The sequence below is a fragment of the Paraburkholderia sediminicola genome, assembly GCF_046026895.1.
Taxonomy (GTDB): domain Bacteria; phylum Pseudomonadota; class Gammaproteobacteria; order Burkholderiales; family Burkholderiaceae; genus Paraburkholderia; species Paraburkholderia sediminicola_C.
Window position 1 is genome coordinate 1 of sequence record NZ_JAQQEU010000014.1, and the last position, 113,728, is coordinate 113,728.

General features: G+C 63.6%; 101 protein-coding genes and 6 pseudogenes. 51 read left to right on the plus strand and 56 right to left on the minus strand.

What is annotated here, in order from left to right; genetic code table 11:
* Positions 1-326: 326 nt before the first annotated feature.
* Positions 327-2,024 (plus strand): fibronectin type III domain-containing protein, encoded by a 1,698-nt coding sequence (locus tag PQR02_RS12475; RefSeq protein ID WP_408230489.1) that lies wholly within the window; start codon positions 327-329, stop codon positions 2,022-2,024.
* A 284-nt stretch (positions 2,025-2,308) separates the two neighbouring features.
* Positions 2,309-2,746 (plus strand): hypothetical protein, encoded by a 438-nt coding sequence (locus PQR02_RS12480; RefSeq protein WP_408230492.1) that lies wholly within the window; start codon positions 2,309-2,311, stop codon positions 2,744-2,746.
* 135 nt (positions 2,747-2,881) lie between these two features.
* Here PQR02_RS12480 and PQR02_RS12485 read toward each other — a convergent pair whose 3' ends face one another.
* The 6 genes from PQR02_RS12485 to PQR02_RS12510 form a co-directional block, all read right to left on the minus strand.
* Positions 2,882-4,204, minus strand: a complete 1,323-nt coding sequence (locus PQR02_RS12485; RefSeq protein ID WP_408230495.1) for an MFS transporter — start codon at positions 4,202-4,204, stop codon at positions 2,882-2,884.
* Between the two features lie 27 nt (positions 4,205-4,231).
* Entirely contained in the window at positions 4,232-4,993 is a 762-nt protein-coding gene (locus tag PQR02_RS12490) for an enoyl-CoA hydratase (RefSeq protein WP_408230498.1), read from the minus strand.
* Entirely contained in the window at positions 4,990-6,156 is a 1,167-nt protein-coding gene (locus PQR02_RS12495) for a CaiB/BaiF CoA transferase family protein (RefSeq protein ID WP_408230501.1), read from the minus strand. Before PQR02_RS12495 ends, PQR02_RS12490 begins: the two co-directional genes overlap by 4 nt.
* 103 nt (positions 6,157-6,259) lie before the next feature.
* A complete protein-coding gene (locus PQR02_RS12500) occupies positions 6,260-6,397 on the minus strand; it encodes a hypothetical protein (protein ID WP_408230504.1) in 138 nt (45 codons plus the stop codon).
* Between the two features lie 124 nt (positions 6,398-6,521).
* On the minus strand, positions 6,522-7,412 hold the full coding sequence (locus tag PQR02_RS12505) for a LysR family transcriptional regulator (RefSeq protein ID WP_408230507.1): 891 nt from the start codon (positions 7,410-7,412) through the stop codon (positions 6,522-6,524).
* A gap of 85 nt (positions 7,413-7,497) precedes the next feature.
* Positions 7,498-7,701, minus strand: coding sequence for a hypothetical protein (locus PQR02_RS12510; RefSeq protein WP_408230510.1), 204 nt, complete (start codon positions 7,699-7,701; stop codon positions 7,498-7,500).
* 497 nt (positions 7,702-8,198) lie between these two features.
* Between PQR02_RS12510 and PQR02_RS12515 the strand changes: the two genes are divergently transcribed.
* Both PQR02_RS12515 and PQR02_RS12520 read left to right on the plus strand, forming a co-directional pair.
* Positions 8,199-8,909: a lysophospholipid acyltransferase family protein gene (locus PQR02_RS12515; RefSeq protein WP_408230871.1), complete on the plus strand. Its 711-nt coding sequence runs from the start codon at positions 8,199-8,201 to the stop codon at positions 8,907-8,909.
* 567 nt (positions 8,910-9,476) lie between these two features.
* The gene (locus tag PQR02_RS12520; RefSeq protein ID WP_408230513.1) at positions 9,477-9,770 is read left to right on the plus strand and encodes a DUF1330 domain-containing protein; all 294 of its coding nucleotides are present in this window, start codon (positions 9,477-9,479) and stop codon (positions 9,768-9,770) included.
* Between the two features lie 130 nt (positions 9,771-9,900).
* On the opposite strand, the gene PQR02_RS12525 is transcribed toward PQR02_RS12520, so the two are convergent.
* From PQR02_RS12525 to PQR02_RS12535, 3 genes are all read right to left on the minus strand, one after another.
* Positions 9,901-10,752, minus strand: a complete 852-nt coding sequence (locus PQR02_RS12525; protein ID WP_408230516.1) for a carbohydrate ABC transporter permease — start codon at positions 10,750-10,752, stop codon at positions 9,901-9,903.
* The gene (locus PQR02_RS12530) at positions 10,749-11,639 is read right to left on the minus strand and encodes a carbohydrate ABC transporter permease (RefSeq protein WP_408230519.1); all 891 of its coding nucleotides are present in this window, start codon (positions 11,637-11,639) and stop codon (positions 10,749-10,751) included. Before PQR02_RS12530 ends, PQR02_RS12525 begins: the two co-directional genes overlap by 4 nt.
* A gap of 166 nt (positions 11,640-11,805) precedes the next feature.
* Positions 11,806-13,038 (minus strand): ABC transporter substrate-binding protein, encoded by a 1,233-nt coding sequence (locus tag PQR02_RS12535; RefSeq protein ID WP_408230522.1) that lies wholly within the window; start codon positions 13,036-13,038, stop codon positions 11,806-11,808.
* 344 nt (positions 13,039-13,382) lie between these two features.
* On the opposite strand from PQR02_RS12535, the gene PQR02_RS12540 reads away from it, so the two are divergent.
* From PQR02_RS12540 to PQR02_RS12550, 3 genes are all read left to right on the plus strand, one after another.
* Entirely contained in the window at positions 13,383-14,156 is a 774-nt protein-coding gene (locus PQR02_RS12540; protein WP_408230525.1) for an SDR family oxidoreductase, read from the plus strand.
* A gap of 75 nt (positions 14,157-14,231) precedes the next feature.
* The gene (locus PQR02_RS12545) at positions 14,232-15,314 is read left to right on the plus strand and encodes an ABC transporter ATP-binding protein (RefSeq protein WP_408230528.1); all 1,083 of its coding nucleotides are present in this window, start codon (positions 14,232-14,234) and stop codon (positions 15,312-15,314) included.
* A gap of 93 nt (positions 15,315-15,407) precedes the next feature.
* A complete protein-coding gene (locus PQR02_RS12550; RefSeq protein WP_408230531.1) occupies positions 15,408-16,271 on the plus strand; it encodes a MurR/RpiR family transcriptional regulator in 864 nt (287 codons plus the stop codon).
* A 33-nt stretch (positions 16,272-16,304) separates the two neighbouring features.
* Here the strand turns inward: PQR02_RS12550 and PQR02_RS12555 are convergent, their stop codons facing one another.
* Both PQR02_RS12555 and PQR02_RS12560 read right to left on the minus strand, forming a co-directional pair.
* Positions 16,305-17,213, minus strand: coding sequence for an IclR family transcriptional regulator (locus PQR02_RS12555; protein WP_408230534.1), 909 nt, complete (start codon positions 17,211-17,213; stop codon positions 16,305-16,307).
* The gene (locus PQR02_RS12560; RefSeq protein ID WP_408230537.1) at positions 17,210-18,067 is read right to left on the minus strand and encodes an IclR family transcriptional regulator; all 858 of its coding nucleotides are present in this window, start codon (positions 18,065-18,067) and stop codon (positions 17,210-17,212) included. Before PQR02_RS12560 ends, PQR02_RS12555 begins: the two co-directional genes overlap by 4 nt.
* A 278-nt stretch (positions 18,068-18,345) precedes the next feature.
* Here PQR02_RS12560 and PQR02_RS12565 point away from each other — a divergent pair, with 278 nt between their 5' ends.
* From PQR02_RS12565 to PQR02_RS12585, 5 genes are all read left to right on the plus strand, one after another.
* Positions 18,346-19,305 (plus strand): MBL fold metallo-hydrolase, encoded by a 960-nt coding sequence (locus PQR02_RS12565; RefSeq protein ID WP_408230540.1) that lies wholly within the window; start codon positions 18,346-18,348, stop codon positions 19,303-19,305.
* A gap of 51 nt (positions 19,306-19,356) precedes the next feature.
* Positions 19,357-21,066 carry an FAD-dependent oxidoreductase gene (locus tag PQR02_RS12570; RefSeq protein WP_408230543.1) on the plus strand — a complete coding sequence of 570 codons (1,710 nt, stop codon included), beginning with the start codon at positions 19,357-19,359 and terminating at the stop codon, positions 21,064-21,066.
* Between the two features lie 73 nt (positions 21,067-21,139).
* Entirely contained in the window at positions 21,140-21,376 is a 237-nt protein-coding gene (locus tag PQR02_RS12575) for a DUF2783 domain-containing protein (RefSeq protein WP_408230546.1), read from the plus strand.
* Between the two features lie 189 nt (positions 21,377-21,565).
* On the plus strand, positions 21,566-22,900 hold the full coding sequence (locus PQR02_RS12580; protein WP_408230548.1) for an MFS transporter: 1,335 nt from the start codon (positions 21,566-21,568) through the stop codon (positions 22,898-22,900).
* A gap of 587 nt (positions 22,901-23,487) precedes the next feature.
* The gene (locus tag PQR02_RS12585) at positions 23,488-24,723 is read left to right on the plus strand and encodes a YbfB/YjiJ family MFS transporter (protein ID WP_408230551.1); all 1,236 of its coding nucleotides are present in this window, start codon (positions 23,488-23,490) and stop codon (positions 24,721-24,723) included.
* A gap of 65 nt (positions 24,724-24,788) precedes the next feature.
* Here the strand turns inward: PQR02_RS12585 and PQR02_RS12590 are convergent, their stop codons facing one another.
* A complete protein-coding gene (locus tag PQR02_RS12590) occupies positions 24,789-25,481 on the minus strand; it encodes a glutathione S-transferase C-terminal domain-containing protein (protein WP_408230554.1) in 693 nt (230 codons plus the stop codon).
* A 574-nt stretch (positions 25,482-26,055) separates the two neighbouring features.
* On the opposite strand from PQR02_RS12590, the gene PQR02_RS12595 reads away from it, so the two are divergent.
* Together PQR02_RS12595 and PQR02_RS12600 are read left to right on the plus strand one after the other, a co-directional pair.
* The gene (locus PQR02_RS12595; protein ID WP_408230557.1) at positions 26,056-26,370 is read left to right on the plus strand and encodes a DUF4148 domain-containing protein; all 315 of its coding nucleotides are present in this window, start codon (positions 26,056-26,058) and stop codon (positions 26,368-26,370) included.
* A 150-nt stretch (positions 26,371-26,520) separates the two neighbouring features.
* The gene (locus tag PQR02_RS12600; RefSeq protein WP_408230560.1) at positions 26,521-27,561 is read left to right on the plus strand and encodes an alpha/beta fold hydrolase; all 1,041 of its coding nucleotides are present in this window, start codon (positions 26,521-26,523) and stop codon (positions 27,559-27,561) included.
* A gap of 348 nt (positions 27,562-27,909) precedes the next feature.
* Here PQR02_RS12600 and PQR02_RS12605 read toward each other — a convergent pair whose 3' ends face one another.
* From PQR02_RS12605 to PQR02_RS12625, 5 genes are all read right to left on the minus strand, one after another.
* Positions 27,910-28,326, minus strand: coding sequence for an organic hydroperoxide resistance protein (locus PQR02_RS12605; protein WP_408230563.1), 417 nt, complete (start codon positions 28,324-28,326; stop codon positions 27,910-27,912).
* 24 nt (positions 28,327-28,350) lie between these two features.
* Complete coding sequence (locus PQR02_RS12610; protein ID WP_408230566.1) at positions 28,351-28,650, minus strand: hypothetical protein; 300 nt, start codon at positions 28,648-28,650, stop codon at positions 28,351-28,353.
* 115 nt (positions 28,651-28,765) lie between these two features.
* A complete protein-coding gene (locus tag PQR02_RS12615; protein WP_408230569.1) occupies positions 28,766-29,002 on the minus strand; it encodes a DUF4148 domain-containing protein in 237 nt (78 codons plus the stop codon).
* Positions 29,003-29,367: 365 nt separating this feature from the next.
* On the minus strand, positions 29,368-29,901 hold the full coding sequence (locus PQR02_RS12620) for a thioredoxin family protein (protein ID WP_408230572.1): 534 nt from the start codon (positions 29,899-29,901) through the stop codon (positions 29,368-29,370).
* Position 29,902: 1 nt separating this feature from the next.
* Positions 29,903-30,619 carry a cytochrome c biogenesis CcdA family protein gene (locus PQR02_RS12625; protein ID WP_408230575.1) on the minus strand — a complete coding sequence of 239 codons (717 nt, stop codon included), beginning with the start codon at positions 30,617-30,619 and terminating at the stop codon, positions 29,903-29,905.
* A gap of 242 nt (positions 30,620-30,861) precedes the next feature.
* Between PQR02_RS12625 and PQR02_RS12630 the strand changes: the two genes are divergently transcribed.
* Positions 30,862-31,602: a response regulator gene (locus PQR02_RS12630; protein WP_408230578.1), complete on the plus strand. Its 741-nt coding sequence runs from the start codon at positions 30,862-30,864 to the stop codon at positions 31,600-31,602.
* Entirely contained in the window at positions 31,599-32,918 is a 1,320-nt protein-coding gene (locus tag PQR02_RS12635) for an ATP-binding protein (protein WP_408230581.1), read from the plus strand. Before PQR02_RS12630 ends, PQR02_RS12635 begins: the two co-directional genes overlap by 4 nt.
* 73 nt (positions 32,919-32,991) lie before the next feature.
* Here PQR02_RS12635 and PQR02_RS12640 read toward each other — a convergent pair.
* Positions 32,992-33,264 (minus strand): annotated as a pseudogene (locus PQR02_RS12640) (LysR family transcriptional regulator); the annotation flags it as partial.
* Between the two features lie 278 nt (positions 33,265-33,542).
* On the opposite strand from PQR02_RS12640, the gene PQR02_RS12645 reads away from it, so the two are divergent.
* Together PQR02_RS12645 and PQR02_RS12650 are read left to right on the plus strand one after the other, a co-directional pair.
* On the plus strand, positions 33,543-33,881 hold the full coding sequence (locus PQR02_RS12645; RefSeq protein WP_408230584.1) for a DUF4148 domain-containing protein: 339 nt from the start codon (positions 33,543-33,545) through the stop codon (positions 33,879-33,881).
* 101 nt (positions 33,882-33,982) lie between these two features.
* A pseudogene (locus tag PQR02_RS12650) lies at positions 33,983-34,496 on the plus strand (alpha/beta fold hydrolase).
* Between the two features lie 38 nt (positions 34,497-34,534).
* On the opposite strand, the gene PQR02_RS12655 reads toward PQR02_RS12650, so the two are convergent.
* A complete protein-coding gene (locus PQR02_RS12655; protein WP_121323672.1) occupies positions 34,535-35,008 on the minus strand; it encodes an Lrp/AsnC family transcriptional regulator in 474 nt (157 codons plus the stop codon).
* Between the two features lie 300 nt (positions 35,009-35,308).
* On the opposite strand from PQR02_RS12655, the gene PQR02_RS12660 reads away from it, so the two are divergent.
* Positions 35,309-35,542 carry a hypothetical protein gene (locus tag PQR02_RS12660; RefSeq protein ID WP_408230587.1) on the plus strand — a complete coding sequence of 78 codons (234 nt, stop codon included), beginning with the start codon at positions 35,309-35,311 and terminating at the stop codon, positions 35,540-35,542.
* Between the two features lie 77 nt (positions 35,543-35,619).
* Here PQR02_RS12660 and PQR02_RS12665 read toward each other — a convergent pair whose 3' ends face one another.
* The 11 genes and pseudogenes from PQR02_RS12665 to PQR02_RS12715 form a co-directional block, all read right to left on the minus strand.
* Complete coding sequence (locus tag PQR02_RS12665; RefSeq protein WP_408230590.1) at positions 35,620-35,991, minus strand: hypothetical protein; 372 nt, start codon at positions 35,989-35,991, stop codon at positions 35,620-35,622.
* A gap of 719 nt (positions 35,992-36,710) precedes the next feature.
* Positions 36,711-37,248 (minus strand): annotated as a pseudogene (locus tag PQR02_RS12670) (SDR family oxidoreductase); the annotation flags it as partial.
* A gap of 128 nt (positions 37,249-37,376) precedes the next feature.
* Entirely contained in the window at positions 37,377-37,532 is a 156-nt protein-coding gene (locus PQR02_RS12675) for a DUF3309 family protein (RefSeq protein WP_149671226.1), read from the minus strand.
* 165 nt (positions 37,533-37,697) lie between these two features.
* Positions 37,698-38,912, minus strand: coding sequence for a YbfB/YjiJ family MFS transporter (locus PQR02_RS12680; RefSeq protein ID WP_408230594.1), 1,215 nt, complete (start codon positions 38,910-38,912; stop codon positions 37,698-37,700).
* Between the two features lie 88 nt (positions 38,913-39,000).
* Positions 39,001-39,642 (minus strand): TetR/AcrR family transcriptional regulator, encoded by a 642-nt coding sequence (locus PQR02_RS12685; protein WP_408230597.1) that lies wholly within the window; start codon positions 39,640-39,642, stop codon positions 39,001-39,003.
* 125 nt (positions 39,643-39,767) lie between these two features.
* The gene (locus PQR02_RS12690; RefSeq protein ID WP_408230600.1) at positions 39,768-41,450 is read right to left on the minus strand and encodes an MFS transporter; all 1,683 of its coding nucleotides are present in this window, start codon (positions 41,448-41,450) and stop codon (positions 39,768-39,770) included.
* Positions 41,451-41,495: 45 nt separating this feature from the next.
* Positions 41,496-41,780 carry a DUF3303 domain-containing protein gene (locus tag PQR02_RS12695; protein ID WP_408230603.1) on the minus strand — a complete coding sequence of 95 codons (285 nt, stop codon included), beginning with the start codon at positions 41,778-41,780 and terminating at the stop codon, positions 41,496-41,498.
* A 318-nt stretch (positions 41,781-42,098) separates the two neighbouring features.
* Positions 42,099-42,305 (minus strand): hypothetical protein, encoded by a 207-nt coding sequence (locus tag PQR02_RS12700; RefSeq protein WP_408230606.1) that lies wholly within the window; start codon positions 42,303-42,305, stop codon positions 42,099-42,101.
* A 310-nt stretch (positions 42,306-42,615) separates the two neighbouring features.
* Positions 42,616-42,834, minus strand: coding sequence for a hypothetical protein (locus PQR02_RS12705; protein WP_408230609.1), 219 nt, complete (start codon positions 42,832-42,834; stop codon positions 42,616-42,618).
* Positions 42,835-43,017: 183 nt separating this feature from the next.
* Positions 43,018-43,311: a hypothetical protein gene (locus tag PQR02_RS12710; protein WP_408230612.1), complete on the minus strand. Its 294-nt coding sequence runs from the start codon at positions 43,309-43,311 to the stop codon at positions 43,018-43,020.
* Between the two features lie 88 nt (positions 43,312-43,399).
* Positions 43,400-43,672: a hypothetical protein gene (locus PQR02_RS12715; protein WP_408230615.1), complete on the minus strand. Its 273-nt coding sequence runs from the start codon at positions 43,670-43,672 to the stop codon at positions 43,400-43,402.
* A gap of 424 nt (positions 43,673-44,096) precedes the next feature.
* On the opposite strand from PQR02_RS12715, the gene PQR02_RS12720 reads away from it, so the two are divergent.
* Positions 44,097-46,301: a serine/threonine-protein kinase gene (locus PQR02_RS12720; RefSeq protein WP_408230618.1), complete on the plus strand. Its 2,205-nt coding sequence runs from the start codon at positions 44,097-44,099 to the stop codon at positions 46,299-46,301.
* Between the two features lie 93 nt (positions 46,302-46,394).
* Here PQR02_RS12720 and PQR02_RS12725 read toward each other — a convergent pair whose 3' ends face one another.
* Positions 46,395-48,398 (minus strand): SUMF1/EgtB/PvdO family nonheme iron enzyme, encoded by a 2,004-nt coding sequence (locus PQR02_RS12725; protein WP_408230621.1) that lies wholly within the window; start codon positions 48,396-48,398, stop codon positions 46,395-46,397.
* A gap of 398 nt (positions 48,399-48,796) precedes the next feature.
* On the opposite strand from PQR02_RS12725, the gene PQR02_RS12730 reads away from it, so the two are divergent.
* From PQR02_RS12730 to PQR02_RS12770, 9 genes are all read left to right on the plus strand, one after another.
* Positions 48,797-49,267 (plus strand): DUF4399 domain-containing protein, encoded by a 471-nt coding sequence (locus PQR02_RS12730; RefSeq protein WP_408230874.1) that lies wholly within the window; start codon positions 48,797-48,799, stop codon positions 49,265-49,267.
* 46 nt (positions 49,268-49,313) lie between these two features.
* Positions 49,314-49,748: a DUF4399 domain-containing protein gene (locus PQR02_RS12735; protein ID WP_408230624.1), complete on the plus strand. Its 435-nt coding sequence runs from the start codon at positions 49,314-49,316 to the stop codon at positions 49,746-49,748.
* 280 nt (positions 49,749-50,028) lie between these two features.
* On the plus strand, positions 50,029-50,307 hold the full coding sequence (locus tag PQR02_RS12740) for a hypothetical protein (protein ID WP_408230627.1): 279 nt from the start codon (positions 50,029-50,031) through the stop codon (positions 50,305-50,307).
* Between the two features lie 148 nt (positions 50,308-50,455).
* Positions 50,456-52,057 (plus strand): efflux transporter outer membrane subunit, encoded by a 1,602-nt coding sequence (locus PQR02_RS12745; RefSeq protein ID WP_408230630.1) that lies wholly within the window; start codon positions 50,456-50,458, stop codon positions 52,055-52,057.
* Positions 52,058-52,308: 251 nt separating this feature from the next.
* Positions 52,309-54,939 (plus strand): FHA domain-containing protein, encoded by a 2,631-nt coding sequence (locus tag PQR02_RS12750; protein ID WP_408230633.1) that lies wholly within the window; start codon positions 52,309-52,311, stop codon positions 54,937-54,939.
* Positions 54,917-56,290 carry a beta-barrel domain-containing protein gene (locus tag PQR02_RS12755; protein ID WP_408230636.1) on the plus strand — a complete coding sequence of 458 codons (1,374 nt, stop codon included), beginning with the start codon at positions 54,917-54,919 and terminating at the stop codon, positions 56,288-56,290. Before PQR02_RS12750 ends, PQR02_RS12755 begins: the two co-directional genes overlap by 23 nt.
* 37 nt (positions 56,291-56,327) lie before the next feature.
* Positions 56,328-57,080, plus strand: a complete 753-nt coding sequence (locus PQR02_RS12760) for a peptidylprolyl isomerase (protein ID WP_408230639.1) — start codon at positions 56,328-56,330, stop codon at positions 57,078-57,080.
* A gap of 84 nt (positions 57,081-57,164) precedes the next feature.
* Entirely contained in the window at positions 57,165-60,221 is a 3,057-nt protein-coding gene (locus PQR02_RS12765) for a peptidase domain-containing ABC transporter (protein WP_408230642.1), read from the plus strand.
* Between the two features lie 2 nt (positions 60,222-60,223).
* A complete protein-coding gene (locus tag PQR02_RS12770; protein ID WP_408230877.1) occupies positions 60,224-61,579 on the plus strand; it encodes a sigma-54 interaction domain-containing protein in 1,356 nt (451 codons plus the stop codon).
* A 50-nt stretch (positions 61,580-61,629) separates the two neighbouring features.
* Here PQR02_RS12770 and PQR02_RS12775 read toward each other — a convergent pair whose 3' ends face one another.
* Entirely contained in the window at positions 61,630-62,400 is a 771-nt protein-coding gene (locus PQR02_RS12775; RefSeq protein ID WP_408230645.1) for a PP2C family protein-serine/threonine phosphatase, read from the minus strand.
* A 5-nt stretch (positions 62,401-62,405) separates the two neighbouring features.
* A complete protein-coding gene (locus PQR02_RS12780; protein ID WP_408230648.1) occupies positions 62,406-62,693 on the minus strand; it encodes a hypothetical protein in 288 nt (95 codons plus the stop codon).
* A gap of 472 nt (positions 62,694-63,165) precedes the next feature.
* On the opposite strand from PQR02_RS12780, the gene PQR02_RS12785 reads away from it, so the two are divergent.
* Both PQR02_RS12785 and PQR02_RS12790 read left to right on the plus strand, forming a co-directional pair.
* Entirely contained in the window at positions 63,166-63,669 is a 504-nt protein-coding gene (locus tag PQR02_RS12785) for a lecithin retinol acyltransferase family protein (protein ID WP_408230651.1), read from the plus strand.
* 68 nt (positions 63,670-63,737) lie between these two features.
* Positions 63,738-63,989: a hypothetical protein gene (locus PQR02_RS12790; RefSeq protein ID WP_408230654.1), complete on the plus strand. Its 252-nt coding sequence runs from the start codon at positions 63,738-63,740 to the stop codon at positions 63,987-63,989.
* Here PQR02_RS12790 and PQR02_RS12795 read toward each other — a convergent pair.
* On the minus strand, positions 63,986-64,864 hold the full coding sequence (locus PQR02_RS12795) for a LysR family transcriptional regulator (protein WP_408230657.1): 879 nt from the start codon (positions 64,862-64,864) through the stop codon (positions 63,986-63,988). The genes PQR02_RS12790 and PQR02_RS12795 overlap by 4 nt on opposite strands.
* A gap of 97 nt (positions 64,865-64,961) precedes the next feature.
* Between PQR02_RS12795 and bla the strand changes: the two genes are divergently transcribed.
* Both bla and PQR02_RS12805 read left to right on the plus strand, forming a co-directional pair.
* Entirely contained in the window at positions 64,962-65,909 is a 948-nt protein-coding gene (gene bla / locus PQR02_RS12800; protein ID WP_408230660.1) for a class A beta-lactamase, read from the plus strand.
* Positions 65,910-66,189: 280 nt separating this feature from the next.
* Positions 66,190-66,681 (plus strand): DUF4126 domain-containing protein, encoded by a 492-nt coding sequence (locus tag PQR02_RS12805; RefSeq protein ID WP_408230663.1) that lies wholly within the window; start codon positions 66,190-66,192, stop codon positions 66,679-66,681.
* Between the two features lie 276 nt (positions 66,682-66,957).
* Here PQR02_RS12805 and PQR02_RS12810 read toward each other — a convergent pair whose 3' ends face one another.
* The 6 genes from PQR02_RS12810 to PQR02_RS12835 all read right to left on the minus strand — a co-directional run bounded on the left by PQR02_RS12810 (position 66,958) and on the right by PQR02_RS12835 (position 74,241).
* Positions 66,958-67,314: a response regulator gene (locus PQR02_RS12810; RefSeq protein WP_408230666.1), complete on the minus strand. Its 357-nt coding sequence runs from the start codon at positions 67,312-67,314 to the stop codon at positions 66,958-66,960.
* A gap of 6 nt (positions 67,315-67,320) precedes the next feature.
* Positions 67,321-68,823, minus strand: coding sequence for an ATPase domain-containing protein (locus tag PQR02_RS12815; protein WP_408230669.1), 1,503 nt, complete (start codon positions 68,821-68,823; stop codon positions 67,321-67,323).
* 401 nt (positions 68,824-69,224) lie between these two features.
* Positions 69,225-70,958 carry a tannase/feruloyl esterase family alpha/beta hydrolase gene (locus tag PQR02_RS12820; RefSeq protein WP_408230672.1) on the minus strand — a complete coding sequence of 578 codons (1,734 nt, stop codon included), beginning with the start codon at positions 70,956-70,958 and terminating at the stop codon, positions 69,225-69,227.
* Positions 70,959-70,968: 10 nt separating this feature from the next.
* A complete protein-coding gene (locus PQR02_RS12825; RefSeq protein ID WP_408230675.1) occupies positions 70,969-72,108 on the minus strand; it encodes a porin in 1,140 nt (379 codons plus the stop codon).
* Positions 72,109-72,180: 72 nt separating this feature from the next.
* Positions 72,181-73,365, minus strand: a complete 1,185-nt coding sequence (gene mhpT, locus PQR02_RS12830; protein WP_408230880.1) for a 3-(3-hydroxy-phenyl)propionate transporter MhpT — start codon at positions 73,363-73,365, stop codon at positions 72,181-72,183.
* Positions 73,366-73,770: 405 nt separating this feature from the next.
* Complete coding sequence (locus PQR02_RS12835; RefSeq protein WP_408230678.1) at positions 73,771-74,241, minus strand: MarR family winged helix-turn-helix transcriptional regulator; 471 nt, start codon at positions 74,239-74,241, stop codon at positions 73,771-73,773.
* A 248-nt stretch (positions 74,242-74,489) separates the two neighbouring features.
* On the opposite strand from PQR02_RS12835, the gene PQR02_RS12840 reads away from it, so the two are divergent.
* The 3 genes from PQR02_RS12840 to PQR02_RS12850 all read left to right on the plus strand — a co-directional run bounded on the left by PQR02_RS12840 (position 74,490) and on the right by PQR02_RS12850 (position 77,014).
* Positions 74,490-75,374, plus strand: coding sequence for an amidohydrolase family protein (locus PQR02_RS12840; protein WP_408230681.1), 885 nt, complete (start codon positions 74,490-74,492; stop codon positions 75,372-75,374).
* 164 nt (positions 75,375-75,538) lie between these two features.
* A complete protein-coding gene (locus tag PQR02_RS12845) occupies positions 75,539-76,585 on the plus strand; it encodes a phytoene/squalene synthase family protein (protein ID WP_408230684.1) in 1,047 nt (348 codons plus the stop codon).
* Positions 76,586-76,765: 180 nt separating this feature from the next.
* Entirely contained in the window at positions 76,766-77,014 is a 249-nt protein-coding gene (locus PQR02_RS12850; RefSeq protein ID WP_149671191.1) for a hypothetical protein, read from the plus strand.
* A 301-nt stretch (positions 77,015-77,315) separates the two neighbouring features.
* Here PQR02_RS12850 and PQR02_RS12855 read toward each other — a convergent pair whose 3' ends face one another.
* From PQR02_RS12855 to PQR02_RS12890, 8 genes are all read right to left on the minus strand, one after another.
* On the minus strand, positions 77,316-77,633 hold the full coding sequence (locus tag PQR02_RS12855) for a DUF4148 domain-containing protein (protein ID WP_408230688.1): 318 nt from the start codon (positions 77,631-77,633) through the stop codon (positions 77,316-77,318).
* A gap of 212 nt (positions 77,634-77,845) precedes the next feature.
* Positions 77,846-79,369, minus strand: coding sequence for an alkaline phosphatase family protein (locus tag PQR02_RS12860; RefSeq protein WP_408230691.1), 1,524 nt, complete (start codon positions 79,367-79,369; stop codon positions 77,846-77,848).
* A gap of 212 nt (positions 79,370-79,581) precedes the next feature.
* Positions 79,582-80,274, minus strand: a complete 693-nt coding sequence (locus PQR02_RS12865) for a hypothetical protein (protein ID WP_408230694.1) — start codon at positions 80,272-80,274, stop codon at positions 79,582-79,584.
* Positions 80,274-80,756 (minus strand): glycoside hydrolase family 108 protein, encoded by a 483-nt coding sequence (locus PQR02_RS12870; protein ID WP_408230697.1) that lies wholly within the window; start codon positions 80,754-80,756, stop codon positions 80,274-80,276. Before PQR02_RS12870 ends, PQR02_RS12865 begins: the two co-directional genes overlap by 1 nt.
* The gene (locus PQR02_RS12875) at positions 80,723-82,270 is read right to left on the minus strand and encodes a tetratricopeptide repeat protein (RefSeq protein ID WP_408230700.1); all 1,548 of its coding nucleotides are present in this window, start codon (positions 82,268-82,270) and stop codon (positions 80,723-80,725) included. The genes PQR02_RS12870 and PQR02_RS12875 overlap by 34 nt, the downstream gene beginning before the upstream one ends.
* Before the next feature lie 399 nt (positions 82,271-82,669).
* Positions 82,670-83,533, minus strand: a complete 864-nt coding sequence (locus tag PQR02_RS12880) for an ABC transporter permease (protein ID WP_408230703.1) — start codon at positions 83,531-83,533, stop codon at positions 82,670-82,672.
* Between the two features lie 16 nt (positions 83,534-83,549).
* A complete protein-coding gene (locus tag PQR02_RS12885) occupies positions 83,550-84,344 on the minus strand; it encodes an ABC transporter ATP-binding protein (protein ID WP_408230706.1) in 795 nt (264 codons plus the stop codon).
* Between the two features lie 39 nt (positions 84,345-84,383).
* On the minus strand, positions 84,384-85,403 hold the full coding sequence (locus tag PQR02_RS12890) for an ABC transporter substrate-binding protein (RefSeq protein WP_408230709.1): 1,020 nt from the start codon (positions 85,401-85,403) through the stop codon (positions 84,384-84,386).
* A gap of 246 nt (positions 85,404-85,649) precedes the next feature.
* On the opposite strand from PQR02_RS12890, the gene PQR02_RS12895 reads away from it, so the two are divergent.
* Positions 85,650-86,327 (plus strand): response regulator, encoded by a 678-nt coding sequence (locus tag PQR02_RS12895; RefSeq protein ID WP_408230712.1) that lies wholly within the window; start codon positions 85,650-85,652, stop codon positions 86,325-86,327.
* Entirely contained in the window at positions 86,317-87,711 is a 1,395-nt protein-coding gene (locus tag PQR02_RS12900) for a sensor histidine kinase (RefSeq protein WP_408230715.1), read from the plus strand. Before PQR02_RS12895 ends, PQR02_RS12900 begins: the two co-directional genes overlap by 11 nt.
* A gap of 30 nt (positions 87,712-87,741) precedes the next feature.
* On the opposite strand, the gene PQR02_RS12905 is transcribed toward PQR02_RS12900, so the two are convergent.
* Positions 87,742-88,584: a DNA-binding transcriptional regulator gene (locus PQR02_RS12905; protein WP_408230718.1), complete on the minus strand. Its 843-nt coding sequence runs from the start codon at positions 88,582-88,584 to the stop codon at positions 87,742-87,744.
* 248 nt (positions 88,585-88,832) lie between these two features.
* On the opposite strand from PQR02_RS12905, the gene PQR02_RS12910 reads away from it, so the two are divergent.
* From PQR02_RS12910 to PQR02_RS12945, 8 genes are all read left to right on the plus strand, one after another.
* A complete protein-coding gene (locus PQR02_RS12910; RefSeq protein ID WP_408230721.1) occupies positions 88,833-90,692 on the plus strand; it encodes a bifunctional 3-(3-hydroxy-phenyl)propionate/3-hydroxycinnamic acid hydroxylase in 1,860 nt (619 codons plus the stop codon).
* A 1-nt stretch (position 90,693) separates the two neighbouring features.
* Positions 90,694-91,644 (plus strand): 3-carboxyethylcatechol 2,3-dioxygenase, encoded by a 951-nt coding sequence (locus PQR02_RS12915; RefSeq protein WP_408230724.1) that lies wholly within the window; start codon positions 90,694-90,696, stop codon positions 91,642-91,644.
* Positions 91,645-91,662: 18 nt separating this feature from the next.
* On the plus strand, positions 91,663-92,472 hold the full coding sequence (locus PQR02_RS12920) for a fumarylacetoacetate hydrolase family protein (protein WP_408230727.1): 810 nt from the start codon (positions 91,663-91,665) through the stop codon (positions 92,470-92,472).
* A gap of 24 nt (positions 92,473-92,496) precedes the next feature.
* Positions 92,497-93,438, plus strand: coding sequence for an acetaldehyde dehydrogenase (acetylating) (locus PQR02_RS12925; RefSeq protein WP_408230730.1), 942 nt, complete (start codon positions 92,497-92,499; stop codon positions 93,436-93,438).
* 12 nt (positions 93,439-93,450) lie between these two features.
* Entirely contained in the window at positions 93,451-94,482 is a 1,032-nt protein-coding gene (gene dmpG / locus PQR02_RS12930; RefSeq protein ID WP_408230733.1) for a 4-hydroxy-2-oxovalerate aldolase, read from the plus strand.
* A gap of 104 nt (positions 94,483-94,586) precedes the next feature.
* Positions 94,587-95,822, plus strand: coding sequence for a 3-(3-hydroxy-phenyl)propionate transporter MhpT (mhpT, locus tag PQR02_RS12935; protein WP_408230736.1), 1,236 nt, complete (start codon positions 94,587-94,589; stop codon positions 95,820-95,822).
* A gap of 81 nt (positions 95,823-95,903) precedes the next feature.
* Complete coding sequence (locus tag PQR02_RS12940) at positions 95,904-96,773, plus strand: alpha/beta fold hydrolase (RefSeq protein ID WP_408230739.1); 870 nt, start codon at positions 95,904-95,906, stop codon at positions 96,771-96,773.
* A gap of 263 nt (positions 96,774-97,036) precedes the next feature.
* Entirely contained in the window at positions 97,037-97,507 is a 471-nt protein-coding gene (locus PQR02_RS12945; RefSeq protein WP_408230742.1) for a LysR family transcriptional regulator, read from the plus strand.
* Here the strand turns inward: PQR02_RS12945 and PQR02_RS12950 are convergent.
* Positions 97,504-99,678: pseudogene (locus PQR02_RS12950) on the minus strand (TonB-dependent siderophore receptor). The gene PQR02_RS12945 and the pseudogene PQR02_RS12950 sit on opposite strands and share 4 nt — an antisense overlap.
* Before the next feature lie 411 nt (positions 99,679-100,089).
* Between PQR02_RS12950 and PQR02_RS12955 the strand changes: the two are divergent.
* Positions 100,090-102,318 (plus strand): NADP-dependent isocitrate dehydrogenase, encoded by a 2,229-nt coding sequence (locus tag PQR02_RS12955; RefSeq protein ID WP_408230746.1) that lies wholly within the window; start codon positions 100,090-100,092, stop codon positions 102,316-102,318.
* A gap of 128 nt (positions 102,319-102,446) precedes the next feature.
* Here the strand turns inward: PQR02_RS12955 and PQR02_RS12960 are convergent, their stop codons facing one another.
* Entirely contained in the window at positions 102,447-102,677 is a 231-nt protein-coding gene (locus PQR02_RS12960) for a hypothetical protein (protein WP_168667352.1), read from the minus strand.
* 390 nt (positions 102,678-103,067) lie between these two features.
* Positions 103,068-103,205: pseudogene (locus PQR02_RS12965) on the minus strand (alpha/beta fold hydrolase); the annotation flags it as partial.
* Positions 103,206-103,604: 399 nt separating this feature from the next.
* Here PQR02_RS12965 and PQR02_RS12970 point away from each other — a divergent pair.
* Positions 103,605-104,708, plus strand: a pseudogene (locus PQR02_RS12970) (alkene reductase).
* A 39-nt stretch (positions 104,709-104,747) separates the two neighbouring features.
* On the opposite strand, the gene PQR02_RS12975 reads toward PQR02_RS12970, so the two are convergent.
* Positions 104,748-105,458, minus strand: a complete 711-nt coding sequence (locus PQR02_RS12975) for a FadR/GntR family transcriptional regulator (RefSeq protein WP_408230749.1) — start codon at positions 105,456-105,458, stop codon at positions 104,748-104,750.
* A 484-nt stretch (positions 105,459-105,942) separates the two neighbouring features.
* Here PQR02_RS12975 and PQR02_RS12980 point away from each other — a divergent pair, with 484 nt between their 5' ends.
* Both PQR02_RS12980 and gudD read left to right on the plus strand, forming a co-directional pair.
* Positions 105,943-107,274, plus strand: a complete 1,332-nt coding sequence (locus PQR02_RS12980; RefSeq protein ID WP_408230752.1) for an MFS transporter — start codon at positions 105,943-105,945, stop codon at positions 107,272-107,274.
* A 127-nt stretch (positions 107,275-107,401) separates the two neighbouring features.
* Positions 107,402-108,751, plus strand: coding sequence for a glucarate dehydratase (gene gudD, locus PQR02_RS12985; protein WP_408230755.1), 1,350 nt, complete (start codon positions 107,402-107,404; stop codon positions 108,749-108,751).
* A 175-nt stretch (positions 108,752-108,926) separates the two neighbouring features.
* On the opposite strand, the gene PQR02_RS12990 is transcribed toward gudD, so the two are convergent.
* From PQR02_RS12990 to PQR02_RS13000, 3 genes are all read right to left on the minus strand, one after another.
* Entirely contained in the window at positions 108,927-110,435 is a 1,509-nt protein-coding gene (locus tag PQR02_RS12990) for an MFS transporter (RefSeq protein WP_408230883.1), read from the minus strand.
* Positions 110,436-110,722: 287 nt separating this feature from the next.
* The gene (locus PQR02_RS12995; RefSeq protein WP_149671143.1) at positions 110,723-111,178 is read right to left on the minus strand and encodes a type II 3-dehydroquinate dehydratase; all 456 of its coding nucleotides are present in this window, start codon (positions 111,176-111,178) and stop codon (positions 110,723-110,725) included.
* A 54-nt stretch (positions 111,179-111,232) separates the two neighbouring features.
* Positions 111,233-112,627, minus strand: coding sequence for an MFS transporter (locus PQR02_RS13000; protein ID WP_408230759.1), 1,395 nt, complete (start codon positions 112,625-112,627; stop codon positions 111,233-111,235).
* A gap of 280 nt (positions 112,628-112,907) precedes the next feature.
* On the opposite strand from PQR02_RS13000, the gene PQR02_RS13005 reads away from it, so the two are divergent.
* Positions 112,908-113,690, plus strand: coding sequence for an IclR family transcriptional regulator (locus PQR02_RS13005; RefSeq protein ID WP_408230762.1), 783 nt, complete (start codon positions 112,908-112,910; stop codon positions 113,688-113,690).
* Positions 113,691-113,728: the final 38 nt, after the last annotated feature.

Below are 113,728 nucleotides of genomic sequence, written 5' to 3' on the forward strand. Positions count from 1 at the left end.
AAGTCTATGGCAAAGAAATCGCGGATGCCATCGAGACCGAACTGTTGAAACTGGTCGACGCAAACGGCATCGTCCGCGTGTTCAGATTCGATACCAATCCGGCGAATAATCCGCAGTCGCCCTCGCATTAGCCGTTGGGCGCGCAGATGTCTGTTGCCGCGCCTTTGCTCTGCTACGCGGTTTCATCCGGTTGTCGCAGCGTCGCGGCTAGCATCAGTGGTCGCATCCGTCATGCACACATCCGGCAGCGCACGCTTGAGCGCGGGCAGCGCGATGCGCCCGCATAAGCGCTGGCGTTCTTTCATCCCCATACAACAGCACCGCACATGTCGAACAGAAAAATCGTCAAGGCTTCGCCGCCCGATGATCAGTGCGCTTCCATCGTCTCGCGTCGTGGGTTCCTGAAGTTTGCCGGCGCGTCCAGCCTCGCCACGGCGGCCGGCACGTTGGCATCGGCGGCGCGCGGCGCCAGCGGCAATGCACCCGATGGCACGCCCGAGCAGATCCATCTGACCTGGGGCAACGACCCGACGAGCGAGGTCACGGTGTCGTGGGCTTCGGTCGCGCCGGCGGTGAATCCGCAGGTGCGCATCAGCGGCGCGGATTCGAAGCGGCATACTGCGCATGCGGTCCAAAGCACGTATACGGATGGCATCAACGGTGAGGTCGTGTTCACCTATCACGCGCGTCTGCGTGATCTGAAGCCCGGTACGAACTATCAGTACGAAGTGACGGCGGAGAATGACAGCAACGCCGCGCAGCCTTTCACCGCGAGTTTTCGCACCGCGCCGCGCGGCCGCGCGCCGTTTCGCTGGACGAGCTATGGTGATCTCGCGACGCCCAATACCGGCTGGGTGTTGTCTTCGCCGCAAAGCCGCTTCGCGGTGCAGGCGGTCGAGCGTTTTCAGCCGCTGTTCCATCTGCTCAACGGCGACCTCTGCTACGCCAATCTAAACCCGATGCAACAGCCGGACGTCTGGCGCGACTTCGGCAACAACGCGCAGACGTCGGCGTCGAACCGCCCGTGGATGCCGTGTCCCGGCAACCACGAACTCGAATTCCACAACGGCGAGCAGGGTCTTGCGTCGTATCTCTCGCGCTATACGCTGCCGGATAATCACTCGCATTTCCAGGGGCGTTGGTACAGTTTCCGCGTGAGTTCCGTGCTGTTCGTCTCGCTCGATGCGGACGACGTCGTCTATCAGGACGCGGCTGCATTCGTTGCCGGCCCGGCTCCGCTGGTGCCGGTCGCCAGCACCGGCAATCCGCCGATTCAACCGGGCACCTCGCTATACGTGCGCGGATATAGCGGCGGCGAACAGACGCGCTGGCTGGAGAAGGTCCTGCATCACGCGGCGCAGGACGACGAGGTGGACTGGATCATCGTGCAGATGCATCAGGACGCGTTGAGTTCGTCGCAGACCGGCAACGGTTCGGACAAGGGCATCCGCGAAGCGTGGCTGCCGCTATTCGACCGATACGGCGTCGACCTGGTACTGTGCGGCCACGATCACGACTATGAGCGCAGCTATCCCGTGCGCGGCTGCAATCATCACAAGGGTACCGACATCGCGACGGGCCGACCGGTCGATACGTTGCAGCCGAAGCCGACCATGTCGGCGGTATCGTCGGGTGCGTCGACATTCGACACGAGCCACGGCACGATTCACCTGATTCTCGGCGGTGGCGGCACGAGCGCGCCGCTGGATGTGTACGGCGTGGACATCGGCACGGGGCTGCCGCAGGCGCGCATTTTCACGCGGCCCAATCGTCCGGTTCCGGCCGCGACAGCGGGCACCTTCACGCGGGCCAGTGCGGATGCGGTCGAAGACGCGATCTGGTCGGCGCAGCGCGACACCGGCACGGGCTACGGCATCGCGGTGTTCGATCACGATCCGGGCCATCCGGGCGGCGACACGACCATTACGATGAACTACTATCACGCGCCAGGTGCAGATCAAACACCGACGCCGAACTATGAATTGTTCGAGACGATCGAGTTGAAGAAGAAGCGGCGCGGATAAGAGTGGAATGAGCGGCGGGTTCGCGGGCCATCGTGATGCGGCGGTTCGCGAATCCGCCTTACGCATTTGAAATGCGGATTATTTAGTGGCCCAAATGACGTAAAACGGCAAACCATGCACCTCATGGGCCAACCGCCAGACCTCGCTGCGATCCGACGCAATCCCTCAAAACCCGCGCGATCATTTTGTTACACGTCTTACGGAGATGACCTCAGGCAGTTACAAGAGCCTTTCGAATGACCGGTTATACTCGGCGCCGTCTCAAGAAAACAAAAGACCCTCTTATGTCGAAGAAGATCATCCAGATGGTGGCCGTTGCTGCATTGACTGCGGCGGCATCGTTGTCGGCAGTTGCTGGCGATATGAACAACGCGCTTGGCGGCGCACTCGGCGGTGTGGCCGGCGCGGCGCTTGGCGGCGCGGTGGGCGGCAGCACGGGCGCCGTGATCGGCGGCGCGGTCGGCGGCGGCGCCGGTGGCGCGGTGACGTCGAATCGCCGCGAGCGCACGGGCGCGATCATCGGCGGGGCGCTGGGCGGCGGTGCGGGCACAGCGGCCGGCAATGCGATGGGCGGCCGTGGTGGCGGCCTGGTCGGCGCGGCGTTGGGCGGCGGCGCGGGTTCTGCACTCGGCGGCAACGTCTCGCGTTCCAACTCCTACGCGAACGATTATTCGCGTGGCTACCGTTCGGGCAAGCACCACAAGCATCGCCACTACGACTAAAAAAGCGCAATTCGCGCATGATCTCGGCAATGCTCGCGTTCGAGTTTCAAGGAAGCGTGAGCAATGCATCGAGCGCATCCGTCGCGAGCCGGTTGGTCGACCGCGGTGCACGCTGAATGGCGCCGCGACGCGTTCTCAGCGCTTGTCCGCTAACGGAAACGCAGCAGCGTCGCGCCCCGCTCGCACCGAAGGCGCAGCAGCGGGCTTCAGCTTGTCGGCGAACGGCGTATCCGGCTTCATCATGAAGGTCAGCAGCACGCCACACGCCATCACGCCAATGGACAACAGGAAGGTCACGTTCCAGTTGCCGAGGCGGTCGATCAGATAACCCGCCAACACCGGACTGACGATCGCCGCGGTGAAACCCGTCCCACTCATGATGCCGCTCGCCGTACCCGAGCGGTCATAGGCGATGTCCATAGGCACGGCCCACATTGGCCCGATATTCATTTCATTGAAGAACATCGCGGCGGCGAGAAAAACCAGCGAGTACATCGGGTCGTGAATCAGCACGACTGGGATCAGCGAGAGACCGGTCATCGTCATGCAGAACGCGACGAGGTAGCTGCGCGCGAGTTTCAGATTGCCGGTGCGGCGCAGCAGCCGATCGCTGATCAGCCCGCCGACCAGATCGCCGAACACGCCGGCAATGAATACGCCTGACGTGAAGATGACCGCCTTCTTGATGTTCAGATGGAAGCTGTGCATGAAGTAGAGCGGCATCCAGTCGAGCATCAGCCAGAGAATCCAGTTGTAGCAGAAGTACACGGCGGACACGGGCAACAACCGGCGGTAAAGCCGCGCCCACGTGCCCGGCGCTTCCATCGGACGAACCCGGGGCGGGGGCAGGCTGTCGATTTCCGCGGCGGTGATGCGCGGATGATCCGCGGGTTTTTCGGTGTACGTCACGCACCACAGCACCAGCCAGCCGAAACTCAGCGCGCCGAGCAGGTAGAACGCAAAGCGCCAGTCGAACGCGGTCATCAGCGCCAGCACCAGCATCGGCGCCACCGCGTTGCCAAGCCGCGCCGACGAGTGCGTGATGCCTTGCGCCATGCCGCGCCGGTCCTTTCTCACCCATGACGCCATCGCGCTGGTGGACGCGGGAAAGGTCGCGCCTTCGCCGAGGCCGAGCAGGAGGCGCGCGGCGATGAGCGTCGTGAAGCCGCCCGCGAAACCGGTCAAGGTGGTCGCCACCGCCCAGATGAACGCGCAGGCGATCAGCGTGCGCTTCGCACCGAAACGGTCGCTCACCCAGCCGCCGATGAACTGGAACACCACATACGGATACGCGAACGCCGAGAAAATGAAGCCGAGCTGCGTGTTGCTCAGTCCAAGCTCGGACTTGAATTGCCCGGCTGCGGTGCTGATATTGACGCGATCGACGTAGGTGATGAAGTACATCAGGCACAGCATCAGCAGCACGGTGGCCGTCGCCTTCGGTTGTAATCGTTTCATGTCTCACTCCACGTTGTTTATTTATTGTTATTTCGACGAACCCGAGGTGAACGCGAGCACGGCGTCCCTGAAACGGGCGCTGCCGTACACCTCTTCGATCAGATCGTCGTCGTCCAGACGTTGCTCGACGACGATGCGGCGCAGGCTCTCCTTCACCGCTTTCTGCGTGACCGGCGACAGTGCGATGAGCCGTTGCGCGAGCGCATGCGCCGCATCCTGCAACGCATCCTGCGCGAAAACGCCGTACATGTACCCGCATTCCAGCACTTCGGCGGCGCTCAGGTACTCGGCGAGCAGCAGCATCTTCTTGACGCGCGGCACTCCGAGCGCCGCCTGGAGCCGCGCGAGGTTGCGCGACGACAGCGTGTTGGACAGCGTCTTCGCGATCGGCGCGCCGAAGCGCGACGTGTCGCTGCACAGCCTGAAGTCGCAAGCCGTCGCAAGCGCGAGGCCGCCGCCCACCGCCCAGCCGTCGATCACGGCGAGGGTGGGCTTCGCAATCCGCTCCACCGTGTCGATCACGCGTTCGACGAAAGCCTCGTAGGCGATGCCATCGCGGCCGTCGCGGAAGCCCTTGAAGTACGCGATGTCGGTGCCGGCAATGAACGACTTGCCGCCCGCGCCGCGAAACAGGATGCAGCGCACGCCGCTGTTCTGTTCACACTGTGCGATCAGCGTCAGCAGCGATTCGTACATGTCGAGCGTCATCGCGTTGTGCCGCTCGGGGCGGTCGATCACGATTTCCGCCGCGCCCGAGGAATGAAGGGTCAGTGTGACGGGCTCGCTCATGATGCGCTCCCGTTGATCTCGGCAAAGAGCTCGTCGTTGTGCTCGCCGAGCAGCGGCGGATGACGGCGCACCGTTTGCGGCGTGCCGAGCATCTTGACCGGGAAGCCGATGTTCTTCACCTTGCCTTCATTCGGATGGTCGATCTCCATGCACATGCGGCGGTGCGTGGCATGCTCGCTTTCGAACGCTTCGGGATAGGAGAGGATCGGGCCCGCGGGAATGCCGGTCGCGAGCATTGCTTCGACCCAGTCGGCGCTGTCGCGCTTCGCGAATTCCTGCTCCAGTACTTCGATCATCGCCTCGCGATTCTTCAGACGCAGCGATACGGTTGCGTAATCGGCGTGTTGCACGAGGTCCGGGCGTTGCAGCAGTTCGCACAGCTTTGTCCACAGCTTCTGGTTGGTCGCGCCCATCACGAAGTAGCCGTCGCGCGCCTTCACCGCCTGATACGGCGCGCTCATCTTGTTGCTGGTGCCGAGCGGCGTCGGCGGCACGCCCGTGCCCCAGTACTCCGACATGTCCCAGATCGAGAAGGCCATCACCGAGTCGAACAGCGATGCGTCGATATGCTGACCTTCGCCGGTTTTCTGCGCGCCGATGTACGCCGACAGCAAGCCGTACACCGCGAACAACGCGCAGCCGATATCGGCCACGGGCACGCCTGCCTTGACGGGCTTGCCACCCTTGTAGCCGGTCACGCTCATCACGCCGGACATGGCCTGCGCCATCAGGTCGAAGCCCGGCCGCGAGGCCCAAGGCCCGCTTTGTCCGAAGCCGGAAATGCTGACGTAGACGATCTTCGGATTGATCTGCCTGATCGATTCATAGTCGATGCGCAAGCGCTGCACCACGCCGGGCCGATAGTTTTCGACGATCACATCAGCTGTTTTGGCGAGCTCGTAAAAGAACTCGCGTCCTTCGTCGCTCTTCAGGTCGAGCGTCAGCGAGCGCTTGTTGCGGTTCATGTTCAGAAAGCCCATGCTGTCAGGGCCCTTCATCTTGAAGCCCATCGCGCCGCGGGTCTGATCGCCTTCCGGCGGCTCGACCTTGATGACGTCCGCTCCCATGTCGGCGAGCAGCATGCAGGCGAACGGGCCCGCCATCACCTGGCTCACGTCGAGCACGCGGATGCCTTGCAGCGGCAGATGTTTCGATTCGGTCATATCGAGGTTCTCTGGTTGAAGTGGTGGGGCGACCATGCGCTCATGTGGTCACGTGACGAACGGTTCGGCGATGTCGGGACGGGCGTGGCTGCGGGACTCGTGGTCAGCACGCGAGCGCTGACCCGTTCTCGCAATCGCGGATGAGGAAGTCGGGATAGTTGAAGGCGCAGCGCGTGGGAATCGGCGCGCGGGGCGTGCACGACGGCGCAGCGGCGCTTGCGCCGAGGCTAGGGTGCATCATCTCGTCTCCTGCATGATCGTTGTGCCCCACACTGTCGCCGACTGAAAAAGCTGGCGCAAGAATGGTCCGGTCATGTCTGGTTTCGCGCATCGCGAAACCGGAGAGCGCGTGTCGAACGTGTCGACTAGGCTGTATTGCCGAGCACGCCGTTCACCACGTTGCGCAGGGTCTGCTCCTGCGCATGTCCTTCGACGTATGAGAGCACGTAGCTGCGCTGATGCCAGTCTCCCAGCAGCTCGGCGGACGCGAGCGATTGTTCGGGATGAAAACTGCGCAGCACATCGGGCGGCATCAGGCCGACGCCGAGCCCATGGCGCACCATCGCGAGCATGGTGTCGAACCCGCTGGCGGTGAAGTTGTTGGCAAATAGCCGTCCACGGCTGCGATACGCGCGCAGCACGGCCGACAACACCGCCGACCCTTTGCCGAGACTCACGATGGGCAGGTCCAGAATATCGTCGATCCCGATCGGCTCTTCGTGAAACTGGAAATGCGGGCGGCTGTAGACCAGCACGAGGCGGTCGTTCCTGTACGGCACCTGGGCGAGGTTCAGAAAGCCGCTCTTCTTCTCGTAGATACCCACGTCGATCACTTTGTCGCGCAGCAGTTGCTGCACGATCTTGCTGTTCTCTTCGACGATCTTCAGTGTGATGCCGGGATACTTGCGCTGGATGTCGGAGATCTCGCGCGCGAGGAACTGGATGACGACCGCCTTCGGCGCGCCGATGATGATGCGGCCGTCGAGGCCATGATTGAGCGCTTGCGCGTCACCTTCGAGCCGGTCGATCAGGTTGTCGATCTGCCGCACGTATTGCAGCAGCTTGCCGCCCGATTCGGTGATCTCGACGCCGTGCGGCACGCGCCTGAACAGCCGGGCGCCGAGTTGCTCTTCCAGGTCCGATACGCGCCGCGACGCGGCGGCCACGGCCAGATTGAGCTTGTCGGCGGCGCGCGAGATGCTGCCTTCCTCGACGATCGCGAGGACCAGCCGGACGGTTGTCGTATCGAATTTCAATGGAACTCTAGGACCTTATCGAATGGATCGCGATTGCTACTGTTCCTTTTTGCGGCGTGCACCAGCAATTCGATCCGATCGCGGCTCAAGCATGCGGAATCAGCTTCTGCACACGCCAGTTCATCAATTCGACGGACGACATGTTCTCCGCCGGGCATGCCATCTGATGAATCCAGCCGAATTGCTTCAGCTGCTTGCCCGATTTGCCGAGCACACCGAGCGCCTCGCCTGAGAGCGTCATCTTGTAGATGCGACCAGGAAACGCGTCCGCACCCGCACTATAGAGCACTGGTTGGGCCCCGGCGAGTTCTGCTTCTCGCTACACACGGACACTCGCACCCTGTCATTGAACCAGCGCTCCAAGCACCCGGATGAGTCGATGCTCACGGAACCAGACCGTTCACGGGGATGTCCGGTGTACGCCCCGCGATCAGATTTCTTCGGCAGGAGCTTTGGTACCCGTGCAGCAACTCACATTTTCGGCAATGGATGTCGATGCGATAGGCTCGCTTAGAGATGTCGTGCACCGCTTCTCGTTCATTCATTCGCCAGATTAACTGGCGTGGAAGCGGGGCAGCAGGCACGACCTGTGGCATGAGCGCTACCACGCGAGGTCAAGCCTTTAGAACACTTATGGCACTAGCCGAACTGACGACCTGCTTTGTATGTCAAGATTCACGCGCTGCATTGCCGCTTTCGGTCCACGGAACGAACGCATCGTCCACGGCGTAGTATCACATCTCAACGGTGGAAAGTTCCGTCGCAACCAATCCGACTCAGGACCCGATGCGCCCGATTTTGACCAAATGGCTGTTTATCGTCTACCTCCTCGGTAGCGGGACACTGTATTCGATGGCCATACTGCTTCTGTTTCCTTTCGTCGGCAGGGCCGGACGATACTGGCTGGCAAAACAATGGTGTCGAGCATTGGTGGTTGTGATGCGCTGGCTGCCGGGAGTATCAGTTTCGATAGCGGGGCTTGAAAACATCCCTGAAGGACCAGCGATACTGCTGTGCCGTCACGAATCGACTTGGGAGACACTAGCGTTTCTCGCACTTTTTCCACGGCGTATCAGTTTCGTTTTCAAGGAAGAGCTCCTTCGCATTCCCTTTTTTGGATGGGTGCTGCGTGGGCTCGATATGGTGAGTCTGAACCGCGGCTCCGCTCGACAGGCTCATCAGGCTGTGACGCAGGAAAGCGCCGAGAGATTGGCGAAGGGGGACGTCGTTGTCATTTTCCCGGAGGGGACCCGGGTGTCACATGATGCCCCGTTGAGGATGACGTCGGGAGGCGTTCGACTGGCTTGTGCGACTGGCGTGCCCGCTCTTCCTGTGGTTCTCAACGCGGGCCGGGTCTGGCCGGCGAAAGGCTGGCCCAGTGCTCGGGGACAAATTCGTGTGGTTGTCGGCCCGGCATTCTCCCCTCGAGACTTGTCTCAGCAGGAACTGAGCCGAGCCGTCCATGAATGGATGAAAGATGAACTGCAGCGGCTTTGATGCGCTTATACGCTTTGCGTTGCGCTATGGGGCTGTGGCTGGAGTCGCCGTGAGGCAAGCTATTGGCTTGAGCGGACGATTGAAGCTGCTGTTCACAAGAGGAAACAGCGGTGCAGGTTGGGCAATCAGAACGGGGACATACGAGGATGGCTTCGTTCGGTACACGTACGTCCAGAGTCCTACCCGGCTGGGTGGAACAGGCTCGCGATTCCGACGTAAGTCGTCAAGTCTGGTTGGGCGTTTCCAAGCTCTTAAGGGCGTTGTGATGCCGGTCCGTCAGCCAACGCTCTTGACTCGTTTCACGCAGAACAAGCCGAAAGGCTCGCACGTCCGTGTCTTTAGGTAACGAACGGGTTCGGCAATCGAGTCGTAAGGAATCGCCGGTCCCGCTTGCGTGTCCGCGACGCCGCCGGTATTGCGAGCCCCGCGGCGGTGCCGGCGGTCAGGCTCATGAAAGAAGCGCGACACACGCGCTTACAAACACGAATGCCCGCAAGCAAACGCGATCCTCTTTGCTAATATGTAAGGCCGCGACCGCTTTTGAACCATTGAACAAAGGAGATTCGAATGAGCAAGGGTTATTGGGTAACTTCCTATCGCAAGACGAACGACGCTGCGAAGCTGGCCGCGTATGCGCAACTCGCCGCGCCTGCCGTGGCCGCTGCGGGCGGCAAGTTCATCGTGCGCGGTGTGGCGGACGAGGTGCGCGAGCAGGGCCTGAAGGAGCGCACCGTGGTCATCGAGTTTGCGACCTACGAAGCGGCGGTTGCCGCATATTCGAGCGACGCCTACAAGAAAGCGCTCGAAGCTCTGGGCGACGGCGTCGAGCGCGATCTGCGCATTGTGCGCGGCACCGAATAATGCGCCGGATGCGGTCGGCAAAGTGCCTGGCCGCATCCCATGTGACGACCGTCCGGCGCCGTCAATGCCGACTTGCAGTGACGGCCCGCCGCACAGGCGAATCGAAGTAACTATCGAAACAGCGCGAGCGTCACTTCACTGCCCCCAACGCCAGCCCCTTCACCAGATACCTCTGCAACCAGGCGAACACGATCGAAACCGGCAACGTCGCGCACAGCGTAGCGGCCATCACCAGATGCCACTCGACGACATACTTGCCCGCGACCATGTCCGTCACCTGCACGGTGAGCGTCTTGTTCTCCGGCGAGCGGATCAGCGTATAGACCACCGCAAACTCGTTCCACGCGTTGATGAACGTGAAGATCGCGGTCACGACGATTGCCGGCACGGCCAGCGGCAGGAACACCTTGAACACGGCCTTGGTGCGCCCGCATCCTTCCAGCCACGCCGACTCTTCCAGATCCCTCGGCACCGTCTGAAAGTACGACGACAGCATCCACACCGCGAACGCGATATTGAAGGCCGCATACGAAACGATCACGCCGATCTTCTTGTCGACCAGGTTGCCGTCGCCGAACGGGATCATCGCGGCTAGCCGGAACAAACCGACCACGAGCAGGATAGGCGACAGCATCTGCGTGACGAGCAGAAACTGCCGATACAAGCCGCGCCCGCGAAACGGAAAGCGGGCGAGCGCATACGCGGCCGGCAAGCTCACCGCGAGCGCGAGCATCGTCGACAGCAGGCTGATCACCGTGCTGTTGCGCAACGCGACGCCGAAGTTCGCCGCTTCCCACATGTCGACGAAATTGCGCCATTGCCAGTGCACGGGCAGCCAGCGCGCCGGATAGACGAAAATCTCCGAAGCCGGCTTCAACGCGGTGAACAGCATGACCGCGAACGGAAACAGCACGACCACCACCAGCGGCGACAGCGCGAGCCAGCACCACAGCGAGCGCTTCATCTTGGCGTCGAGCCTCATGACGGATCTCCTTCTTTCGCGGGCTGCAGGCGCAGATAGGCGATCGAGAAAACGAACAGCATGACGAGCATGATCAGCGAGACCGCCGCAGCTTCGCCGGGACGCCCGAGCCGGAAGCCCAGTTCGTAGAGATACGTGACGAGAATGTGCGTGCTGTTGTCTGGGCCGCCCTGCGTCATCACCCAGATGATCGGGAACGAGTTGAACACGTAGATCACGTTCAACAGAATCGTCATGTTGATGAACGGGCGCAAGAGCGGCATGGTCAGCTTGCGAAACTGCTGCCATGCACTCGCGCCGTCGATACGCGCCGCCTCGTAGATGTCGCCCGGCACGGACGAGAGGCCGCCCAGCAGTATCGTCACGGTAAACGGAATCGACACCAGAATGCCGACGCCGATTTCCACCGGAAACGCCAGTTCCGGCGTCGCGAGCCAATGGATCGGACCGCCGATCAGGCCGAGCCTTTGCAACGTGACGTTGACCATCCCGTAGTCGTCGTTGAAGGCCCAGCGCCAGACCACGGCGGTCATCGTCAGGGAAACGGACCACGGCAGCATCACGATCGTGCGCGCCACGCCACGTCCATGGAAATCCTGATTGAGCACCAGCGCGACCGGCACCGAGATCAGCACGGTGCCGCCGACCACGCACACGGTCCAGATGAGCGTGCGCCGCGTGGACGCGAGAAACACGGGGTCGTTGAATACGTTGTAGAAGTTCTGCAGACCGGTGAAGTCGCGAATCGCGCCGAAACGCGACACCTCGTGCAGCGATTGCCACACGATGTTGAAAATCGGGTAGCTGATGATGAACAGCGCGAGTACCAGGCTCGGCGCAATCAGCAACCAGGGCGCTTGCAAGCGCGAAGAAGCGGAACGGCTCATGCGTGCTCGATCGTAAGACGCGTCCGCACTAAAGCGCGGGCGCGTCGGGATGGGCCGGATAGTGCAGCAGGTGCATCACGGCCGAAACGCGCGCCGCCTTTGGCAACGGTGGCGCTCGTTCCGGGTTCAGCACATCACTTCGGTGTCACGGCTGAGTCGCTGCGGATCAGTGACCGAGCGACTTGTTCGCTTGCGCGGCCGCCGCGTTCAACGCGTCGGCCGGCTGCGCCTTGCCGAGGTAGACCGATTGCATCGCGTCGGTCACGGCCTTCGCGGTGTCTTCCCAGCCGGTCACGGTCGGCGCGAAGTGAGCCGTCGGCAGCAGCGCGACGAACGCCTTGGTGTCCGGGTCATTGAACGCCGGGTCGGTTGCCTCAGCCTTGGTGGTCGGCAGGAAGCCTTCGGTCGTCGTGAACTCGACGCGCGGTTCCTTCGTGAACAGATAGTCGAGGAACTTCCACGCCGACTTCTTCACCTTCGAGTTCTTGAACATCACGATCGAATCCGTGACCGCATACGTGGCGTGCGTCGTGCCCATCGGAATCGGGTCGATGCCGTACTTCAGGTTCGGTGCTTCCTTCTTGATCTGCTTGGCGAGGAACGGCGCCGAAATCACCATCGCGACGCGGCCCTGCTTGAACAGGTTCTGCACGTCTTCGCGGCTGTAGCCCGTCACGCCCGGTTGCGTCAGACCCTGGTCGATCATCGTCTTGTACAGCGTGGCCGCCTTGATGCCCGCCGGCGAATTGAACGCCGCCTTGCCGTCCTTGCCGATCACGTCGCCGCCATGGGTCCACAGCGCGTAGTAATAGTAGACGTCGGTTTCGATTTCCTTGCCTTGCAGACCGAAGCCGGCAATGCCCTGTGCCTTCAGTTTCTTCGACGCGTCGATCACGTCGTTCCAGGTCTTCGGGCCGTCGGGATAGCCGACCTTCGCGAGCAGGTCCTTGTTGTAGTAGAGGGCGCGTGCGGAAGCGGCGATCGGCAGGCCGTAGGTCTTGCCGTTGATCTGGCCTGGAGCCAGGAACGGACCGATGAAGCGGCCCTTGAAATTGGCGTCCATGTAGCCGTCGAGCGGTTCGGCCACGTCGTCCTTCACGAAGTCGAGCAGCCAGCGCGTGCCGACGATCGCGAGGTCGGCGTTGGCGTTGCCGGAGATGTCCGTTTGCAGTTTCTGTTGCAGCGTGTCCCAGTTCACGTCTTCGATCTTGATGGTCGTGCCGGGATTGGCCTTCTCGAAGTTGCGGGCCATTTTTTCGAAGTACGGCGCGGTCGCGTCGCTGTAATGAGCGACAGTGACGCGCACCGTGTCGGCGTGAGCCGCGACGGCGATACCTGCAAAAGCGAGCGCCACGGCAACTTTGCCGAGCGCGAGGGAAGCACGGGCATGCAACGACATTTCTCTCTCCTGTGTCGAACGGAGTGAGCGCTTTAGCGCTTACTCCGGTCCCATCCTACGATGGTGGGGTGGTCTGCTGCCGTCGCCGGCCGCTTTGGGTTAAATTGTTTGAAAAAATCCTACATGACGCAAAATAGCTTGTCACGTAGGGTCTGCGATATTTTTTCTCAGCCGGTTTTGTGCATAAGATGCTGTAAAGCGGGGGTATTCTGCATATCGCGATGCCACGGATACTCAATCTTCGGGATGACGGGGCACCGTGGCGTTGTCAGATTTGTAGGAAATTTACAGGGCGGTACAGGCGGGATCGAGCGTCGGCGGCGAGACTCGGGAGCGAGGCGGATATGAATCGTGTGGTGTTGGTGACGGGCGCGTGCGGCGGGATCGGCAGCGTGTTGTGCAGGCGCTTCGTGGAGCAGGGCGACACGGTGCTGGCGCTCGACCTCGACGCGCCCGCGCTGCAGGCACTCACCGCGCAATTGGGCGACGCGCATGTCACGCCGGTCGCCGTCGATCTCGGCGATGCTGCCGCGGTGCAGCAAGCGGTGGCCGAGGCGGTCAGCAAGCGCGGTCCGGTGGACGTGATGGTCGCGAACGCGGGTGCGGCGTTGGGCACGACGCTCGCCACGACCGACGCCGCGAGCTGGCAGCGCGACGTCCATCTGAATCTGAACGGTACGTACCACACGGTGGAAGCGGTGCGGGCGTCCATGATCGAACGCCAGCGCGGCGCGCTGGTGTTGATCGGCTCGGTGAACGGTCTGGCCGCGCTCGGCCATCCGGCGTATAGCGCGGCCAAGGCCGGCCTGATCAGCTACACGAAGGCGCTCGCGATCGAGCTGGGGCGGTACGGCATTCGCGCGAACATCGTTTGTCCGGGCACCGTGAAGACGCAGGCGTGGCAGGCGCGCGTCGACAAGAACCCGCAGGTCTTCGAGGATCTGAAAAAGTGGTATCCGTTGCGCGACTTCGCGACGCCCGACGACATCGCCGACGCGGTGCTGTTTCTCGCGTCGCCGATGGCGCGTGTGATCACCGGCGTCGCGCTGCCGGTAGACGGCGGCTTGATGGCAGGCAATCGATTGATGGCGGAAGAACTCACGCTCGAATCGCTCTGAGCCGCTTCACGCCACGTTCGGGCGCACGGCACGAAGAAGGTGGCCGGGTCAACGCAGCAAGACAATGAGGACAGCATGGCAGCAGTGCAACTGAGCGGCATCTTCAAACGCTATGGCGACACCCAGGTGGTGCACGGCATCGATCTCGACATCGACGACGGCGAGTTCGTCGTGCTGGTCGGGCCGTCGGGCTGCGGCAAGAGCACGCTGATGCGGATGGTGGCGGGACTCGAAGAGATCAGCGGCGGCGACCTGATGATCGGCGGCACGCGGGCGAACAGTCTCGCGCCGCAGCAGCGCAATATCTCGATGGTGTTCCAGAGCTACGCGCTTTATCCGCATCTGTCGGTCTATGAAAACATCGCGTTTGGGCCGCGAATTCGTAAGGAATCCTCGGCGAGTTTCAAGCCGCGCATCGAAGCCGCCGCTAAGATGCTGAACCTCGGCGGCTATCTGGACCGCTTGCCGCGCGCGCTCTCGGGCGGTCAGCGGCAACGCGTGGCGATGGGCCGCGCGGTGGTGCGCGAGCCGTCGCTGTTCCTGTTCGACGAGCCGCTGTCGAATCTCGACGCCAAGCTGCGCGTGCAGATGCGCACGGAAATCAAGGCGCTGCATCAGCGGCTGAAGAACACGGTGATCTACGTCACGCACGATCAGATCGAAGCGATGACGATGGCCGACCGCATCGTGGTGATGAACGCGGGGCGTATCGAGCAGATTGGCCGGCCGCTGGAGCTTTACGATCATCCGGCGAATCTGTTCGTCGCGAGCTTCCTCGGCTCGCCGTCGATGAACTTCGCCGAAGGGGTGATCGTGAATCGCTCGCAAGGGGCGGGCCTTGCGCTGAAGCTCGCGGACGGCGCCGAGATCGTGCTGGAGAGCGTGCCGGCGAGCGCCAAAGTCGGCGCGAAGGTCACGCTTGGCGTGCGGCCGGAGCACATCGAGACCATGGCACAGATGCCGGACGCCTCAATGGAAGTCGAAGTGGTCGAGCCGACCGGTGCGGAGACGCACCTGTACGGGAAAATAGGCGGCAACGCGTGGTGCGTGACGACTCGCCAGCGCTCGAAAGTCGAGCCCGGTCAGCGTGTCACGCTGCGTTTGCCGGCCGAGCATATTCATCTGTTCGATACGGAGAGTGGACGCAGGCTGGCCTGAACCGCGTGTTGCCGCTTGAAGCCGATTCAAGCCGGTCGATGCTGATCGAAGCTGCGAGCGACGCGGATTCATTTAACCCTCAAGGAACACCGGGTGTCCGCACCGAACTTGATTCCCCACATCCGCAGCGCGCTTGCCAGTTTGCGGCCCGCCGAGCGCAAGGTCGCCGACATGGTGTTGAGCGATGTCGACTTCGCGATGCGCGCGAGCATCACCGAACTGGCGCAGCGCGCGGATGTGTCCGAGCCTTCCGTCACGCGCTTTTGCCGCGCGATCGGCGCGCACGGCCTGCGCGACTTCAAGATGCAACTGGCGCAGAGTGTGGCGGGCGGCGTGCCGTATGCATCCACCGCGGTGGCGCGCGACGACGACGTGCAGACCTTGATGGACAAGGTCGCCGAGGCGGCGATCGACGGCATCACGCATGCGCGCGGCGCGCTGGACCCGGCGGTGGTCGAAAGCGCGATCGCGGCGTTGTCGAGCGCGGGGCGGGTGTTTTTCTTCGGCGTGGGTTCCGGCTCGGGGCTCGTCGCGCAAGACGCGGCGTTGCGGTTCCTGCGGATCGACATCGCGTCGAGCGCTTTTACGGATGGTCATTTACAGCGGCTTTACGCGGGCCTGATGGAGCCGGGCGACGTGGCCTTTGCGATTTCGCATTCGGGACGCAGCGTCGAAGTGAACGAAAGCATTCAGATCGCCAAGGAGCGCGGCGCGACCACGATCGCGTTGACCAATGTCGGGTCGCGGCTGGCGTGGCTCGTCGATATTCCGTTGCTGTTGCGCGTGCCGAGTCCGATCGATCCGAATACGCCGGGCGTGTCGCGGCTCGTGCATTTGTGCATCATGGACGCGCTTGCCATCGGCGTTGCACTCAAAGCGGGTCCGAAGACGCTCGAAAAGATGCGGCATGCGAAGGCCAGGTTGGCGTCGCATGAGCCGGAGGGAGCGGGGGACTGATTCGCCCGCGTTCTGACGGGTTGCCGGGTGCGCTTACGCGATGTCGCCGCCCGTCGCCGCGATCCAGCCAAATCTGCGCGACAACCTCAGCGTCGCCGCGCGCAAAGTCTGCGCCGGTTTGCCCGTGGGTTCGCTATCGAAACTGCCGCTCGGTCCCATCAATGCAAGCACGAGGCAGATGCTGCCGGTATGGTCGAACACCGGCGCGGCCAACGTATTGATGCCAGGCACGGGCCGGCTCAAAGCCGTGTCGATGCCTTCCATGCGGACTCGCGCGAGTCGCTGCGCGTAAGCGTTGCTGGCCGGCGTGAACTCGGGCGCTGCGTCCGCACCGCTTGCCAGGGCTGCCGGTTTGTCTTGCGCAACAGACCGCACCAATGCCGCCTCCCCAGTCAACGCATGCCCCGCCAGCCGCAGATGATCCTGCGTCAGCAGACCCGCTCGCACATCGTCGGCGACATGCGCCGCGAACACGCGGCCAATCGCCGTATTCACCAGCGACATCACCGAGCCGACCCGTAAGCTCACATGCAGGGGCCGCGCCGATTCCTCCAGACGCACGACGGTCGGCCCGAGCGGCCCGAGCACCGCCATCGCGACGCTCATTCCCGTCGACGCCGCCAGCTCGACCACTTCGGGTTCAGCCTCACGCGTCGGCGACAGACGCTGCAAGCCGATCAAACCCAGTTCGAGCGCGAGCGGCCCGGCTTCGAAACAGCCGGACGCATCGCGATCGAGCAAGCCGATTTTCAGCAGACTCACCAGATGCGGAAACGCCTTGGCCGGCGGCATGCCGGCCAGCGCCGCGAGGTCGCGCAAGCTCAACGGCCGCGCTGCCGCGACCAGCGCGCTGAGCAATTCGCCCGTGCTGTCGAGCGACTGGATGCCGCGCTGCGGTTTCGCATCGGCGGAGGAATGGGAGGGGTCGGCAGAGTCGGTCACGATGGGGAAGAAGCTGTCATGAAAGGCGCGGCGACGAGTTGCACGCCGATGTCGCGGGTCGCGCCGAGCAGCGCGCGAGCAACCGGGCCATCGGCGGCGACATCGATCGCGCCGGTCGGGCCGATCACTGTCAACGCGAGCGACAGGCGGCCGTCGTTATCCAGCACCGGCGCGCTCAGACTGCTGATGCCCGGGCTCGGCGCATCCACGCTGGATTCGAGGCCACGCGCGCGGATCTGGCGCAGCGCTGTCTCGAAGGCGGCGCTCTGGTCAGGCGGCGTCATCGCGCTATGCGCGGCGCCCGACTGGTTCGCCCACATCGCGGCCAGCACGTCGGCGGGCAAAAACGCGCAAAACACACGCCCCGTCGATGTCGCCGGCAGCGACATCACCGTGCCCACATGCAAGTTGACGTGCAGCGGAAATCCGCCGTGCTCATAGCGGACGATGGTCGGCCCCTGGGGCCCCGCAATGCAGATCGCGACGCTGAAGCCGATCGCCGCGGCCAGCGTGGCGACGCGCGGCACGGCGGCGCGAAACGCCGGCTGGTTTTCGAGGCGCAGCAAACCGAGCCGCAACGACAGCGGCCCCGGCTCATAACGGCCGGAGAGTTCGTCGCGCTTGATGAGACCCAGGCGGCTCAAGCTCACCAGATAGGCGTGCGCCTGGCCCGGCGCGAGCTGCGCGGCACTGGCGAGATCGGACAGCGCGAGCGGCGCGCGCGCCTGGGCGAGCGCCAGCAACACGCGGCCGCCCACTTCGACGCTCTGAATGCCGCGCTGCGTTTTGCCGCCGTCCGCCGTGTCGTCGCCGCGCGCGCCTTTGCTCGTGGCTGGTTTCGCTGCTTTGCTCACACCCGCGCTCGTCCGTAAAAAGGGTCCATGTTAGCCGAATGGCCTGCGAATGGCCGCCCCATCCTGCTTCCATCTTATGCGCCTAGAAATTTGCGTATAGCGATACATTTCGCTATTGACAAATAAACTCGCGCCGACCTAAGATGCATTCACCCCGACACACCGGCGCAGTCACAGGGTCAAAAACGGGGCGAGACAATCCTCCAATACCGTCAGCCCGCGCGGCATTCGCGCAGCCGGCCGTCTCGCCTCACGTCCAACTTTTGAGGGAGACAAGCATGGCAAAGGCATTCGCATCCCAGGCCGATCTGGAAGTCAAGAAAGTCACGTGGACCAAGCTGTCCGACAACGCCTACGCGTACACCGCCGAAGGCGATCCGAACTCGGGCGTGATCATCGGCGACGACGGCGTGCTGATCGTCGACACCACCGCCACGCCGGCCATGGCGCAGGACCTCATCGCGAAGATTCGCAGCGTCACCGACAAGCCGATCAAATACGTCGTGCTCTCGCACTATCACGCGGTGCGCGTGCTCGGCGCGTCGGCCTATTTCGAAGAGGGCGCGCAGCAGGTGATCGCTAGTCGCGGCACGTACGAGATGATCGTCGAGCGCGGTGAGGCGGATATGAAGTCGGAAATCGAGCGCTTTCCGCGTCTCTTCGCCGGCGTCGAAACGGTGCCGGGCCTGACGTGGCCGACGCTCGTGTTCGAGAAGGAAATCACGCTGTTCCTCGGCAAGCTCGAAGTGCGTATCGCGCATCTGGGCGCGGGTCACACGAAGGGCGACACGGTGGTATGGCTGCCGTCGCAGAAGGTGCTGTTCTCCGGCGACCTGGTCGAGTATGACGCGGCCTGCTATTGCGGCGACGCGCAGCTCGAACAATGGCCGGCCACGCTCGAAGCACTGCGCGCGCTGAACGCCGACAAGCTGGTGCCCGGCCGGGGCCCCGCATTGACCACGCCGGAAGAGATCAACAAGGGTCTCGACTATACGAAGGACTTCGTCACCACGCTGCTGGAACAGGGCCGTGAGGCCGTCGCGCAGAAGCTCGATCTGAAGGCCGCGATGGCGCTCACGCGCAAGGCGATGGACCCGAAGTTCGGCCACGTGTTCATCTACGAGCATTGCCTGCCGTTCGATGTCTCGCGCGCGTTCGACGAAGCGAGCGGCATCACGCATCCGCGCATCTGGACCGCGCAACGCGACAAGGACATGTGGGACGCGCTGCAAGCCTGACGAGAATAGAAACACAGCGATGCACAGCAGAGAGATGGACGGAGACACAAGATGAGCATCAACTACCAGACGCTGTCGTTCGAATACCAGCCGTGCCGCGAACAAAGCGCACAACCGGGCGCGGAGCAAGCGGTCCATCCGGTGATCGTGGTCGGCGCGGGCCCGGTGGGTCTTGCCACCGCGATCGATGTCGCGCAGCACGGCGTGCCGGTCGTGCTGGTCGACGACGATTGTTCATTGTCCACCGGATCGCGGGCGATCTGCTTTTCGAAGCGCTCGCTCGATATCTTCGACCGCCTGGGCTGCGGTCAGAAGATGGTGGACAAAGGCATCAGCTGGAATGTCGGCAAGGTGTTCCTGAAAGACGAACTTGTGTACACGTTCAATCTGCAACCGGAAGTGGGGCATCACCGGCCCGCGTTCATCAATCTGCAGCAGTACTACGTCGAAGGCTTTCTGCTCGAACGCGCGCAGGAGATGCCGAATCTGGAGATCCGCTGGAAAAGCAAAGTGGTCGGCGTGCAGCAGAACGGCGCGCCGGGCACCTGCGAAGCCGGCGTGACGTTGACGGTCGAAACGCCCAATGGGCAGTATCCGTTGCGCGGCCGTTATGTGGTCGCCGCCGACGGCTCGCGCAGTCCGCTGCGCAAGCTGATGGGACTCGACAGCAAGGGCGTGACCTTCAAGGACCGCTTCCTGATCGCCGACGTAAAAATGGAAGCGGACTTTCCGACCGAGCGCTGGTTCTGGTTCGATCCGCCGTTTCATCCGAATCAATCTGTATTGCTGCATCGTCAACCGGACAACGTGTGGCGAATCGATTTCCAGTTGGGATGGGACGCCGACCCCGTGCTGGAGAAAACGCCTGAGCGCGTGATTCCGCGGGTGCGCGCATTGCTCGGCGCGGACGCGAAGTTCGAACTGGAATGGGTCAGCGTCTATACGTTTTCGTGTTTGCGGATGGAGCGCTTCCGGCACGGCAACGTGCTGTTCGCGGGCGACTCCGCGCATGGCGTGTCGCCGTTCGGCGCGCGCGGCGCGAATAGCGGTGTGCAGGATGCAGAAAACCTCGCATGGAAGTTGGCGATGGTGCTCGAAGGCAACGCGTCCGATGCATTGCTCGACACCTATGCAAGCGAACGCGAATTCGCCGCCGACGAGAACATCCGCAATTCCACCCGCTCCACCGATTTCATTACGCCGAAGAGTCCCGTGAGCCGCGTCTTCCGCGATGCCGTGCTGAAGTTGTCGCGGCATCATCCGTTCGCGCGTCAGTTGACCAATAGCGGGCGGCTCTCCGTGCCGGCGGTATTGCGTGATTCCCCGCTGAATACAGCGGACCAGGACCGCTTCGACGGCGCGATGGTGCCGGGCGCGTCGTGCGTCGATGCGCCGGTGCAAGTGGACGGGCAAGCGGGATGGCTGTTGCCGCAGCTCGGCCAGCAATTCACCGGCGTGCTGTTCTGCGGCGAGCAAGGTATCGATCCGGTGACGCGGGCCGCATTGGACGCGTTGCGCGCGGGGCCGGTTCCATTGCAGCTCGTCGTGGTGACGCGCGGCGACGCGCAGGCCGAGTCGTTGCCGGGCCTGCGTGTGGTCCACGACGCCGAGGGTTTGGCGAGCGCACGCTACAACGCTACACATGGCACGTTCTACCTGATTCGGCCGGATCAGCATGTGTGCGCGCGTTGGCGGCAAGTCGACACGGCCGCTGTCGGGCATGCGTTCAAGCGCGCGCTGTGCGTCGAAGGCACGTCCTGAACGCGCAAGCCCGCGCCACACACGCAGGGCATGAGCGCATGAGCGCACGAGTAAAAAATAGCAGGAGACAGACATGGCACTGAACACGCAACCGAACCTCGACCGTCCCGACGATTTCTACGAGGCGCTGATCGATATGCACCGCGATCTGGACGCCGCGCAGAGCCAATCGGCGAATGCGCAACTGATCCTGCTGCTCGCCAATCATATTGGCGATTACGCGACGCTGATCGAAGCCATGCAGGCCGCGCGCGAAAGCGTAGCCGATGCTTCGGCACAACGCACGGACGAACATCCGCTGGCGGCCTGAGGCCACGTAAAAAGGCGAGCGGCAAGCAACGAATAGAACACGCGCGGCCACGGCGCGCCGTGCGCTACTCAAACCGGCAACGCGGCGCCTTGGCGCGTGCGCGTGCCGTTTCAGCAGAACCCATCCAAGCGGCGCAGCAAGACGCCGGACCTACCGGGTCCGTTGGACCCTCACGTTTGGAGAAAACCGATGAGCCAATCTGTCGCCCCCGCGCTGGAGCCGGATGCGTCCGGCATCGCCCATGACGACCTGCTGTATCGCAAGGTGTCGCTGCGGATCATTCCGTTTCTGTTTCTGTGCTACGTGGTGTCGTTTCTCGATCGCATCAATATCGGCTTCGCGCAATTGCAGATGAAGCACGACCTCGGTTTCAGCGACGCGATGTATGGGCTCGGCGCGGCGGTCTTCTACATCGGCTACGTGCTGTGCGAAGTACCGAGCAACCTTCTGCTCGCTCGTTTCGGCGCGCGCCGCACTTTCACGCGAATCATGCTGCTATGGGGCATCGCTTCGGTCGGCATGATGATGGTGTCCACTCCGACGCATTTCTACGTGATGCGCTTCATGCTCGGCGTGTTCGAAGCGGGCTTCTTTCCCGGCATCGTGTTGTATCTGACCTACTGGTATCCGGCGCGGCGGCGCGCGGCCGTGCTGTCGATCTTCTTCGCGGGTGTCGCGGTGGCGGGCGTGCTCGGCGGCCTGGTGTCCGGCTGGATCATGCGCGACATGGCCGGCGTGTTGGGACTGTTCGGCTGGCAGTGGATGTTCGTGATCGAAGGCGCGCCCGCGATCGTGCTCGGTCTGCTCGCCGCGTTCTATCTGGTGGACGGCCCGCAACACGCGCGCTGGCTCAGCGCGGCGGAGAAGGCACGGCTGATCGCACAACGCGACGAGGACCGCCGTCACGGCTCGCACGCGAACGCGCATTCGTCGCGCTCGTTGAGGCAGGCCTTGGGCAATCCGCGCGTCTATCTGTTCGCGTTCATCTACTTTGCGCTGACCTGCGCGTCGTTGACGCTGAGCTTCTGGATGCCGCTGATGATTCGCGACTTCGGCGTGCACGACGTGCTGGCGATCAGCCTGTACACGGTGATCCCGAATGCGGTTGGCGCAGTGGGGCTGATTCTGATTGCGCGTCATTCGGATCGTCGCGGCGAGCGTCGCCGTCATTTTGCCGCTTGCACGATCGGCGGCGGCGCGGCGCTCTCGCTGTTGACGCTGCATCTGAGCAGCTTTCCTGCGATGCTCGCGATTCTCTCGCTTGCCGCGGTGCTGATCTTCGCAGCGCTGCCGATCTTCTGGACGGTGCCGTCCAGCTATCTTTCCGGCACGGCTGCTGCTGCCGGCATCGCGTTGATCAGCAGCATCGGCATTACGAGCGGCATCGTTAGTCCGTGGGTGATCGGTCAGATCAAGACGCACACCGGCAGCATGGACAATGCGCTGTATCTGTTGGCCGCGTCGCTGGTCGTGAGCGGCGTGGCATTGCTGCTCGTCGTGCCGAAAGAGCGGACACCTGGCTGAGAATCGCGGCGCGTTGCGGATGTTATCCAGGGTAGTGTCGCGATCACTCGCTTGCGCCGGGCGTCCGGCGTGATCCGCGACGATGTTGGCGCAGTCAGCGCGCGGCGATGAGCGATTCGGCTCATGCGGCCATTCGCTCAACATGCGCAACGCGGCCCCGCTATGCGTCTTTTGCAGCAACGCGATGGTTTGCAGGATCAACGCGTCGTCCTTGCCCAGATTGCTGGCGCAACGGCAGCGCATATCCAGCGGGCGAGAGGACACGTGCATCAGCGAGCGCATTAGCAGATTGAAGTGTTCGATGCCGTCCTGCCGCAAACCCACGTTGCTCAGAATGTCGCGCCAGTGCACGGCTGCCGCGCGCCGTTTCGCAAGCTGGGCGCCGTTGCAGGCCGCGTCCAAAACGGCGGCGCTGGAGGCCGCTCTTGAGACCCAAACGGCGGCCCTGCACGCCAACATGCGATTGCTGATATAAAGGCAACTAACGGTCCGTCCCGCCAAGCGCTCCCAGATATGATGGCGACGTAGCCGCATTCAGCCTCCCATTCCACTTGTCTCGCAGAAGACCAGGTCTTTCCCGTTAGCCCATGCCGCCCACCTCACTCGACACCGCACCGAACTCCACGCCCACCGAAGCGGCGCAGCGCCTGCCGACCCTGACGCTCGCCGCCGCGCTGTCACTAGGCAGCGCGATCGCTCTGGGACTGGCGCGCTTCGCCTACGCGCTGCTGCTGCCGTCGATGAAACTCGACCTCGGCTGGAGCTTCGCTCAAGCCGGCGCGATGAACACGGCCAATGCGCTCGGCTATCTGCTCGGCGCGCTGGCGTTTCCGCGTCTCGCGCGCCGCTGGTCGGCCGGCGCATTGTTCGGCGGCGGTTGCGCGGCCACCGCGCTGCTGATGGCCGGCAGCGGCCTGCTCGCCGACACCGACTCGCTGCTCGCGTTGCGCGTCATCACCGGCGCGAGCAGCGCGGCGATCTTCATCGGCGGCGGCGTACTGGCGGCGCGGCTCGCGTCGGCGCGGCCGCATGAGGCGGGGCTCGTCCTCGGCTTGTACTACGGCGGCACGGGATGGGGCATCGTGGCGTCGTCGGTGCTGGTGCCGCTGACCATCCTCAACGTCCCACACGGCTGGCAGTTCGCGTGGTTCGCGCTGGCGGCCGCGTGCGCAGTGTTCGCGGCGGTGGCGATCGGCGCGGCGCGCAAAATCGAAAGCGCGCATGTGAGCGCCGCAACGGCGGCGCGCGGGCCTGGCCCGGCCACGGGGCTGCATTGGCCGCGCTTCAGCATGGCGCTGGCGGGCTACGGTTTGTTCGGCGTCGGCTATATCGGCTACATGACGTTCATCGTCGCGCTGCTGCGCAACGCGGGGATGAGCGCGCCGGTCGTGACGGGCTTTTATCTGCTGCTCGGCGTGGCGACGGTGGTGTCGGCGCGCCTGTGGTCCGGGCTGCTTGACCGGATGCGCGGCGGGCAGGCGCTCGCGGTGCTCAATGCGTTGCTCGCCGTCGCGACGCTGCTGCCCGCGTTGTTCGCGCAGCCGTGGTTGGCGTTCGTGTCCGGGCTGCTGTTCGGCGCGACGTTTCTGTCGGCGGTCGCGTCGACCACGGCATTCGTGCGCCACAATCTGCCCGCGAGTCATTGGGCCAAAGGCATCAGTGCATTCACGATCGTGTTCGCGTTTGGGCAGATCGTCGGGCCAATGGTGATCGGCTGGGTGTCGGACGGCGCTGGTCTTGCGCGAGGCCTGGTTTATTCCGCGTTGCTGCTGGCGGCCGGCGCCGTGCTGGCCGCTTGCCAGAAGCCGTTGCGTGAAGCGTGAGCCGGTTGTCCGGCTACTCGCTATTCGGCAAGCACGTGGCGTCCCGATTGATGCACAGCATTGCTCTAACCGCTGATCCGCTGATGGATCGCCTCGCAATGACGAATCAGCGCGCGGCGCGATAGCACGTAGCGCTTTAACGGCGTGTCGATGTCGTAGAAATAGATATTGGCGATGAAACCATAGATTGCCGCGTCGATGGTGGCGGGAGCGGGGCCAAAGACAAACCCGCTGTCGCCGAGCAGATCGGCGACGACGCGTAGATCGTCGATGCCCCGCGCGTACACCTGTTCCGGCTCGTAGCGGCCGATGCCCTGATAGTGATAACGCAAGCGGTTGTACTCACGCGCTGCGTCGAGATCGTGCGCGCTTACCTCGGCGTGCGTGGCGAGAATGGCGTCGCGAAACGACGGCCAGAAGCGATCGTCGCGCCAACGTGAAAAGCTCATCGACCAGTACAGATCGTCGAGCGTTCGCCGCACCATGAAGTCGAGATTCACTTGTCCGGCCGAAAGCGCGCGGTCGATCTGTAGATCGTACCGGGCTTTCAAATGCGCGATGATGCGGTCGCTGTCGCCGATCGTATCGTCGCCATCGACCAGATACGGCAGTTGGCCGCGCGGAGCGAGGCTCGTATCGAGGATATGCCGGTGCTCGAAGTTCATTTCGCACAACTTCATGAACGCGAACACCTTCAGGCCGAACGGATTGTTATCGGCTACGCCGAACAGGTCCGGATACGAATAGAGAGTGAGCATCGGATTCTCCCCGCGAGAAGTGGTAATTCACAGCGAAGTCGCTTAATGCGAAGACGGCGCGGCAGATGGCGAGCACGGCAATCGTCACGATACTCTCAAGCTTGCGCCATATAACGACATGATTTTGATGGCGCGCTGTCGGTATCAGGCCGGAACGGATGTTCTGTGCAAGAACAACACCCAATGCGCATTCAGCACATGTCAACACGTGACTATAATGACCTCGCCGCGCCATCCAGTGTCGTCCACGATTTGCGGCTGCGCCGCAATCCTCACCACCCTCCGTCGCATCCGTACAGTCTTCATGATTGAAATTTCAAATCGAAGCATTGAGCCGCGCGCTGAGGCGTCGCGACGTGCCCAGTCCAAAGAAGGCGTGCCGTGGGTGCTCCGCCTTTTTTGTATAGCAATGTATCTACGCCGTTAGCCGCTACATAACTTTGCATTGCTCATAATTGCAGACACAAGCCCGATACGTCAGCGGGGTCTAATACCTCCAGGCCAGACGAACTGGCTTTGCAGAACAGAACGCAAACAGGTGTTTGCGTCAATCAATTCTCTTGAGGTGCAAATCATGAAGCTCGTTCAATCGCTTATCGTCGCCGCTGTCGTCGCTATTCCCGCTTTGTCGTTCGCGCAGTCGAACCAGCCGCTTACGCGTGCCGATGTCCGCGCGCAACTGGTCGAGCTGCAGCGCGCCGGCTACAACCCCGCCAGCGATCAGACTCAATATCCGAAGAACATCGAAGCAGCGCAGGCGCGCCTGAATGCGCAACAGGGCCTGTCGGTGTCGTCATACGGTGGTTCGACGGCCGGCACTTCGGCATCGGGTTCGCGTGTCGCGCAGCCTGATGTTATCGGCCTCGGCCCGGTTTACGCAAAGCCGTAAGCAGCGATGCGGTTGACCGGCCGCGCCTTTCGGCGCGCCAGTCGATCGGTTCAATCCGTGCCCGCGGCAGTCGCCGCGGTACGTCACGCCGGGCTTCACGACGAAAAGCCCGCTTCCTCTAGTGCGAACTACATCATTAGGAGAATAGCCATGTCGGACCAGATCAACCTGCGGCGCCGCCGTCTGCTGGGGACCACCGTTGCCGGTATCAGTCTGCTGGAGTTGGGCCTGAGCGGACTGGCTCACGCGCAGTCCAATGCAACGGCGGGCGGTACGAAGGCGGCAGGCGCCGCGTCGTTCGGGCCCGTTCGGCAGATCAACGCCGGTACGCTGAGCATCGGCTATGTGGAAGCAGGTCCGCGCAACGGACCGGTCGTCATTCTGCTGCACGGCTGGCCCTACGACATCCACAGCTTCGCGGAAGTCACGCCGCTGCTGGTGGCCGGGGGCTACCGGGTGATCGTGCCGTATCTGCGCGGCTATGGTTCGACGCGCTTCCTGTCGGCCGATACGCCGCGCAACGGTCAGCAGGCGGTGGTCGCGGTGGACATCATCGCGCTGATGGACGCGCTGAAAATCGACAAGGCAGTGCTGGGCGGCTTCGACTGGGGCGCGCGCACGGTGAACATCATCGCGGCGCTGTGGCCGCAACGCTGCAAGGCGATGGTATCGGTGAGCGGCTACCTGATCGGCAGTCAGGAGGCGAACCGCGCGCCGCTGCCGCCGAAGGCGGAGCTGACGTGGTGGTATCAGTTCTATTTCGCCACGGAGCGCGGCTATGCGGGCTATGAAGCGAACCGGCACGATTTCAACAAGCTGATCTGGCACACGGCGTCGCCGAAATGGGATTTCGACGATGCGACGTTCGAGCGCACGGCGCAGTCGTTCAACAATCCGGATCATGTGGCGGTGGTGATTCACAACTACCGGTGGCGCCTGGGGCTGGCCCAGGGCGAGGCGCAATACGACGAACTGGAAAAGCGTCTGGCGATGGCGCCGACGATCGGGGTGCCGACCATCACGATGGAAGGCGATGCGAACGGCGCGGCGCATCCCGATCCGGCTGCGTACGCGAAGAAATTCACGGGCAGCTATCAGCACCGCAACCTCAGCGGCGGCATTGGACACAACCTGCCGCAGGAAGCGCCGAAGGCCTTTGCCGACGCGATCACCGATGTCGCGCGCCTCTAGTGCTTGGAGTCGACTATGCCTTTGCGCGGGTTGCACCGTCATCGTGCGATTGCCTGGCTGCTTGCCGGGCGGGTCGGCGTTGGCGATGCGTGGCAGGCGTCGTTGGGAAATTAGCGCGAACAGAGTCGCGATGAGCGGAGGTATGGCTCATCGCGATTTTTTTGCGCGACGCGCTAGGTCGGCGCGACAAGGCCACAATGTTTTGCGCCGACCTTGATTGGCAACCAGCCATCGACTTTCAGGCGCATCAGCACCACGCCATACAGAGACAGCGCATGTGGATGAATAAAAAATAAAGCGGCGCACTCACTGGAGTGCGCCGCCAACTCTCACGAAGAAGAGGAAAGCTTAGACAACTGTAACGACAACGTCGATATTGCCGCGCGTCGCTTTCGAGTACGGACACGTTTGGTGCGCGATATCTGCCAGCGCCCGTGCGACTTCGCGATCGACACCCGGCAGGCTGACATTCAAACGCGCCCGCAGGAAATAAGCGTCGCCGTTCATACCCAGATCGATCTCCGCATCGACGGCAGTGTCATGCGGCAGCGCGACGTTCATCTTCTTCGCAGCGAGCCCCATTGCGCCGATGAAGCAAGCCGACCAGCCCGCAGCTAGCATCTGCTCCGGATTCGTGCCGGCTGCGGCAATGCCGGGCGCCGAGAGCTTCACGTCCAGCCGGCCATCGGAGCTGCGCGACGCACCGTCGCGGCCGCCGGTGGTGTGGGTCTTGCCGGTGTACAGCACTTTATCGAGTTGGGTCATGATGAATATCCTTGCTTGAATGATTTAGTGATGCGAGTAAGCGGAGCGCGGCGCGTTGAACGCAACGCGCGCGCCCGACTGGGAAACCGTATCGCGCACGCCGCCATAGGACTGCGCGGCTGTGTCGGCATCGATGCTCGCCATCGCCATCGCCTGCGGCTGTTCGGCGCGAATCGTCTGGACGCTTTGGCCGCGTTGCGACGAGGGTGCGCCTGCGAGCGGATCGTAGTGCGGCGCAGGGCCATAGCCGCTGCTCGCGAAAGCGGGAGAGACGGCAACGGCACTGACAACGAGCGACGCCGCGATAAGAAGATGCTTGATCATGATGAGACCTCGAAACAGTATGTTGAAAAGTGACGGTGCTCTACAGGCGGCTCCGGATGTGTCGCGTCAGGTGACGTGATCGATCCGGAGCGCAGCGCCCGGCAGCGAGCAATGCTCAGCTTCCCTGGTAGAGCTGCTTAAGGGCGGCGAGCTGTCCGTCTTTCTGGGCACGCACCAGTTCCTGACGAACTTCCTGACGGGTTTTCCCCGTCGCGTTGCTGTGGTCGGGCGTCCATTGGCGCGTCTGCTGAACGTTCAATTTGTCTGCGTTTGCATCGACCGAAGTGGTGGCGTAAGCGGATGCTGTCGTGGCGAATGCGGCGAGGGCCAAAGCGATCATCGAAACTTTCATGTCGTTCTCCAGAAACTGGGTATGAGGCAAATAGGAAAAAGGCGCCGGTTTGGCTGAGAGGCGAGCCGCATTTGATTCAGGTTCGCGGCAAGGTGTTTCTCAGCGTCCGTCGTTGATGCATTAAAACCGGCTGAGGTATCTGGCTTGTGTCGCGAGGGCGGACTATTGCAATGCTGTGTATCCGCGCGATCGGCAGATACGTTGCGATACAAATCTGTGGTTCCGGCTACTGTCCGCCGCGCAGTTCTATTCATGACGCGACGCGTCCGCAGCGTGCTGGCCGAACGCAGCCGTACAAAAAAACGGGCTGAAGCAATGTCACCCATCGCTTCGACCCGTCCGGACATCACGGCAAAAAACTGGCATCAATCCTTTTGCGCGAGCAGCGCCTGAATCGCGGCTTCCGTTTGCGCGTAGTCGCCTTCACCGAAGTGCGTATAGGCAACCTTGCCTTTCTTGTCGAGCAGATAAAAGGCCGGCCAGTACTGGTTGTTGTAAGCGCTCCACGTTGCGTACTCGTTATCCTGCGCCACCGGATAGCTGATGCCGAAGCGCTTGATCGCGGTCTTGACGTTGTCGGTATTGCGCTCGAACGGATATTCGGGCGTGTGCACACCGATCACCGTCAGGCCTTGATCCTTGTACTTCTGGTTCCAGGCCTTCACGTACGGCAGCGTATCGATGCAATTAATACAGGTGTACGTCCAGAAGTCGACCAGCACCACCTTGCCTCGCAATTGCTGAAGCGTGATCGGATCGCTGTTCAGCCATTTGGAAATGCCGGTGAATTCCGGTGCGGGTGGGCCGTCCTTCAACGGCGCGGCGAGAGGGGCGGTGCCGGTAGCCGCCGTGGCGGCAAAGGTGGCGGCGATAGCGAGTGTCTTGAGTTGGGATAGCATGTCAGAGTCCTTTGAGGGCCGGAAAGAGCGCGGCGATCCGCGCGTAAATCAGAACGTCGTATTGCAGATAGATCGCGAGTGCGGTCAGCATCACGAGCACGCCGAACACCTGTTGCAGGCGCTGCGCATGGCGCGAGACCACGCGCACCCGTTGCGTCACGTAATGTCCGCCGTAGATGATCGCGAGCATTGGAATGGCCGCGCCGATCGCATACAACGTAAGCAACAGTGCCGACCATCCGAGGTCCTGCGCCTTGACCACCAGCACCAGGATCGAAGCGAGCACGGGCCCGGCGCACGGTGTCCACACCGCGCCCAGCGACATGCCCAGCACGAAGCCGCCCGCGTTGCCGCTACCGGGCTGCACGCCCGGCGCGATCGCGGCGCCGATGCGCTCCAGCGGTCCCTGCCATTGCGCAACGAGCCAGTCGTAGGGACGCGGCCACAGGCGCAACAGTCCGGACAGCGCAAGCAACGCGATGCCGGTATTGCGCAGCGCTTGCTGCGCGACGTGCACCGTGCTGGACACGGCGCCCAGCAGCATCGCAAACGAAGCGAAGGTGATAATGAATCCGGCGACGATGAACAGCGGCCGCGTGCGGCTCGGCTGCTCGACCGAGGTGCCGAGCAGGATCGGCATGACTGGCAGAATGCACGGAGAGGCAATGGTGAGCAGCCCGGCCAGCAGGGCGAGCGGCGTTTCGAAGGTGCTGTGCATGATGGACTTTCCGTTGGCTGGTATGGCCGTATCGGAACGTCCGCGCTTATCTGGCTTATGTCGGCAATGGCGTGCGCTTGCAATGTTTTGTGTCGGCGGGAGGGCGAGATACACTGCGACACAATTCGCCGTGCGAGCCAGGCTATAAAGCAGGCATGCCATAACCATGGTGCATCCGGTGCGTGATTCGCCGCTTCATACGAGCCGGATGCGGATGAAACACCACGAGAGATGACGCATAGATGGACACTACCGACCACGTACTGATCGTCGACGACGACCGCGGCATTCGCGAATTGCTCGCCGGCTACCTCGAGAAGAACGGCATCCGGGTATCGCTCGCCGCCAACGGCCGCCAGATGCGCGCCGCGCTGGACCAGGGCGCGCCCGATCTGATCGTGCTGGATCTGATGCTGCCGGACGAAGACGGACTGGTGCTGTGCCGCGAATTGCGCGCCGGCAAATTCCGCACTGTGCCCATCCTGATGCTGACGGCCCGCGACGAGGAAGCGGACCGGATTCTCGGTCTGGAAATGGGCGCCGACGATTACCTGACCAAACCGTTTGCCGCGCGCGAACTGCTCGCGCGGATTCGCTCGGTGCTGCGCCGCGTACGCATGCTGCCGCCCGGCATGCAGGTGACGGAGTCGGTGCAAATGCTGGAATTCGGCGATTGGCGGCTCGACACCACCGCGCGCCATCTGCTCGATGCCGAAGGCACGATGGTCGCGTTGAGCGGCGCCGAGTACCGTCTGCTGCGCGTGTTTCTCGATCACCCGCAGCGGGTGTTGACGCGCGATCAGCTGCTCAACCTGACCCAGGGCCGCCAGGCCGATCAGTTCGATCGCTCGATCGACCTGATGGTGAGCCGCTTGCGCCAACGCTTGCGCGACGTCGCGCGCGAACCGCGCTACATCAAGACGCTGCGCAGCGAGGGCTATGTGTTTTCCGCCGCCGTGACCGCCATCGGTGAGCCGGAATGAACACGCGCTCGTGGCTGCATTGGCCGCGCACATTGTTCGCGCGGCTCGCGGTGATTCTGTTCGTCGGCCTCGCGCTGGCGCAGACGCTGTCGTTCTGGTTCACGCTGACCGAACGCGACCAGACCATGACCAACATAATGATGGGCTACATCGAACGCGAGGTGGCGAGTTCGGTGGCGCTGCTCGATCATTTACCGCCTGACCAGCGCGCGCAGTGGCTGCCGCGTCTCGCGCGGCGCAGCTATGAGTTCGTGCTCGGGCCGGGCGTTCCCGGCGCGCCGGTCGATGCGAGTCTGTCGGCGCGCGTTGCGCGATCCATTGGCGACGGCATCGGCACAAACTATCCGTTGACGGTGAACGCGGTCCCCGGCGAGCGAGAACGCCTGCAGGTTCATCTGAAATTGAGCGACGGCACACCGCTGACGATCGATCTGCGGCCCATGCCGGGCGCGCCGCTGTCGCGCTGGCTGCCGCTCGTGCTGCTGCTGCAATTGATCGTGCTCGCCGGCTGCTGCTGGCTGGCGGTACGGCTCGCGACGCGTCCGCTGCATCAGCTCGCCGTGGCGGCCGATACGTTGGGCCCGGACCTGAAGGCGAGCCGCCTGCCGGAAGGCGGACCGTCGGAAGTCGCGCGGGCGGCGCGTGCTTTCAATGCGATGCAGGACCGCATCTCCACCTACATGACCGAGCGCATGCAGATCCTGGCGGCGATTTCGCACGACTTGCAAACGCCGATCACGCGCATGCGCTTGCGCGTCGACGTGATGGAGGACGACCCGCAAGCCGCGAAGCTCAGACAAGACCTGCACGAGATGCAGGCGCTGGTCAAAGAGGGCGTCACCTACGCGCGGACGATGCACGGCACCACCGAGACGCCGTGCCGGATCGACCCCGACGCGCTATTCGACAGCCTCGTGTGCGACTACGTGGACGCGGGCCAGCAAGTGTCGCTGCAAGGCCGCTTCGGCACGTCGCTGACGACGCGTCCCCAGGCGTTGCGCCGCATCGTGGGCAATCTCGTCGACAACGCGTTGAAGTTCGGCGGCTCAGCGGAGATCAACATCGCCGAGGTGCACGACGGCCAGACCACGGTCAGCGTGTTCGATCGCGGCCCCGGCATACCGGACGAGTCGCTGGAAGCGGTGTTCGAGCCGTTCGCGCGGCTGGAAACATCGCGCAATCGCCAGACGGGCGGAACGGGGCTCGGTCTCGCGATCGCACGGCAACTCGCGCTTGCAATGGACGCGACGCTGTCGCTGCATAACCGTGTGAGCGGCGGGCTTGAAGCGAGGTTGACGCTGAGGAATCTGAGCTAGAGAGCAGGTTGGCTCGCCGGCGATGGTGCCGAGCGGCGCCACCATATGGCGGCTAATCCCGCCCTCTCCAGCCTCAGCCCCGACTTCGTCGACGCGTCTTGCGCTTGCGCGGTTCATTCGCCTGCGGCGTCGCGAACATCGGCATGCGCTCCTGAATCCATCTGAGCAATTCCAGCGGGCCCGGCGCGAGCGGCCGGTCCGCTTTGACCAGCACTCGCGCCTGCGCGTTTTCAAAGAGCGGATGCGCGATCGGCACCGTGGTCAGCTCGCCGCTCGCGAGTTCACCGTACGCGGCGAACTTGCCGATCAGCGTCATGAAGTTATCCGCGGTCACGAACCGCTTCAAACGTGTGCGCGCCATTGACTACCGACTAGTCGCTCTGAACTCCGGAACGGCTTTTTTGTATCGCAATGTATCCGCCCCGTACTCAGACAAACAAGCTTGCATTAACGCCACCCACGAAAACATTCCCGATACGTCAGCGGGTTCAAATATCTACACGCAAGGTTGATTCGCAACAGTGCGTTTGCATCAGGCGGCAACATGACGGCAGTTCTGTTTTAAGCGCGTCGCGTTCTGCTCAATCCTTGAACTTTGCATACCCTGATATCTGGAGAAAACTCATGAAACTCGTTCAATCGCTTATCGTCGCCGCGCTGGTTTCCATCCCCGTCGTTTCGTTCGCGCAGGCACAACAGCCGCTGACCCGCTCCGAAGTGCGCGCCGAACTGGTCCAGTTGCAGAAGGCCGGCTACAACGCGGCGGCGGGCGACGAAGCCCACTACCCGAGCAACCTCCAGGCCGCGCAGGCGCGCATCAACGCCGACAACGGTTCGGCCGCCGCGGCGTATGGCGGTGTGGCGAAGGGCGGTTCGGCCTCGGGGTCGCGTGCGCCGATGCGCCACGCAAAGGCGAGCGCGCCGGACGTGATCGGCCTCGGCGATATCTACGCACATTCGTAATCGCTATCACGCGCTGCCATGCGCTGTCTTATACCGGCCGTCCGCGTGCTTTCTCCGGACGGCCGATTCAATAGCGTTTCCGTCCTGTCCGGACATAGACAATGACCACGTTTCTCAAGAAGTGCCTCGGGTCCGCATTGCTGCTTGGTGACTATTAACGTTGCAGGCTTCCATGCCGCGCCGCCTCAGGATCTGAAGGGCAAGAACGTCGTGCTGGTGCACGGCGCATTCGCCGACGGCTCCAGTTGGGACAAGGTGATTCCGCTGCTCGAAGCGCGCGGGCTGCACGTGGGGGCGGTGCGGAATCCGCTGAGGTCGCTGGCCGACGATGTATCGGCGACCAAACGCGTGATCGATCAGCAGACGGGCCCGGTCATTCTCGTGGGTCATTCATGGGGCGGTGTCGTGGTCAGCGAGGCGGGCAACGACGACAAGGTCAAGAGCCTCGTCGTGATTTCCGCTCAGGACCGCATGATCGATCCGACTCTGCAGCAGAAGATGGCCGCGAACATCGACGCGAAAGTGACGCGCGTCAATGCGAGCCATGTCGCGATGGTGAGGCAGCCGAAGGCCGTCGCCGATGCGATCCTCGCCGCGTCGCGTGCCGCGCAATAAAGCTCGGCACGAGTGGCGGACTTCGGCGCATGGGCAGGTCAGATCGCGATCGACGGAATGCTCTTCATGCAACGCAGCGCGAACATCGAGCGGCTGTGACGAATGCCGGCGATCTTGTACAGCTTTTCGCGCAGGAACCGTTCGTAGCCGGCCGTGCCGTCGACCGCCACTTTGACCAGATAGTCGTAGTCACCCGAGACCAGATACGCTTCTAGCACTTCGGATAGCGTCGCCAGTTCGGCGCCGAAGCGGGCGAGCGCGTCGTCGTCGTGACGGTCGAGCGTGACTTCGAGCAGCACCACGTCCGCGAAGCCGAGCTTCTGCTGATCGAGCAACGCGACGTAGCCGCGGATATACCCTTCGGTTTCCAGTTGACGCGTGCGATTCCAGCACGCGGTGGTCGACATGCCGACCAGTTCGGCAAGCTCGGCGTTACTCAGCCGGGCGTTCTTCTGTAGCTCGCGCATGATCTTGCGATCCTGGTTGTCGAGCGGGCGGTTTCGGGCGGTCATGGAGGGGCGCGGAAGTTTGTTCTGGGAAATTCAATTTTAAAGGAATAGCGTTCCGGTGTGGATCGGTTGGTCCCCGCCTTTAAGAAGCTTATCCAGACTGAGTCCGGGTATATTTTCAGCATGCATTCATGCCCGGGACAACCGTCCGGGCCGCGGGCTCCCAGGTTACGCGGCCTTGCGCGGCCACAAGCTGCCATCCGGTGTCTCGCCGCCTTCACAGGAAGGCGGCACGCGGGCGAATTCCGGCGCCATCAGTGCCGGAAGGCGCGCTCGGCGGGCATGGACGCATGTTCCTGACCGATGCTTGCCCTCATCAGCACGGTTTCGAATGACTGGCACTGGTCCGCGAATCAGCAATACCTGTTGCTGGCCGCCACGTTTGCATGCGTGTTCGCGTTGGGCGTCGCGTCCATCGCAATTTTCTCGCACTGCTTGCGCAGGGTTCTGCAAACGCCGAAACGCTTGCGCGTCGTGAATCGCTTGATGGGAAGCTTGCTGGTCGGTATGGGTGCGCTGATGGCGGCGGTACGCTGATTTGTGCAATCGGATACCGCCGGGCGCGCCGCGTTCCGTTACGCCGCCAATCGCTGAACGCGGCGGCTTCGGCTCGATCAGCCTCGTTTAATGGGTGCTTTGATCGGGCTCTGTACTGCGACACTGCGGTACACGTCGCGACAAAATTGCATGCCGTTGCCATGCGTGCCGTTAACGGCCGACGTGATGTGCACGGTTCCTTCGACAGGTTGCGGCGGAGTTGGATTGATGAGTGCAGCGTCGACCGCAAACGGATCGGTCGGCGCCGCGCGCATGATGCCGATGCCCTTGATCGTCACAGTGAGGCTGGGATCGGGCACACGCGGAGCGTGGCTCGCGGCGACGTTGAAATTGACGTTGAGCGTCCATAACCCCTCGTGAATATTCTGATCAATGATGATGGCCTTCACCACATCCTGATGCGAGAGTGTGTACTCGTTGTTTGCCATCGGTCCCTCCTTCCTCGTGCGCGCTCGCGCACGTGTGCAGAAATGGCATTTTGCGGACTGCTCAAATTAGTTTTACGCGCTATTTTCCGCAGTGCAAAGGGAAAAGGCCCGAGTGCTGAACGTACAGCGCGGAGCCTGCGTGGACGAGGTGCAGACATGCGAAAGGCGACGCCGCAAACACGGACGTCGCCTTTCATGCAGCCGTCGATCGAGTTGCGTCGCAACAGGTGACCGTCGGATCGACGGCATGCGCCTACGTATGGCGCACGGGTTAGTGAAAGATCAGGTACAAGATGACCAATACGATCAACGGAACGCCAAGCAGCCAGCCAAGTAGATAAGGCATGATGTGATCTCCTTTCGTGTTGAGGTTTGAATACGATGGTGATTTAGCATCCGCCGTGCCCGACCCGATTCGAGTGCCTCTGCGAACTGCGCGTAAGGCACGCAGCGCGCCGCACCAAGCATCACGTCATACAAGCGTGAATCGCCGTTGCGGCGCGATTCGCGGCCTTGCGCATTGCGGCGCCCGAGCGTGCGGGCGACTGCGTTCCATGCTTCCTCGCAGCGAGCCCGCTCATGTATCGAGCAATCGGCACGGTGCGTAAATCGCGCAGTGCGTCCACGTAGTAGTTTCGCCAGAGGACCCTCGACGCGGCGATACATCCGGCCTCGCCGTGCGAGCGACGCCGTGCAGCCGATCTGGCCATCAACCGCTGGCCGTTATCGACAAAGCACGGATACAACGTCATCCCGCCGTCGACAAACAAGGTCGTGCCGACCACGTAGTCGCTTTCATCCGAAGCGAGCCACACGGCGGCCTTCCCGATATCGTCCACGTTGCCTAAACGTCCATATGAATCAACTGCAGTAGTTTGGCGAGTGCGTCGTCTGCGTCCCACGCGTCCTTGTTGATCTGCGTGCGGATCGCGCCGGGCGCTATCGAATTGACGCGAATGCGCTGTCCTTTTGCAAGCCGGCATTCGCCACCACGATATCGACAGTGTCGAAACGCGCACGGCATGCATCGAACATCGCGTCGACCTGCGCGGGATCGGCCACGTCGGCGCGATGGGCGAACGCTGCGCCACCGGCTTTCTCGATCTCGCTGGAGAGCTGCTCCGCTCCTTCGGGATGCGAACGATAATTCAGCACCACGGCCCCATCTGCGTCCGACAGCGCTTTTGCAACACCATAGTCAATGCCGGAACTGGCGCCCGTGATCAACGCGACCTGATTGGCAAGTAACTTTTCCATCGCATGCTCCGGCGGGACAGGGTGTGAGTGGACTCTGAACGTGACGCCGCCGGCCCCCATGCGACGCATTTGCATGGGGGCCGGCGGCTGGACAGAATTGAGCCTCGTTAGGGATCGGCTCGCGTTGGCTAGATCACCCCGGCAATCAGCAGCACGATCACCACGATCAGCACAACGCCGAGCCCGCCGGTCGGACCGTAGCCCCACGAGCGGCTATGCGGCCACGACGGAAATGCGCCGATGAGCAGAAGAATCAGCACGATCAGAAGAATAGTTCCCAACATATCAATGACCTCCGCCTGGTTGACAAGGACCCGTCTTCAGCTGAACCGCTTGATGCCGCTTTTGGCGGCGGCGCGCTGAAAACGGTACCGCTGACCCTGTCGAGCAAACTGCGTGCCCAACGCGAAGCATCGAACGCACAAGCGCTGCGACCCGTCTTCAGCCGATCACGCCGATACTAGCGAGAGGAAGAGGTCCGCGATGAAAGCCACTGCAAGCGCCCCCGCGCCGCAGATGAAAATCAGCGCGTAGTCGTTATGCATATGCGAGAACAGAAACGAGTACCCATAGCCGCCGAGCGCCTGGAACAACGCGAAGGCCGTCGTCGCGCGGCTCCATGAGGCGCGCTGTTCGATGTGATCGTGCGGCACGAGTTCGTGAATACGGCCGAGCACGAGCGGCACGATGCCCGGCGTAAAGATGCCGAGAATCACGGTCGCTGTCGCCAGCGCGAGCGTGCTGCCCGAGAGCGCGAGCATCGCCACGGCCGCTGCTTGCAGAAAGAGGGCGATGCGGTACGCGTTGCCGAAGCCGATGCGATCGGCCACATTGCCGCAAATCACCGGACCGGCAATCGCGGCGAGACCGTACAGCACCCAGTAGTCGGCACCGATCGCCGGGCCGCGGCCGAGGCCGCGCGCCACGTAGTCGACCAGCAACACCATCACGGGCACGAGGCCGAGCGCGTTGGCCGCGTATTGCGCATACAGCACGCGCAGCGTCAGGCCGTGAGGACGCGCGGCATGATGGCTGCCGGCCGGGACCAGCGGGGCTGGCGGATTAGTCGACGGCCAACCGAACCAGCTTGCCGCGGTCAATACCAGCGCCACCACGCCGAGGCCGAACCACGTGGTTTGCAAACCGAAGTGCAGCAGCTTCGGAATCAGCGTGCCGGATGCCGCGATGCCCAAACCGAGTCCGAGAAAGATCATGCCGCTGACAAAGCCGCGGCGCGGCGCGGGAATGTGCGGAAGAATCGAAGTCGCCACCAGCACCATGATCGCGCCGCCGGAAATGCCCGACAGCAGGCGCCATGCGAAGAACCAGCTGATCGACAGCGGATACGCACAGGCGAAGAAGGCGGCGGTCACGACCGCCATCAGCAGACGCAACGCGCTGCGGTTCGACAAGGCCGACGCAATGGGCCGGCCGATCAGCGCGCCGATCAGATAGCCCGCGAAATTGGCCGCGCCGAGTGTCACCGCTTGCGACGACGTGAACCAGTGCGCCTGGATCAGCGACGGAATCAGCGGCGTGTACGCGAAGCGCGCGAGGCCGATCGCGACGAGACTGCCGCACAAGCCGGCGAACGTTGCGAAGATCGCGCGGGCGTCGAGTGAAACGGGCTGGGCAGTGCTTAACGAAGACGGTGTTGCGGACATGACGATTCCTTTACCGGTGCGCGCGCCAATGGCCGCGCTGCCGGATGCCGGTGGAACACGAAGGGATGCGCCGGTTCAGGCGCGTGGCTCAGACGTGGCCGTCTTGCGACGCCAGAGCGGACGGCGTCGCGGGCGGCGGTAGCGCAGGCAAGCCGAGCATCTTCAACGCCGGTGATACCGCGCCGCAAAGCATTTCGTACTGCGGCGCGACCCGCGCGAGAACGCGAATGCCGATCAGCGTGGCAAGCAGATGAGACGCGGCGTCATGCGCTGGAACGGCGGCGGCGATTTCGCCGCTCTGCTGTGCGGCGACGAGGCCCCGATGGAAAAACGCGCGGATTTCCGCCATCTCGGCGGCGACGGTTTCGCGGAATGCTTCGTCATCCGATGGAATTTCCAGCGCCGAGTTGACCAGCATGCAGCCGCGCCTGTCGGGATCGGCAATGGCGCGCTCGATGACCTCGTGGAAAAACAGCGTGATGCGTTGCGCCGGCGACGCCGCTTTTTCGAGCCGGTGGATGCGCTCGCGCAGAAGGTGCTCCAGATAATGTTCGAGCGCGCGCAGATACAGCCCGCGCTTGTCGCCGAACGCGTTGTAGAGGCTCGGCTGCGTGAGGCCGGTCGACTTGACCAGGTCGCGCGTGGACGTCGCCTCGTAGCCCTTGCTCCAGAAAGCCGCGCTGGCTGCCTCCAGCACCTCGTGCTCATCGAATCCGCGGGGTCGCGCCATGCTCGGTGTCCTTCGTGCGTTTCGTGCGTGGTCGACGAAATTCTATATCGACCGATATAGAATCGGATTATATATCGATCGATATAGAAAGCAAGAAGAACCTTCGCGCCAGTCGCGGCGCGCCCTCAGAGCGCGTTGCGGTGCGGCGGGAGCGGCTTGGCGGGCGGTTGTGCGGGCGGTTGTGCGGGCGGCTGTGCGTTTGCATCGGCCTCGGCCTCGGCCTCGGCTTCCAGATAGCCGACCCGCACGGGCGGCACGAACCAGGCGAGGCACAGCCCGAGCAGCGCGGCGCCGCCCGCGACCAGAATACCGATGTGAATCGACTGCACGAGCGCCTCGCGCGCGGAGTGCATCATCGCGTCGCCGGCATGACCGGCGCTCACCAGACGACTGATCAGCGCGGCCTGTTCCGCGCGGTCCACCAGGAGTTCGGGACTCGCGAACGATTTGAACCACTGCGTCGCCTGATACGAATCGAGCGAGCGATGCACGCCGCGCGAGTACAGATGGCCGAGCAGCGCGCCGGTCATCACGGTGCCGAGCATGCCGCCGAAGGTGCGCAGCGACTGCAGCAGCGCCGTGGCCGCGCCCACGTTACCGTGCGCGGCGATCTGCTGAGAACACACGGTCAGACTGGTGGCGACCATACCGAGTCCGAGCCCGCTGATGCCCATGCAGGACATCCACACCAGATGCGGTTCCGTGCCCCGCAGCACCACCACGCTGAGACAGGCGAGCGCGGACAGCGCAAAGCCCGCATACATGATCGCGTTCGCGCGGCGGATTCGTGTGACGATGCGATTGTTGATGACGCTGCCGACGGTCGTGCCGAGCAGCAGCGGCGTGATCAGCATGCCCGAGTCGTGCGCGGACATCGCATAGCCACCCTGAAACAGCAGCGGCACATAGAACACCAGTGAAAACAGGGAGAAACCGCCCAGCACCGACATCGCGAACAGCGCGCACAGCTTGCGGTCCAGCAGCATGTCCACCGGCACGATCGGATCGCCGACACGCCGCTCCCATAGCCAGAGGATCGACCCGCAAGCTGACACGAGGACGGCCAGCGCGATGGTCGTACCGTCGACGCCGCGCCGCGGAAACTCTTCGATCAACACCTGCACCGCGCCGAATGTGACTGCGAGCACGATGGCGCCGAGCCAGTCGAGCCGCACGGGGCCCTTGCGCCGCAGCTCGTGCAACGGCGGCAAAAAGCGCAGCACGAACAGCAGCGACACGACGCCGATGGGCACGTTGACGAAGAACACCAGCCGCCAGCCGCCGTATTGCGTCAGCAGGCCGCCGAGCGTCGGCCCCACCATATTGGCGACGCCGAACGAGGACGTGACGAACACCAGCCAGCGCAGCCGCAGCTTCGGACTCGGGAACAGATCGGCGACGGTAGCGAACACCGTGCCGATCAGAATGCCGCCGCCGATGCCTTGCAGACCGCGCGCAATCACCAGCGCGAGCATGCTGCCTGCGAGCCCGCACAACACCGATGCACCGGTGAACAGCAGGATGGCCGCGATCAGAAACGGCTTGCGGCCGAACAGATCGCCCAGGCGCCCGAAGATCGGAATCGTGATGACGGAGGCCAGCATGTACGCCGTCGCGACCCACGCGTACAGATCGAAGCCCCGCAGATCAGCGACGATGCGCGGCAACGCGGTGCCGACGATGGTTTGATCCAGCGCCACCAGCATGGCGACGAAGGCGATGCCGAGCATCGCCAGCAGCGATTCGCGGAATGGCAAGCGTTGTCCGCCAGGTACGGGCGGAACGGGCGTGGCTAACCCGGCGGGCATGACAGGTTAAGTGGTCAGGCTGATCGGCAAGCTTGTCGGCCAGGGTCACTGGCCGGCCGCCTGATGTTTGCCGAGCGCGGCGCCCAGTTCTTCGTCGGTGAGCGCCGGCAAGACGCTCACCTCCAGCAGATCGCTCCATGCGAGCGCCATCGCCGCGAGTTTGGCCGTGTCGTCCGCCTCGACGATCGACACGCCCCGCAATCCGCCGATGGCGTGCCAACGCCCCAGCAAGTTGACGCCGTCCGGCACCTGGCCGCCGGTTTTCATGAAGCGTTCGATTACCGCATTTTCGGCGCTCGGCAGACCCTTCCATTGCACGATGAATTTCATTGCGTGTCTCCAATATGGATTGGCGATGCCGGCTCGTGGCGCGCCGCAATCGTCGCTAGCGTTGCGCGGCGTGGCGCGTTGACTGCCGGTTGCCGCGAGCACTGCTGCGCCATCGGGCTGTCCGGGTAGCGAGGGAAGAGGGTGGGCTAGGGGCGGACCGCACGCAATAAACCACGTGGCGTCCTAAGCATCATAGGTGATGCGCGATGAGGGCGGCGTCGCCGCAAGCGGACATTCGCCAGGTCGATCGAATCGGCACCCGGGTCACGTGCCTGTGAGCGGGATGCCGGATTTCCAATTGCGGACCTCTCGCGCGTCCTACAAATAGGTGCCTTTGATGCGGCCTTCGAAGATTGCGGTGTTGATCTCCCAATCGTCGACGTGGCCCGTGGCGCCGCCGTCCACGGTGACGACCACGGAACGGCCGCCGCGCAGCGTCTTCATCTGTTCGGCGGTGAGCGTCGCTTCGTCATGGGGGCTATGCGTGCTGCGAGGCAGGTCTTTGATAATGACAGTGGATTTCATGGCGATACTCCTTGAAGTGATCGGGCGAGCACGATGCAATGCTCAGCGATGTTTTTGCAAGGGATATGCCAAGACGGGTGTGGCCCGCGCGCGGACCTTGGGGATGTCGGCAAAGCGAGTGCAGGCAAGGATGTGCGCCGCGCGCCGTTTGAATATCGCGCGCGCCCGATGCGAAGCCGGGGCGCTCTGTCTGGTCTGGTCCGACGCATCGCGCACGAATGGTTGGGTCACGGCCCAGCTTCAGACGACGCAAATGCAAACGGCACGCGTGGACCACGCGTGCCGTTGCAGTGACGATCTGGATTCGGCGTTAGCCGCCCTTCTGGTTGCGCGGCATGGCCGCGTTGGCAATCGCCTGATGCGCGGCGGGAAAGCCGGGCGGATATTCGACGACGCGCGTCGCGGCCGGCACCAGCGGCGCGGCCCTGCTCGAGCGCGCACCGACGCGCGCGCCGCCGACGATCGCGGCCATCGCCTCACGGTCGAGTTGGACGCTGTCGGCCAGATCCTTGATGATGAGCTTTGCCATGGGGGCTCCAGAAAAGAAATCGGGCGGCCGGCCATTGTCATGGTCCGGTCGCCGCTCCTGTGTGTCGTTTTGCATTCGGTGGTCTCGTCGCACTATCAGTATAGGAAATCTGTTTGCGGCTTGCGTAGCCGTGATGACGTGGCGGCAGTCGGGCAACCCCCGTTCCCGCGCTACTGCCGGTGGTCACACGGCCGCGTTGTTGGAGCCCTTGAGGATCGGGCTCACGTCCAGGTGCAGCGGCGGCAGGACGTTGGCGCCGATGAAGCCGTTGTCGTTGAGCGCGGAAACGCTCACATACTGCATCTGGTTCAACTCCTGACTGACGTTGACATTGACGTTGACGTTGGCGATGCCGCTGAGGCCGGACACCGATTGAAGGCTGGGCATGTTGCTGCCCGTGCCGCCGCTCACCGCGGACATGGCGCGGTGGTCGAGTTCGCGGGTGCCGGATAGATCGCGAATCATGAGGGATGACATGGTGATTCTCCAAAGTTGCGCGAAAGACGGGCGTGATTCGCGGGAGGCGAAGCGGCCACGCAGTGTGGACGCTTCGCCTCGTCGCGCGTTACGCGTTGATGTTGTTGCTCGACACAGTCCACGGATCGAGCGTCGAGGTGATGCCGGCCGCGAGCGCAACGTTGTTGCCGTTGGCGTTCTGCTGGCTCAGCTCGTTGCTGATCAGTTGCGTGGCATTGACCTTCGTGCTGTTGTTCGGCGCAAAGACCGGGGCGAAGCTGTAGTACGAGGTCGACGGGCCGGAGCCGCCGCGCACGGCGCTCATGGCCTTGCTGTCGAGTTCTTCGGTGATGGACAGGTCTTTGATCATCAGCGTCTTCATGGTAAGTCTCCTGGAAAGAATTATCGCGATCCTGCGATTGGGGTCGAGCATTTTGTCTGCTCGGGTGTCACTAACGCATGGGCTGTGCCAGTTTTATTCAAGGTTCCTAATAAAGTTGATGAAGCCCCGCTGCACAAGGCTTGTACGACTCACGCATCGGTCGCAGACCCTGCGGCGGCATGCTTCGTCGACCGGCGAGCGGTGGCGCATGTCCGACAGCTCGCCGTTTGCTGTTGGATGCCGTGCGACACCGGCGTGGCGTGCCCGCGTGGCGCAGCGCGGGCCAATCCTGGTTTGCGAAAGCGCGGGCTGGGAGCTAGTATCGAAGCGGCACATGTAACTGGTTACGACAGGTTTTCTATCAGCCCGCGTGGTTTCGGTCGCATGCGATCCGGCCCAACGGCAGCGGCGGCGCTTCGCACAAATGGCTAGCCTTGCGCGTGTGATTCACGACTATCAGACCGGCGAGCTGTCCCGTGACGAGTTCGTGGCTCAACTCGACAGCACGTTGACGACTGGAGGACTCGCTCCTACGCAGCTGCTGGAGATGCTTGGCGCGGCGCATCGTCAGGCGCCGTTGCCCGAAGATCTGTACGTGGAAGTGCGGCGGCGTATCGAGCAGTTGCGCGTGTCGAACGTCGCGGCGGGCGGCGAGGAAACCGGCATTCAGACTTCGGTGGAGATTCCATCGGTGCGCTCTGCGAGCACGGGCGATTCAAGCGCCTCCAGCAGCGCGAGCAGCTCGGCCAGCGCCGCCAACACGCCCGGCGCGGCGGGCCACGATCAGATCAAAGGCACCGGCGACACGCTGAACAACCGTTTCGTCCTCGAAGAATGTCTCGGCGTGGGTGGCATGGGCACGGTGTACAAGGCGCTCGATCTGCGCAAGCTCGAAGCGTCGGATCGCAAGCCCTATCTCGCGATCAAGGTGCTCAACGTCCAGTTTCGCGGCAATCCGAATTCGCTCGTCGCGTTGCAGCGCGAAGCCCGCAAGGCGCAGGTGCTCGCGCATCGCAACATCATCACGGTGTACGACTTCGACCGCGACGGACCGATCGTCTATCTGACGATGGAGTATCTGAGCGGCAAGCCGCTCAGCCAGTTGCTGCGCACGCCGGGCTATCAGGGCATGCCGGTGCGCGCGGCGCTGCCGATCGTGCGAGGCATGTGCGCCGCGCTCGCTTATGCGCACGAGCGCGGCTTCGTCCATTGCGACTTCAAGCCCGCCAACGTGTTTCTGACCACCAACGCCGAAGTGAAGGTGATCGACTTCGGCATTGCGCGGGTGTTCCAGCGGCCCGAAGAGGAGAGCGACGCGACGGTGTTCGATCCGGGCAGTCTCGGCGCGCTGACGCCCGCGTATGCGAGCCCGGAGATGATCGAGCATCGCGAGCCGGACCCGCGCGACGATATCTATGCACTCGGCTGCATTACCTACGAGTTGCTGACCGGCCACCATCCGTTCGACCGGCTGTCAGCGACCCAGGCGCGCAATGCCGACTTCAAGCCGCAGCGGCCGCCCAACCTCGATTCGCGCCAATGGCGCGCGTTGCGCGCCGCGCTGTCGTTCGATCGCAACACGCGGATGCCGAGCGTGGTGCGCTTCATCGCGGAGTTCGACAACGAAGCGCGCGCGGAGAAGTCGGGTACGTTGGCGAAGGTCGGGCTCGCGAGTTTTGCCGTGGTGTGCGCGGCGGCGGTCGGTGTATTCGCGCTGCGCTCGGGACCGGGGCGTCAGGGTAACGTGCCGACGGATTCCGCGGCTTCGCAGGGGGTGGCGGATCGGGCGGAAGTCGCGCCGGATGCGAATTCGGCGGCGGCTGTTGCGCCGCCAGTTTCGCCGACCGTGGCAGCATCCGCTGCGCGAGATTCGGCGCCTGTGACATCGCCGTCGGCGCCGCTCGCCACAGCGCCCAAACCGTCACCCCCAGCGCCGCCCGCGCCCAAACCCGCACTGACTCTCGCCGCCGTCGCGCCCGCGTTGGCGCAAGTGCCTTGTTCGGCGCTATCCGCCAGCGTGCAGGACCACTCGCTGACGGTGCGCGGCTTCGTCTCGCAGCGCTACGGCGCGGGGCATCTGAAGGACACCTTGGCGGCGTTGCCCGGTGTCGATACGCTGACGCTCGAGGCACAGCCGCTAGCCGACGACAAATGCGACGTGGTCAAGACGCTCGCGCCGTACTGGATTCGCAACTGGCAAGCGGGCCGCGTCGCGGCTTTGCATGTGAGGCCGGCGGGCGGTCAGTTGCGCGAGGGCGACCCGTTGGTGGTCGACGTGACCACGCCGGGCTTCGACTCGTATGTGAATCTCGACTACTACCAGCTCGACGGCAACGTCGTGCACATGGTGCCGAGCCCGCGCGCGAAGGACAATCAGGCGCCGCCGCACTATGCGGCTACGATCGGCAGCGCGGGCGACTGGATCATTTCGAAGCCGTTCGGGGCGGAGATGGTGGTGCTGCTGATTACGCCAGCGCCGCTGTTCGACAAGCCGCGTCCGGAAAGCGAACCGCGCGCCGATTATCTGCGGGCGCTCGACACGCGGCTCACGCAAATCGGCGGCAAGTACGGCCAGGATCATATCGTCGCCGATTTCGCGCCGATCACGACGAAGCCTCACACGCCTTGAGCGCTTTGAGCGCTTCGAGCGAAGCGGACGAGACCTTGGATTGATCGCAGCCGCAGGCATCGATTGCGAAGCCGCCGCTGCGAACCGCAAGCGTCACTTGAGATCTTTGACGACCCGGAAACCATCCTGCGATTGACGCACCCCCGCGCTGTACTTGAAGCGCGTGGCGATGAGCATGTAGCCGGCGCCTTCGCGCCATGAGCCGCCGCGGATCACGCGCATTTCGCAGCCGGGGCTGTCCCATGCGTGGCCATCGACGGGCGCGCCCTGGTAGTTGTTGTGCCAGCAGTCGGCGGTCCATTCCCAGACGCTGCCGTTCATGTCGTACAGGCCGAGCGGATTCGGCGCGAACGACCCGACCGGCTCCGGCCCTTCCCTGTGCCACGGATCGCCGCAGTCCTTGCAGTTGGCGCTGCCTTTGCGCATCTGATCGCCCCACCAGTAGGCGGTCGTGGTGCCGGCCCGGTCGGCGTATTCCCATTCCGCCTCGGTGGGCAGGCGATAGGATTTTCCCGTGACTTTGCTAAGCCATTTCACGTACTGCTGAGCGTCGTCCCAACTGAGGTCGCGCGCCGGCGCGGCCTTGTTGGTATTGCTCTCCGGCGTGAGCTTCTGACACGCATTGGCTGCCACACACGCGTTCCATTGCTCGACCGTCACCTCGTATTTGCCGATCGCGAACGGCGCGCCGATGCTCACGTGATGGACCGGCTTTTCGGATGGATCGTCGGTGTTGTTGCCCATCGCGAACGAACCTGCGGGCACGGGGACCATGATCGGGCAGGTGGCGCAGTCGCGGCTCTCGCCGGCGCTGGGTGGATGCGTGGGAGCGGGCTTTTGCGCGACTGCGGCAGCGGGCGGCGGGGCGGGTGTCGGGGCGGGCGCCGTGTGCGCGTGCTCGGGCGTCGAAGCGCTGCTAGGTGCAATGGCCGGCGCCGCGGGCCGTGCCGTTTGCTGCGCCGGTGCAGCCGCAGGCGCGGCAGGCGGCGCGGCCGCTGGCGCGGCGCTCGCCGCCGCCCGCAGACGGTCGATGCGCGCATGAGCGAGCGTTGCAAAGCGGCCGTTCGGATAGGCCTTCAGATAGGCTTCGTAATCGGCCGGGTAGTTGCTGTCCTTGATCGAATTCCAGAACGTGATTTCGTATTGCTCGCTACTGTCTTTCGGCAAAATGCCTCTGCTGTGCAGCGTGACGACGGGGTCATCGTGATCGGCTCGCGCGAGCAGCGCGCTGGCGTCGCGCTGAGCGGCATCGCTGAGATGAAGCGATAGAGGAAGCGCCGCGGCAATCCACGGTCTCTGCTCGCCGCCGGTCGCAACCTGAACTTGCGCGGCGACACGTTGAAACAGGCCACCCAGCGTTTGCGGCGACCCGCTATTCAGCGCACGCAGCAATGCGTTCGTATAGACGCCGTGCCGTGCGCCATCCGCCGCGAAGCCGCCGGGCGCGGTTGCATAGGCGATCAGCGTGTCGGCGGGAGGCGCTTGCGGGTCGCCGGTTGCGTCGCGGGCGAACGGGTTGTTCAGGCAGGTATCGAGAATCACGAGATTGAGCCGGCCGGCGCGCGGCGGCTGCATCGCCTGCAATACACTTTGCAGCTCGATGCCCTGGCTCGCTAGCGAAGCCGGCACGCGCGCCTCGACTCCGGCGGACATGAGCAGAGTCCGCCGGCCAATTTGCATGCCGTGTCCGCCGAAATAGAAGAGACCCACACCGCCTGCCCGCAAGCGCTCACGGAATTCGCCGATCGCTTGTCGCATTGCTTGCGGTGTGGCATTCGTGAGCGTGACGACGTCGAAGCCGAGCGCGCGCAGCGTGTCGCGCAGGGCTTCGGCGTCGCGCGGCGCATTGCGCGGGAGCGGGTCCGCGAAATCGCCATACGCGCCGTTGCCGATTACCAGCGCGACACGTGGAGACTGCGCATTGCCGCGCGATGGCGTGAACGGCGTGACCGTATCCGTCACAGCCGCAGCGCCCCCGGTCGCTGCATCTGTCGCAGCCCACTGCGCATGGTCGCGTTGCGGCGCGGCGGCGCAAGCATTGCCCCATTGCGCCTGCATTGCTCCAGCCATGCACACCAGCAGGAATATTCGCCACATCTTCACATCCTGTTTGTACCGGACAGAACTTAGGCATTCGCTGACCGCGCTGCTCGCAGCATTCGCTGGAGTACTTGGGGCGAAGCATCCACGCCACCGACCGTCCATCTGCGACCTGTTAATAACGATAGCACGCGCTTCGCGCGTCACAACCGTCGCGTGCCTCGACGCGTCATACGGTTAACGAGTGTGGCGTATCTTTTTGGCAAGTTACGTCCTAAGCTAATTCACAAAGTAACGCCGCACACTCGTTTTAACTACGCGGCCGTTCAGTCACTCGCGCCCGCGGCATCCAGCCGGAATGCGTGCCCCGCCTTTTGCGCAGCCGAGGCGGCCACGACCCCTCTTCGGGAGAGTGCGCTATGCGAAGAAGAATCCTCACCCCCGTTACTTTCGACATGCGCCGTCCAGTGCAGGCGCGCCGGGATGCGTTGCGTGCCGCCGTGTGCGCGACGTTCCTCGCGGCGCTCGGCAGCGTGGCGCCATGGCGCGCCGCGCAGGCGGAGCAGACCGCGTCGCCGCCCGGCGCGGAGGAATACATCATCTGGCCGTCGGATGGCGCGGTGATTCATGGCGGCAAGCTGTGGGTGCGCATGGGCTTGCGCAACATGGGCGTGTGCCCGAAGGGCGTCGCGTTTCCGAACACCGGCCATCACCATCTACTGATCGACACCGACCTGCCGCCGCTCGACCAGGAGATTCCATCGGATCGCAATCATCTGCACTTCGGCGCGGGTGAGACGGACGCGCGCATCGAGTTGCCGCCGGGCAAGCACACGTTGCAACTGATTCTCGGCGATCACAACCACGTGCCGCACATGCCGCCCGTGTATTCGAAGAAGATCACCATCACCGTGCAAAAAGACTAGCGCGATCCGTTTCTTCAAAACGGCTTCGCCAACACGGAGAGACCTCATGTACAAGATCATTGCGGTCGCGGCGCTTGTGGCATCGGTGGCAGGGGCCGCGCCGGAATTCGCGGCGGCCGGCACGACGCCGGCCCCACCCGGCGCACACGAATATATCGGCTATCCCAACGACGGCCAGGTGGTGCCCGCCAACAAGCCCTTCAAGGTGTGGTTCGGCTTGCGCTTCATGGGTGTGGCGCCGAAAGGCGTCAAGTATCCGAACACCGGCCACCATCATCTACTGATCGACACCGACCTGCCGCCAATGGATCAGGAAATACCGTCGGACCGCAACCATCTGCATTTCGGCGCGGGTGAAACGGAAACCATGATTCAGCTTCCACCGGGCAAGCACACGTTGCAGCTGCTGATGGGCGACGACATGCATGTGCCGCACAATCCGCCGGTGTATTCGAAGAAGATCACGGTGATCGCGCGCTGAGCCGAAGCGCAGTGCTTCGTTCGCCTACCGTCGCGCAGCGGCCAACAGCTTCTCAGGAGTTGTTGGCCATGATCCACCATCCCATCCTGGCCGTCCTTGCGCTACTGCCGTGAATGATAGGGCGGCACACCGGAAAACCCCTTTATTTACAGCCCTCCTGCAGATTTCTCCGGACCGGAAAGCCATGCTGGCACAGCCCATGCATTAATGCCATCCGAGCAGACAAGTTGCTCGAACCCGAACCCAGCACTGCGCTTTTTCCCTTCCCAGGAGATTTACCATGAACACGCTGATGATCAAAGACCTGTCCCTCACCGAAGAACTCAACAGCAAAGCGATGAGCGCCGTGCGCGGTGGCACCGGCTATCCGTCGTCGTCGTACTTCAACTTCATGCCGGTGTATGCGCCGAACAACAGCAAGACCGTCAACGCCACCCAAATGATCAGCACCGCGACGTATATCGAGAACGCGAACGGCAACAACGCGGCGCTCGTCTCGGGCATCACGACCAACATCAATCCGACTGTTGAATCGAGCAACAACATCAACGTGTACTGAGCGGCGCGGACCACGCGCGGGCCCGCCAGCCTGCGCGCGGTTCCTTCCGCATCGGCGCTCACTAAAAAATACAGATCGTTCAATCGTCTTTTCCACGCACCCCCTCGCGTCACCGCCCGCTCCCCCGCCGACCTGCCAGCCCGCTTCGATGAAGAAGCCGCGCAGGAGAGGCTTTGTCCGAAAGCGGCGTTCTTTTCGTGCAGCGCGGCGGGCGTCATCGGAGACTATCGTGTCAGCGTTGCTTGATTCATTGGTCTGTCAGCGCTTCTGCTTCGTTACGACATCGGCGCACCATGCCTGCGCAGTTCGGTCACCGCGTGCGAGCGGGCGGCCTCGTTTCGGCGCTGCGCTGCGCGGCGTCTGCACGGCAACGGCATGCGCGCTGTCGCTGAGTGCGTGCGTGGATGTCAGCATGCCCGACTACAAGCGCCCGGACACGCCCGCCAAAGCGTCGTGGTCGGATCAGAAGGGCGGACCTGTGTCGGCCGCCGCGACCATCGTGCCCGATTGGTGGAAGGGCTTTCACGATCCGTATCTGGATACGCTGATCGCCAAAGCGATTGGGGGCAACTTCGACATCAAGGTGCTGGCCGCGCGTATCGGCGTCGCCGGCACGCAGATCACCGAAGCCAAAGCGGGTGCGCTGCCGACCATGGATCTCGGCGCCGGCGCCGATTTCGAAAAGACCACGGGCCGGCCCCTGACCAGGCAGTACAACATCGCGGCGCAGGTGAACTGGGACATTGATATCTGGGGCAAAGTCGAAAAAGGCGTGCAGGCGCAAAAGGCCGAATTCCACGCCAGCGAGGCGGATTGGCGCGCAGGTTATCTGGAACTGGTGGCGAACGTCGCGAGCACCTACTTCCAGATTCTGCAGTTCGATGACCAGATCGATCAGCAGCAGAAAACGCTCGTGACGAACAGGCAGATTCTGACGATCTACGAAGGCCAGCGCCGCAACGGCCTCGTGCCGCAAACCCAGGTATTGCGCCAGCAGGCGGAGATCAACCGGCTGACCAATGAGCTGCTCGAACTGCGCCGTTCGCGCGCGATTGCCAATAACGCGCTGTGCACGCTGATCGGCGTGCCGGCGGGCGAGTTTCAATTGCCGCAAGGCCATTTGCAGGAACGCGTGCAACTGCCGGCGGTGCCGGAAGGCTTGCCCGCGCAGCTGCTTGCGCGGCGCCCCGACGTGGTGGCGGCGGAGTTCAGGGTGCTGGAGGCCTACGACCTCGTCGGCCAGGCCAAGCTCGCTCAATTGCCGACCATTGGTCTCACGGCGCATGGCGGTACGGCGAGTTTCGCGCTGAACGACCTGCTGAAATCGTTCACGTTCGGTTTGATGCCGAGCATCAACATCCCCATACTCGATCCCGGCGTGCGGGCTCACGTGAAGGTGACCCAGGCGCAATCGACGGTGGCCGAGCAGCAGTATCGCGTGGCCGTGATGGGCGCGTTCGAGGAAGTGGAGAACGCACTGGTCAATCTGAGTTCGCACAAGGCGCAGCGCGTGGAACTGGAACAGCAGGTGTCGCGCCTGCAAATCGTCGCCGATCAGATTCAGTCGCAATTGCGCCTTGGCGTGGTGTCGCAACTGGAAGTTTTCGAAACTGAACGGACTTTGCTGGAAGCGCAGCAGAACCTGCTCGCCAACCATCAACTGATTCTGTCTGACACGGTGCTGCTTTATAAAGCGCTCGGCGGCGGCTGGCCGAGCGTGGATGTGCAGGCGCAAGTCAAGGCAAATTAACGGTCAAGTAAAGGAGCACTGAGCTAATCCGCCAGGCCGCGCGCAATGCAGAAAGTCCGGCCCCGGAGCACGCGTTGTTTGCCTTCCCCATCAACGATCTGAAAATTGAACACTCGCCATGCGTGACTTACAATTGTTGAGCCGCTTTATTTCAGGCGGCTCATTACAAAAAAACTATTCCGCTGTTGTCCTTCGTCTCGTTTCCGCTGCGCTCTCGTCGCAGCGGGTAAACGCTTAGTGATCCAGATAAAATGGCCGCCGGCGAAGCTCCGATTGCTGAGATGCGCGCGACAGTGGACGCTGCCTTCGACGTGGTGCTGTCACCAGTTGCGTCTTCGCAACGTCCGGCGCTCGACGCGATCCGGATCGTCGACAACCTGTTCGCGGTCGGCCGCAGCGAGGCCCCCTTCACCGACTACCCGGCAGAGCGCATCGCACGGCTCTCGCGCCGTCATGCGCGGATTTTCATCGAGCACGGCGCGCTGTATGTCGCCGACCTCGGCAGCAAGAACGGCACCATGTTGAACGGCGCCGCGGTGCGCCAGACGCCGGCGCACGTGCGGGCGGGCGACGAACTGTGCTTCGGCGGCGAGCTGTGCTACCGGGTGAGCATCGAGCCGCGCGCACGCATTGTGGCAGGCGCGAGTGCCGCGCCCGCTCCGGGCCTGATGCTGGTGCCGCAGCGCAACGACCTCGGCTTGCAGCCGATCGAGGTGCAGGCGTTCCCGTTTCTCGTCAGCAAGGCGGACGACGTTTTTGCGCGCTACAAGGACCGCTATCCGCATCAGGTCAATTACATCTCCCGGCGCCACGCCCACATCTTTCTGAAGGGCGGCGAACTGTACGTCGAGGATCTCGGCAGCACCAACGGCACCTTCGTTGGCGGAAAACGCCTGGACGAATGCGCGCTGCCGCTGGTGGACGGCGACCTCGTTGCATTTGGGGGGGACCACTTCGTCTACAGGGTGTTGCTGCAGAAGCCCCATGAAGTCGAGCCCACCGTGACCCAACTATCACTGAACCCGGCCGTCGAGGAGGCGGTCGATACCGACAAGACCACGTTCGTAGGCGCCGCGCATTCGTTCCTCGATATCTTTTGTGTCGACCCGGCGCTACAACGCGAAGACGAAGTCAACGAAGCGGGAGCGTCCGTCTCCGCACAGGCTAAACGTGACGCACTGGGCGGCTCCGCGCGGGCGCCGGCCGCCGGCCATGGCGCGAAGGGTGCAAGCGCCGCGAATGCGCCGAACCGGGCGAACGGCGCGCAGGGGGTGAACCAACCCGGCGCCGCGGCCGCCGTGAAGGGCAAGCCGCGGCGGCGCTGGCGTCTGCTTGCGGGCGAACTCGGCAAGGCGTTCGCGGACGGCGAGCGCACCAGCGTCAAACGTATCGCGGGCTGGGGCGGCGCGGGCGTCGTCGTGGTGGCGGCGGTGGCCGTCGCGCTTTACCTGCACGGTTCGTCGGAGCGCGAGTTGAAGAACCTGCTCGCGAGCGGCGATTACACCAGCGCGGTCACGGCGGCAAAGAGCTATCTGGCGAGTCATCCGGCGGACACGAAGGTGAGCGCGCTCGCCAGCGAAGCGCTGCTGAAGGCGAAACTGCCGGGCTGGCTGAACGCGTTGCAGAAGGCGCAGTTCGAGCAGGCCGACGCGCTGCTCAAGGAAATGCAATCGTTGACTGCGAATAACGCGGACGCTGCGTCGCTGGTCGGCGAATTGCAGTGGGTGGGCGACCTGGAGCGCTTCGTGGCGGCGCGCGGCGGCGTGGATGCGCCGATCCGCATGTATACGGACGAGTCCACGATCAACTCGCTGCTGCAACGCTGGGACGACGATGCGAAGACCCATCAGCGCGCGCTCGACCGGATCGCTTCATACGTTCCGGTGTTCGCCGAGCCGTACGCGCAGGCGCTCAGTCACCTGCGCAAGCTGGAAAGCGACGACTCGGTGTATGTCGCGGCGATCGACCGGCTGAACGGCGTGATCCGCACCGAGCTCGCGCGCGACAAACCCGACGCGCTGCCACCCGTGCTCGACGATTACGCGCAGCGCTATCCGCGTCTCGCGGGCCTCGACCGGGTGCGTGAGGATTTGCGTCAGTACACCGCTTTGCTGAATGCCGCGCTGAGCCGTCAATTGACGCCGTTGCTCGCGATGCTGAAGTCGGTGCGTTTTAGCACGCCGCCTTTTCAGGCGCAGTTCCAGCAACTCGCGGCGAGCCGTTTGCCGTCCACGGACGTGATCGAGCGTCATGACGCGGTGAACGCTGCGTGGCAGCGCGGCGACGCGCAGCAGGCATTGGCCGGTTTGCAGGCGATGCCTGCGGGCCCATGGTCCGACGTGCTGGCGGCGGAAGCGGCGCACAAGAAAGCGTTGCTCGACCAGTACGGCGATTTGCAGAAGACGCGCGGCGGCAAGGATTACGATCAGCGCCTGCTGTCGTTCTACGCGAGTCTCGATCCGCAGACCGATGCGTGGTTCGTGCAGTCGATCCAGAAGGATGTCGCCGCGCTGCACGACAAAGCGCTGGCGCGCGCGCAAGATCTCATGCTGCGCGCCCAGAGCCTGTGGAAGGAATATCGTTCGAGCGGTTCGATCGGCGGCACGCAACGGCTCGAAGCGGGCATCTCGCCCGGTTTTCGCAGCGAGGCGCGTTTGCTGACGGATGCGCAAACGGCCGCGCAACAGGGCATGCGCATCTACACGCAACTGCAGGCCGATCATCCCGCCGACTTCGACCGCCTGCTCGCGGACATCCAGGCCGAAGCCGATTTGCAGCGCCGGTCGCTGACGGAATTGCGCATGGTGCTGGACCCGGGACTGTTGAAGGCGAAGCTGGCATTGATCGGAGGCGAGCAGAGTGAAGCGCGACAATCACCCTAAGCCTTTGTCGGAGGCGCTGGGGGACCACAGCGTCGAAGGCATCGCGATTCTCGCCGCCGAGCCGGTGCGGATCGCGCGCGCGCTGATCTGGGCAATGGTCGCGCTGGTGGTGACCGGCCTGCTGTGGTCGTTCATCGGCCGCGCGGATGTGATCGTCAGCGCGCAAGGGACGCTGTCGCCGGAATCGGAAGTGCGCCGCATTTATGCGCCAATCGACGGCGAACTGGCCGACCTCTACATTGCCGAGGGGCAGCCGGTGTCGAAAGGCGACGTGCTGGCGCGGCTGAATGCGCGCGGCGCGATCGAGGCGGCCAGCAATGCGCTGCAAGCGCAACTCAAACTCGAGGACGCCGAGCGTGACTGGAAGCAGTTCCCGGACAAGAAGGCGCTGATGGAGCGCAAGGCCGCTGCATTGAAGTCGCAGATGGAAGTCGAGGCGCGTCTGCACGAAAACCGCGTGTCGGAAGGCACGACCAAGCTCGCCGAAGGGCAGAAGGCCGAACTCGACGAAGCGCGCAGCGCGCTCGACAACGCGCGCCGCACCCGCGAGGCCGCGCGTCAGGAACTGGACCGCTACTCGAAGCTGTTCGCGCAGCCGGGCGGCGGCGGGATCGCCGAATTGCAGGTCGAGCAGAAGCGGACCGCCTCGATGGAAGCGGACAACGCCTACCGTGTCGCACAATCGAAGCTGGCGGAGCTGGACTTCCGCCTGAGTCACGAATACGCACAGGCGAATGCGCAACTCGAAACCAGCGGCCAGCAGACTATGGATCTCCAACTGCAATACGATTCCGCGGTGCGCGATATCACCGACGCGGAAGACAAGGTCCGCCTGCAATTGCAGAGCGCGCGACTCGTGTCCGAAGCCGCCGCGCGAATTCGCTTCGAGAACATCGACAAAGACAATTTCCTGCTGATTCTCGCGCCGGTCTCGGGCGTCATCACGGATGTCACGTCCACCCAGCGCGGCGACAAGATTCAGGCGAACGCGCCGCTCGGCGGCATCGCGCCGAAAGACGCGCGGCCCGTGCTGAAGATCGAAATCGCCGAACACGACCGCGCTTTTCTGCACGAGGGCCTGCCGGTCAAGCTGAAGTTCAACGCGTTTCCGTATCAGCGCTATGGACTGATCAGCGGCACGCTCGCCTATATTTCGCCGGCCACCAAGCCGTCGGCGCAGGACAAGCAGCCGGTCTACGAGGGCCGCGTCACGCTCGACAAGAACTACTACCAGATAGCGGACACCCGTTACCCATTGCGCTACGGCATGACTGCGAGCGCCGAGATCGTCGTGCGCGAGCGGCGTCTGATCGATCTGGGTCTCGATCCGTTCAGACAGGTGGCCGGTTGAACACGCTGACTACACTTCAATTAAAGGAGCGAATGAAATGACCGCGATAGTGCGTATCGATGATGAAGTCGTGGACGTGTCCGAGTTCATTCGTCTTCTGAAACTGACCGGCCAGTTCGAAAGCCTGATCGAGCAGATCGTGCGCGACAAGCTCACGGAGCACGCGGCGAAGAAGCAGGGCATTACCGTGAGCGCCGACGAGATCCAGCAGCGCGCCGATCAGTTCCGCCGCGTGCGCGGCCTGCATCGCGCGACCGATATGAACCAGTACCTCGACGTGCTGCACGTGAGTCTCGACGAGTTCGAGGCGTTCATTACCGACGGTTTGTATCAGGAGAAGATGCTCGACCAGGTCGGCAACGAGGCCGCGATCCGCGATTATTTCGCGCTGAATTCGCCGAAGTTCGACTCGATCGAGGTGAGCCATATCGTGCTCGACAGCGAGGGTAAGGCCAAGGAAATGATTTCGTATCTGCGCGACGATCCCGACAGTTTCGCGGACATGGCGCGCGAGCACTCGATCGCGGATACGCGCGAAGCGGGTGGCGTGATCGGCAAGGTGCTGCGCGGTTCGTTGAAGCCGGACATCGAAGCGAAGATCTTCAATGCGGCGGTGGGTGATCTGCTCGGGCCGTTTCCATCGGCGGACCGCTCGTGCTTCGAGATTTTCGCGGTGACGGCCAAATATCCGGCGACGCTCGACGCGGACGTGGCCTCCGAAGTCAGACGGCTCTTGCGCGAGAGCTGGCTGATCGCGCGCGCGCAGGAGCATGTGATCGAAGCGCGATAACCGGCATGCGCTGTTCGCCCGAGAGCGAAACCGCGCCGCCAGACCCAACGCAACGAATTCAGCCGAACCGAGGTCCGCAAGCACATGGACGCCCCCCAGACCGCGCCTTCCGCCGCCGAGTTTCTCGCCTCGGTCGAAATTCTCTCGCCGTTCTCGCGCGATGAGATCGAGCGTCTTGCCGACTACGCGCAAGCCCGCTTCTATTCGTTCGGCGAAACGGTCTGCTCCGCGGGCGAGGTGGCCGATGGTCTTTACGTGGTGCGCGCGGGCTCGGTGCGCATCTTCACCGAGGAGCACGGCAAGGAAACCAGCATGGGCGTGCGCAAGTCGGGCGAGATCTTCGCCGACATCGCGATGTTGCGCACGTATGTTCACGAAGCGTCGGTGCGGGCCTCGGCGAAAACCGAGTTGCTGTTCATCCCGCGCGCCGCGATCGAGCCGGTGATGGCCGCCAACCAGGCCGCGTTGGCGTTCGTCGCGAGCTATGTGGCGATCAGTTCGGCGGGCGGCTTCGTCGCGCAGCTGTTCGATTTGCGCGGCAAGCTGAACAAGGCGGAGCTGGAAGAGTATGTGCGCAGCGTCGGCGTGAAGCGGGTCGCCGCGGGCAAGGAGATCCTCAAGCAGGACGGACGCGACGACCGGCGGCTCTACGTGGTGCGGCAAGGCGAAGTGCGCATCGTCCGGCATGAGGACGGCCACGACTACACGCTTGCGACGCTCGGTGAAGGCGAAATCTTCGGCGAGAAGGCGTGCTTGATGCGTCAGGAGCAGATGGCGTCAGTGGTGGCGACGACCGATACGCGGCTGCTGGTGATTCCGGAGCGCACGGTTCATTTCATTCTCGAACGCAATCCGAAACTGCGCGAAGTCCTCGACGAGCGCATCCGTTACGGCGACCGCGAATTGCAGCGGCAAAAGCGGCTCGAACAGCGCCGCAAGCTGCCGCTGATGCTCGACTTGCAGAGCAAGCCCGAGTTCGGCGAGAAGATCATCAAGCGCTTCGCGCTGGTCGAACAGGCCGAGGAAATGGATTGCGGCGCCGCCTGTCTTGCGATGATATGCCGCCACTACAGCATCCCGATGACGCTCGGCAAATTGCGCGAACTCGCCAACGTCACGACCCAGGGCGCGACGCTCGACAGCCTCGCGCGAGCGGGCGAATCGCTCGGCTTCACGGCGCGCGGCGTGCAATGCACGTTCGATTCGCTGCGCGGCTTCGACCTGCCGTTCATCGTGCATTGGGAGGGCTACCACTACGTCGTGGTGTACGGGCTCTCGAAGGACTATGTGTGGGTCGCGGACCCGGCGCTCGGCTTCAGAAAACTGGCGGTCGAGGACTTCGAGCGCGGCTGGAGCGGCACGTGTCTGCTGTTCACCGGCGGCCCGCATCTGTTGCAGATGTCGGCGGCGCGCTCGCCTTGGATCCGCTTTGTCGGCTATCTGAAGCCGTACAAGAAGATACTCGGCCATCTGTTTCTCGCGACCTTCGTGATTCAGGTGTTGGGGGTGATTCCGCCGCTGATCATCCAGAACATTCTCGACGGCGTGATCGTGCATCAGAACGTCAGCCTGCTGCATCTGCTGATAGGCGGCCTGATCATAGCCAACGTGTTTTCGCAATTGATGTCGACGATCCGCGCGTATCTCGCCAACTTCATGGTGCGCAACATGGACTTCGCGATGATGTCGCAGTTCTTCAAGCACACCATGTCGCTACCGTTCTCGTTCTTCGCAAAGCGCAAGACCGGCGACATCTTCGCGCGCTTCCAGGAGAACCAGACGATCCGTGCGTTCCTCACCGAGTCCACCGTCACCACCACGTTGAACCTGCTGATGGTGTTCATCTACTTCACGATCATGTTCATCTACAACGTGAAGATGACCCTGGTGTTGATCGCGTTCGTCATTCCGATCATGGCGCTGACCGTCGTGGCCACGCCGAAGATCAAGGCCTACGCGCGCGAAGTCTTCACCTCGTCGACCGAATCGAAGTCGTTTCTGATGGAGGCGCTCGCGGGCGTCGAGACCGTCAAGGGGATGGGCATCGAGCGGCCGGTGCGCCTGCGCTGGGAGAAGAAGTACGCGAAGGCGCTCGAAGTGCAGTATCGCGCGCATGCGTTCAACATTCTCGTCGGCTTCGGCAGTCAACTGCTGAATGCCGCGACGACGATTGCGATTCTATGGGTCGGCGCGAATCTGGTGCTGGCGCGCGAAATGACGATCGGCCAGTTGATCGCGTTCAATGCGTTCATGGGCAGCGTGCTGGGCCCGCTGATGGGGCTCGTCGGCTTGTGGAGCATGCTGAACGACGCGGGTGTCGCGATGGAGCGCCTGGGCGACGTGCTCGACATCGAGCCCGAACAGAGGCCGCAGGATTTGCCGTCGCGCGTGATGCTGCCGGAGCTGCAAGGCGAAATCAGCCTCAGCGGCGTCTATTTCCGTTACGGCGAGAACGACTCGGCCTATGTGCTCGAAAACATCAGCTTCGACATCAAGCCCGGCGAACTGGTGGCGATCGTGGGACGCAGCGGCTCGGGCAAGACCACGCTCGCGAAGCTGCTGGTCGGCTTTTACACGCCGACCGAAGGGAAAATGAGCATCGACGGCTACGACCTCGGCGTGGTCGATAAAGCGTATTACCGCGCGCAGATCGGCTATGTGATGCAGAGCAATCTGCTGTTCTCCGGCACGATCGCGGAGAACATCGCCAGCGGTGACGACTCGCCCGACCGGCGCCGGATCGAAGAAGTCGCGAAGATGGCCGACGCGCACCCGTTTATCAGCAAGATGCCGCTCGGCTATGAGCAGATTGTCGGCGAACGCGGAATCGGTTTGTCGGGGGGCCAAATCCAGCGGTTGTGCATTGCGCGCGCGCTTTATCACGACCCGCGCCTGCTCGTCTTCGACGAAGCAACCTCCGCGCTCGATTCGCAATCGGAAAGCAATATTCTCGGCAACATGCATGACATTCTGAAAGGCCGCACGGCGGTGATCATCGCGCATCGGCTCAGCACGATCATGCGGGCGGACAAGATTCTCGTGCTGTACGAAGGGGCGATTGTCGAACAGGGCCGTCACGATGAACTGATTCAGCGTGGCGGGATGTATTACCAACTGGTCCAGAAACAGTTGAGTGCATGACGATGAAGATACTCGACCAGATTGAAGAGGCCAGCCCCGCGATTTCCTATGCGGGTTTGATCGAGCGCATCGAGATCTTGCGCTCGACATTGCGCTGGTCGTCGCGGCTGGAGCGCGCGGATATCGACAAGCTGCTCAGGCAAGCCACCTCGTTGCGAGACGAGGTGATGCAGCTTTCGCACAAGGAGCGCTTCGTGCAGGCGGCGGTGGCCGCCGAGGCGCAGCCGCCATCCGACCAGTCGCGCGGCGCGCGCAGAAAAGCGTTGCTCGAGCGCAGCTTCATTTTCGAGGGGACGTTCGGCGACAATCCGCGGTTGCTGGAGTCGCTCGAAATCGCCGAGAAGGCGGCCCCGACCGACTTGCCGGTGTTGATCGACGGTGAAAGCGGCACCGGCAAGGAGCTCATGGCGAAGGTGATTCACGCGAACGGCTCGCGCCCGGACAAGCCGTTCATCTCCGTGAACTGCGGCGCGATTCCGGACAATCTGCTGGAGTCGGAATTGTTCGGGCATCGCAAGGGCGCATTCACCGGGGCGTCGAATGATCGCAAGGGGAAATTCGAAAGCGCGCATACCGGGACGATCTTTCTCGACGAGATCGGCGAATTGCCGCTCGCGGGCCAGGTGAAACTGCTGCGGGTGCTGGAGGCGCACGAGATTCAACGCGTGGGCTCCGACGAAACGATCGCCGTCGACACGCGGATTGTCGCGGCGACCAATCGCAATCTGCGGCAGCTCAGCGAAGAGGGCAAGTTTCGCGAGGACCTGTTCTACCGCTTGAGCGTGATTCACGTGACGCTGCCGCCGTTGCGCGAGCGCCGCGATGAGATCCCGCTGCTGATCGCATGGTTCGGCGACGAAGCGGCCGGCACGTTAAAGCGCAGACCCGTCAGACTGACCCCGCGTTTGCGCGACTTTCTGCTGAACTACGCGTATCCGGGCAATATCCGCGAGTTGCGCAATGTGATGTATCGCATATCGTGTCTGGCGGGCGACATGGCGGACGTCGATCATCTGCCGCTGGATATGCGGCCGGCGGCGCCGGGTTCGGCGACTGTGTCGAGTGATGTGGGCGCGAGTGGCGGGGAGCCGATCAGCGTCGCGAATCTAATGTCGCTGAGCGACGCGAAGCGCGCCGCCAGCGACGACGCCGAGAAGGCCTTTCTGGAGCGCGGCCTTCGCGAAGTGAGCGGCACGGTCGCCGAACTCGCGCGGCGTATCGACATGAACCGCTCGCATCTGCAGATGCTGCTGAAGAAGCACGGTCTGCATTCGAAGGATTTCCGCAACCGCAATGCGCCGGCCGCGAGCAGTAGCGGCGGCAACGAGAACAAGAGTGACGAGGAAGAGGAGGTGTGAGGCTCGTCGAGCCCGGGCCGTAGCGAAGCAGCTTCAGCCGGCACGCGGGTTCAAGGCGACGGATTCAACAAGGTCTTGTCGGATGCATTCGGATCTTCCGCCTGCACGACCACCGCCGTGATGTTGTCGCGGCCGCCCCGCGCGAGCGCCTGCTCGACCAGTTCCTCGCACGCGTTCGCGCGCTCCGTCGAGGTCAGCACCGACACGATTTCGTCATCGGTCAGTTCGTTGCTCAGGCCGTCGCTGCATAGCAGGAAGACGTCGCCGTCGGCGACTTCGATCGCGTCGTCGTCGAGTTCGAGCTTGTCCGTTGCGCCCACCGCGCGCGTAATCATGTGCTGCGCCGGATGATGCCGCGCCTCTTCATCGGTAAGCACCCCGAGCGATTTGAGCTGCTCCAGCTGGCTGTGATCGCGGGTGAGTTGCCGCAGCTGTCCTTCGCGGTACAGATAGATGCGGCTGTCGCCCGCCCACAGATAGCCGCAGAAGCGGTCGCAAGCCAGCAGCACGACGACCGTGCTGCCGATCCGTTGCACCTGGCGGCGCGCGGCTTCGTCGCGCAGTTGACCGTTCGCGGCTTGCAGGCGCGCGCGCGCGTCGGCGATCAGCGTTTTCAGGCTAGCCGGCGACGCGAGCCGGCTCAGCGCGTCGATCACGAGACGGCTCGCGAGGTCGCCGACCGCGTGGCCGCCCATGCCGTCGGCGACGGCCCAGCGTCCCGGATCGGGCTGGTCGAGACAGGCGTCTTCGTTGATTTCGCGCACGCGTCCCGCGTCGGAACGCGCGGACGACGTCCAGCGAAATTGGCTGGCACAGGTCACAACGGTTACACCGTATCGTTTCTACTGCGGGCGTCGGGGGTGACACTAATGTTCGAGTTCGCGCCGGTGTTGCGGACATCGACCGACTGGAACTGGTTGATCATCTGGTTAGCATAGAAGTTGTTGGACACCTCGTACAGGTTGACGACGGGTCCCATGCTCGGCGTTTCGGGCACATACGGCTGAATCCAGCCGTACACCCAGGGCGCGCCGCCGCCGCCGCGAATTGCCGCCATCGCTTTGCGGTCGAGCGCGAGGTTCAGCGTGAGGTCGGTTACTGTGATGCGAGCCATGACATTCTCCGGTTGGCCGCGCAGGCACCGCGCGGTTTAAAAGGATCCGCACGGTATGGTGCAAGTGCTATGCCAACGTGCGGGCGCCCACGGCGGGGTTTGTCGTAACGCATTGATTGCTGGGCGATTCCGCGTGCTTGCCCCTGGTCGCGCCGGATCGCGCGCGCTCGTATAGGTCGGCTTGCAGCCAACAACCGCGCCCTCGGAACGGTGTGCGACCCGACACATTCGAGCGGCTTTTCGACCCTCCTGTCTGTACCGACAACCGGCGCTCGCCGTGATCCGCAACGCACCGCAATGTGTGTCATGCGCCAACATATTGGTGCGAATTCTGTCGGCTCACGGCTGACACCTGCGTCGTCCAAACTCCCCTCGTCAGACCCGAAAGCCTTGTAGATAAAGGCTTTTCCCCACATGGCCCGGATGATGCAAAAGCTCTCGCAACAGTGTTGGAATCGAAGCGAGGCGAGCCATGAACACCAACCCTCTTAAGACGAACAGCGAAGTCGGCGATTCACACGAAGCTGCAACGTCCACCATCGAGCTGCCGATCGGCGCGCATCTCGTCACGCAACGGCGCGGCTACGAACACCACGGCATCTACGTCGGCAATGGCCGCGTGGTCCACTACGCGGGCTTCGCGAGTTCCGCGCATCGCGGCCCGGTTGAGGAAGTCGAGTTGAGCCGCTTCGCCGCCGGCCATCCGCTGTCGATCCGCTCGACGCCGAGCGCGCGTTACGTCGGCGAAGAAGCCGTGCGCCGCGCCCGCTCCCGTCTCGGCGAAAACCACTACCGCCTCCTGACCAACAACTGCGAGCACTTCTGCGCATGGTGCCTGCTCGGCGAAAGCCGTAGCGAACAAGTGCACTGCTGCTTGCGTCATCCGCGCGCCGGCGTGCTTGCACTGGTGTGTCTGGTGAAGGCTTTTGTCGAAAGCGGTGCGAAGGGCGCTCACGGTGCCGCGCAATGGGCGTGAACCTCGGCGTGAGGCGAACGAGACCGGATTTCAGTGATTCAAGCAATCAAGGATTCAAGGAGAACATCATGGCTGCCACCGAAAAAAATTTGCACTGGGCCGTCGACAAATGGCTCGCGCCCACCCCGTCGATGCCCGCGCGCGTCGTCGCGTTTTGCCATCGCGCTTCGCATCAGCGTTATGTCTGCGTTGAAGCGCTGCGGCCAGGCGGCCTGCTGTCGATCTTCTTCTTCCGCCATGACGACGGTTCGTGGAACGTGTTCCCGCCGCAAGCCGAGCGGCCCGCGATGAACGGCCATCGCCGCAGCGCGCTTTGCTAGCCGGGCGCGTGCTGCGCCGCTTCCTTGATGATCCATTGACTGAACAGCAGCATGGCCGGCGTCATCGGCTTGCCCTTCAGGCAGGCCAGCCAGTAACTGCCGGCGTGAACTTCCACATTGAACGGGCGCACCAGGCGCGCCTCGTTGATCTCGCGATCGAACATCAGCGCGGGCGCAAGCGCGATACCCGCCCCCTGCATCGCAGCTTCCACCATCAAACGCGACGAATCGAACACCGGCCCGCGAACCGGACGCGGTGAAATGCCTGCGGCGCGGAACCAGTTCATCCAGTCGTCGGCGCGATAGGAGCGCAGCAGGGTTTCGCCGGCGAGGTCGTCGGGCACCGATAGACGCGCGGCGATCTCCGGCGTGCACAGCAATGCGAGCGGCGCGTCGAGCAGCCGGGTGGCGATCAAACCCGGCCACGTGCCGTCGCCGAAGCGGATCGCGAAGTCGAGACCTTCGGTGGCGAGATCGACCTGGTTGTTGTTGGTCAGGAGCCGCAGTTCGACGAACGGATGCGCGTCGCGAAACGACTTGAGACGCGGCATCAGCCAGCCCACCGCGAAGGTGCCGACCACGCCGACTGTCAGCACCTCGTGAAAGTGTCCCCCTTCGAATTGCTTGAGCACGGCTTCGATACGATCGAACGCGTCGCTCAGAACCGGGCGCAGCGCGAGACCTTCGTCGGTCATCGCGAGGCCGCGCGGCAGACGCTTGAAGAGCGCGGTGCCCAAGCGATCCTCCAACGTGCGCACCTGCTGGCTGACAGCGGCTTGGGTCACGTTCAGTTCGAGGGCGGCGCGCGTGAAGCTCAAATGTCTCGCGGACGATTCGAACGCGCGCAATGCGTTCAGCGGAAGATACGGTCTCATGGCGAAGGCATAAGATTTTCTTGTGAGTCGTCTAACTTATCATCGTTTGTCAGCGACAGGCGAAAAACCGATAGTTGCGGCTTCACAAGGAGCAGCAATGATCACGAGACGGAAATTCGCGACCGGGATGCTGGGCATTTCGATAGCTGGGGTTGCGCTTGGCAGTACCGGCGCATCAGGAAAAGCGGTGCAGGCGCGCACGCCGGCTCGCGGGCGCGAGCTGGCCCGCGCGGACGCGATCCGTGAGCGGCTCGTGCGGATCGAGGCGGAGAGCGGCGGCCGGCTGGGCGTGTCGATCGTCGATACGACGTCCAGCTTGCACGCCGGCTTGCGCTCGGACGAGCGCTTTCCGATGTGCAGCACCTTCAAGCTGCTGGCGGCGGGCGCCGTTCTGACGCGCGTGGATCGCGGCGTGGAGGACTTGCAGCGGCGCGTCGTGTTTTCCGAACGCGATCTCGTGCCGAATTCGCCGGGGACCCGCCGGCATACTCGCGAACTCACCGGCGACGCGGGCATGAGCATCGCCGAATTGTGCAAGGCGGCGCTCACGCTCAGCGACAACACGGCGGCCAATCTGCTGCTCGCGAGCCTCGGCGGTCCGGCGGCGGTGACCGCGTTCGCGCGCAGCCTCGGCGACGGCATCACGCGGCTGGACCGCATCGAGCCGATGCTCAACGACGCGACGCCCGGCGACCCGCGCGACACCACCACGCCCAACGCGATGCTCGGCAATCTGCGTGAGCTGGCGCTGGGCGAGCATCTGTCGCGGGCATCGCGAGCCCAGTTGCTGGCCTGGCTCGCGGCCAACGAGACCGGCGGCGCGCGGCTGCGCGCGAAGCTGCCGCAGGACTGGGGCGTCGGTGATAAAACCGGCACCGGCGAACACGGCACCGCCAACGACATCGCGATTCTGTGGCCGCCGGGGCGCGGGCCGGTGCTCGTGACGGTCTATCTCACCGGAACGGACGGCGACGCGGCACGCAGCAATGCGGCGATTGCGAGCGTTGGGGCGCTGGTGGTGGGGGCAACGTCAGATCTGGCATAGGCGTGGGCGTGCGCATCGGCGTGACGCGCGCGCATGACTGGAACCATGGGGCCGCAGCGATGCGTTCAGCGGCTTCCGTGCACATTTCACCAGTCGAATTGTGCGACACTAGGGCCACACCGAAAGGGGGCAACTGCGCAGGCGCTGGCGAACCGCCTCGATGGATACGGTGAGAAGTTGACTGTCCAGGTGAAATGCTCGACATGTTCTGCCGACGTTCGTCCCGGTAATCCGTCGGCTTGTCCAACCGTGCATCATTGCCCTCGATCCGGAGTCCGCTATGTCCGTGTACGTCCTCGCATTGCTAATCGGCGTCATCGCCGGCCTTCGCGCGATGACCGCTCCCGCCGCCGTCAGCTGGGCGGCGCATCTCGGATGGTTGCCGCTGCAAAGCACGCCGCTGGCGTTTCTCGGCTTTACTGCCACGCCGTACATCTTCACCGTGCCGGCGGTCATCGAACTGATCACCGACCAGCTTCCCGAAACACCCAGCCGCAAGGTGCCGATGCAATTCGGCGCGCGCATCGTGCTGGGTGCGTTGAGCGGTGCGGCGATCAGCGGTGCGCACGGCGGTTTGGCGGGGGGCTGGATTGTCGGCACGCTCGGCGCGGTGGTCGGCGCGGCGGGCGCGGTGCTCGGCACACTGGGTGGGGCGAAGGCGCGCAGCGCGATGGCGCGAACCTTCGGACGGGATGCGCCGGCGGCGCTGATCGAAGATGTGGTGGCGGTCGTGGGGGCTGCGTTGATCGTGGTGTCGCTGCACGGATTTTGATGCCCAGAAGTGCGATCGATGACTCACTGTAAAAGGCGGCGGCGCGGCGGTGAACGCTGCAAAAGCTCGATCAATGGCGCGAGCGTCTCAACGTGGGCGGGTCGTCGTTTCGTGGGGCTTGGCTGCGGAAGTGGAATTGGTCGCGCGGAGATCGGCGGAAGAAGCGCGCGGGCTCGCCGTGCGTTGAGGTTGAGGCATCGCCGGGACGCCGCAGGGGGCGCGCTTAGGCGCCGAGTGCCAGACGGGTGTCCGCAAGACCCTCCGTCCGCCGTTTCGTCAAGCCGATGACGACATGCGTTCGAGCATCGCGAGCAGCGTGTCGAATGAAAGCGGCTTGCGCGCGTAAGCGATGACGGGATTCGGCTGCACCGGAATGTCGGCGGCCGCACTGCAAAGAATGATCGGAATCGAACGCAGCGCGGGGTCGGCGTTCAGTGCGGCGCACAACTGCAATCCCGACATGACAGGCATCATGCAGTCCGACACGATGATGTCGGGCCGGCGCGTGCGGATCTGTTCGAGCGCGGCGGCCCCGTTCGACGCCGTCATCACCGCATAGCCGTGCCGCTCCAGCAGCAGCCGCCACACTGTGAGGATGTCGAACTCGTCGTCCACGACCAGAATGGTTTTCATGGGCGGCTACGTGTTTCGCCGCGGCCGCAGCGTCGCCGATAACCCCGCCGCCTGCGTGCCAGTGGCATCCGGCGCAGCGTCGATCACGTCGAGGCCTTGAGACGAAATCACCAGTTCGCGCAGCGACGTGTCGTGCGTACTCTCGCGCTGCTTGACCACGGAGATCATCCGCCGCAGACCGGTGTCCGTCTCGGCGTAGCGCAGCAGCACGAGGTTCTCGGTCAGCGCCGAAACCCGCACGCTCCTCGCGTAACCCGGGTCGGCGTAGAGCGGCAGCTCTTCGGTCACCAATGTGGTGACGCCGGCTTCGCGCAGCTGATGCAGCATCGCGTTCAGGAACAGGCCGAAGCGCCCGGTGCGCAACGCCGAATCGCGGAATCCCTCCACACCGTCGATCACGATGCGCGATGCGCCGGTCTTCCTGACCGTGGCGAGCGCGCTGGCCGCGAGTTCGTCGACCGCGAGTTCGATCGCCGGTTGCCATTGAATGACGAGGCGGCCATCCTGATGCGCGTCGGCGAGCCCGATCGACACCGCCTCGGCTTTGCCGATCAGCCGTTGCGGCCCTTCGTAAAAGCCCAGGTACAGGCAGCGTTCGCCGCGCGCCACGCCCGCTGCGAGAAACTGCAGGCAAAGCATGGTCTTGCCGACCCCGGACGGTCCCATCAGCGTGGTCGTGGAGCCTCGCGCGAAGCCGCCGCCGAGCAGGCTGTCCAGATGAGGCAAGCCGAAACCGAGGCGCGTCTTCAGATCCACCGGACCCTGCGGCGCGGCGCATTGCGCTTCGAGCCGCGGGAACATCAGCAGCCCGCTTTCGGCGATGCGGAAGAAATGCTTGCCCATCAGATGATTGCGCGCGCGCATCTTGTGGACTTCGATCTCGCGGGCGCGGCGCATGCCGTCGTGATAGCGGTTCAGTTCGATCAGACCGTCGACCAGCGTGTGCTCGGGATGCGGTTCGTTGCCCGAGAGCGGCGCGAGCAGCAAGGTGGTGCAATCCATGGCGGCGACCAGCGCGTTCAGCTCGTGAATGAACTTCGACAGCGACAACTCGGTTTCGCTGAACTCGCGCGCGCTGCGAAAGCCGTCGATGATCATCAGGCTCGGCCGGTAGTCGTAAATGCTCGACGCAATCAGCTTGAGGAAGCCATCGAGACCGTCCTGCATCAGTTCGTGATAGCCGGACACGAACAGCATTTGCTGCGCGACCGCGGTCTCGTCGAAGAAGCTCAGGCCTTTGAGGTGCCCTAGCAGCTTGTCGTGCGATTCGGCGATCAAGGTCATGTACAGCACCTTCTCGCCCTGGCTTACGCGATGAAAACCGATCTGGCTCGACAGGATCGTCTTGCCGGCGCCGGCCATGCCTTCGAGCAGATAAACGCCGCCTCGGACCAGCCCGCCGCCCAGGATCTCGTCGAAACCGGGGACGCCGGTTTCGACGTTGGGCCGGGTCGTGCTGGAGCGAGTCTCGACAGACCCGGAGGATGGTTGAGATGCGGGGGTAGTCATTGTCAATCTGTCATCCAAAGTGCGGAAAAGCGACGGCGCGTGCGTGAACCGTCTGGTGCTCAAACTTACTTAGCCAGCAATCGGCGTTCCCGCTGACGAGTGGTGACACGCATCGGGATTGAGTGTCCCGGATTCTATCCGGCCACGCGGCGCTTGGCGAACGAATGGTTGTGGGGCGGCGCTGCGGAGATATGAGGGGCAAGGCGCGGCCAGGTTGTCCGAGCGAGGCTGGCCGCGAAGTGGACCAGATTCTTTTCAACCCGATGTAACAAAGGAGCACGCTGCCCCTCGCGCATGCAGGCAAGGATATGGGATGCGCGCGGCGGATGCACGGCTGACGCGTCCAGCGGCGGCGAGACTTGCGAAGCCCCGCCGCGTTCATGCGATGAGTCGCGCCTGGCTCAGCTACACACGGAGCTGCTGGCCGCGTTCACGTCGCCACCGTGATAACGGGCCACCTTCGGATACGCGCACAGCGGCCGCGTGCGTCCGGCGCCCCAACTGGCGGGCACGTCCGCGTTCGGCGTCACGTCGCTCGCGTCGCGCGCGCTCGCGACCACGCTGTCGGGCGCCTTGCCTTGCTCGACCCACGCGATCATCGGCGTGAGCATGTCGAACTGGTCGGTGCTCGGGCCGCCACTGCAATGGTTCATGCCGGCAATCGTGTAAAGGCGCGCGAAGTTCGACGCGTCGCCGCCGTTGGCCGCACTCAGGCGCTGATACCAGTCGGTCGTGTCGTTCGATGAGAACACCGGGTCGCTCGTGCCGTGATAGACCATCAGCTTCGCGCCGCGTTGTTTCAACGCGCTCAGGTTGGTTTCGTCGGGCGGCGTCATGAACGACCATGACGACTCGCTGTACGCGCCACTGGTCGCGAAGATCTTCGGCGCGTCGGTGTCCATGTTGAAGTTCAGCGCGTAGGCGGACAACTGGCTCAACACAGCAGCGCCTTGCGGCGGCGTGGTGAACGTGAAGGCCGCCGCGGCAGGGTCGAGCATGATCGAGTTCGCCTGCTTCCACGCCGACCAGCCCTGGCCGAGACCCGCGTCGTACGGGAAGCTCGCGTACAGCGCGGTGCCCGCGCTGTTGTGCGCGCCGGAGAACACGTTGCCGATCGCGTCTTTCTGCGCGCTCGTCAAACAGCTGCCGTCACGCACGTTGCCCGTGCAGGTGGGGACGTTGTTGGCCAGGCTGAAATTTGCCTGGCATGCCTTGATATCCTGGATGAGACCGTCGCTCGCGCCGTCGAGTGCATCGCATTTGGCGAGTATCTTCGACGCGACCATCTGACGTTCGGCGGCGGTGAAACCGGTCGTGATGTCGGGCAGGCCGTTGGCCGTGGTCGCGGTGGCCACCTTCGCGAACTGTTGCGCGCCCCACATCTCGCCGATTGCCGCCTTCGGCAGATGGAAGCCGGGGTCGCCTGCAATGATGCCGTCGTATTGTGCCGACGAGCGCGCCGCCGCGACCATCGCGTGGCGGCCGCCATTCGAGCAGCCGTCGAAATAGCTGCGGTCAGGCGCCTTGCCGTAGGCGAACTTGATCACCTGCTTGGCCATCGGCGTGAGCGTGGCGACCGCGTTGTAGCCGTAGTCGATGCGCGCCTGCGGGTCGAGCCCGAACAGCGGGTTCTGCGACGAGCTGTGCCCCGCGTCCGAGCTGATGACCGCGAAGCCCATGTTGAGTGCGTCGTTGGTCGGACCGCCGCCGCCGATCTCGCCGGTGGCGGTCACGACATTGCCGTCGAGGCCGCCATTGGCCTGATAGAAGAAGCGGCCATTCCATGCCCGCGGCAAACGCATCTCGAAGCCGATCGCGTAGGTCTTGCCGTCGACGCCGCTCACGCGCTGGTTCATGCTGCCCTGGATCAGGCAGTGTTCGGCGATCGGCTTGCCGGCCACTTTCAGCGTGCCGGCGGCCACGTCCGTCACCGTGGTGAAGACGGTGTTGGCGAACGTGAGCTTCGCGGCGAGTGCCGCGCAGTTGCACGCGAGCGTGCCGGGCGTGGCCGCGCCCAGTTGCGGCAACGCGTTGGCGCTGGTCTGGCTGGTGCTGTCCACGTCATTGCCGCCGCATGCGGCGAGGGTCAGCGCGGCAGCCGCCGCGAGCGCGATAGAGGTGCACTTCAGGTTCATGCGATGTCTCCTAGAACGAATGACGGATGCCGACCATCACGCCGGTCTGGCCGGTGCCCGCCGAGGGTGTCGTGCCGCCGCCGCCGCCGCTGACCGAGTAGCGCGCCTTCGCGCTGTTGCCGAGATAAGAGCCTTGCGCATAGACGGCGGTGCGCTTGGACAGCAGATAGGTGGTGCGCAGCGTGCCCATCGTGGCGCGCGTGTCGTGATCGCTATTGGTGATGTGATAGACCTCGCCGTCGACGATGAAAGCCGGCGTCACGAAATACGACGCGGCGACGAAGAACAGATTCGAGCGCACGTCGGCGAGCGTGGGGGACGACGGGTCCACACGGCGGTTCAACCAGCCCACGCCGAGCTTCGCCTTGCCGAGGTTCGCGTAGGCGCTCACGTGCGTGCGAATGTCCTTGTCGGCAGCGTTGATGAGCGGCGTTGGCGCGACGCCGTCGAAGAAGTTCGCCGCAGCGGTGCTGCCGCCGCGCTGCTCCTCGTAGGAAGCCGCGACGCCGAACAACGGCGCGTCGTACTTCAGCATCACCGACCATTCGCGGCATTCCGTGGCATGACCCGGCACGGAGCCGGTGCAGGTGCCCTGGCCCGGCGAATTACCGGTACCCGCCGCGTCGCGGCCGAACGAGTAGTTCGCGCCGAGCGTCACGCCCGCATAGTTGCCCAGGTAGGTCACGGAGTTGTCGGCGCGCGCGTTCGGCACATACGCGTCGAGCGAGCCCAGCCCATAAATGTCCGGGCCGATCAGGTCCGCGCCCATCAGCGCGAGGTAGGTCATCGTGTACTGACGGCCGAACGTGAGCGCGCCATACGGGCTCTTGATGCCGGCGAATGCCTGGCGGCCGAACAGCCGGCCGCCCTGGCCGAGATCGCCGGCGCGCAGGTTGAAGCCGCTTTCCAGCGTAAAGACCGCGCTATAGCCGCCGCCGAGATCTTCATTGCCGCGCAGTCCCCAGCGCGACGGCAGTTCGCCGGTGACGGCCGGCATGCGGAATACGCTCTTGCCGGCCGCGTTCGCGTGCGAAACGTATTCGATCCCGGTATCGACGATGCCGTACAGCGTCACGCTCGATTGCGCTGCTGCTGCGCCGCTGACGGCGCACAAGGCGCCGCAGAGTAGAAGGCGTGCGGATGCTTGCATAAAGGGTTTCTCCAAACCGTTGATTGAATCTGTGTGTTGTTGTCGTTGCCGGTTGTCTTGCAGGGGATGCGCTTAGTCGTCGGCGCGCGGGCGGCGCAGCAACAGCAATGCGGCCGCGGCGGCGATCACCGTTACGGGGATGCTTGCGCCGATCACGGTCGACGAACTGCGGCCCATCGCCAGCAATTGACCGGCGGCCAGCGGACCCACCACCGAGCCGATGCGCCCCACCGCCACCGCCGCGCCGACGCCGGTGCCGCGCATCGCGGTCGGATAGAACGCGGCGGACAGCGCATACAGCACCGATTGGCCGCCGACCACGAACATCCCCGCGCAGAACGCGGCGGCCGCGAGCGCGCCGAAGCCGGGCGCCATCGAGAGCGCCGCGAGCGACGCGATGATGCCGACGTACATACCGGCCACCACGACGCCCGAGCGCATGCGGTCCATCAACATGCCGATGCACAACGCGCCGATCCCGCCGCCCACGTTGAAGAAGATCTGCACGTAGCCAACCTGCGCGCGCGACAGACCGCTTGCGGCCATCAGCGAAGGCAGCCAGTTGAGCAGGAAGTAGAGGACGATCAGCGTGCAGAAATAGCTGACCCAGATCTGCAATGTGGAGAGCCCGCGCGTGCCGCCGAACAGGATTTCGCCGACTGGTGCGGGCTTGGCTTTCCCGTCGTGCGAAGTCTTCGTGAACGCCTTCGAATCCGCGAGAAACACCAGCAGCAGCGGCACCAGCAGCAACGGTCCCGCGCCGCCGACGTAGAAGATATGACGCCACTCGGCGTCACCCGCGCTCATCACGCCGATCACCGACGCGATCACGCCGCCGAACGGAATGCCGCAATACATCACGCTGACGGCGGTGCTGCGCGAGCGCGGCTCGACCGCTTCCGACGACAACGCGATCAGATTCGGCAGCGCGCCGCCGAGACTGATGCCGGTCAGGATTCGCACGATCACCAGCGTATGAAAGTCGCTCGCCAGGGCGGTCATGATCGAGAGCAGGCCGAACAGGCACGCGGAAACCACCAGCACGCGCTTGCGGCCGATCCGGTCGGCGAGCCGTCCGCCGAACATCGCACCCGGCAGCAGGCCGAAGGTGCCGGCGCTGAACGCAAGGCCCATCTGTCCGACCGACAGGCCGAACTCGCGTGCCATGCGCGGCGCGGCCACCCCGACAGACTGCAGGTCGAGACCTTCGAGCAGGGCGATCGCAAAACACAATCCGAGGGTGACGGCGGCGCCCATGCTGCCGGATGGCGCCGGAGCGGCGGCGCTTTGAGGTGGGGTCAGTGTTCCGGTTCTTTTCACGTTAGTGATCCTTATTAAAATGCGTGGCTTTCCGGTTTCGATGAGGAACGGCAGGTGCCGGCGCGGCGCGAACGCACGCGCTGGCCCGGACCGTCATGGCTGGCGGACGGCCTCGGCAGAGCGGGATTCAGATCGGCATCAGGATCGTGACGCGACGTTCGGCAACACCGCAGCGCGCGGCACATCGGGTCGATGTTCGCCTGGTTGCGCGTGTGTCTCGAAGCAACGCGGCGTCTCTCCACACGCTGCATCGTGGAGTGGATTTAATATCAGGTAGGCTGATAAAACAAGCGCAAATGTTTCGGTGAAAACACCTAGTAATCGGACGGCGGCGCGGAGACGCTAGCCGCGCAGATTCCGCACGAAGGTTTCGAGGTGAGCCTGGAGCGCGCTGGCCGCATCGAGTTCGATGCCTTCCATCATCTGCTTCTCGATGGTCTTGACGGCCAGCTCGCACTCGCGCAGCACCGCACGTCCTTCGTCCGTCAATTGCAGCAGCACGATGCGGCCATGGGTCGGGTCGGGTTCGCGGCTGACCCAGTTGCGGCTCGCCATCGCGTTCATCACTTCGTTGGCCGACTGCGGCGTGATGAACGAGCGCTCGGCGACTTGCGCATTGGACGCCTGGCCCTTCGCTTCGAGCACGGACAGCGCGGTGAATTGCGCGAGCGTGAGCCCGAGCGGTGCGAGCGCTTCGCTCATGCGGCGCCGCAGGATGCGATCGAGGCTGCCGATCACATAGGTCAGGCGCAAGCTGGAACGGCGCGTGCGTGTGGCGGTCGGCTCAGCGGCTGGTTTTTGATTTTTGCTCATGATGGACAGGAGGTTCGGTCTATCCCGCATCTTAGCGCGCCGCGCCTTCAATACCGCCGATAGGGGTTTGCACCACGCCCGCGAATTTTTGCTTTACATATCAGGTGACCTGATATCAAATCACTCCATCAGGCCGCTGCCGTGGTCGACACGCATGGAGAAAGCAGATGAGGTGCGAAGGCCGTTGGAAAACCGTCAAGGTCGATCCGGGTTCGAGCCTCGGCTTGAGCACCAACAGGAACCCATAGATGAACCTCGACCAACTCGTCGCAATCGACACCCACGTGCACGCGGAAGTCTCGTGCTGCCAGCCGCCGGACCTGTTCGGCAAGGAGTTCGACGACGCCGCCGACAAGTACTTCGGCACCGTGCTGAAGCTCGGCCGGCGGCCGACGATTCCCGAAACCATCGAACATTATCGCGAGCGCAAGATCGGCTTCGTAATGTTCACCGTCGACTGCGAAGCGAACCTCGGGCGGCGGCGCATTCCGAACGAAGAGGTCGCCGAATTCGCGCAGAAGAACAGCGACATCATGATTGCCTTCGCGAGCATCGACCCGCACAAGGGCAAGATGGGCGTGCGCGAGGCGCGCAAGCTGATCGAGGAATACGGCGTGCGCGGCTTCAAGTTTCATCCGACGATGCAGGCGTTCTTCGCCAACGACCCTCTCGCTTATCCGCTTTACGAACTGATTGCCGAACATCGGCTCACGGCCGTCTTTCACAGCGGCCATTCCGGCATGGGCTCGGGTATGCGGGGCGGCGGCGGTTTGCGGTTGAAGTACTCGGAGCCGATCCATCTCGACGATGTCGCCGCGGATTTCTCCGACATGAACATCGTGATCGCGCATCCGTCGTGGCCTTGGCAGGAACAGGCGTTATCGATTGCGCTGCATAAGCCCAATGTCTATATCGACCTGTCCGGCTGGTCGCCGAAGTATTTTTCGCCCGAGTTGATCCGCCACGCCAATGCGCTGCTGAAGCGGAAAATGCTGTTCGGCTCCGAATTTCCGTTGATCCAGCCGCACCGCTGGCTGGAGGATTTCAAGCAGGTCGGTTTCAGGGAAGAGGTGCAGCCGCTGATTCTCAAGCAGAACGCAATCGGCCTGCTGGGGCTGGGCGCGGGCCGCTGAACGCTCCTGGGCGTCTCGGAGGTGCGTTGAGCCCACCAGACTGAAACACGGTCGATGCGCGGCCGGGCAAGATCGCTGATGCATGGCAAAGACACTTCGCCGTATACAATTCGGCAGCGCCTGATATTTGCCTGCTTCTTCCCTATACCGACCCGCTTCCATCCATGTCGAATCCGACCCGGGCCTTCCTTCTCGGCCCGCTCCTGAAAGGCGTCTCACGCTCCTTTTATCTCACGCTGCGCGTGCTGCCCGCCGGCATGCGCGATCCGATCGGCCTCGCCTATCTGCTCGCGCGCGCGGCCGACACGATTGCCGACACCTCGCTGATCTCTCCCGAGCAACGGCTCGCGTTGCTGCTGTCGCTGCGCGCTCAGGTGAACGGCGCAACCGGCGACGGTTCGCTGTTACGGCGCATGGCCGACGAAGTGGCGGGCCAGCAGATCCAGTCGGACGAAAAGGTGTTGCTCGAATCGTTGGGCCCCGCGCTCGACGTGCTCGCGCAACTGAGCGAAGCGGATCGCAAGGCCGTGCGCGGCATCGTATCGACGCTGACCGAGGGTATGGAGTTCGATTTGCGCACCTTCCCCGATGAACGGTCCGGCCAGATCGCGGCGCTGCCCGAATACGACGATCTCGACCGCTACACATATCTGGTGGCGGGCTGCGTCGGTGAATTCTGGACCAGCATGACCTACGCGCACATGCCGGGCACGCTGAAGGAGCGGCCCGACACGATGGCGCGCCGGGGCGTGCGGTTCGGCAAGGCGCTGCAGATGACCAATGTGCTGCGCGATTGCGGCAAGGATTTGCGGATCGGCCGCTGCTATCTGCCGCAGAGCATGCTGGGTCGGCATGGGTTGAATGCGCAAGATCTGTTGCTGCCGGCCAACTCGCTGCGCGCGCGGCCGGTGTTGGTCGAGCTGCTGCGCAAGACGCTCGATCACTTCCGCGATGCGCTGGCGTACACGCTGGCGATTCCGGCATTTTCCGTGCGCTTGCGGCTGGCCTGTTTGTGGCCGATTCTGATCGGCCTGGAGACGCTGTTATTGCTGGTGGATAACGATGCGTGGCTCGATCCGCAGAAGGTTTCCAAGGTCCGGCGCAACACGGTGTACCGGATCATCGCGTCCTCGCTGCTGCTGGCGCCGTCGAACGCGCTGGTGCGCAATGCGATCGAAAAGCGGATCGGGCAGATCGAAGCGCGCCTCTGAACATAGTGCCGCGTCGGGGTTTGCCATGCTTCACGAAGCCGAATGAGGTGTGCTTTATCGTCGCACCGGGAGTGCAACGCTCCTTGATTTAACGAGCATCATTGAATCGCGCTGAATCGGGAAAGCCCTAGGACCGTGCATCGCTTGATCGGGTTAGTCTCTTCCAAAAGGAGGCAAAGCATGAGACAAGCGTTCAATATTGCCGTGGTCCTGCTGCTCGGCTATCTGATGGCGGATAGGGCGCTGATGCGCGCGCAAGCCGGAGAGATAGGCACCATCACGTGCCACCAGGGCGCGCAACTGGTCAAATCGAACGCGTTGAAGAAAGGCTTTGGAGACGCCGGGGCCAGCAGCCAAGGGGAAAATTTCCTGTCGAGTTGCCTCGTGACCGGCCGTGGTCAAGTGGGCGATCTGATTGCACGCGATTGATCGCAATCGCCGGGCTCGATGACTGAAACACGCGTCTAGCCGAAGCTCAACGGCGCGTGGACGGCGCCGCGAAAAAGCGCCCGGACCGCGAGGGCCCGGGCGAAGTCATCGGGAGCCCGATGACGGAGGTATCGAATACAGAACTGGCCCGCGATCGCAATCATTCGGTCGCGGGCCAATCCATTTGAGTCAGAATGCGCGCCTCATGGACGCGCTGGGCGGCGGATCAGCGTAAAACATCGCGCCTGCGGATCATGCCGCCATGCAACTCGCTAGCCACTCACCACCGCTTGATGGCTGCTTACTGGCCGAAGTAGATCGACTTCGCACCGGTGACCGGGGCCGTATGGCCCGATTGCGACGAGCCGCTTACCGCACCGCCAAAGGCGCTTGCTGCCGGTTGCGCAATGCCGTTTTGCGCATCGACGCGCGCTTGCGCGGCCTGAATGTCAGCCGGGTAGTGCGGATCGGCGTGACCCGGTTGATAGCCGGCCTTTTCGAGTTGAACCAGTTCGGCGCGCACCTGGGCGCGGGTCATGGGCTGGTTGGACTGCGCAAACGAAGCGACAGGAGCGGCCAGCACAGCGGCGATAACAACAGCTTGAATGAGCGATTTCATGATGAACTACCTCCAGTTCGGTTTTTGTCTTGCTGCGAACGTCCTCGTTCGTAGTCAGTGATTACATTGTAGTTTTGCGACCTGGAGAGAGTAATGGCCGGTTCAGGTAAGGTTTGTTGCGAGTTTTGAGATAAAAGCGGGGAACTTGCCGGCGCGGCGGCGTGTGCGCTGACCCGGCGCCTAGCTGAAGATGCTGTCGCGCCGTCCGCCTGCTAGCCTCGCCGCGTCGGCGCGGCAGCGTCCTTTTGCGGCGTGCCCGCCGCGCCATCCACGGATTGCGACAACCGCGTGAACGCCTGACCCGTACGCGCATCCCGCTGATCTTTCGCTTGATAGAAGTCCCGGCTGAGCCACTGTCCGACACTCATCAACGCGGACCCCAATGCGCTCTTGAAACGAACCCAAGCGGTCTCCGCGCGGGCGAAATCGGCGGCCGCTTCGACGACTTCCGACGCCAATCGATCCAGCTCCGCATGCAGATAGTCGGCGAAATGGTGCAGCCCATGCTGATTGCCGTTCGACGATTTCTTCTCCAGCTCCACATGCTGCGCGATCAGCGATTGATTGGTCACGCGGATGAACGCCGGCGTATCTGTGCGAGCCTCGCCGGTGCAGCGAACCGCCAGACCGATGCTGGCCGCGGCCCGCGTGCGATTGCCGAGCGGCGGGAGCTGCCACTTGTCGCAGAGATACCTGAGCACGCTGCAGTGATCGAATTGCGCATGACATACGCCGGCATCGCACCATGGCGACACCAGAACGGCGGGTACGCGTGCGCCGAGCTGGGCGAAGCTGAAGCGGTCGGTGTGCTCGTCGGGTGCGACAGCGTTGGATGGCGGCACCACATGATCGTAAAAGCCGCCATGCTCGTCGTAAAGGATCACTAACAATGTTCGCTCCCACAACGCCTGGTTCGAGCGCAGCGCATTGTAGGTATCCGCTATCAGCTTCTGCGCCTTCATGATGTTGTGGGGCGGATGATCGTCGTTCTGCGCTTCGCCGAAGTACTTCGGCTCGATGAGCACGAACTGCGGGAAAGCGTCGGCGGGACCGGCTGCATCGCCGAAGAACGTGTCGAACTTGTGATAGTTGGCGAGGTTCTCCGCCCGACGCTGATTCTTCAATAGCAGCGAGGCCGGAAAATCGTAGAAGTAAATCTTCCACGTTTTACGCGCGGCGTTCAGACGGTCGAAGATCGTGTCCTGGTCCTGGCTGCTGTACCACGCAGGATTCAGAGCATCGAGTCCCGAAGGCATGTCGATCTCTCCCTTCGACGTACCCGTGAGCGCGAAATAGCGGTTCGGCCACGTGGGGCCCGGCATCGGCGCAAACCACCTGTCGCACACGGTGAATTGCGAGCCCAGCGTGTGCAGCGCGGGAAGGTAACCGAGCGGGTAATAACCCATGATGTCTTGCCGCTCGGCCTGACTGCTGTTCGGGTAGTCGTGCGTGAAGGAGCGCACGAAGCCGCTGTTGCCTCCCGCGATCTGATCCAGCACCGCGCGATGCCCGTGATTCGGATCGAGTTGCATTTGCCGCTCACGCGTCTCGCGGACGAAGAACGTATGCCCTTTGCCGTCGTCGTTGGATTTGGACGCCGCGTTGCGCACGCCGTCCAGGCCTGCGTGCACGGCGTCCAGACAGCCGAGCATTTGATCGAAGGAGTGGTTCTCCATCAACAGAAGGACCACATGGTCGATCGGATCCTTCTGCGCGCCGTCGTGCACGTCACTCATCTTCGTCGCTCCAAGGTGGACTGGATGGATTCCGTATGCGTACCGCCGTGTTGGCCACGCCTTTCGAACTGGCCGGCGTTGCCAACGTAGCGCAAAACGCGCGGCAGCGAAAGAGTCTTGCTGCTGGATTGGCTAGCCTGCAAATCTGCGAAGTAGGCGCCTGCAAGCTGCAGTCCCGCCGCCGCTGCTTCGCGTGAATGACGAACGGTGTGTCAAGTGCCCGAGAAGATCGGCCCTTGTCCGCCCGGGGCGAACGGCTGGAGCACTTCATGCGCGACCTGGGCCGGCGCGGCTTGCGCGTGCGCGGCCGGTGGCGTCGCAGGTTCACGCAGAGTCACCGCGCTATCCGCCGTGATCGGCACGCTGGGCTTGGCGAGCAGTTCGGTTTTGCGCATCGATCCGACCGAGGTGCCGAAATAGTAGCCGATGATACTGATCCACGCAGTGCCCAGCGCGCCGACGATCACGTTGACGAGATCCTTGTTGGTGCCCGGCAAAGGCTGGAACGCCATCAGCAGGAGAATGCCGAAGAACCCCGTGGTGACGGCCATCGCGAGTACCTTGGGCACCCAGTCGCGATTGGTGGTCCCCATCGCGCGCGCGTTGGCCCGATCGTCTGCCTGGATGCGCGCCATATCGGTTTCATGCGCAAGCCTCGCCTGAGCCGCGGTGACGACCAGTTGCTGCAATTGCAGCGAGTTCGCACTCTCGGCCTGGCGGATTTTTTCGAGCGCACCGGGGTCGTTCAACGCCGGCTCGACGAAGGACGGATCGCTCGGCGTGCCGAGCGCATGCGAGATGATCGCCGCGGCGGCCGTCACGCCCAGTCCGACCGGACCGCCTACGAGCCCGGCGAGAAGCGGGGCGGTGGTGCCGATGTTCGTCGCTACTTTTGACCAGTCCATCATGCTGCTCCCAGAAGAAGGTTGGCGGCCATCCGTTCGGTCCAGCCACGGCTGAAGTTAGGCCACGTATGAAGGTTGCGGAGATACCGCAGGCGATAGGCGGCGAAGCGCATCACGAATTTCATCGGGTCAGCGCTCTTGACCGCGTCCAGGGTGTCCGGGCCGAACTTGCCGTCTTCCTTCGCTCCGGACGATTTTTGCATCCACAACACGACGAGCCCGCCGTTGTAATTCGCGTCGAAGATCTGGAAGGCCACGCGCGGGTCGAGTTCGTCGAGATGCAAGGGGTCCCAGTACTTCTGCTTGGCAATCTGCTTCGCTGTCTCCAGCGGCAGATCCTTCATCGCGCCGGTGTAGCCTTGGCTGCGTGCGACGCGCGCCGTCACGCCCCACATCGTTTCGCCACCAGGATCGGCCGGATTGAACGAATAACCCCCTTCGCTTCCGATCAGAGCCTTGAATGCGTCTTCAAAGTTGTCCATCGACATTTCTCCTCTTCTGCTGTGAGTACGACAAAGACATGGGTGCTTCTGCGGTTACGCTTCGGCATCGCTGGTGCTTCAACTGACGTTTGCAACTGAAGTGCTGGGCGTGGATTCGAAACGGGTCGGGTGCGAGGGTGGGGCGTCGGCGTGTCCGGTGCGCCGCCGTCTTCTACGCTGTCGGCGAGCCGCGCCAGTTGGGTCTCGTGTGCGGACAAGCTGCCCGCGTCGCGTTGCAGCGCTTCTGCATAGTTACGCGAGGCGCGGCGCAGATCCCCTTTGTGATCGAGTGCGCGGCCCAATTCCGCATAGGACGGCGCAAGATCGGGGCGCAGCCGGACGGCGCGGGAGAGCTTGTCGATCGCATCGTCGTATCTGCCGACGCTGGTGAGCGCTTCGCCCCAGTCGTGCAGGTTGTCGACGGAGTCCGGGTTCATTTCGTCGGCCTGTTTGAACGCGTCGAGTGCTTCGTCATTGCGATGCGCATGCAATAGCACGTCGCCGAGAAGACGCAGGTTTTCAGCTGTCTTCGATTTCTCGCTCGCGCCGGCACGCAATGCGTCGATCGCGTCGTCGAGGCGGTTTTGTTGTGCCAGCGCACGGCCGAGACTCGCGTGCAGAACCGCCGAATGCTGGTAGACGGTCAGCGCGTCGCGGGTTTGCCGTTCCGCCTCTTTCGCTTTCGACTCCCCCTGATCGGTGAGCAGCCACGCTTTGCCCGCCAGCGCCCATTCCCCTTGCTCGGACGCGGGCAGCCTGAGTACTTCGTCATAGATCTCGACGATCTTGTCGTAATTGCAGTTGGCCAGCGAACACCCGGTTTTCCGGACCTCCGAATAGAGGTGACTGGCGAGGATGTTCGGCTCGGCGAGCTCCATCGCCTTGACAGCGATGTCTTCTACGAATGTTTCCAGGTCGTGCCCTTCGAATGGAACGATGCTCTCGCGAGCATTGAACGGGCCGCCTTCTATATGCACGTGGGCAATGTAAGTGTCCTTGCTGCCCTTTACTTCCGTGACGCCGACGTGAACGACCACGTCCGTGCGCTTGATGACCCCCTTGATGAAGCGGACCGTCGACGCATACGACATTTCCGGGCCCGGAATCTGAATGTCGGGTTGGGCGTCGGTGTCGGTCATCGTGTCGTGAGGAATGGACGCGGAGTCGTGAGCGATATCCCGCATCGAAGACATGATCCGTTCCGCGAGAAAGCCCGGCGTGTAGCCGCGCTCGGTGAGCGTTTGCGGCGTTTCGACGGGCGGCACGAGCAATTGCCGCGTGAGCACGCCGCGCACGACGAGACAGATGGAGCCGATGGTGAGCAGCAGCAAGAGCCACGACACGATGTACGGCCAGATGTGCTTCGGCCCGCGACCGATGAGCGCTGCGGCGCGCAACCCGAGCGGCACGAGTCCCGCGAAGCGGCGGCTGTTGTGACGCCGCGCGGCGCCGCCTGGACGGAACGGCCGGCTTCGCCAGTTCATCGGGCGACGTTGGCTCTGGGTACTCGACATGGCGCACCTCGTTGCAAGCGTTGTTGGTAACGACGCGACTTGGGTGGCCGCTATTACGCATCGACCGTGCCATCAGGCGCCGGCCCTTGTGCAAGGGGCGTTCAGGGGGTAACGGGGAGGGGAGAAGCGGGAAAAGTGTTGCGCGCCGGCCAACGCATGCCGGCCGGAAGTTGGCTGACTGGTGACACTGCGGGAGCAAGTGCCGCCAGGACAGCAAGACGCGCGATCAGGAAGAACGGCTCCCATTAGACGCCGCATTCGCTTCCTGATGTGAGAACGAAACAGGTGCCGCGTTATTCAAGCGGACGGAGCAGTCCAAAAAAAATGCCGTTCAGTCCCGGACTGAACGGCATTGAACTGCGAGGCCGAGAACTAACTACACGGCCGGAAACGGATCGCTCAAACCGCTTGAGGCCGCCACTTCAACAGACGGTGCTCGACTGCAGTCAACAGATAATCGGCGGCCAGCGCGACCACGGCCAGCACGATCATCGCCGCGAACACGCCGCTCGCATTGAACGCGCCCTGCGCGGTGGAGATCAACAGGCCGATACCCTGCTTGGAGCCGAGAAACTCGCCGACCACGGCACCGACCAGCGCAAAGCCGAAGCTCACGTGCAAGCTGGCGAGAATCCAGCTGAGCGCCGACGGAATCACCACCGACGTCGTCACCTGGCGGCGCGACGCGCCGAGAATCTGCGCGTTCGCGATCATGTACCGATCCGCTTCACGCACGCCCTGAAAAGCATTCGCGAACACGACGAAGAACACCATCACCACCGCCAGCGCCACCTTCGACGCCATGCCGAGACCGAGCGCGATCACGAACACCGAGCCGAGCACCACGCGCGGAATCGAGTTGGCGATCTTGATGTAGAGGCTGAACACATCGGACAGCAGTTTGTTGCGGCCGAGCACGATGCCGCAGAAAATGCCCGCCACCGAACCGATAATGAAGCCGAGTCCGGTTTCTTCGAGCGTGACCCACACCTGCGTAAGCAGCGGCCCCTGCGACGTGCCGTTCACGAACCAGTCGACGATCTGATCGAAGATCGCGCTAGGCATCGAGAAGAAGAACGGGTCGATCCACTTGAGGCGCGCGGACAGTTCCCATCCGCCGAGCACGACCACCAGCACGAGTACGCGCAACGTGATCACCAGCGCATGACGCTGCCGGATGCGTTTTTGCGCGACGCGTTCCACCTGGGCGAGCGACGGGGCATCGATGCCTGACGGCATCATCTGTTGAGAGGTAGTAGACATGTTTGCCGTTCCTTGGTTAACCGATCTGCACTTCTTCGCGCAGGTCGTGCCAGATGTCGCGCGAGATTTCGATGAAACGCGGGTCGTAGCGAACCTCCGACGTGACGCGCGGACGCGGCAGATCGATTTCGTACACCTTCTTCAGCGTCGCCGGGCGAGCGGTCAGCACGAACACGCGGTCGGCAAGCGCAATCGCTTCTTCGAGATCGTGCGTGACGAACACCACCGAGCCGACGCCTGCCCACAATTGCAGCAGTTCGTCCTGCATCAGCGTGCGCGTTTGCATGTCGAGCGCCGAGAAGGGCTCGTCCATCAACAGGATTTCCGGCTTGTTGATGAAGGTCTGCGCGAGCGCGACGCGCTTACGCATGCCGCCCGACAGCTGATGCGGATAGTGCTTGCCGAACTTGTCGAGCCCCACGCGGCGCAGCCATTCGTTGGCTTCGTCGTACGCGGCCGACTTCGAGCGGCCGCGATACAGCGGACCGGCGGCCACGTTGTCGAGCACCGAGCGCCACGGGAACACGGCGTCTGCCTGGAACACGAAGCCGATGCGCGGATCGATGCCGTCCACCGGCGCGCCCATCACGCGCACTTCGCCGGTGGTGGGCTTCAGCAGCCCGGTGATCATGCTGAGCGTGGTGGACTTGCCGCAACCGGTCGGGCCGACCACCGCGACGAATTCGCCGCGCGCCACCGACATGCTGAAGTCGCGCAACGCGATCGTCGCCTTGCCGTCCGGAGAAATGAAACGGCACGACACGTTGCGCATCTCGATGGCTGGCGTATCGCGTGACATGGGTTGAATCATCGGCTGGTGCCTCCCGGTTCTCTTGATGTTGAATGCGCGTTACTTCGCCGCGGTCTTGACCGGGGCCGAGAGATAGTCGTTGCTGTACGTCCTGGCAAGGTCGATGTGCTTGCCCTTCACCGAAGGATTGAAGGCCGACAGCACCTTCAGCACCGTATCGGGGCCGTCGGCGGGCATCTTGCCGTCCTTCGTGAACATCGGCAGTGACGCTTTCAGCGCGCCCACGTACAGGTCCTTGTTGTTGCCGTAGTAGTCCTTCGGCATTTTCGCGGCGATCTCTTCCGCGCTATGCGTCGCGATGAAGTTCAGCGTGCGGGCGAACGCGTGCGAGAGCTTCGCGGCGTCGTCCTTGTGCGACTCGGCCCACGCGCGCTGCACGTAGAAGCTCGAAGCCGGATAGGTGCCGCCGAGCGCGGCGCGCGTGCCTTCCAGCGTGCGCATGTCGACCAGCACCTTGGCGTCGCCGGTTTTCAGCAGTTGCGAGACGGTCGGCTCGGTCGTCATGCCGGCCTCGATGCGGTTTTGCTTGATCGCCGCGATGAAACTGTTGTCCGCGCCCACCGGCAGCAGCGTGTATTGCGTGGACGGCACGCCCGCACGCTGCGCGAGGTATTGCGTGAGGAAGCTCGTCGAGGAGCCGAGCCCGGTCACGCCGAGAGTTTTGCCCTTCGAGTCGGCCATGCTCTTGAAGGTGTCGGCGGCCTTGGTCGACACCATTTCCACTTCACCCGGCACCTGGCCGAAGACCACCAGCGCCTGAACTTCCTTGCCCTTGCTTTGCAGGTCGATCGTGTGGTCGTAGAAGCCCACCACGCCTTGCACCGCGCCCGCGAGCAGTTCGTTTTCCGCGTCGACGCCGGCCGGTTGGGAGAGGATCTCGACATCGAGGCCTTCGTCCTTGAAGTAGCCGAGCTGTTCGGTCAGCTTGGCCGGCAGATAGATGATCTTGGTGGCGCCGCCGACCATGATCGTGAGCTTTTCGGCGTGAGCGGCGGCCGAGGCGGCGGCAACGGTGAACGCAACACCTGACACAGCGGCAATCTGGCGCAAGGTACGCATGAAGCAGTCTCCTTAGGTTTGGTCGCCGCGTGGATGGTGCGCGGCGCTTTCTGGATGAATGACGGCGATTATAAAAATTGGAAACCTTCTGCCAGCTTTCGGGGGCGCGGGCAAATCATGAGTGTTAACCCGAGACTCCATGGAAACCCCGCCAAACGCGCGAGCGTAGGGCGCAAACCACACGGGAAGCGCGCAAACCCTTTGTTTTACGGCACAATCGACGGCCTGACTCTTGCCGTGCCCGCCATGAAGCTGCTGCTCATCGAAGACAACCCCACGCTGTCCCACTGGCTCGCGAAGATGCTGGAGCAGGAGGCGTTCGCACTCGACACGGTGCAGGACGGCGACGCGGCCGATCAACTGCTGCGCACCAATCACTACGACGTGATCCTGCTCGACCTGAATCTGCCGAAGCTGTCGGGCAAGAACGTGCTGCGCCGCTTGCGCCAGCGCGGCGACGCGACGCCGGTGCTGATTCTGACCGCGAGCGGCTCGATCGACGAAAAGGTGGAACTGCTCGGCGCCGGCGCGGACGACTACCTCGTCAAGCCATTCGAAGTGCGCGAGCTGGTCGCGCGAATCAAGGTGGCGATTCGCCGCCAGTCGCCGTCGAAGGCGAGTGAAGTGGTGTGCGGCGATCTCGCGTTCGACATCGACACGCGCCAGTTCACGCTGAAGGGCGCGCCGCTGAACGTCACGCCGCGCGAGCGCTCGGTGCTCGAAGCGCTGATCCTGCGGCTCGGCAAGACGGTGACGAAACCGGCGCTGGTCGACGCGATCTTCACGCTCGCTGACGAGCCGAGCGAGGACGCGGTCGAGATCTACATTTCACGTTTGCGCAAGAAGCTCGACGGCAGCTCGGCGGCGATCGTCACGCTGCGCGGGCTGGGCTATCTGCTGCGCAAAAAAGACGATGACCAATAGCTTGCGGATGCGCCTGTTGTGGTGGCTGCTGGTGCCGCTCGCGTTGTATGTGTTCGTCACCGGCAAGGCCGAATACGACAACGCGCGGCGTACGGCGGATCTGGTGCAGGACAATCAGCTGATCTCGTCGGCGCGGATGATCGCGGGCGAAGTGGAGTGGGTGGACGGCTTTTTGCGCGTCGATGTGCCGCCCGCCGCGCTCGAAGTATTCGTGTCACCTTATCGCGATCAGGTGTTCTACAGCGTGCGCATCGACGATGGGCGGCTGCTCGCGGGCACGCCGGATTTCCCGCTGCGTGCGCCGCAAGCTGCCGACACGCCCGACCACTACGACACCGAGTTGCACGGTCAACGGGTGCGCGCGGCCGGCATCGTGCGGCTGATGTACGACAATGGCGCGACGCGCCGCGTGCGGATCACGGTCGGCAAAACCATGCGTTCACGCGACGCGATGGCCCGGCAATTGTGGCAGCCGCAACTCGTGAGGCAAATCGCGATGATCGTGCTGGCGGTGGCGCTGGTGTGCATCGGACTCACGTTCGAATTGCGGCCGCTGATGAAAGTGAAAGAGGACGTCGCCGACCGCGACCCGATGCAGCTCGAGCCGATTCGCGTGGAACGTCTGCACACCGAGTTGCGGCCAATCGTCGAAGCGATCAATCAGTGCATCGCGCGGCTCGGCGTTCAGGTGGCCGCGCAACGGCGTTTCATCGCCGATGCCGCGCATCAGTTGCGCACGCCGCTCACGTTGCTCGGCACGCAGTTGCAGTTCGCGCGTCAGCAGGACGGCATCAATCCCGCGCTCGACGAAGCGCTCGCGGCGATGCATCGCAGCAATCGTTCGATGGTGGGGCTCACCAACAAGCTGCTGTTGCTCGCGCAAGCCGAGGCCGCCGACAACACGCAACTCGCGCTCGACATCGTCGACCTGGTGCCGCTCGCGATGGAAGTCGTGGAAGACTTCGCACTGCTCGCGCAGGCCCGCAATATCGACCTGGGTGCCGAATTGACCGGCGCCGCACGAGTGGCGGGGCATCGCGGCCTGCTTCAGGCGCTGATCGCCAACCTCGCGGAGAACGCGATTCGCTACACGGGCAGCGGCGGCCACGTCACGGTCGCCGTGCGGACCGGCGCCGACAGCGTCACCGTAAGCGTGCTCGACGACGGCCCGGGCATTCCGGCCGAGTCGCGCAGCCGGGTGTTCGAACCGTTCTTCCGCGCGTCGGCGGATACCGAAGGGACCGGCCTGGGTCTTGCGATCGTGCGTGAGATTGTGGACACGCATCACGGCGAGATCACGCTCAAGCCGGGTGCGGGCGGCAAGGGCGTGGATATCAGCGTGGCGTTTCCGCGCGCTTATGACGAGCGGGGCGCGGTGATGTGAGGGCCACCCGGCTCACACCCGCGGCCCGATTCACTCCCCATCGCCGCTCGCGCGGCCTTTCGTTTTTTTCCCGGCGCTACCCGAAGACGCCTCCGCCTCCAGCCCCTCGACCATTTCCCGCGCCGCGGTCTGAAGCTCCGGCACGAACCGCCGTTTGGCTTCCGCAAGCGTGACCGCGCGCGACAGAAACACCACGTTCAAACTGGCCAGCACGCGCTGCTCGTGCACGATCGCCACAGCCACCGCGCCGATCTTGCTTTGCGCGGCCCAGTCGCCGTGATTGGAGCCGAAACCGTCCGCCCGGACGCGCCGCACGATACTGCGAACGAGCGCGTCGTTCGACGCGAGCGCCTGCTGTTCTTCGCCACCCGCGCCCGAGCGTAGCAGGTCGAGAATGTCCTCGCGTTCGCCGTCGGAACACATCGCGAAGTACGCGCGTCCCGCAGCGGTGAGCAGAATCGGCAGGCGGCGGCCGACCATCGAGCGATGAAACGACAACGTGCTGAAGCGGTGCGTCGTCTCGCGGATGATCATCGCATCGCCGTCCGGCGTGGTCAGATCCGACGGCCATGCAACGCGCTGCAGCAGCCGTCCCATGATCGGCGGCGCGATCGTCGCAATTCGTTCGTCGTCCGTAAAACCTTCGCTCAACGCACGCACCTTGAGCGTCAGTCGAAAGCTGTCGTCCGACGCGCTGCGCCGCACGAAACCTTCCGCCATCAGCGTTTCGAGCAGCCGTCTTGCGGTGGTGCGGTGCAGCCCCGTCAGTTCGCTGATCTGCTGGCTCGTGGCGCGGCCGCTGTCCATCGAATTGAGCGCCTGCAACACCTGCAGTCCACGCGACAGACCTCTGACACTGGCATATTGGGTCACCAACAAATCCCTTTTAAATCAGCAATGTGCATTCTATGCACATTTTTCACAATTTGTTGAGCGAGCCGGGTGGCGGTCCTAGACTGCGAACAAATCAAACGATTGATGGAGACGCAAGCCATTGTCCGTGTGCGAGTTCTTCGCCCCGGCCGTGAGCGGTTCCCGCTTGCCGCGCTCCCTGATCATTTCGACCCAGTTCGTTATCTGCAGCGACGGCGGCTTGCGCCGCGCGCGAGAAAGGAGACAGCATGCCCCCCTCGCTTGATCCGGTGGCCGCCCAAGGTCACAGCGGGACCGTATCCGCCGACGTGGCGATTGTCGGCGCCGGCCCGGTTGGTTTGATGATCGCCAACTATCTCGGCTTGCAGGGCGTGCGCGTCGTGCTGGTGGAGAAGCTCGAACAGATTATCGACTATCCGCGCGCCATCGGTCTCGACGACGAAGCGTTGCGCGTGTTCCAGTCAGTCGGCCTCGCCGACGCGCTGTTGCCCCACACCACCCCCGATCACTGGATGCGTTTCGTCAAGCGCACCGGCCATTGCTTCGCGTCGATCGAACCGCGCACCGACGAATTCGGCTGGTCGCGCCGTAACGCGTTCATTCAGCCGCTCGCCGACCGCGTGCTGTACGAAGGTCTGCGCCGCTTCCCGCATGTCGAGGTGTTGTTCGGCAACAGCGTCAGCGCGTTCGCGCAGGACCAGACGGGCGTCACGATCGAAACGCAGGACCACAAAGGCGGCTGCCGCACGATTCGCGCGTCGTACATGGTCGGCGCCGACGGCGGCAACGGCTTCGTGCGGCGCATGCTCGACGTGCCGTTCGAAGGACGCACGAAGCCGAATCAATGGATCGTCGTCGATGTGCGCAACGATCCGATCGGCTCGCCGCACGTGTACATGCATTGCGATCCGCAGCGGCCGTATGTCTCGGCTGCGCTGCCGCACGGCATCCGCCGATTCGAGTTCATGGTGATGCCGGGCGAGACCGAAGAGGAGTTGTCGAAGCCGGAGAACCTGGCGGCGCTGATCCGCAAGGTCGTCGCCGATCCGGAGCAGGTCGACTACATCCGCAAGCGCGTCTATACGCACAATGCGCGGCTTGCCAGCAGCTTCCGCGTGGAGCGCGTGCTGCTGGCCGGCGACGCCGCGCACATCATGCCGGTGTGGCAGGGTCAGGGTTACAACAGCGGCATTCGCGACGCGAGCAACCTCGGCTGGAAGCTGGCGATGGTGGTCAAGGGTCTCGCCGGCGACGCGCTGCTCGATACGTACACCGCCGAGCGCCGCGCGCATGCCCGCTCGATGATTCACCTCTCCGAAGTGGCCGGCGACATCTTCGCGCCGACGAGCCGCTTCGGCATCAAGTTCCGTGACGCGTTCGTGCGCACGTTCAATCTGTTTCCGGCGGTCAAGCGCTACTTCGTCGAAATGCGCTTCAAGCCGATGCCGCGCTACGAAACCGGCGTGGTGCTGCTCGCGCGCAGCGAGCGCAAGCATGGCTGGCTCGCGCGCCTGCTTGAACGCTCCGGTCAATCCGCGCCGGGACGCCTGCTCGGGTTGATGAGCGAGAAGCGCGAGTCGCGCCTCGGCCGCCTCGTGTATGGCCGCGATCCGCACTGCCATTCGCCGGTGGGCCGCATGTTCATTCAGCCGCGCGTGCGCACGGTGAAGGGCGAAGTGGTGCGTCTGGACGATGTGCTCGGCAACCGCTTTGCGATTCTCGGCTGGGGCTCCGATCCGACCTTCGGCCTGTCGCCGGCGGCTCGCGAAATCTGGCAGCGGCTGGGCGGCTGTTTCGTGATCGCGAAGCCGGATACGCAGCTCTCTTTCCATGACGATGTGCCTGCCGACGTGATCGCCGTCGGCGACGTGAACGGCCGCATGAAGGACTGGTTCTCGCGAGTGCCGGAATCCGTCGTGCTGCTGCGGCCCGATCGCTTTGTCGCGGGTATGTGCACGCCTCAGCAGGTTTCTTCTCACATCGTCGAGCTTGCCGCGAAGCTGAATCTCAACACGGCCGTACGGCAGAACGTCGGCGCGAGTATCAACGAACCGGTCGCGGCGCGCGACAGCATCGCGGCCGTCGCCGCCGTTGCAACAGGAGCCTGACATGCCGATGCTACTCGAATGCCTGTCGCACACGCCGCTCGCCGGCTATTACGACCCGGCGCCGGAGGTCGTCACCGAAGTCGAGCGGTTGCACGCGGCGGCGCGTGCTCGCGTCGCCGGGTTCGATCCCGAACTGGTGGTGGTGTTCGCGCCGGACCACTACAACGGCTTCTTCTACGACGTGATGCCGCCGTTCTGCATCGGTGCGTCGGCCAGCGCGATCGGCGACTTCAAGAGCCTGGCCGGCCCGCTCGACGTGCCCGCCGACACCGCGCTCGCGCTTGCCGAAGCCGTGCTGGCGAGCGATATCGACGTGGCGGTGTCGTACCGCATGCAGGTCGATCACGGTTGTGCGCAGGCGCTGGAGCTTCTCACGGGCATTCTCGACCGTTATCCGGTCGTTCCCGTGTTCATCAACTCGGTCGCGCCGCCGATGGCCTCGTGCCGCCGTGCGCGCCTGCTCGGCGACGCGCTGGGCCGCGCGCTCGCGCGTCTGAACAAACGTGTGCTGGTGATCGGCTCGGGCGGCATCTCGCACGAGCCGCCCGTGCCGGAACTGGCCGGCGCGAGCGAAGAGGTCGCCGAGCGGCTGATTGCCGGCCGCAATCCTTCCGCCGAATCGCGGGCGGCGCGCCAGGCGCGCACGGTCGCGGCGGCGCGCGCATTCGCAGCCGGCGACAGCCCTCTGCATGCGCTCAATCCCGAGTGGGACCGGGCGTTTCTGAAGCTGCTCGAAGACGGCGAGCTGACGGCGCTCGACGGCCTGACCGACAACGCGATCACGCGCGCCGCCGGCAAGTCCGCTCACGAGATTCGCACCTGGGTCGCGGCGTTCGGCGCGTTGAACGCGTGCGGGCCGTATCAGGCGACCCTCGACTACTACCGCGCCATCCCCGAGTGGATTGCGGGCTTCGGCGCCATGCACGCGCGTCCTGTCGCCGCCAACGCCTAACCGAACAAGGAAATCGCTATGAACACGCTTAACCATGCTGAAGCGCTGGCCCTGCAGCTGCGCGAATCCGAACGCACGCGTCGGACCATCGCGCCATTGCGTGACGACGCGCGCGTCTCCGAATTGAACGACGCCACCGCTGCCGCCCAGCTCGCCTACGCGGTGCAACAGCTCAACGTGGCGGCGCGCGTCGCGGCGGGTGAGCGCATCGTCGGCCGCAAGATCGGGCTGACGTCGCCCGCGGTGCAGCGCCAGCTCGGTGTCGATCAACCGGATTTCGGCGCGCTGTTCGCGTCGATGGCTTACGGCGACAACCAGCCGATCCCGCTCGGCGAACTGATTCAGCCGAAGGTCGAAGCCGAGATCGCGCTGGTGCTCGAACACGACCTCACGCACGAGCGCCACACCTACGCCGATCTGATCCGCGCGACAGCCTACGCGGTCGCGGCGATCGAAGTGGTGGACAGCCGCATCGAAGGCTGGAATATCCGCTTCGTCGATACGGTAGCCGATAACGCATCGAGCGCGCGCTTCGTGCTCGGCAGCCGTCCGGTGTTGCTGCGCGACGCCGATCTCGCGGCCTGCGCGATGACGCTTTCCAACGACACCGAAGTGCTCTCGCGCGGCAACGGCTCCGCGTGCCTCGGCAATCCGCTGAACGCCGCCGTCTGGCTCGCGGACCGCATGGTTCAACTCGGCACGCCGTTGCGCGCCGGCGATGTCCTGATGACCGGTGCGCTCGGTCCGATGGTCACGGTGACGCAACCCGGCACCTTCAGCGCGCAGATCGACGGTCTCGGCAGCGTCCGCGCGACTTTTTCCGCATAAGCATGCACTCGATTGAGGACTGAAATGGCAAGCGAAAAACTCAAGGCCGCGATCATCGGCTCGGGCAACATCGGCACCGATCTGATGATCAAGATCCTGCGTCACGGTAAGCACCTGGAAGTGGCGGCGATGGTCGGTATCGACGCGGCCTCGGATGGCCTCGCGCGCGCCGCGCGGCTCGGCGTGGCGACCACGCATGAAGGCGTCGAAGGCCTGACGCGTCTGCCGGTGTTCGACGAGATCGACTTCGTGTTCGACGCCACTTCGGCGGGCGCGCACGTGAAGAACGATGCGTTCCTGCGCGCGCTCAAGCCGGGCATCCGCCTGATCGACCTGACGCCTGCGGCGATCGGCCCGTACTGCGTGCCGGTCGTCAACCTCGACGCGCATATCGACGCGCCGAACGTGAACATGGTCACGTGCGGCGGCCAGGCGACGATTCCGATGGTCGCGGCTGTGTCGCGCGTGGCGAAGGTGCATTACGCGGAAATCGTCGCGGCGATCAGCAGCAAATCGGCGGGACCGGGCACGCGCGCGAACATCGACGAGTTCACCGAAACCACCTCGAAGGCGATTGAAGTGGTGGGCGGCGCGGCGAAGGGCAAGGCGATCATCGTGCTCAATCCCGCCGAGCCGCCGGTGATGATGCGCGACACCGTCTACGTGCTCTCGGAAGCCGCCGACCGCGCGAAGGTGGAAGCGTCGATCGAAGCGATGGCCGCGGCCGTGCACGCGTACGTGCCGGGCTACCGTCTCAAGCAGAAGGTGCAGTTCGACGACATCGGCGCCGCCGCGCCGCTGAACATTCCGGGCCTCGGCAAGTTTAGCGGTCTGAAAACCTCGGTATTCATCGAGGTGGAAGGCGCCGCGCATTATCTGCCCGCCTACGCGGGCAATCTCGACATCATGACTTCGGCCGCGCTCGCCACTGCGGAGCGCATGGCGCAATCGCTCGTGCAGGCATAAGGAGACTCTCGCATGGACAAGAAACTGTATATCTCCGACGTGACGCTGCGCGACGGCAGCCACGCAATCCGCCATCAATACTCGATCCAGAACGTGCAGGACATCGCACGCGCGCTGGACAAGGCAAAGGTCGACAGCATCGAAGTGGCGCACGGTGACGGGCTGCAAGGTTCGAGCTTCAACTACGGCTTCGGCGCGCATAGCGACCTCGAATGGATCGAGGCGGTGGCCGACGTGGTCACGCACGCGCAGATCGCGACACTGCTGTTGCCCGGCATCGGCACGATCCACGATCTGAAGGCGGCGTACCAGGCTGGCGCGCGCATTGTGCGCGTCGCGACCCATTGCACCGAGGCGGACATTTCGAAGCAGCACATCGAATATGCGCGCGAACTCGGCATGGACACGGTCGGCTTCCTGATGATGAGCCACATGACCACGCCGGAAAACCTCGCAATCGAAGCGAAGAAGATGGAAAGCTACGGCGCGGCCTGCATCTACGTCGTGGACTCGGGCGGCGCGCTGACCATGAACGACGTGCGCGCACGCTTTCGCGCGTTGAAGTCAGTGCTCAAACCCGCGACGCAAACGGGCATGCACGCACACCACAACCTGTCGCTGGGCGTGGCGAATTCGATGATCGCGGTGGAAGAGGGCTGCGACCGCGTCGATGCGAGTCTCGCAGGCATGGGCGCCGGTGCGGGCAACGCGCCGCTCGAAGTGTTCATCGCCGCGGCGGAGCGCGTCGGGTGGAATCACGGCACCGATCTCTACACGCTGATGGACGTCGCCGACGACATCGTGCGTCCGCTGCAGGACCGTCCGGTGCACGTCGATCGCGAGACGCTGGCGCTCGGCTATGCGGGCGTGTATTCGAGCTTCCTGCGCCACGCGGAAGTGGCCGCGAAGAAATACGGCCTGAAGACGGTCGACATCCTGGTTGAGTTGGGCAAGCGCCGCATGGTCGGCGGCCAGGAGGACATGATCGTCGACGTCGCGCTGGACTTGACGCGCGCATCCGCGAAGGAAGTCGTTGCTGCATGACCTGACGTACGTTGCACGGCCGCGCCGCGTGCGCGCCGTGCAACGTTGACACCCTTCAGCCATATCGCCGCAAGAGCGATGCTGATTCGATATTGGAGACTTGTATGCGGCAATCAACGAATACGTCGGAAAGTAGCGCCCTGACCATTGGGCTGTGCCTCATCGTTGCGTTACTGGAGGGGCTGGATCTGCAATCGACCGGCATCGCCGCGCCCCGTATGGCGCGCGAATTTCATCTGGCGGTGGCGCAGATGGGCTGGGCATTCAGCATCGGCGCGCTGGGGCTGCTGCCCGGCGCGGCGATCGGCGGGCGGCTTGCCGACAAGCTGGGACGCAAGCGCGTGCTGATGCTGTCGGTTGCGCTGTTCGGCATCTTTTCGCTTGCGACCACGCAGGTGTGGGACCTCAACAGCCTGCTGGCGGCGCGCTTTCTCACCGGGCTCGGACTCGGCGCGGCGATGCCGAACCTGATCGCGTTGTGCTCGGAGGCTGCGAAGCCTGATCAGCGCAACACGGCGGTGGGCGCGATGTATTGCGGCATGCCGTTCGGTGCGGCGCTGGCGGCGGTCATCGGCATTGTCAGTCCGGGCGATGAAGGCTGGCGGCATATCTTTTATGTCGGCGGCGTCGGTCCGCTTCTGGTGCTGCCGTTGCTCGCGCTGTTCCTGCGCGAGTCGGCGCAGTTCGTGGCGGCGTGGTCCTCCGGCAGTGGGTCGCGCAAGCCGTCCACCACCGTGGCGCGCGCGTTGTGGCAGGAAGGGCGTGGCGCCACCACCATCGCGTTGTGGATCAGCTACCTCGGCACGCTGATCGTGCTGTACTTCCTCATCAACTGGCTGCCTTCGCTGGTGTTGAGCCGAGGGTTGACGCGCGTGCAGTCGGGCGTCGTGCAAATGATGTTCAACATCGGCGGCGGCTTCGGCGCGATTGCGATTGCCAGCCTGATGGACCGGATCGGCCGGCGTCGCACGGTCGGCGGCATGTATCTGGGCATCGTCGTCGCGCTGGCCGCGCTGGTGGGCGCGAGCGGCGGCGCGTCGATGGCGTGGGGCGGCTTGCTGGCGGGGCTGTTTCTCGTCGGCGGGCAGTCGGTGTTGTACGCGCTCGCCAGCAGCCTCTACCCGACGGAAGTGCGCGGCACGGGAGTGGGCGCTGCCGTTGCAGTGGGGCGCGTGGGCTCGATTCTCGGGCCTTTGATCGCGGGACAGTTGCTCGCGATTGGTCAAGGCGCGTCCGTGCTGCTGAGCGCAAGCATTCCATTGATCGCGATCGCCGCCGTTGCGGCGTGGCTCGTGGTCAGCAAATCAGAGTCCCGTTATACCGCGGCGGCCGTGCAATAGGACCGCCAACCGACCAACCATGCGGGCTCGCCGGCGACGGCGGTCCGCGCTCACTCAATGCGTGAAGGAAAGGAATTCAACATGAGCTCACAAGCACAGGCATTCACTGAAGCGTCGACCAGCCGATTCGTCCGTATCACGGAAGATGGGCGCGCTATGCAGCTCCACTACAACGACGTGGGACAGGGCGCCGAAACGGTGGTGATGCTGCACGGCTCGGGCCCGGGCGCGACCGGCTGGGCGAACTTCCATCGCAATGTCGAACCGCTCATGGCCGCGGGCTATCGGGTCGTCCTGATGGACTGCTTCGGCTGGGGCAAGAGCGATCCGATCGTATGCAAGGGCTCGCGCTCCGAACTCAACGCGCGTTCGTTGAAGAGCCTGCTCGACGCGCTCTCGATCGATCGCGCGCATATCATCGGCAACTCGATGGGCGGGCATAGCGCGGTGGCGTTCGCGCTGGCCGAGCCCAAGCGTGTCGGCAAGCTCGTGCTGATGGGCGGCGGCACCGGCGGCCCGAGCCAGTTCGTGCCGATGCCGACGGAAGGCATCAAGCTGCTGCAAGGGGTGTACAAGGAACCGACGATCGAGAACCTGCAACGCATGATGAACATCTTCGTGTTCGACACGAAAGCGCTGACCGAAGACCTGATGAAGGCGCGTCTGGACAATATCCTCGCGCGCCGTGACCACCTGGAGAATTTCGTCGCGAGCCTCGCGGCTAACCCGAAGCAGTTCAACGACTTCGGTCCGCGCCTGGGCGAAGTTTCCGCGAAGACGCTGGTGATCTGGGGACGCGACGACCGCTTCGTGCCGATGGACGTGGGTCTGCGCCTCGTGGCCGGATTGCAGAACGCGGACATGCATATCTTCAGCCGCTGCGGCCACTGGGCACAGTGGGAGCACGCTGAGAAGTTCAACCGGATGGTGGTTGAGTTTCTGGCGAACTAAATAAGTAAGCGGTTCTATGCGGCGCCCGGCAGGCCTTCGATGCGGCTTGCCGGGCGCCTGCGCGTCAGCACGAGTCGCAGCGGGCGGCGCGTTGCGCGGCAGGCGGCATGGGCCTGTCAGGCAGCCGTCTCGATGCGCTGCCCGATATCACGAAACTGAGCGCGGCGAGCACCCCTACGCCGATTGCGCCATACAGCATCGCCCAACCGAAACCTCGCAAAAATCCCGGAAATGTGTCCGGTATGGAACCAATTGGCCGAAATATGAGCGACATCCTCGATGGTGTGACGACGTTCGTGCGCGTCGTCGAAACCGGCAGCTTCGCCCTTGCGGCCGAACGCATGAACCTCACGCGCTCGGCGGTCGGCAAGGTGATCGTGCGGCTCGAAAAGCGGCTCGGCGTGCGGCTCATCGATCGCACGACGCGCAGCCAGAGTCTCACCGAAGACGGGCAAGCCTATTACGACCGCTGCGTGCGCGCCCTCGCCGGCTTCGGCCTCCCGTGGTTGCCGAGCTGGCTGCTGACCCGTTATGCGCAAAGCGGCGAACTGGTGACGGTGATGGACGATTGTTTCCGGTCTTCGGAGGAGATCCACGTGATGTGGCCGAAGAGCCGTTATCTCGCGTTGAAAACGCGCTGCGCGATCGATGCGCTGGTGGCGGAGATACCCGCGATGATCGATCAGGGCGCCCAACCGGGCGTCCCTCGTTCACGTGCTACCCGTAATACTTAGAACTGCAAAGTAGCGCGGGCTACCGCCGTGCGAGTCGGCGACGGCGACACGTAATAGCCCCACGCGGTGGTCCAGTAGCGGCGGTTGAACAGATTGTTGATGCCCGCGCGCAACGTGACGTCCTTACCGGCGATCTTCGTCTCGTACCGGCCGCTCAGATCGAACGTGGCATAGGCCGGCACGAACTGCGTGTTGCTCGCGTTGACCGCCTGGTCGCTCACGTACTTGCCGCCGAAGGCCAGCGTCAACGGACGCAGGTACGCCGGGTTGTATTCGATGCGGCCCGTCACGGTGAAGCGCGGCGCGCCGTAAATACGCTTGCCTTCGATGCTCGGATCATCGATGTCGACGGCCTTCGTGTCGAGCCACATCACGCCGCCCATCACACGCCATTCGCTGGTCAGCGCGAGCCAGCCGCTCGCGTCGATGCCGGTGTAGCGCCTGGTGCCGTCCTGCACGAAGATGTTCGCGGTGTTCGTGTAGTTGTAGCCCTGATCGACGCGGAACAGCGCGAGGTTGGCGCCCCACTTGCTGTGGTCGGACTTGAAGCCCACTTCATACTGCTTGCTGCGCAGCGGGCCGAAGGTCGCCGGGTAGTTGGCGTTGAGGTTCGATGCCGCGCCGCCCTGTTCCAGCGACTCGACGTAGCTTCCGTAAACCGTCGAATACGGATCGGTCTTGAACATCAGCGCGAAAGTCGGCGTGACCGGGTTCGCGCTGTATTGCCACGTGACCGCGCCGCTCGGGTCGTACACGTTCTGGCGGTATTGCGTATAACGCACGCCGACCAATGCGGACAGACGCGAGGTGAACTGCATCGTGTCGCTCGCATACACGGCGGCCTGCGTGGTGCGCTGCTCACGGTAGAGCTCCGAGCCGATGCTGACTTCGTCGTTGGTCAGCAGCGTGGTGCTATACAGATTGCCGTTGCCGAGGAAGTACCCTTGATTCTAGCCTACGCTATTGCTGTACTCGCTGGTTTGCGTCTGATAGCCCGCGCCGAACACCACATCGTGCTTGATGCTGCCGGTGTTGAATTGGCCCTGCACCATCGCGTCGACGTTCTGGTAGAAGTAGCGCGTCATCGCTGCATAGAGCGTGTTGGAGTAGTTGCCCGCGTCGTCGGACACGAACAGGAAGCTGTCCGAATTGGTGCGGTTCTCCTTGGCGAAGCGGTACTTCACGCTCGCGTGCCAGTTGTCAGAGATCCGGTAGTCGAGTCCCGTGCCGAACGAGGCCATCTCCGTCATGTAGTAATTCTGCGGCTGCGTGAGCGCACCGCTGATCTTGCTCGCGTCGGGAATGCCGCCCGCGAACATCAGGCCGAACAGCGTGCCCTCGGTTTTGCGCTTCTGGTAGAACGCGTCGGCGCTCAGAACGAGGTCCGGCGTAATGCGGAAGTCGAACGCGAGCGACGCGACCTGGCAGCTCACGTGCCCGTTTTCCTCGGCGGTATTGCCGTATTCGTTGGCGAGATTCAGCCGGTAGCCGAAACGGTTGTCGTTGCCGAAGCGGCCGCCCAGATCCACCGCCTGGCTGGACACGCTGGCCGACTTGTAGCCGAGCGTGAAGCTGCGGTACGGGTCGTCGGTGGGGCGCTTCAACACATAGTTGACGATGCCGCCCGGCGAGCCGAAGCCGTACATGAAGCCGGACAGGCCCTTGAGCAATTCGACCTGCTCGAACGGTTCGAGCGACAGGTCGGTGTCCCACGACGGGAAGGTCTGGCCGTCCACCTTGATGCTGTTCAACGTGTCGATCGGGATGCCGCGCACGTTGAACATCGAGTTCTCGCTGACCGAGTTTTCGCTGCTGACCGTCACGGCCGGGTCGTATTTGAACAGGTCGTTGGCGGTCGTCGCGAACAGATCCTGCGCTTCCTCGCTCGTCACGACGCGCGTCGAAAACGGCGTGTCCACCTGCTTGCGCGAACCCAGCACGCCGGCGCTGACGGTATCGGCCTGCGCGACGGTCGTATCTTTCGACGCCGACACGCTCACGGCCGGCAGCGCGGCGACGTCATCGCTGGCCGCGGCCTGCGCCCACCCCGACGATGACAGCGTGGAAAGCGACAAGCCCACATTGACCAAAAGCCCCGCGCTCAGCCGCGAAGGGGTGCGGCGTGGAGCGCGGACAACCGCCGGACCGCCGGCGACAAAGGAATTCTGCATGTTTGTTTGAGTTAGACGGGGTGGCGCCGCCCCGCACCCAAGCTGGGCGTGGCGGCACCGGTTCGAGCGAGTGGTTATTAAACGGATGATCCAAATCTGACGCGGACGAATGGTAATGCATCTAATTCGCATTTACAAATATCTAAGATGCGGCAGGTCATCTATAAGACATCTGTCTTAAGACAGTGGGGATTGACCTCAAAGCCTTATCTGGCGGGGCTTGACCCCGTTGAGTGCGGTTCCCGGACCTGTTTGTTTAGCAGCGAATCGAGTAAAACGCGCATATACTCATGGTCGGGCCGTAAAAAGTAGTGCCGTAGGTTGCGCTGCGTTTTTGCTGCTTCGTCGCAACTTCGCTGGCTCAGCGCTACCAACGCTCTGTCTATCACTTCATTTAGCAAAGCATCGAACATGTCCACACCGCCGAAGATCATCTACACCCTGACCGACGAAGCGCCTGCTCTGGCGACTTACTCGCTGCTGCCGATCGTCAAGGCGTTCACGCGCTCGTCCGACGTGATCGTTGAAACGCGCGACATCTCGCTCGCCGGCCGGATCATTGCTGCATTTCCGGACTACCTGACCGCGCAACAGAAGGGCTCCGACGACCTGGCGGAACTCGGTGGACTCACCACGCGTCCAGAAGCGAACATCATCAAGCTGCCGAACATCAGCGCTTCCGTGCCGCAGCTGAAGGCCGCGATCACGGAACTGCGCGACCAGGGCTACAAGCTGCCGGCTTACCCGGACGTCGCCACCACCGACGCCGAAAAAGACATCAAGGCGCGCTACGACAAGATCAAAGGCAGCGCGGTCAACCCGGTGCTGCGCGAAGGCAATTCGGACCGCCGCGCGCCGCTGTCGGTGAAGAACTACGCACGCAAGCACCCGCACAAGATGGGCGCGTGGAGCGCGGACTCGAAGTCGCACGTGGCGCACATGAGCGGCGGCGATTTCTACGGCAGCGAGAAGTCGGCGCTGATCGCGGCAGCCGGCGCGGTGAAGATCGAACTGACGGCCGCCGACGGCACGAAGACGGTCCTGAAGGAAAAGACGGGCGTGCAGGCAGGCGAGATCATCGACGCGTCGGTGCTGAGCAAGAACGCGCTGCGCAGCTTCATCGAAGCGGAAATCGCCGATGCGAAGAGCAAGGGCGTGCTGTTCTCGGTGCACCTGAAGGCCACGATGATGAAGGTCTCGGACCCGATCATCTTCGGTCACGTGGTATCGGTGTTCTACAAAGACGTGCTGAGCAAGCATGCTGAGGCGCTGGCGAAAGTCGGCTTCAACCCGAACAACGGTATCGGCGACCTGTACGCGCGCCTGAAAGACCTGCCGCCCGAAACGGCCGCGGCGATCGAAGCGGACATCAAGGCGCAATACGAGCAGCGCCCGCAACTGGCGATGGTCAATTCGGACAAGGGCATCACCAGCCTGCACGTGCCGAGCGACGTGATCGTCGACGCGTCGATGCCGGCGATGATTCGCGAGTCGGGCAAGATGTGGGGCGCGGACGGCGCACTGCATGACGCCAAGGCCGTGATTCCGGACCGCTGCTACGCGGACGTCTATCAGGCGGTGATCGAAGACTGCAAGAAGCACGGCGCGTTCGACCCGGTCTCGATGGGCACGGTGCCTAACGTCGGTCTGATGGCGCAAGCCGCCGAAGAATACGGCTCACACGACAAGACGTTCCAGATTCCGGCGAACGGCGTGGTCCGCGTGACCGACGCAGCCGGCGCGGTGCTGATCGAACAGCCGGTGGAAGCGGGCGACATCTGGCGCATGTGCCAGACCAAGGATGCGCCGGTGCAGGACTGGGTCAAGCTGGCGGTCAACCGCGCCCGCGCCACGAACACGCCGGCCGTTTTCTGGCTGGACGCGGCTCGTGCGCACGACGCGCAGATCATCAAGAAGGTCGAGCAGTACCTGAAGGACCACGACACCAGCGGTCTGGACATCCGCATCATGACGCCGGTCGAAGCGACGAAGTTCTCGGTCGAGCGTATCCGCGCGGGCAAGGACACGATCTCGGTCACCGGCAACGTGCTGCGCGACTACCTGACCGACCTGTTCCCGATCATGGAACTGGGCACGAGCGCGAAGATGCTGTCGATCGTCCCGCTGATGGAAGGCGGCGGTCTGTTCGAAACCGGCGCGGGCGGTTCGGCGCCGAAGCACGTTCAGCAACTGGTCGAAGAAGGTTTCCTGCGTTGGGACTCGCTGGGTGAATTCCTGGCACTGGCCGCATCGCTCGAACACCTGAGCAACGCGTATCACAATCCGAAGGCGCAGGTTCTGGCCAAGACGCTGGACCAGGCCACCGGCAAGTTCCTCGACAACGACAAGTCGCCGGCGCGCAAGGTTGGCGGTATCGACAACCGCGGCAGCCACTTCTACCTCGCGATGTACTGGGCCGAGGCACTGGCCGCGCAAACGGAAGACGCAGCGCTGCAGGCGCAGTTCGCCGGCGTCGCGAAGGCGATGGCCGACAACGAAGCGAAGATCGTTGAAGAACTGGGTGCGGCGCAGGGCAAGGCGGTGAATATCGGCGGCTACTATCGTCCGAACGTCGAACTGACGAGCCAGGCAATGCGCCCGAGCGCGACGCTGAACAAGATCGTGGACTCGGTCGCTTAAGTCGGCGTTGCTTGAAGTACCCGCGTAAGCAGCAAAGTACGCTCTAAAGTAAGCAGTGAGAACGACGATGGCGCTCAAGAGCGCCATCGTCGTTTCTACTTCCACCTGGCCAGCGGTCATGCCCGCCATCACACGTGAACGATTTCCCAATCGGCCAGTTTCTCCGGAATTTCCAGCGTCGACGTATCGTCGCTTTCGGACAGATGCGGGCAGGTCAAGCCGCGCGCGAGGTCGTCGGCCGCCTGTTGCGGGGTGGAAAATTCACCGAGCGTATCGTTGCCGTAGGTTGCCTCCCAGCCATCGTGGCCCGGCAAAATATAGAACGCTCCCTGGGTCGAACTAAAGCGAAAGCCTTTCATTCTTCGTCTCCCAATTGCCAATTAAAAACCGCGGGGCCTGACTGGCTTCGTGCGTCGATTTGACTACTGGGCAGACTGTGTCTTTTCTCACCCATCTAACTCGACCGCCTGAAGCCGCTGCTCTTGTAAAAGAGTCTACGTCAGTGAATGGCGCCGCAAGTGGCGAGGAAGCGCTTCGATTTGATAAAAAATATCGTTAAGAAACAAATATTTGCGCGTTTCATTTTGCGATGTGCAACGTAGGGCGGCATTGCGAAATGCCTCATTTGTGCCACGCACCACGATTTTTTACGAAGCAGCGCATCATTTCGTATCGCGAAATTTGGGGTGCGACAGATATGCGGCGCGTCGGGCGGGCGGCAGAGCGCTTCGCGGGCGTGTGCTTCCGCTTCAGGAAAGCACCCGGCAGAGAAATTCGAGCACGACGCGATTGAATTGCGCCGGCCTTTGCAGCGGCGCGAAATGGCTGACGCGAGGCAGCACGATCAGTTCCGCGCCGGGAATGTGGCGGGCGAGGTAGTCGGCGTAGATTCAGATGCCGGGGGTCGTGGGTGACCTGGATCTGAAAATCGAAATGACGGCGGCGGCGATCCCGCGCGCCCCGCTGATTGAATCACCGAACGCGGCTGGGGGTCAATCGCGCCTGACGCGCATACGCGGGCGTTGCCTCTATGCACCACTACGCATGATGTCGTCATCGGCCCTCGTCGTCGAAACACAGTTGACACGCGATCGGAACAATCGGCGGACCGCCGCGCAGCCCAGCGCTCGCACGGTTCCAGCGCATTGCGGACTGCGCGGTCCGAAGTATTCGAAAGCGCGGCCCATTTTTCCACCCGGACTGCGCCTATAGATTGTGATGGAGCGCCGCACAACGCATCGAGCGTTTGGCGGCAAACATCCACGGATCGCTTTCGAGAGAACATCATGAACACGCTGTTTATACCGGTCAAAGTCGGGCCCTATGAATTCGCGCACCGCGTCGTGCTCGCACCGTTGACGCGCATGCGAGCCGAAGAAGGCGCGCGGCCCGGCCGTCTGATGGCCGAGTACTACGCGCAGCGCACCTCGGCCGGCGCGTTGCTGATCGGCGAGGCGACCATTGCCGCCGCCGACGGCAACGGCTATCTCGGCGCCCCCGGTCTCTACGACGACAGCCAGATCGCCGGCTGGCGCGAAGTCACCGACGCAGTGCATGCAAAGGGCGGCAGGATCTTCCTGCAGCTCTATCACGCGGGGCGTCAGTCGAATGCCGAGTTGCAGCCCGATGGACGTCAACCGGTGGGACCGTCCGAAGTGCCGCATGGCGGCGTCGCTTATACGCGAGCCGGCTGGATTCCGAACTCGCCGAATCGCGCGCTCACGCTCCACGAGATCGCCGCGCTCGTCGAGCGCTTTCGGACGGCGGCCGAACGCGGCGTGAAGGCGGGCTTCGACGGCGTCGAGTTGCATGGCGCGAACGGCTACCTGTTCGATTAGTTCCTTCAGGACGGCAGCAACAAGCGCACGGATGCGTACGGCGGCTCGTTCGAAAATCGCGCCCGCCTGTTGATGGAAGCGACCCGCGCGGTGATTTCGGTGTGGGGCAGCGATCGGGTGGCCGTGCGCCTCGGACCGAGCGGTTCGTGGGGCGATATGTCGGATAGCGATCCGGTCGGCCTGTTCACTTACGTCGCGGCGCAACTCGCGAAACTCGATCTCGCTTATCTGCATCTGATCGAGCCGCGTATCGCGGGCAACATCGAAGATGAAAGCCGCGATCCGAACCCGGTCGCGGCGCGCACGATCCGCAAACACTATCCTGGGACGATCATCGCGGCGGGCGGCTTCAAGGGCGAGTCGGCGCAAGCCATTCTGGCCGATGGCGATGCGGACCTCGTTGCCTTCGGCCGCGACTTCATCGCGAACCCGAATCTGCCGGAACGCTTGCGCCGCAACTTGCCGCTCAACGCGTATGACCGGCCGACGTTCTTCGGTGGCACGCATCGATCACATCCACCATCCGGTCGGAGAAATGGATATCGAGCGTGATGTCCGGGTACGCCAGACTGACCGCCGCAAGCGCCAGAATCAGCCGTGCGCTCGACTCAACTCGTGCGCGCGCCGCAGCCTTTCACGGCTGTTGCTCAGATGCATCCGCATCGCTGCACGCGCATCATCGGGGTCCTGCCGTTCGATCGCGCGATAGATCATCTGGTGCTCGCCGAGCACGTTGCGCAGGAGTTCGATATGGTCGAGTTCCGCGATCTCGGCGGAGCCGAGCCGCGTGCGCGGGCTCACCGCGCGGCCGAGTTGGCTCAGCACGTCGAAGAAGTAGCGGTTGCCGCTGGCGCGCGCGATCTGCAGATGGAACTCGATGTCGTGCGCCAGCGTATCCGTGCTGCCGCGTTCGAGTTCCGACTCGAAGCTATCGAGCGCGGCGCGAATCTGCTTCAGGTTCTGCTCGGTGCGCCGCGCCGCGGCGAGCGCGGCCGCAGCCGCTTCGACGTCGATACGGAATTCGATGATCGCCATCACGTCCAGCATGCTGGACAGGTCGGCGGCGGCCAGTTGCACCGGTTTTTCGGCGGCGGGCGCCAACACGAAAGTGCCGATGCCGTGGCGCGTCTCGACCACCCTGGCCGCCTGCAGGCGCGAAATCGCCTCGCGAACCACGGAGCGGCTCACCGACAGTTGCTTCATCATCGCGACTTCGGTGGGAATGCGGTCGCCGGGGCGCAGGATGCCACGGCGAATTTCGTCGGAAAGGGTGGCCACCACCTTCTCAGTTAGGCTGGACATTTTTGTGGCTAGTTGACTAATCGGCTGGATGCGGACACTTGAGCGTGCGGGTGACGGCGGCGGGGGGATGCCGTGACCGGGTTTTTTCCGCAAAGTATCGCACAGGACTTTACTCGATTCCCGGTTTGTCGACGGCGCTTGCTGTTTGCTCGGCTTCGCGAGGGATCGACCGACGCGTTTCCTGTCGTAGGCAAGGGCGGCGGCGAATGCCGGGGCGGTCGGTCTGGTGCCCAGCGTGGAGAAGGTTTAGTCATCAGACGTCCTAGTTCAACTTCCAAGGGCCTTGCGAGCCGGTTTTGAACCCTGCAATCACGATGGTGACCAAAGGTTGCACAGGGTAAACACTCGATTGGACTTGATGCCGGGCTCGCGATAAGATGTCATCAGACAACATATAACACGACTGCGGGCGGCGAGCCCCAAGCCCGCCGCCCCGCATTGTGTTCGAACAGTCCGTCCGCGCGACCGACACTGGAGACAAACCTTGACATCTGCTCTCACCGCCGCAAGCGACCCGCTGGAGTCCGCGGTTTCGAAGGTCAAGCGGCACGTACTGCCGCTTTTCCTGATCATGTTCATCGCGAACTACATCGACCGCGTGAACATCGGCTTCGTCAATTCGCACATGCAGACGGACCTGGGCATCGGCGCGGCGGCCTATGGGCTGGGCAGCGGTTTGTTCTTCATCGGCTACGCGCTGTTCGAAGTGCCGTCGAACGTGCTGATGCAGAAGTACGGCGCGCGCGCCTGGCTCACCCGCATCATGGGCACTTGGGGGCTGGTCGCGGCGGCCATGGCGTTCGTGTGGAACGACACTTCGTTCTACGTGCTGCGCTTCCTGCTGGGCGTGGCCGAAGCCGGCTTCTTCCCCGGCGTCGTGTATTACTTCACGCAGTGGCTCCCGCAGAAAGAGCGCGGCAAGGCCGTCGCGGTTTTTCTCTCCGGCTCGGCGCTCGCGTCCGTGCTGTCCGGTCCGATCACCGGCACGCTGCTGTCCATTCGCGGCTTCGGGCTGCAAGGCTGGCAGTGGATGTTCCTCATCGAAGGCGGTTTTTCGATCGTGCTGTGCGGCGTCAGCTGGATGCTGCTGAAGTCGCACATTCGCGACGCGTCATGGCTCACCGCTGAAGAGCAGACGGTGCTCGCGCGCTCGATCGCGGCGGAGCAGGCCGAGCGCGAAGCGCACGGCGGCGCGCATCTGCCCACGCTGAAGCTGCTGAAGGACCCGCAGATCGTGCTGTTCTGCCTGCTGTACTTCGCGATCCAGTTGACCATTTACGCGGCCACCTTCTGGTTGCCGACCATCATCCGCAAGATGGGTGGTCTGTCCGACTTCGAAGTCGGCATGCTCAACGCCATTCCGTGGCTGATCGCGATGGTCGCGATGTACTGCTTCGCGGTGCTGTCGGCGAAGTGGCGCTTCCAGCAGGCATGGCTCGCGGTGGCGCTCGTCATCGCGGCATGCGGGCTGTTCGCGTCGACCTCGGGCAATCCGGTCACGTCGTTCGTGGCGATCTGCTTTTCCGCGATCGGCTTCAAGGCGGCCTCGTCGCTGTTCTGGCCGATTCCGCAGGGCTACCTCGATGCCCGCGTGGCCGCCGGCGTGATCGCGCTGATCAACTCGCTGGGCAACCTCGGCGGATTCTTCGCACCGGCCACCTTCGGCTATCTGCAGCAGCACACCGGTTCGATTACCGGCGGTTTATATGGGCTGGGCGTAGCCTCGCTGATCGCGGCGGCGGCCGGTTTCCTCACGCGCAGCCGACGGGGCGATCGCGGCGTGCTGCCGGATTCGTTGCACAGCAAAGCACATTGACTACACTGACGCTCACTACGACCCATCAGGCGTCATGTCATTCTCCATCCGGCCTCGGTGTCGAACGCACGCAAGCTTCGCGATGATGTCCACCGGCCGGCTTACTCACTCAACAGAGCTCATTCTCATGTCCACGAAACCCTCTGAATCGAACGCCACGCCGATCGTCACCGAACTACGAGTGGTGCCGGTCGCCGGCCGCGACAGCATGTTGATGAACCTGAGCGGCGCACATGGTCCGTTCTTCACGCGCAACATCGTCATTCTGCGCGACAGCGCGGGCCACACCGGCGTCGGCGAGGTGCCGGGCGGCGAGAATATCCGCAAAACGATCGACGACGCGCGTCCGTTCGTGGTCGGTCAGTCGATCGGTAATTTGCAAGCTATCCTGAACAAGGCGCGCACGCAGTTCGCCGACCGCGACGCGGGCGGCCGTGGCTTGCAGACCTTCGATCTGCGCACCGCCATTCACGCGGTGACCGCGCTCGAAGCGGCGCTGCTCGATCTGCTCGGCCAGCATTTGGGCGTGCCGGTCGCGGCTTTGCTCGGCGAAGGCCAGCAGCGCGACGAAGTGGAAATGCTCGGCTACCTGTTCTATATCGGCGACCGCAACAAGACCGACCTGCCGTATGCGAGCGGCGCCGATGGACGCGACGACTGGGAGCGCGTGCGCACCGAACAGGCGCTGACCCCCGAAGCGGTCGTGCGCCTCGCCGAGGCTGCGCAGGCGCGGTATGGCTTCAACGACTTCAAGCTCAAGGGCGGCGTGCTGCCCGGCGACGCCGAAATCGAAGCGGTCACCGCGCTGGCCGAACGCTTCCCGCACGCGCGCGTGACGCTCGACCCGAACGGCGCGTGGTCGCTCGCCGACGCGGTGCGCCTGTGCCGCGACCAGCACGACGTGCTCGCTTACGCGGAAGATCCGTGCGGCGCGGAAAACGGCTATTCGGGCCGCGAGGTGATGGCGGAATTCCGCCGTGCGACCGGCCTGCCGACGGCAACCAACATGATCGCCACCGACTGGCGTCAGATGGGCCATGCGATCCAGTTGCAGTCGGTGGATATCCCGCTGGCCGATCCGCATTTCTGGACCATGCAGGGCTCGGTGCGCGTCGCGCAGATGTGCAACGACTGGGGGCTCACGTGGGGCTCGCATTCGAACAACCACTTCGACATTTCGCTGGCGATGTTCACGCACGTGGCGGCCGCCGCGCCCGGCAGGATCACGGCGATCGACACACACTGGATCTGGCAGGACGGTCAGCGGTTGACGCGCGAGCCGTTGCAGATCGTCGGCGGCAAGGTGAAGGTGCCGCAAGCGCCGGGGCTCGGCGTCGAACTGGATATGGACGAGATCGAGAAGGCGCACGCGCTGTATCAGCAGCATGGCCTGGGCGCGCGCGACGATGGCGTCGCGATGCAATACCTGATTCCTAACTGGAAGTTCGATAACAAGCGGCCGTCTCTGGTGCGCTAGAGCCAGGGTGCGCCGCGCATGCGCGCCCGCACGTTGCGAGCGTGGTTCAGGCCAGATGATCGCGCGGCGCTCCGCGAGCGGGGCCGCGCGCTATGCGTGGTGCGAACGCCATCACGCCGGTGCAGCGCCCACCACCTTAACCGGCACCGCGCGCAGAGGCGATACCAACCCCGCATCAACTCCGCCGGAACACCACGTGCGAAATCCGCTGCACCAGCAGCGCCGCCGCCAGCGACGCAACCGCCGTCAGCCACACGCCGATATGAATCGATTGCACCAGCGCATCGCGCGCCGTGTCGATCAATGCGAGCGTGTCGAGCCCTGACGATTTCATATCCGCGATCAGCTTCAGCCGCGACGCCTCGTCGATCAGAATGCGCAGATCGACGAAGCGCGGCCGCCATTGCGACGCGGCCGGCTCGCCGAGCACGCTCATGGTGCGCGTGACGACGTTGCGGTAGTGATGCGACACAATGGTCGTGACGATGCTCGTGCCGAGCATGCCGCCCACCATCCGCGTGGACTGCAGCAGCGCGGTCGCGATGCCGAAGCGTTCACGCCCGGCAATCTCCTGGCCGAACACATTCAGATTGTTGAGGATGAACCCGAGGCCGATGCCGACCGCCGCCATCGGGATTTCGATTCGCAGGTGCGGCGTGTCCGGATTCGCGAACGCCAGCGCGATCGACGCGAACATCAGGAGCACGAAGCCGATCGACAGAATCCGCGTAGGCTTGTTCATGTGAATCACGATGCGCGTGTTCAGCAGGCTGCCGAGCGCGATGCACGCGGCGATCGGCGTCGCGATCAGGCCGGCTTGTTGCGGCGACAGTCCGAAGCCGCCTTGCAGCAACAGCGGCGCGAAGAAGATCAGCGAAAACATCACGAAGCCGGAGAGCATGCCGAGCGTGAACAGCGTCACGAGTTGCGCGTCCTTGAACAGGTCGAGCGGAATGATCGGATGCGTGGCGCGCTTCTCGCACACGAACAACGCGATCGCGCCAGCGACCACGCAGACCGCCAGAATGAAGTTGCCGGTGGTCAGCCCGCTTTTCGGCACCGCTTCGATCAAGGTCTGCAAACCGACGAGCACCGCCGCGACCAGCGCCGCGCCGAGCCAGTCGATCTTGACCTCGCCTTCCTGCGCGCGGCGGAAGCTCGGCAGATGCGCCCAGATGAAATAGAGCGCGGCGGCGCCGACCGGCAAGTTGATCAGGAAGGTGGAGCGCCAGCCCCAGTGTTCGCTCATCCAGCCGCCCAGCGACGGGCCGGCGGCGGTGCCGATGCCGTAGGCGGCGGCCAGCACCACCTGCCAGCGCACTCGCGTGCGGGCATCGGGAAACAGATCCGGTATCGACGCGAACGCCGTGCCGACCATCATCCCGCCGCCGACGCCTTGCAAGCCGCGCGCGATCACGAGGAACAGCATGTCGTTGGCGACGCCGCACAGCACCGAGGCCACCGTGAACGTGATCACCGCGGCGATCACGAAACGCTTGCGGCCGAAGTAGTCGCCGAGCCGCCCGAAGACCGGCACCGTCACCACCGACGCCAGCAGGTACGCGCTCGCAATCCACGCGAAGTATTCGAAGCCGTGCAGTTCGGCGACGATCGACGGCAGCGCGGTGCTGACGACCGTCTGGTCGAGCGCGACCAGCATGTTGACGAGGCCGATGCCGAGCATCGCGAAGAGGGCGTTTCGAAAGGGCAGTGCAGTGGCAGTCGGGTTCACGGAGCTGGCAAAGGGCGGTTCAGGGTGGGCGCCGCGCAGCGGATCACGGGCCAGGGTCTCGACGGCAACCTGCTCAAGTTGTCTGACCTCTAGGGGGCGATTATACGGGTTTTCCCTAGGATAAAACTATCTACTCGCCGTTTGTACGCGAAAACTGGACAAAAAAATGCCGGGCCACGCGGGCACGGCGTGCTGCGGCGGGGCGACATACGATCTCTGCCGCCCGCGACCCAGGAGCGTCAGCCGAAATTCGCGCTCCTGCCGAGCGCCATCGCCATGGCCTGCAGCGCGACGAGATAGCCGTTCGCGCCGAGTCCGCAGATCACGCCGGTCGCCGCGCGCGAGATCAGCGAATGGCGGTAGGTTTCGTCGCGCTTGTGGATGTTGGTGATGTGCAGCTCGATCAGCGGACGCTCGATCAGCTTGACCGCATCGAACACCGGCACCGACGCGAACGAAAAGCCCGCCGGGTTGATGATCACCGCGGCGTCCCGTTCGAACGCTTCCTGCAGCCAGTCGACCATGGTCGCCTCGCTGTTGGTCTGGCGGAATTCGCAGCGGAGTTCGAGCTTCGCCGCGAGCGCTTCCACCTGTTGCTGAATCTGCGCCAGCGTGGTCGTGCCGTACAGATGCGGCTCGCGCTTGCCGAGCATGTTCAGATTCGAGCCATTCAATACATAAACGAGATCAGTCATTGTTCAGTCGCCTGTTTTTGCAAAGTTCAATCTGTCGCCGGAGCGCCGCGCCCCTTACGTGTGACGGCTGTTGCCCACGCTGGCCGTTGCGAAGTCCGCTTCGCCGGTCAAGGCCGCGGCCGAATCGGTGCGATTCATGTCGATGCCGCGCGTTTCGCGTGCCGTCAGGATCATCACGAGCGAGATCACGTTGAAGATCACGCACACGGCGACGACTCCCCACGGCGACCCGTTGCACACCGAGAAGAGCCACACGGCCAGCACCGGCATTGGACCGCCCGCCACCAGGTTCGCACCCGTATAGGCAAGCGCCGAGCCGGAGTAGCGGACGTTGGTCGGAAACGCTTCCGCGAATGCGACCGGCTGGATGCCGCTTTGAAACTGCGTGAAGCCGAGGAAGAAGCCCATCGCGGCCAGCATCGGTACAAAGCTTTTGGTATCGAGAATCTGGAAGTAGACGAACAGCATCAGCAAGGTCGCGGTCGAGCCGATCGCGAGCGCCTTCTTGCGGCCGATCTTGTCGCTCAACATGCCGCCGGCGAGTGCGCCGATAATCGCGCAGACGTTGGCGCCCATCAGCAGCAGAAACCCGGTTTGCTTCGGAATGGCGAGCGTCTTCGTGATATAGCTGAGCGAGAACACCACGATCAGATAGAAGATCGCGGCCGGTCCGCAGAAGAACAGCATCCAGCGCAGCACGGTGCGCCAGTGCAGACGGAGCGCATCGCGCAGCGGGCTGCCCACGTGCACGACTTCCGTTTTACGCAGCGCCACGAATGCCGGGGTTTCGCTGACTCGCAGCCGGATGTAGAGGCCCACGATCACGAGGATGAAGCTCAGCACGAACGGGATGCGCCAGCCATACGAATCGAATGCCTGCGCCGGCATTGTGGACGACAGCAGAAGCAGCACGCCGTTAGCCATGATCTGACTCAGCGGCGAGCACAGGCCGAGCAGCCCCGAGTACTTGCCGCGCCGGTCGGGGCTCGCGTGCTCGATCGCCATCAGTTGCGCGCCGGTCGATTCGCCGCCCAGCGCGAAGCCTTGCAGAATGCGCAGCAGCACCAGCAACACCGGCGCCCACACGCCGATGCTCGCGTAGGTCGGCAACAGACCCATCGCCATCGACGCGAGGCCCATCACGGTGACGGTCCCCAGCATCAGATTGCGGCGTCCGAGCTTGTCGCCCAGATGCCCGCAGATGATCGCGCCGAGCGGTCGCGCGGCGAGTCCCACGCCGAAGGTCGCCAGTGACGCGAGCAATGCGGAGGTCGGGTCCATCGCCGGGAAAAACAGCCTTGGCAAAATCGTGGCGGCGAGCGCGCCATATAGCGTGAAGTCGAACCACTCGAGCGCCGTGCCGATCGCGGCGGCGGTGACCGCTCGCGTGCGCATCGCGGCGTGCGCGGTGTTCGCGGCGTTTGTGCCGCCCTGTGCATCCTGAATCATGTTGTCTCCTTGTCCGTCTGCCGTGCGGGGGTCGGGCGGTGAGCGAAGGTCGTCAACGCTCCGCCGCGGTCCGCTCCTGCTTGTTGTCTGGTCGATTGACTCGGCGCGTTGTGCTGTCATCGTGCGACGTCGCGGCCTTGAAAACAGATTAGCATCGTTGGGTGGTATGCCATTCCAGGGTGGAATTCGATCTCATAATGTGCAAAACTGCGTGTGCAAACTTGCGCCGACAAACCGCTGCCGCCCGCTTGCGGCGGCCCAGGCAAAGCACGGAGACCCTATGCCCGGCGTCACGGAACGCACTCTCGCGGTGCTCGAATATCTCGCCACGCAGATGGAAGGCACACCGCTCGCGATGATCGCCGACGAACTCGATATTCCGCGCAGCGCGTGTCATCGGCTGCTCGTCGATCTGAAGCAATGCGGTTACGTGCGGCAGTTGCGCGAGCACGGCGACTACGTGCTCACCACCAAACTCGTGGGTCTCGGCCTCGGCTTTCTTGCGACCTCGGGCATCGTCGATATCGCGCAGACCATGCTCGACCGGCTCGCCGAGAAGTCGGGCGAGCTGGTGCGGCTCGCGATCGTGGACGGCGACCGGCTCACATGGGTCGCGAAGTCCCAAGGCGCGCTGAAGGGGCTGCGCTACGACCCGGACATGGGCATGGACACGATCCTGTCGTGCAGCGCGACGGGTCATGCATGGATGATGACCATGACGGACGAACGCGCGCTCGAACTCGTCTCGCGTCAGGGGTTTGGGCAGCCGAAACAATACGGGCCGAACGCGCCGACCACCATCAATGGATTGCTGAAATTCGTGCATGCGGCGCGTGAACGCGGCTACGCGACGATCAACGAGGTGTTCGCGCCCGGCATGACCGCGATGGCCGCGCCCGTGCAGCGGCGCGGTTATGCCGCCATGGGCGTGATCAGCATTGCCGGGCCGCTCGTGCGGCTCGACGGAAAGCGTATGGAGAGTCTCGGCCCGACGCTGCTCGCGGCAGCCGCGGAACTCGCCGCCGCGAGTCACGCGTCGCCGCTGTTCAACCGGGCGCGTTAGGCGGACATCGGTCGAAGCATGAAGCTGAGCGCTTGCCG

Excerpts from the sequence above, each read along its gene's own strand:
- PQR02_RS12645 (WP_408230584.1), top strand. The coding sequence starts at position 33,543 with ATGAAACTCGTTCAATCGCTTATCGTCGCCGCGCTGGTTTCCATCCCC.
- PQR02_RS12990 (WP_408230883.1), bottom strand. The coding sequence starts at position 110,435 with ATGCTCGGCATCGGCCTCGTCAACATGCTGGTCGCGCTCGACCAGACG.
- PQR02_RS12760 (WP_408230639.1), top strand. The coding sequence starts at position 56,328 with ATGACCGCGATAGTGCGTATCGATGATGAAGTCGTGGACGTGTCCGAG.
- PQR02_RS12915 (WP_408230724.1), top strand. The coding sequence starts at position 90,694 with ATGCCGATGCTACTCGAATGCCTGTCGCACACGCCGCTCGCCGGCTAT.
- PQR02_RS12735 (WP_408230624.1), top strand. The coding sequence starts at position 49,314 with ATGTACAAGATCATTGCGGTCGCGGCGCTTGTGGCATCGGTGGCAGGG.
- PQR02_RS12475 (WP_408230489.1), top strand. The coding sequence starts at position 327 with ATGTCGAACAGAAAAATCGTCAAGGCTTCGCCGCCCGATGATCAGTGC.
- PQR02_RS12875 (WP_408230700.1), bottom strand. The coding sequence starts at position 82,270 with ATGTCGAGTACCCAGAGCCAACGTCGCCCGATGAACTGGCGAAGCCGG.
- PQR02_RS12810 (WP_408230666.1), bottom strand. The coding sequence starts at position 67,314 with ATGAAAACCATTCTGGTCGTGGACGACGAGTTCGACATCCTCACAGTG.
- PQR02_RS12770 (WP_408230877.1), top strand. The coding sequence starts at position 60,224 with ATGAAGATACTCGACCAGATTGAAGAGGCCAGCCCCGCGATTTCCTAT.
- PQR02_RS12705 (WP_408230609.1), bottom strand. The coding sequence starts at position 42,834 with ATGGCAAAGCTCATCATCAAGGATCTGGCCGACAGCGTCCAACTCGAC.
- PQR02_RS12975 (WP_408230749.1), bottom strand. The coding sequence starts at position 105,458 with ATGTCCAGCCTAACTGAGAAGGTGGTGGCCACCCTTTCCGACGAAATT.
- PQR02_RS12835 (WP_408230678.1), bottom strand. The coding sequence starts at position 74,241 with ATGAGCAAAAATCAAAAACCAGCCGCTGAGCCGACCGCCACACGCACG.
- PQR02_RS12895 (WP_408230712.1), top strand. The coding sequence starts at position 85,650 with ATGAAGCTGCTGCTCATCGAAGACAACCCCACGCTGTCCCACTGGCTC.
- PQR02_RS12635 (WP_408230581.1), top strand. The coding sequence starts at position 31,599 with ATGAACACGCGCTCGTGGCTGCATTGGCCGCGCACATTGTTCGCGCGG.
- PQR02_RS12740 (WP_408230627.1), top strand. The coding sequence starts at position 50,029 with ATGAACACGCTGATGATCAAAGACCTGTCCCTCACCGAAGAACTCAAC.
- PQR02_RS12500 (WP_408230504.1), bottom strand. The coding sequence starts at position 6,397 with ATGATGCACCCTAGCCTCGGCGCAAGCGCCGCTGCGCCGTCGTGCACG.
- PQR02_RS12885 (WP_408230706.1), bottom strand. The coding sequence starts at position 84,344 with ATGATTCAACCCATGTCACGCGATACGCCAGCCATCGAGATGCGCAAC.
- PQR02_RS12575 (WP_408230546.1), top strand. The coding sequence starts at position 21,140 with ATGGCACTGAACACGCAACCGAACCTCGACCGTCCCGACGATTTCTAC.
- PQR02_RS12675 (WP_149671226.1), bottom strand. The coding sequence starts at position 37,532 with ATGTTGGGAACTATTCTTCTGATCGTGCTGATTCTTCTGCTCATCGGC.
- PQR02_RS12910 (WP_408230721.1), top strand. The coding sequence starts at position 88,833 with ATGCCCCCCTCGCTTGATCCGGTGGCCGCCCAAGGTCACAGCGGGACC.
- PQR02_RS12570 (WP_408230543.1), top strand. The coding sequence starts at position 19,357 with ATGAGCATCAACTACCAGACGCTGTCGTTCGAATACCAGCCGTGCCGC.
- PQR02_RS12485 (WP_408230495.1), bottom strand. The coding sequence starts at position 4,204 with ATGAAACGATTACAACCGAAGGCGACGGCCACCGTGCTGCTGATGCTG.
- PQR02_RS12495 (WP_408230501.1), bottom strand. The coding sequence starts at position 6,156 with ATGACCGAATCGAAACATCTGCCGCTGCAAGGCATCCGCGTGCTCGAC.
- PQR02_RS12855 (WP_408230688.1), bottom strand. The coding sequence starts at position 77,633 with ATGAAATCGCTCATTCAAGCTGTTGTTATCGCCGCTGTGCTGGCCGCT.
- PQR02_RS12690 (WP_408230600.1), bottom strand. The coding sequence starts at position 41,450 with ATGCCCGCCGGGTTAGCCACGCCCGTTCCGCCCGTACCTGGCGGACAA.
- dmpG (WP_408230733.1), top strand. The coding sequence starts at position 93,451 with ATGGACAAGAAACTGTATATCTCCGACGTGACGCTGCGCGACGGCAGC.
- PQR02_RS12520 (WP_408230513.1), top strand. The coding sequence starts at position 9,477 with ATGAGCAAGGGTTATTGGGTAACTTCCTATCGCAAGACGAACGACGCT.
- PQR02_RS12700 (WP_408230606.1), bottom strand. The coding sequence starts at position 42,305 with ATGAAATCCACTGTCATTATCAAAGACCTGCCTCGCAGCACGCATAGC.
- PQR02_RS12920 (WP_408230727.1), top strand. The coding sequence starts at position 91,663 with ATGAACACGCTTAACCATGCTGAAGCGCTGGCCCTGCAGCTGCGCGAA.
- PQR02_RS12840 (WP_408230681.1), top strand. The coding sequence starts at position 74,490 with ATGAACCTCGACCAACTCGTCGCAATCGACACCCACGTGCACGCGGAA.
- mhpT (WP_408230736.1), top strand. The coding sequence starts at position 94,587 with ATGCGGCAATCAACGAATACGTCGGAAAGTAGCGCCCTGACCATTGGG.
- PQR02_RS12655 (WP_121323672.1), bottom strand. The coding sequence starts at position 35,008 with ATGACCGCCCGAAACCGCCCGCTCGACAACCAGGATCGCAAGATCATG.
- PQR02_RS12765 (WP_408230642.1), top strand. The coding sequence starts at position 57,165 with ATGGACGCCCCCCAGACCGCGCCTTCCGCCGCCGAGTTTCTCGCCTCG.
- PQR02_RS12530 (WP_408230519.1), bottom strand. The coding sequence starts at position 11,639 with ATGAGCCGTTCCGCTTCTTCGCGCTTGCAAGCGCCCTGGTTGCTGATT.
- PQR02_RS12600 (WP_408230560.1), top strand. The coding sequence starts at position 26,521 with ATGTCGGACCAGATCAACCTGCGGCGCCGCCGTCTGCTGGGGACCACC.
- PQR02_RS12585 (WP_408230551.1), top strand. The coding sequence starts at position 23,488 with ATGCCGCCCACCTCACTCGACACCGCACCGAACTCCACGCCCACCGAA.
- PQR02_RS12750 (WP_408230633.1), top strand. The coding sequence starts at position 52,309 with ATGGCCGCCGGCGAAGCTCCGATTGCTGAGATGCGCGCGACAGTGGAC.
- PQR02_RS12745 (WP_408230630.1), top strand. The coding sequence starts at position 50,456 with ATGAAGAAGCCGCGCAGGAGAGGCTTTGTCCGAAAGCGGCGTTCTTTT.
- PQR02_RS12805 (WP_408230663.1), top strand. The coding sequence starts at position 66,190 with ATGTCCGTGTACGTCCTCGCATTGCTAATCGGCGTCATCGCCGGCCTT.
- PQR02_RS12960 (WP_168667352.1), bottom strand. The coding sequence starts at position 102,677 with ATGAAAGGCTTTCGCTTTAGTTCGACCCAGGGAGCGTTCTATATTTTG.
- PQR02_RS12565 (WP_408230540.1), top strand. The coding sequence starts at position 18,346 with ATGGCAAAGGCATTCGCATCCCAGGCCGATCTGGAAGTCAAGAAAGTC.
- PQR02_RS12825 (WP_408230675.1), bottom strand. The coding sequence starts at position 72,108 with ATGCAAGCATCCGCACGCCTTCTACTCTGCGGCGCCTTGTGCGCCGTC.
- PQR02_RS12900 (WP_408230715.1), top strand. The coding sequence starts at position 86,317 with ATGACCAATAGCTTGCGGATGCGCCTGTTGTGGTGGCTGCTGGTGCCG.
- PQR02_RS12955 (WP_408230746.1), top strand. The coding sequence starts at position 100,090 with ATGTCCACACCGCCGAAGATCATCTACACCCTGACCGACGAAGCGCCT.
- PQR02_RS12880 (WP_408230703.1), bottom strand. The coding sequence starts at position 83,533 with ATGTCTACTACCTCTCAACAGATGATGCCGTCAGGCATCGATGCCCCG.
- PQR02_RS12535 (WP_408230522.1), bottom strand. The coding sequence starts at position 13,038 with ATGTCGTTGCATGCCCGTGCTTCCCTCGCGCTCGGCAAAGTTGCCGTG.
- PQR02_RS12725 (WP_408230621.1), bottom strand. The coding sequence starts at position 48,398 with ATGTGGCGAATATTCCTGCTGGTGTGCATGGCTGGAGCAATGCAGGCG.
- PQR02_RS12695 (WP_408230603.1), bottom strand. The coding sequence starts at position 41,780 with ATGAAATTCATCGTGCAATGGAAGGGTCTGCCGAGCGCCGAAAATGCG.
- bla (WP_408230660.1), top strand. The coding sequence starts at position 64,962 with ATGATCACGAGACGGAAATTCGCGACCGGGATGCTGGGCATTTCGATA.
- PQR02_RS12685 (WP_408230597.1), bottom strand. The coding sequence starts at position 39,642 with ATGGCGCGACCCCGCGGATTCGATGAGCACGAGGTGCTGGAGGCAGCC.
- PQR02_RS12630 (WP_408230578.1), top strand. The coding sequence starts at position 30,862 with ATGGACACTACCGACCACGTACTGATCGTCGACGACGACCGCGGCATT.
- PQR02_RS12785 (WP_408230651.1), top strand. The coding sequence starts at position 63,166 with ATGAACACCAACCCTCTTAAGACGAACAGCGAAGTCGGCGATTCACAC.
- PQR02_RS13005 (WP_408230762.1), top strand. The coding sequence starts at position 112,908 with ATGCCCGGCGTCACGGAACGCACTCTCGCGGTGCTCGAATATCTCGCC.
- PQR02_RS12625 (WP_408230575.1), bottom strand. The coding sequence starts at position 30,619 with ATGCACAGCACCTTCGAAACGCCGCTCGCCCTGCTGGCCGGGCTGCTC.
- PQR02_RS12615 (WP_408230569.1), bottom strand. The coding sequence starts at position 29,002 with ATGAAAGTTTCGATGATCGCTTTGGCCCTCGCCGCATTCGCCACGACA.
- PQR02_RS12820 (WP_408230672.1), bottom strand. The coding sequence starts at position 70,958 with ATGAACCTGAAGTGCACCTCTATCGCGCTCGCGGCGGCTGCCGCGCTG.
- PQR02_RS12945 (WP_408230742.1), top strand. The coding sequence starts at position 97,037 with ATGAGCGACATCCTCGATGGTGTGACGACGTTCGTGCGCGTCGTCGAA.
- PQR02_RS12605 (WP_408230563.1), bottom strand. The coding sequence starts at position 28,326 with ATGACCCAACTCGATAAAGTGCTGTACACCGGCAAGACCCACACCACC.
- PQR02_RS12790 (WP_408230654.1), top strand. The coding sequence starts at position 63,738 with ATGGCTGCCACCGAAAAAAATTTGCACTGGGCCGTCGACAAATGGCTC.
- PQR02_RS12515 (WP_408230871.1), top strand. The coding sequence starts at position 8,199 with ATGCGCCCGATTTTGACCAAATGGCTGTTTATCGTCTACCTCCTCGGT.
- PQR02_RS12940 (WP_408230739.1), top strand. The coding sequence starts at position 95,904 with ATGAGCTCACAAGCACAGGCATTCACTGAAGCGTCGACCAGCCGATTC.
- PQR02_RS12595 (WP_408230557.1), top strand. The coding sequence starts at position 26,056 with ATGAAGCTCGTTCAATCGCTTATCGTCGCCGCTGTCGTCGCTATTCCC.
- PQR02_RS12870 (WP_408230697.1), bottom strand. The coding sequence starts at position 80,756 with ATGGACAACTTTGAAGACGCATTCAAGGCTCTGATCGGAAGCGAAGGG.
- PQR02_RS12715 (WP_408230615.1), bottom strand. The coding sequence starts at position 43,672 with ATGAAGACGCTGATGATCAAAGACCTGTCCATCACCGAAGAACTCGAC.
- gudD (WP_408230755.1), top strand. The coding sequence starts at position 107,402 with ATGTCCACGAAACCCTCTGAATCGAACGCCACGCCGATCGTCACCGAA.
- PQR02_RS12620 (WP_408230572.1), bottom strand. The coding sequence starts at position 29,901 with ATGCTATCCCAACTCAAGACACTCGCTATCGCCGCCACCTTTGCCGCC.
- PQR02_RS12480 (WP_408230492.1), top strand. The coding sequence starts at position 2,309 with ATGTCGAAGAAGATCATCCAGATGGTGGCCGTTGCTGCATTGACTGCG.
- PQR02_RS12710 (WP_408230612.1), bottom strand. The coding sequence starts at position 43,311 with ATGTCATCCCTCATGATTCGCGATCTATCCGGCACCCGCGAACTCGAC.
- PQR02_RS12795 (WP_408230657.1), bottom strand. The coding sequence starts at position 64,864 with ATGAGACCGTATCTTCCGCTGAACGCATTGCGCGCGTTCGAATCGTCC.
- PQR02_RS12845 (WP_408230684.1), top strand. The coding sequence starts at position 75,539 with ATGTCGAATCCGACCCGGGCCTTCCTTCTCGGCCCGCTCCTGAAAGGC.
- PQR02_RS12780 (WP_408230648.1), bottom strand. The coding sequence starts at position 62,693 with ATGGCTCGCATCACAGTAACCGACCTCACGCTGAACCTCGCGCTCGAC.
- mhpT (WP_408230880.1), bottom strand. The coding sequence starts at position 73,365 with ATGGGCGCCGCCGTCACCCTCGGATTGTGTTTTGCGATCGCCCTGCTC.
- PQR02_RS12720 (WP_408230618.1), top strand. The coding sequence starts at position 44,097 with ATGGCTAGCCTTGCGCGTGTGATTCACGACTATCAGACCGGCGAGCTG.
- PQR02_RS12815 (WP_408230669.1), bottom strand. The coding sequence starts at position 68,823 with ATGACTACCCCCGCATCTCAACCATCCTCCGGGTCTGTCGAGACTCGC.
- PQR02_RS12525 (WP_408230516.1), bottom strand. The coding sequence starts at position 10,752 with ATGAGGCTCGACGCCAAGATGAAGCGCTCGCTGTGGTGCTGGCTCGCG.
- PQR02_RS12995 (WP_149671143.1), bottom strand. The coding sequence starts at position 111,178 with ATGACTGATCTCGTTTATGTATTGAATGGCTCGAATCTGAACATGCTC.
- PQR02_RS12610 (WP_408230566.1), bottom strand. The coding sequence starts at position 28,650 with ATGATCAAGCATCTTCTTATCGCGGCGTCGCTCGTTGTCAGTGCCGTT.
- PQR02_RS13000 (WP_408230759.1), bottom strand. The coding sequence starts at position 112,627 with ATGATTCAGGATGCACAGGGCGGCACAAACGCCGCGAACACCGCGCAC.
- PQR02_RS12925 (WP_408230730.1), top strand. The coding sequence starts at position 92,497 with ATGGCAAGCGAAAAACTCAAGGCCGCGATCATCGGCTCGGGCAACATC.
- PQR02_RS12580 (WP_408230548.1), top strand. The coding sequence starts at position 21,566 with ATGAGCCAATCTGTCGCCCCCGCGCTGGAGCCGGATGCGTCCGGCATC.
- PQR02_RS12660 (WP_408230587.1), top strand. The coding sequence starts at position 35,309 with ATGCTTGCCCTCATCAGCACGGTTTCGAATGACTGGCACTGGTCCGCG.
- PQR02_RS12730 (WP_408230874.1), top strand. The coding sequence starts at position 48,797 with ATGCGCCGTCCAGTGCAGGCGCGCCGGGATGCGTTGCGTGCCGCCGTG.
- PQR02_RS12590 (WP_408230554.1), bottom strand. The coding sequence starts at position 25,481 with ATGCTCACTCTCTATTCGTATCCGGACCTGTTCGGCGTAGCCGATAAC.
- PQR02_RS12540 (WP_408230525.1), top strand. The coding sequence starts at position 13,383 with ATGAATCGTGTGGTGTTGGTGACGGGCGCGTGCGGCGGGATCGGCAGC.
- PQR02_RS12865 (WP_408230694.1), bottom strand. The coding sequence starts at position 80,274 with ATGGACTGGTCAAAAGTAGCGACGAACATCGGCACCACCGCCCCGCTT.
- PQR02_RS12860 (WP_408230691.1), bottom strand. The coding sequence starts at position 79,369 with ATGAGTGACGTGCACGACGGCGCGCAGAAGGATCCGATCGACCATGTG.
- PQR02_RS12665 (WP_408230590.1), bottom strand. The coding sequence starts at position 35,991 with ATGGCAAACAACGAGTACACACTCTCGCATCAGGATGTGGTGAAGGCC.
- PQR02_RS12890 (WP_408230709.1), bottom strand. The coding sequence starts at position 85,403 with ATGCGTACCTTGCGCCAGATTGCCGCTGTGTCAGGTGTTGCGTTCACC.
- PQR02_RS12850 (WP_149671191.1), top strand. The coding sequence starts at position 76,766 with ATGAGACAAGCGTTCAATATTGCCGTGGTCCTGCTGCTCGGCTATCTG.
- PQR02_RS12490 (WP_408230498.1), bottom strand. The coding sequence starts at position 4,993 with ATGAGCGAGCCCGTCACACTGACCCTTCATTCCTCGGGCGCGGCGGAA.
- PQR02_RS12545 (WP_408230528.1), top strand. The coding sequence starts at position 14,232 with ATGGCAGCAGTGCAACTGAGCGGCATCTTCAAACGCTATGGCGACACC.
- PQR02_RS12680 (WP_408230594.1), bottom strand. The coding sequence starts at position 38,912 with ATGTCCGCAACACCGTCTTCGTTAAGCACTGCCCAGCCCGTTTCACTC.